Below are 115,343 nucleotides of genomic sequence, written 5' to 3' on the forward strand. Positions count from 1 at the left end.
CGATTAAAAAGAAAGTAGCTTTTGCACTGTATTTATCTAGTAGCGGTAATATTTGTTTTACATTGTTAGTAGGGCCATCATCAAAAGTTAAAGCAATCACTTTTTCATTTGTTTCTACTCGGTTTGTTAAATCTCCAAACAATTGAAAACTTCTTGCGTTCATCAATTTGTATGTTCCGAATAATGCTATAGTAATAATGAATAATGTAACGATTGTAATGATTATTTTCTTCTTCATAACGCAACCTCACTATACTTTTTGATTGGACTAAAAAGTATTATATCAAACTAAGTAATTTCGTGCTTTAAAAAGGATGTGGATGCAAGGGGAAGGAATTTGTCATATAATAAAATGCAAAAGGTATATTAGGAGGTGTTTATATGGCGATTACAATTCAATTGCCAGACACTGCAACGTCTCATGCAAAGCCAAGTATGGAAATGGCGATACTTTGCGTGAGGTAGACAAGTAATATACAATTAATCGCCAAGATGAGCTTGTATCATTTTTTATATTTGGCTTTGCACCTTATTGAAATGAACCATAAAAAATAAGGGGCGAGCAGAAGTGAAATACGTAAAAGCTAAGGCCGTTTTACCAGAGAGTTTAATTGCTGAAATTCAAAAGTATATACAAGGTGAAACAATTTACATTCCAAAACAAGAAACAAAACATTATAAATGGGGTACACGATCTGGCGGAAGAAAACAACTAGATGAAAGAAATAAAGCAATTAAAGACGCTTTTAAAAGTGGAATTGCAATTCATCAATTAGCAGAAGAATATTTTCTTTCTGGAGAAACGATTAAAAAGATAGTGTATTCCAAATAAATTATAAAAAAGAGTCTGATTCATATGTTATTTTGAATCAGACTCTTTTTTATAGGTTCATTACAAAATTGGATTCGATGTTTTTAGTATGAATGGGCATGATAATAGCAAAAATGAATCGTAATTGTATAGTGTTGGGGCGTGGATGGGAAATGAAAACGTTATATTTCATATGACAGAAAGGTGAGCCTATATGAACCATCTTGGACAAATAACAATAGAATTGATTTTTGGTTTTTTTGTGCTATTGATTGCTACTAAAATATTAGGGAAGACACAAATATCTCAGTTAACGCCATTTGATTTTATTTCGGCCATTGTCCTTGGAGAATTAGTAGGAAATACTATATATGATCCGGAAATAAAAGTATGGTCTATTTTATATGCAGTACTTGTATGGGTAGTGTTAATTTATACAATAGAAGTAATAACGCAAAAATTTAGAGGGACGAGAAGTTTTTTTGAAGGCTCTCCGTCAATCATTATCCGTAATGGATATATTGACCGGGAACAACTAAGTTCAAATCATTTGGACATAAACCAATTACAGCAAATGCTACGGCAGCAAAAAGATATTTTTTCAATCCGGGAAGTTGAGTATATGATTTTGGAACCTAACGGAAACATAAGTGTTCTGAAAAAAAGTAAATATGAAACTCCCACTATAAATGATTTAAGTTTAAAGCATAAGCCTGTATACTTACCCATTTCATTAATTAGTGACGGAAAAGTAGTGAAGGATAATTTAAGGGAAGCGGGCTTTGATGAAGGGTGGCTGTATAAGCAAATAAAGCAAAAAGGGATTACTAAATTTGAGGATGTACTATATGCGGAATGGAAAACAGATGAAGGATTCTTTTGTCAGGAAATGAATCGGTAGAAAATAATCGGAGTATGTAATGTTCATTTCTAAGTTATCTTTTACATATCAAAAAGCTGAATCATTGTATACAATAAGACTAGATCAACAATTTGTATGGAGTGATAAAGATGGAAGCTTTTATTAGAAGTGATCAATATAATTTTATAAAGTCACAAGCTTATATTTTAGCAAATGGGCATGCAACGGCAAATGATAGAGGTGTAATTCAAGCGTTAAAATCACTTGCGATTGAAAAGATAATACATGTATTTGAGAATTTAACGGATGAACAGAAAGAGTTAATTGATACGGTATTAACAGTTCAAAATAGAGAAGATGCAGAATCGTTTTTAATGAAAATAAATCCGTATGTCATTCCGTTTCAGGAAGTTACAGCACAAACGTTAAAGAAATTATTTCCTAAGGCGAAAAAGTTAAAACTTCCTGATATGGAAGAACTGGATATGAAAGAATTAACTTATTTAAGCTGGATTGACAAGGGATCAAGCAGGAAATTTATTATAGCGAAAAATGATAAAAATAAGTTTGTTGGTCTGCAAGGAACATTTCAAAGTTTAAATAAAAAAAGCATTTGTTCATTATGTCATGGGCATGAAGAAGTAGGAATGTTTTTAGTTGAAATTAAAGGTGATGTACCAGGAACTTTCGTTAGAAAGGGAAACTATATTTGCAAAGATGGTGTAGCTTGTAATCATAATATGAAATCGCTTGATAAGTTACAGGATTTTATTGAGAGACTAAAGAAATAAAAATAGAAGACCTCTAGTATTTAAACTGGAGGTTTTTATTTTTTGAAGAAGAAGTAATAGGTTCCTTTGGAGATGTAGATTTATAAAAAAGTTAGTTCATTTATAATGAAATTTGATGAAAATATCTATTTGGATACAGTTGCTTATATGCAAGGAGGTAAAACATGAATTACATTTCACCGAAAGAAGAGGTGTTAAAAGTGAAAAGGTGGCCTAAAAATACGATAGCAGCGGGTCGTGGTCATACCGTTGCTCTTAAATCGAATGGCACGGTGGTAGCAGTGGGCCGAAATAAAGAAGGAGAATGCAATGTAAGTGGCTGGCGTGATATTGTATCGGTCGCAGCGGGCAATGTTCATATGGCGACGAACACGGGTAATGCTCATACAATCGCTCTTAAATGTGACAGTACTGCGGTTGCAGTGGGTTGGAATAATCATGACCAATGTGATGTAAATGATTGGCATAATATTGTATCGGTTGCGGCGGGGTGGCGCCGTACCATTGGCCTTAAACCGGATGGCACGGTGATAGCAGTGGGCCGAAATAAAGAAGGAGAATGTAATATAAGTAGCTGGCGTGATATTGTGGCGGTCGCGGTGGGTGACTGGCATACAGTCGGTCTTAAATTGGACGGAACGGTGACGACTGTGGGTAATAATCGATATGGCCAATGCAATGTAAGTAGCTGGCGTGATATTGTGGCGATAGCGGCGGGATATCTTCATACAGTTGGTATTACATCTGACGGTATGGTGACGGCTGTGGGTAATAATAAACGGGGGCAATGTGATGTAAGCGATTGGCGCGATATTGTGGCGATAGCGGTAGGGAGTAATCATACAATTGCTCTGAAATCAGATGGTACTGTGGCGGCAGTAGGTTGGAATGAGTATGGCCAATGTAATGTAAGTGATTGGCGTGATATTGTAGCGATAGCGGCTGGTTGTGCGCATACGGTTGGACTTAAATTAGATGGCACGGTGGTAGCAGTAGGTGATAATACATACGGTCAATGCGATGTAGGTAGTTGGCGCAGCATCCGATTGCCTGGTAAATAGTTAATTTATAATAAATCACTAGTAATATTATTCTAGTTTAGGAGTAATTATGGAATAGGATATGTAGATAAGAATCCCTTTTTAAAAGAGGTTCTTATTCTTTTTCCGTAAAATGAGTGTCTAAATGGAATTTTTTAAAGCTACAGTAGAGGATATGATTTATAAATAAAGCATAGGAGAGGTGAAGAATTGTATAAAAAGCTTTTATTTTCTTTACCAGATATTTTACTTGTGTGTATTGTTTTCTACATAACATATACAAAATCTTTTAGTTTTGGACAGACGTTAGTAATTTCAATTGCAATCGGAATCATCGGTGGTCTTGTTATAAGAATTTGTAAGGATGTATTCACGTATATAAGGTGGACAATTAAACAGAGGAAATCTTGAATACGTTGTATTGCTATTAGGAGGAGAGGAAATGACTAAGAAAAAGAGTAGAGTGAAAAATGAAATAGCACTTTGGACATTAACAGCGGTTGTTCTCATCATTGTATGGTACTTTTTTCAAAGATAAAAACGCATCGCACTTTGAATAGAAAGCACGATGCATTTTTATTATTTTTTTTGCCAATTTTCTTTTATAAAGTCTTTACGGCCAGATTCTTTTTGCTCAGTAGCATATTTCTCTGGGTTCTTTTTATAGAAATGTTGATGGTATTCTTCAGCCTCATAAAAAGGTGCAGCCAGGCGAATTTCAGTTACGATTGGCTCTTTAAACATACCGCTTTCTGCAAGAGTTTGTTTTGATTTTTCAGCAAGCTCTTTTTGTGTTTCATTATGATAAAAAATTGCTGTGCGGTAAGAGGGACCACGGTCAAAAAATTGTCCGCCATCATCAGTCGGATCGATTTGTGGCCAATATAAATCTAGTAATTTTTGATACGGGAAAATAGAAGGATCGAATGTAATTTGAACGACTTCTAAATGGCCAGATGTTCCAGCTTTTACTTGTTCATATGTTGGATTTTCTATATGACCACCTGCATAGCCAGAAAGTACTTTATGAATACCAGGAAGTTCATCAAATGGTTTTACCATGCACCAAAAGCAACCACCTGCGAAGGTTGCGAGTTCGTATGTTTTTTCGGACATTGCTGTAATCCTCCTAAATGTATATGTTTTATATAGTATTATATAAATTGTTTTATTGCGCAATAAAAAAGATTTGAAAATATATGTTTTTTATAAACAAGATCCTCCGCTCACATCAATTAATTGTCCAGTAACCCAGCGGCTGTCTGGAGAAGCAAGAAAAGCAGCGGTATCGGCAATATCTTCTACTTCACCTAAGCGATTGAAGGCGGAAATAGTAGTAGCGTACTGTTTCATCATTGGGTCGCTCAATAGTTCTGCATTCATATCTGTTTTAATAAAGCCTGGAAGTATTGCATTTACTGTTATTCCTCGTGCTCCGAGTTGTTTTGCAAGCGTGAAAGTCATCGTGTTAATTGCACCTTTCGTCATACTATATGCAACGAAATCAGGCAAAGAAATGCGGGTGGCAGCTGATGAAATATTAATAATTCGGCTATTATCACGTAAACGTGGTAGTGCTTGTTGAATGATAAAGAATGGTGCTTTTGCATTTACTGAAACCATTCTATCAAAAAATTGTTCAGTCGTTTCTTCAATAAAAGCACCAGGACCGATTCCAGCGTTGTTTATTAAAATATCAAATTGTGTTCCACCAGTTCTTTTTTGTAGTTCGTTATCTAGAGAAATATATAGGTTATCCACACCGTGTAAAGATTCAAGATTTGCACAGATAGAAAAAGCTGATCCGCCATTTGATTGAATTTCATGAACAGTTTCTTCAGCATCTTCTTTTCGATTTCCATAATGAACAGCAACTAATGCACCGTCGTTTGCTAACCGTTTTGCGATAGCACGTCCAATTCCTCGGCTTGCTCCTGTAACTAATGCTATTTTACCTTTTAACATAATTTTCTCATCTCCTCATAACTTGTATATGTTTTTAAGTTGTTTTTCTTTATGTAGTAACGCGAACATACTTAAGTAATATATGAGTATGTGTAAGAAGTTCATTCCGATTTTGTTTTGAGAAAAAATAAATAGATTTCTAGTGAATAGAATGAATTTTAATTTTTTTCTAAAAACATGTTGACAATGAAAAGAGTCGCGTCCTATAATACGTGTAACAAATAAAAGTTAATTAAGAATTTTCTAACTTTATATGTTGTATATGCAAAGAAGAGGAAAGTAGATGATTATGGTCGTTTCAGAGAGCTACTCCTAGGCTGTGAGAGTAGTAGCAATCGAATCATTGAAGATCACCTCGGAGCATCGCTTGCGAAAGGGAAACTGAGTAGAGGGCGGCGGCATCGTCTCCGGTAAAAGGACGGAGGTCTGATTGGACCTATGAAGCTTATATTTCGTGAGAAGTATAAGGAAGCTGAGTGGTAACGCGAAACTCTCGCCTCAGCAATCAAAGCTACTAATTTGTAGTAGTTGATTGCTGAGGCGAGAGTTTTTATTTTAAAAATAGAATACGATAATGCGTAGAAGAGGAGAGTAAATGATAAAAATTGTTTCAGAGAGCTGCCAGAAGCTGTGAGGGTGGTAACAATTTCATCATTGAAGATCACCTCGGAGTACTACTTTTGAAAACTAGTAAAAAGTAGCGGAGTTGTTTCCGATAGAAAAACAAAAAGTCTAATTGGACTTGCAGAGCTTATATTTCGTGAGAAGTATAAGGAAGCTGAGTGGTACCACGATTCCCTCGTCTCAGCAATGGATTGCTACAAGTATGTAATCGATTGTTGAGACGAGTATATTTTTAAGATTTATATACTGAATATTCTGTTAAAAATACTCATCTCAGCAATCGATATAGAAATAGATTGCAAAAATAGAGAGAAAAAAAGAGGAGCGATGTGAGATGGGAAACCAGTACATTTATATGAATGGGGAATTTGTAGAAAAAGAAAAGGCAGTTGTTTCAGTATATGATCACGGCTTTTTATACGGGGACGGTGTATTTGAAGGGATTCGTAGTTACGGAGGAAATGTATTTTGTTTAAAAGAACATGTGAAACGATTATATGAATCGGCGAAATCTATTTTACTTACAATTCCAATGACGGTTGACGAAATGGAAGAAGCAGTTTTACAAACATTGCAAAAAAATGAATACGCGGATGCCTACATTCGATTAATTGTTTCAAGAGGAAAAGGTGACTTAGGACTCGATCCGAGAAGTTGTGTGAAACCGAGCGTAATTATTATTGCAGAGCAATTAAAGCTATTCCCGCAGGAATTTTATGATAATGGACTAAGCGTTGTATCTGTTGCATCAAGACGTAATACACCAGATGCATTAGACCCACGTATTAAGTCAATGAACTATTTAAATAACGTACTTGTGAAAATTGAAGCCGCACAAGCAGGTGTACTTGAGGCACTTATGCTCAACCAACAAGGATATGTTTGTGAAGGATCTGGAGATAATGTTTTCATTGTGAAAGATGGAAAAGTGTTAACACCTCCTTCGTACTTAGGGGCGCTAGAAGGTATTACGAGAAATAGTGTGATTGAGTTATGTGAGCGACTTAATATTCCGTGTGAGGAAAGGCCGTTTACTCGCCATGACGTATATGTAGCAGATGAAGTGTTTTTAACAGGAACTGCAGCGGAACTAATTCCTGTAGTGAAAGTAGATTCAAGAGAAATTGGAGATGGAAAACGAGGAGATGTAACAAAAAGATTAACCGAAGAATTTAAAAAATTAACGAGAGAAAGAGGAGTACGTGTTCCAGGATTGGCGGAAAGTTTAGCGTAAATAGGGAGAGGAGTTAATTGAAATGGAGGAACAGTATACAGCATATGATGAACTGCAGAGTGAAGAAGCTACAGGTGCTGGACACGCTATTCAATGTTTGAAGAAATTAGGTGTAACGACTGTTTTCGGTTATCCGGGAGGCGCGATTTTACCAATATACGATGCGTTATACGAAAGTGGTTTAAAGCACGTGTTAACTCGTCATGAACAAGCTGCCATTCATGCGGCAGAAGGATATGCGAGAGCTTCGGGAAAGGTTGGGGTAGTCTTTGCTACCTCTGGCCCAGGGGCGACGAATTTAGTGACGGGTTTAGCAGATGCTTATATGGATTCGATTCCTTTAGTTGTCATTACAGGGCAAGTTGCAACGCCTTTAATTGGTAAAGACGGATTTCAAGAAGCAGATGTTGTCGGAATTACAGTACCTGTTACGAAGCATAATTACCAAGTTCGTGATGTAAATCATTTATCACGAACTGTGCAAGAAGCTTTTTACATCGCCGAAAGCGGGCGACCGGGACCGGTATTAATTGATATTCCAAAAGATGTTCAAAATGCAAATGTAACAAGTTTCTTTAATGAAGAAGTGGAGATTCTAGGATATAAACCAGAACCTTTTCCAGACAGTTTGAAACTGAGAGAGGTAGCAAAATCAATTTCAAAAGCAAAACGCCCACTCCTTTATATCGGGGGAGGCGTCATTCATTCAGGCGGATCTGAAGAACTCATCAAGTTTGCGAGGGAGAATCGTATTCCAGTCGTTTCAACTTTAATGGGACTGGGTGCATATCCGCCAGGAGACCCGTTGTTTTTAGGAATGCTCGGTATGCATGGAACGTACGCTGCAAATATGGCAGTAACAGAATGTGACTTATTACTGGCGTTAGGTGTTCGTTTCGATGATCGTGTAACAGGAAAATTAGAACTTTTTTCTCCGCATTCGAAAAAAGTACATATTGATATTGATCCTTCTGAGTTCCATAAAAATGTAACTGTAGAGCATCCGATTGTTGGTGATGTGAAAAAGGCGCTACATATGCTGTTACATATGTCTATTTATACACAAACAGATGAATGGCTTCAGAAAGTGAAGAAGTGGCAAGAAGAATATCCACTTTCATATAAGCAAAAAGAATTTGAGTTAAAACCACAGCATGTTATCAACTTAGTAAGTGAATTAACGAATGGTGAAGCGATTGTCACGACAGAGGTAGGACAGCATCAAATGTGGGCTGCTCACTTTTATAAAGCGAGAAAACCACGGACTTTTCTAACATCAGGGGGATTAGGGACGATGGGATTTGGTTTTCCAGCAGCAATTGGTGCTCAGCTTGCAAAAGAAGAAGAACTTGTCATCTGTATTGCTGGCGATGCTTCTTTCCAAATGAACATTCAAGAGCTGCAAACAATTGCTGAAAATAATATTCCTGTCAAAGTATTCATTATAAACAACAAATTTTTAGGAATGGTAAGGCAATGGCAAGAAATGTTTTATGAAAACCGTTTGTCGGAATCGAGAATTGGGTCACCAGATTTTGTGAAAGTAGCAGAAGCTTATGGTGTAAAAGGGCTAAGAGCAACAAATTCGTTTGAGGCGAAAAAGGTAATGTTAGAAGCATTTTCTCATGAAGGTCCTGTCGTAGTTGACTTTTGTGTAGAAGAAGGTGAGAACGTCTTTCCAATGGTTCCGCCAAACAAAGGGAATAACGAAATGATTATGAAGAGGTGGGAAGAATGAGTCATACTTTTTCATTAGTTATTCATAACGATCCGAGCGTCTTATTACGTATAAGCGGAATTTTTGCTCGGCGTGGTTATTATATTTCTTCTTTAAATTTAAACGAAAGAGATACAAGTGGTGTTTCTGATATGAAACTAACAGCAGTTTGTACTGAAAATGAAGCAACGTTACTTGTCAGTCAGTTGAAAAAATTAATCAATGTACTGCAAGTAAATAAATTATAAGGAGTGTATGGAATATGAAAACTTATTATGAGAAAGATGCAAATTTAGAGCTATTAAAAGGGAAGACAGTTGCGGTAGTTGGATATGGATCTCAAGGTCATGCTCAAGCACAAAACTTACGAGATTCTGGTGTGGAAGTTGTAGTTGGTGTTCGTCCTGGTAAATCATATGAAGTAGCAAAAGCAGATGGGTTTGAAGTAATGTCCGTTTCAGAAGCGGTTCGAACCGCACAAGTTGTACAAATGTTATTGCCGGATGAACAGCAAGCGTATGTATATAAAACAGAAGTAGAAGAGAATCTTCGTGAAGGACAAATGTTACTTTTCTCACATGGATTTAATATTCACTTCGGGCAAATTAATCCGCCAAGTTACGTAGATGTAGCGATGGTCGCGCCGAAAAGTCCAGGTCATCTCGTTCGCCGTGTCTTCCAAGAAGGAAATGGTGTTCCGGCATTAGTCGCAGTGCATCAAGACGCAACGGGAACAGCACTACATGTAGCATTAGCGTATGCAAAAGGTGTGGGTTGTACACGTGCAGGGGTAATTGAAACGACATTCCAAGAAGAAACAGAAACAGACTTATTCGGTGAGCAAGCAGTACTTTGCGGAGGAGTAACAGCACTTGTGAAAGCTGGTTTTGAAACGTTAACGGAAGGTGGATATCGTCCTGAAATTGCATACTTTGAATGTTTGCATGAATTAAAGTTAATTGTGGATTTAATGTACGAAGGCGGATTAACGAGTATGCGTCATTCTATTTCAGATACGGCAGAGTTTGGAGATTATGTAACAGGATCGAGAATTGTTACAGATGAAACGAAGAAGGAAATGAAACGTGTTCTTGCAGAAATTCAGCAAGGTGAATTTGCGAAGAAATGGATTTTAGAAAATCAAGCAGGGCGTCCAACGTATAATGCGATGAAAAAAGCAGAACAAAATCATCAGCTAGAAAAAGTAGGAGCAGAGCTTCGTGAAATGATGAGCTGGATTCATGCACCGAAAGAATTAGTAAAGAAATAGATTAAGAGAATATAAGTGAAAAATACGTAAGAGGGGATTTGACAAGATGAGAAGTGACATGATTAAAAAAGGTTTTGATAAAGCGCCACATCGTAGTTTATTAAAAGCAACTGGTTTGAAAGATGAGGATTTTGATAAACCGTTTATTGCGATTTGTAATTCTTTTATTGAAATTATTCCAGGTCATAAGCACTTGAACGAGTTTGGGAAACTTGTAAAAGAAGCCGTTCGTGCGGCAGGCATGGTGCCATTTGAATTCAATACAATTGGAGTAGATGACGGTATTGCGATGGGACATATCGGTATGCGTTATTCGCTTCCGAGTCGTGAAATCATTGCAGATTCAGTAGAAACAGTTGTAAATGCACATTGGTTTGATGGCATGATTTGTATTCCAAACTGTGACAAAATTACACCTGGTATGATGATGGCGGCTCTTCGTATTAACATTCCAACTGTATTTGTTTCAGGCGGCCCGATGGCTGCGGGAAAAACATCTAAAGGAGAAGTTGTCGATTTAAGTTCCGTTTTTGAAGGGGTAGGAGCTTATCAATCCGGGAAAATTTCAGAAGAAGAATTAAAGGATATCGAAGATCATGGCTGTCCATCTTGTGGCTCTTGTTCGGGTATGTTTACCGCGAATTCTATGAATTGTTTATGTGAAGTGTTAGGTTTAGCTCTTCCAGGAAACGGTAGTATTTTAGCAATTGATCCAAGACGTGAGGAGTTAATTAAACAAGCAGCAGAGAAATTAAAAATTTTAATTGAGAGAGATATTAAGCCACGCGATATTGTGACAGAAGAGGCAATTGATGATGCATTTGCACTTGATATGGCGATGGGAGGATCTACGAATACAGTATTACACACGCTAGCGCTCGCACAAGAGGCAGGATTAGATTACGATATGAACCGTATTGATGCTGTTTCAAGACGTGTACCGCATTTATGTAAAGTAAGCCCTGCTTCTAATTGGCATATGGAAGATATTGATCGAGCAGGCGGGATTAGTGCAATTTTGAAAGAGATGAGCAGAAAGGAAGGGGTACTTCATCTAGATCGAATAACTGCTACTGGGCAAACATTAAGAGAAAACATTGCTCATGCAGAGATTCAAGATAAAGAAGTTATTCATACTCTTGAAAACCCTCATAGTGAAGAAGGGGGATTACGTATATTAAAAGGAAACCTTGCGAAAGACGGAGCGGTTATTAAAAGCGGGGCAACCGAGGTAAAACGATTTGAAGGACCTTGCGTTATTTTTAATTCACAAGATGAGGCGCTTGCGGGCATTATGCTTGGAAAAGTGAAAAAAGGAGATGTCGTTGTTATTCGTTATGAAGGACCAAGAGGCGGCCCTGGTATGCCAGAAATGTTAGCTCCGACGTCAGCAATTGCCGGCATGGGATTAGGTGCTGATGTTGCGCTATTAACGGATGGACGTTTCTCTGGTGCTTCACGTGGTATTTCGGTAGGACATATTTCACCGGAAGCAGCTGCAGGTGGAACGATTGCTCTTCTTGAGAAAGGGGATATAGTTTGTATTGATGTTGAAGAACGTTTGTTAGAAGTAAGGGTGAGTGATGAAGAATTAAATAAGCGTAAAAAAGAATGGAAACGACCAGAACCGAAAGTGAAAACTGGCTGGCTTGGACGTTATGCACAGATGGTAACATCGGCGAATACAGGTGCAGTTCTAAAAATCCCGGATTTTGATTGAGCCAATTTAAAAGAGATAAGGATGATATGAAATGGTGCAAAAGGTAAAGGAGAGAGTGAAAATTGAAGATATCTTAATGGCTCATAATTGCATGAAAGATATCGTTATTAAAACACCGTTACAACGTGATACAGTTTTATCTGAGAAATATGATTGTGACGTTTATGTGAAACGAGAAGACTTACAATTGATTCGCTCTTTCAAAATTCGTGGTGCGTATAATTTGATTCAAAGCTTACCGAAAGAACAATTACAAAACGGCGTTGTTTGTGCAAGTGCTGGTAATCATGCACAAGGAGTTGCTTACACTTGTAATTTATTGAAGATTCCGTCAAAAATTTTCATGCCGACGACAACGCCTAAACAAAAAGTATCACAAGTACAATTTTTCGGTGGTGATTTTGCGGAAATTGTATTAGTCGGTGATACATTTGATAGCTCTTTCCAAGAAGCACAGCGCTATTGTGATGAAAATAAGATGACATTTGTTCATCCGTTTGATGACCCGTATGTCGTTGCTGGTCAAGGAACAGTGGCGGTTGAAATTATGCATGATATGGAGAAACCAGTTGATTATATCTTTACAGCAATCGGCGGTGGTGGGTTAGCATCAGGTGTTGGTACATATGTGAAAGGTGTTAGTCCTGCTACAAAGGTCATTGGTGTAGAACCGATGGGGGCTGCATCTATGAAGGAGGCTTTTCTTCAAAATGAAAATGTGGCATTGGAGAAAATAGATAGTTTTGTTGATGGGGCAGCGGTTAAAAAGGTAGGGAAGTTAACATTTGAAACTTGTAAAGATGTAATTGATGATATTGTTTTAGTACCAGAGGGAAAGGTTTGTACGACGATTTTAGAACTGTATAAGAAAAATGCAATTGTAGCTGAACCCGCTGGTGCGCTTTCAATTGCAGCGCTTGATCTTTACAGAGATGAAATAAAAGGGAAAACAGTTGTATGTACGTTAAGTGGTGGAAATAATGATATTGATAGAATGCAAGAAATGAAAGAACGTTCTCTCATTTATGAAGGATTAAAGCATTACTTCATCATTGAATTCCCGCAGCGTTCAGGAGCTCTAAGAGAGTTTCTGGATAAGGGATTAGGCCCAGAAGATGATATTACACGATTTGAGTACATTAAGAAACATAATAAAGAAAATGGTCCAGCGCTAGTCGGTGTAGAATTAAAGCATAAAGAAGATTACGAGCAATTAATTAGTCGTTTTAAAGAAAATGATATTCAATTTGTGGAGCTTAATAAAAATCCTGTTTTGTTTGATTTACTTATTTAGTAGAAAAAAGTAAACATATGATTGTATTTGAAATGAAAAAAGATAGATACAAGCAGAGGAAATAGTGCTTGTTCTATCTTTTTATAGTTAAACTAAATACGCTCCATATTCAAGAAGGATAAAGCTAGTTAACCAAAAAAATATGGCAATACGAATGATTATGTACATTGTAAATTCAAAGGGAGAAAGTTTTCTCTCTCGTTTTATTTTTTTTAGTAGCCTAATAGAAAAAACTGAACATAAAAGCAGGATTGCTATAGATATTTTATATATGTTTTCTAACAGACTTACATTTTCTAATAAGTTTTTTAGCATGTTCATCACCTACCCTGTAATGTATGTTACAGAGAAATGGCACTCGTGCTGTTTAGTTGCGTTTGTTTATTATTTTCCCTGTATCATCAATTTCTACATCAGTTGAAACTGCTTGTAAATATTGTAGAGCTTTTTTCTTTTCTTCCTCATTTACAGGAGAAACTTGGTTGTTGCGAATGATGTAAGGATTGAATGACATTTGGACATCATTTCCTTTAAAGGTTAAAGTTAATACGCCAGTTTCGGCGCTTTTTCCATTCACATAACTTGGGAATAAAAAGTTCCCTAATGAGTAAGCGATAGGAACTTTATTATAATACTCAAACCCTTGTAACCAATGTGGATGACTGCCAACAATAGCGTCAGCTCCTGCTTCAACCATTTTAGGTACATATTGTTTTTGGTATTCTATTGGACGATTTGATTTTTCAACGCCCCAATGCATATAAACGATTACATAATCAGCATCTTTCTTTTGCTCTTGAATCGTTTTTGTTACAAGATCTAGATCATATCCGTTTGCAACACCAGGTTTATTGTCACCAGCTACCCAATTAAAGTTAGGCATAAAGCGTACAAAGGAAAGAAATTTAAACTTTTTTCCTTTTACAGTTAGTTCACGAGCGGTATAAGCATCTTCAGTATTTTTTCCAGCTCCAGTGTAAGGTAGTTTTAATTTTTCGACGTGAGAAATGGTGTCTAGTAGTCCATCTTGTCCATAATCAAGCGTATGGTTATTGCCAATATTGACAATATCGTATCCAGTATTTTTTATTGCTTGTAGTGTGGATGGGTCGCTTTTAATCCAAAATTGTTGTCCGGGTACTTTTTTTTCTCTCGTTGTAAATGCTGACTCTAAATTAATAAAAGAAATATCAGCTTTTGTTATTTCTTCTTTTACATGTTGGAATGGATAAACAGCCCCATTTTTTTCGATTACGGGACGTAATTGCCAATCGAACATTGTATCACCAGAGAAGGTGAGTGTGATTTCAGGCTCTTCTATTTTCTTTTCGCTTTTTGAAGCTGTTTTACTAGATTTGTTTTGCATATCAGGTTTGTCTTTCGCTTTTGAAATAAAAGAGTAGTTGATTAATAAAACAATTGGTGTAATGAAAAAGGCTATTAACAGAAATCGTTTTAGTAAAGTTTTCATATTTACCGTCCCTTTTGAGTTTATCCCGCAATTGAAAACTTCCTCAATTAAATTATCGATGAATCTAATAAAGGAAAGTTATCGGTCTATGTATCGTAACAAAAAAATTGCGGGTTATGTAGTAAAATTTGTTTATCAATATTCACAATATTAAGTTAACATATAGATAACCTGTAAATCAATGTATAAACCAAAATATAGAAATAAAGAATTCGAAGGGTGAAGAATGAGAAATGGTTATATTAGGAGCAGTTGTAAATGGGATTTGTATTATATTTGGTACTTTACTTGGTAAATTATTTAGTGCGATTCCAGAAAGTATGAAGGGAACAATTATGCATGCAATCGGTTTAGCGGTTACTGTACTTGGACTTCAAATGGCATTAAAAAGTGAAAATTTTCTTGTGGTCATACTAAGTTTAGTTATTGGTACGGTAATTGGAGAATGGCTACAATTAGAAGAAAGGTTAAAACTGTTAGGGGATTGGCTAGAAAATAAAGTTGGATCGAAAGGGAAAGGGAGCATATCAGAAGGCTTTGTAACAGCCACGCTTATTTTTGCAATTGGTGCGATGGGGATACTTGGTGCATTGGACAGTGGGATCCGCGGAAATCATGATATTTTATTTACAAAGGCGATTATCGATGGATTCATTTCTATTATATTAACGACAACTCTAGGAATTGGTGTAGTATTTTCAGCGATTCCAGTGATTTTATATGAGGGAGGTATTGCAGTTTTTGCAACACAAATTAATAGTTTTGTTCCAAAAGAATTAATGAATCAATTTATAGTGGAAATGACGGCTACTGGCGGTATTATGATATTCGCAATCGGATTAAACTTACTTGGATTTATTAAAATTAAAGTGGCAAATTTACTTCCAGGCATATTAATGGTTGGAGTAATTGTTTCTATTATATATGGTTATGGTTTGATAATAAGTCATTAGGGGAAGGGATATAGATGGTGGAATTCCAATTTACAAAACGTGCATATAAAATATTGGAGATCGCAGCAGAAGAGGCTGAGTGTAGTAAAGGTATTATCCATCCAGTTCATCTATTTATAGGAGCTTGTAAGGAAGGTACTGGAGTTAGTGCGGAGTTACATATGTATTTATTTCACACGGTGGGTATGGATTTTTTAGTAAAGATATCGTTACTCCAACAATATTATGCAAATGAAATAGAATACATAAATGTTGGGGAGTTTAAAGTTTCAAATAAGACGATAGAAGTTTTAAAAGTAGCGAAGAAACGGATGGAACGTTTTCAGCAAATAGTAATAAATGAAGGGCATGTTTTATATGCAATTTTTCAGGAGGATACAGTAATTGATAAGGTTATAAGTAAAAAGATGAAAAAAGATGTATTGCAAATTACATCTGAACCAAGGGACTTGACGGTTGCATTAACAAGATTTAATCCTATTTGTAATAGTTTAAGCTGTAATATTAGAAAAGCGATCTCTTCTGATTTTGAAAAGTTGGCACGTTTTGTTAAGGGGGAATTTGGTGAACGTTGGTTAAAATCTTTAGATTATGGATTTCGGACGTATAAAGAAGAGTTACCTATTTTTATTGCTGAACAAGGAGGAGAAATCATTGGTTTCGCTTGTTATGACGTTGTGAGAGGAAAGAAAGGGCTGTTTGGCCCGATGGGTACAGCGAAACATAATCGTGTAAACGGTGTTGGGAAGACGTTATTGAATCATTGTTTATATAACATGAAGAAAAGCGGATATGAGTATGCAATTATAGGACAAGCAGGTCCGATTGAGTTTTACGAACGATGCTGTAATGCACGTTTAATACCCATAGGAGATAATTAACTCTATCCCTTTGCAAAGAATGCAAAGGGATAGAGTTTTATTATGTATAAAGCAAATTACTAAACTTTTTCTAGAAAACGGTGTAGAATGGGGAGTGAAAGAAAGAAGGTGTGAAAATGGCCAACTGGAAACGAAATTTAATGATTTGTTGGCTAGGTTGTTTTACCACTGCAGCCGGTATGAGTTTAGTAATTCCTTTTTTATCTTTTTATATTGAGGAATTAGGGGTGACCGGCACTTCTAGTATTGCACAGTGGTCGGGACTTGCATTTGGTGTGACATTTTTAATGGGTGCGATCGTATCACCAATATGGGGCAAGCTTGGTGATATACATGGACGGAAATTGATGCTTATACGTGCGAGCCTTGGTATGGCCATAATTATGACGCTTATGGGGTTTGTGACGGACGTGTATCAACTAGTCGCACTTCGGTTTTTAATGGGAGCGGTATCAGGTTTCCTTTCTACAGCGATGACATTTATTGCTGCAGAAACTCCGCAAGAACATTCAGGGTGGGCAATTTCTACAATCTCAACTGGAGGCGTGAGTGGTTCATTACTTGGACCGATACTCGGAGGTTATTTGTCAGAGTTAATCGGAATGCGCCATGTTTTTTTAGTTACAGGAGCTTTCTTATTCCTTTCCTTTCTCATCGTCTTCTTCTTCTTACATGAGGAGAAACATTCTGCTAAAGCAAAAAAGGCACAGCCGAAAAAAGTATGGACGATGGTCCCTGCAAAACATTTAATAATAAGTTTATTTGTAGCAACGTTTATTATTCAGCTTGCAAATATGTCGATTCAACCTATTATTACGTTGTACGTAAAGCATTTGGCGGGACCAGGAACAGATCATATTGAAATGCTTGCAGGTGCAGTCATGTCTGCGACAGGATTAGCAGTAATTTTAGCAGCTCCTAAGCTAGGAAGATTATCAGATCATATTGGACCTCAAAAAACGTTAGTTGTAGCGTTGTTTGCTGCCGGAATTATTTTTATTCCGCAAGCATTTGTAACCTCAGCTTGGCAACTATTAATTCTTCGCTTTTTATTAGGTATTGCACAAGCAGGACTATTACCTTCCGTACAAACTCTACTAAAACAACATACGCCAACCCATGTAACGGGACGAATATTTGGATATAATCAATCGTTTCAGTTTTTAGGAAATATGATTGGGCCAGTGCTTGGTGGGCAAATTGCAGCGCACGCAGGCTTCCAATATGTTTTCTTCTCTACATCATCATTATTATTTATTGCATGTATGTGGGTTTATTTTCATAGTAAGAATGCAGAGGTATCAGAGAAACAACATTTGGAAGTTAGTTAATTAGGTGAATGAACAGTAAAAAGGATGAAGCGATAGTTGCTTCATCCTTTTTTATTAAAACTGAAGGCAAAGATAACTTAATGTACCAAGCTCGTAGCTACGGTGAATGACTTTCCCTGTCTGTTCACCACTACCCATTGCGATAAATAAAGGTACAAAATGCTCTGCTCGTGGAACAGCCAATTGTGAATGAGGCGCATTTTTCTCCCAATTAAACAATGCATCTTTATCATTGGTCTGCATATGTTTAATAATCCAATCATCAAATTCAATTGCCCATTTTTCAGGTGTAGTTTGATTCCATTTCAATGCTCGTAAATTATGAACAGTAACTCCGCTGCCGATTACTAAAATATCTTCTTGTCCGATTTCTTTTAGTGCTTCTCCAATTTCAAATTGTTTTTCTGCAGGAAGGAATGGATTTACTGATATTTGTATGACAGGAATATTTGCTTCTGGATACATACGATGCAGGAGTGTCCATGAACCATGATCTAACCCTCTCGTCATATTATGATGGACTGGAATGCCTTTGTTTTTAAATTTTGTTGCTAGCATAGACGCAATGCTAGAAGAGCCTTTCGCACGATATTTGATTTCGTATAACTCAGGAGGAAAACCTCCAAAATCATAAATTGTTTCATATTCTTCATCTGAAGAGGAAATCGTTAATACTTCACTTTCCCAGTGAGCGGTAAAAATAACAATAGCTTTCGGTTTATATGTTTCTCCAAGTGTCTTTAAAAAGCGTGTATAGTCTGTATCTTGAATAGCAAGCATTGGTGAACCGTGTGCTAAAAATAGTGATGGCATCATAGTAGAAACCTCCTGAAAAATTATATAGTTACTTTATGTAAGTAACTATATAATTTTATTTTAGGTCCGTCAAGAGAATAGTTTGAAAGATAAACAATGAATGAATGCATTTGTCATAATAGAAGCAATTGCATATAATACATAATAAGAATAATGAATAGATATTCATTTTTTGAGATACATAATAGATTTGGGGGCTGACGAAATGAACGTACAGGAAAGTTTCGTTACGGCATTGGATGGATCGGAAATTTATTTGCGTAAGTGGTTACCAGAAGGAAATCCGCGAGGGATTATTCAAATTGCACATGGTATGACAGAACATGCAGGTGTTTATACAGACTTTATTGATGCTTTATTAGAAGCAGGATATGGTGTTTATGCTCATGATCATAAAGGACATGGGAAAACAGTAAAAAGAGAAGAAGACTATGGTCATTTCGAACCAAATATAGGTTGGAATCAAGCTGTGTCTGATGTGGTTTTTGTTTCGGAAATGATAAAAGAAGAGCAGACAGGTCCATTATTTTTACTTGGACATAGTATGGGTTCTTTTTTATCAAGACGTGCTGTACAACTTAAAGGTGAACTATATGATGGATTTCTTATTTCAGGAACTGGTGGAAATCCAGGGCTTTTAGGAAGTATCGGTCATAAAGTAGCGACAATTGAGATGAAATTACGCGGGCCCAAAACGAAAAGCCCGATGCTAAACTTTTTATCTTTCGGAAATTTCAATTCGCATTTTAAACCAAATCGTACAAAATTTGATTGGCTATCTTCAGATATGAATCAAGTTGATAAATATATTGCGGATCCGTTATGTGGATTCATTTGTACTACGAGTTTTTATCGAGAATTATTTTCTGGTGTATTAGAAGTAAATAAACTAGAAGAATACAAGAAGACGCCAAACAATCTTCCAATACATATATTCTCTGGTGATCGTGATCCTGTTGGAGATATGGGAAAAGGTGTAACGGAAGTTTATGAAAACTATAAAAAATGTGGTGTGAAAGACGTGACACTACGTTTATATGAAAATGGTAGACATGAAATGTTCCATGAAGTGAATAGAGATGAAGTGTTTAAAGATTTGATTTCTTGGTTAGATAGACATATCGTATGAGAAGAAACCTCACTTTTTTGAAGTGAGGTTTCTTTGAGGAAATGGAGGAAAGATTATGAGCGGATTTGTAAATAAAGAATATATAGAAATAGATTTTCAATATGAATTGATTAAAGAAGAGGAACTAAAAAATTGTACCTTCATAAAATGCCGTTTTAGAGGGATAGACGCATCAGAAGTTTTTACTAAAAACTGTAATTTTATAGAATGTGATTTTACTGGTTCTCTTTTTAATGCTTCTATCCATCAAGGAACTACATTTGCAAATTGTAAGTTTGTGGGTGCGAATTTGTTCGTCTCTAAGTTTGAAGAATGTAAAATGACGGGCTCCGATTTTGAAGAAGCGAATTTAGACGGAATAACAATAATATCGGGTGATTGGTCATATACAAATTTAAGGTTCGCGAACTTAAGTAAACAAATGTTAAAGGGTATACGTTTAATTGAAGCTGACCTATATGAATGTAATTTAGAAAAAGCAGATTTACGTGAAGCGGATTTAACAGGTGCACAATTAGGTAAGGCGAAACTTAGTGGTGCAGATTTAAAAGGAGCGATAGTTGATAGAATTGATTTTAAAAGTTTCGATTTGAAAAATGTGAAATTAGACATAGCGCAGGCAGTTGCAGTAGCAAGATGTTATGGAGCTAAGGTGAACTAAATTGTTTGTAAAACCGTTCAAATTGCTGAACGGTTTTACAAATCATAATAGTAGTATAATAGTGAATGAGGTGTTAATAATATGGAAGATAAAACATTAGGTATACTACTAGATGTTGTTGGGGAATTATTTTCAGATGAAATATCAATCGCCGTTTCGAATACGAAAGAATATATTTACTATCGGCCAAGTAAACGAATTGATTTAAGGATTAGCGCCGGTGATCCTATAAAGGAAGGGACGATTGCTCATAAAGCAATGGTAACGAAGCAAAAAGCCTCTGAGTTTATTAACCGGGATGTTTTTGGTATTCCTTATCATGGAATGGCCGTACCATTTTCAAATAATGGAAAGATTGAAGGTTGCGTGACGGCAATTTATCCCGCTTTAACGGATGGTAAGTCAGTCGTTACTTTAAAAACAACAGACGGATGGGTTCCGGTTCCTTTTTCAAAGGTGATGTATTTAGAGGCTAAAGATAAAAAGACGTATGTGAATTCAGAAGAGTTAACAGGAACACATAAGTACTCTCTACAAGAATTCGAATATTTGCTTCCGAAAGATTCATTTATTAGATGCCACCGTTCCTTTATTGTAAATGTTAATCATATTAAAGCGATTTATCCTGATACCCATTCTACTTTTTTACTTTCTATGGATAACGGAGAGAGGGTACCAGTTAGTCAATCGTATGCTAGCTATTTTCGTAAGCTTCTAGGATTCTAGATTTTTCTGCTTTGGAACCTAGATCCGCTGTTTTATCTGAATTTTCGGCATTGTATACTAAAATCCCTATTTTGATAGTGTTAATGTGTAAAATAATTATAAATATTCATTAAGAGAGGGATTACATATGGAGAATAATTTGGATAGAATCAGGGATCAACGTTTAAAAAATCGGGTAGTTACACCTGAAGAAGCAGCTTCATGGATTCAAAGTGGAATGACTTTAGGATTAAGTGGATTTACACGTGCTGGGGATGTAAAAGCAGTCCCATTTGCGCTAGTGAACCAAGTTAAAAATGATAAATCTTTTAAAGTAAATGTTTATACTGGAGCTTCCTTAGGTTCGGATGTAGATAAATTATTTGCTGAGGCAGGAATTTTAGGGAAAAGGTTGCCTTTCCAAGCCGATGCGACTATGCGAAAAGGAATTAATAACGGAGACTTTTTATTTGTGGATCAGCACTTGTCTCATACAGCAGAGTTACTCCGTGCCGACGTTATGGATATAGATTTCGCTATTTTGGAAGCGGTTGCGATTACCGAAGACGGAATGATTATTCCAACCACTTCAATTGGAAATTCCTTAGCATTTTCCCTAAATGCTAAGTCCATTATTATTGAAATGAATATGGCCCAATCCGCGCAACTAGAGGGGCTGCATGATTTATATGAACCAGGTAAACAAGGGGAAAGACTTCCAATTCCGCTCGTAAAAACAGATGATAGAATTGGAACGATCGGTATCCCAATTGATGCTGAAAAAGTGAAGGGGATTGTGTTTACGAATCAACTGGATTCGCCATCGACAATTGTTCCTCCAGATGAAGAAACTGTTATTATGGCACAACATTTAATAGAGTTCCTTCGAAAAGAAGTCAAAGTGGGCCGATTAACAAATCGTTTAGCGCCGTTACAATCGGGAATTGGTTCAGTGGCCAATGCAGTTCTTCATGGAATGTTAGATTCGGAATTTGAAGATTTAGAAGTGTATTCCGAGGTTTTACAAGACGCGGTCTTCGATCTTATGGATGCTGGGAAAGTCAATTTTGCTTCCTGCTGCTCCATCACGCTTTCTGAAGAGAAAATGCAACAAGTATTTTCTAACTTTCAAAAATATCGTGACAAATTAATGATGCGCCCGCAAGAGATTTCTAATCATCCTGAAATCATTCGCCGCCTTGGATTAATCTCTATTAATACTGCTTTAGAATTAGATATATACGGAAATGTTAACTCTACTCATGTTTTAGGTACAAAAATGATGAACGGTATCGGTGGTTCTGGTGATTTTGCGAGAAATGCACGTCTAGCTATCTTTGTTACTAAATCGATAGCAAAAGGTGGTAACATTTCAAGTATTGTTCCTTTCGTTTCTCATGTAGACCATACGGAACATGATGTAGATGTTATCGTCACTGAACAGGGGTATGCTGACTTAAGAGGACTTGCGCCAAGAGAAAGAGTGGAACTTATTATTGAGAATTGCGTACATCCAATGTATCGTGACCAGCTAAGAGCTTATTTCGAAGAAGCACAAACAAGAGGTGGACAAACTCCTCATGTGTTAGAAAAAGCTTTTTCTTGGCATACGAATTATGCTAAAAATGGAACAATGCTTGAAGCGGTAGTAGAAACTGTATAGGAGTGTATTATAGGAGTAGTAAAACAAATAATTCTTAATATAATATGCCATTATAGGTTAAAAGAAAAAGAGCGCCAATTTTCAGGAATGGCGTTCTTTTTCTTTTTAAAAATTGTTACCTATAATAAAGATTTACAAAAATAATCTCTAATCTATGAAAATAAAAGGTTTTTCGAATCATTTTTATAGTTTACATATCGAAGGTGAGGAGAAAGAATCATGAAGATAAGAAAAGCGTTATTAAGTGAAGCGAATGAATTAAGTAAACTCGCACTACATTCAAAAGCAACCTGGAACTATAGTGAAGAATTCATACTTGCTTGTAAGGAAGATTTAACAATTACAGAAGAGTACATAAAAAATAATTTTGTATATGTTTTAGAAAACGATAATACGAAGATTGGATTTTTCTCATTTTTACGTAATGACAATGCTCTTGATTTTCTATACATGCATCCTAGTTACAAAGGGAAAGGGTACGGGAAAATACTTTGGGAGTTTGTAATAGAGCAAGCAGAAGGACTAGGAATAAAAAGTTTTACAATTGATAGTGATCCAAATGCAAAAGGGTTTTACTTGAAGATGGGAGCAAAGTTAATCGGAGAGACACCATCAACGGTTTGTAAGGATCGTTTACTGCCTCTTTTGAAATATGATGTGTAAAACTATTAATAGTAGGAGAAGCTGAAAATGGATAATGTAAAGGGAAAAAGAATATATGAAGCACTAATAAAATCGTGGTCAATTGAAACAAGTTCAAAGTGGACGAGCGAAAATCCGGCAAAGGGACAATGTGGTGTAACGGCTCTAGTTGTTCAAGACTTATACGGAGGAGAGATTAAAAAAACGAAAGTAGGAGAAGTATGGCACTTTTATAACCTTATAGATGGAAAGGTGTTTGATTTTACAGAGACACAATTTAATGAAAAATTGAATTATATGGATGAGAAATCAAATCGGGAAGAAGCATTTGCAGATACAAATGAAAAACAATATAGCATTTTAAAGGAAAAGACAACGAAAGAATTAAAATTATCTTTTGACTCTTAATCTTTAATAAGTTACTATAATGGTGGTAACTTATTAAAGGGAACTTCATAGAGTTGAAAGGGGAAATACTTTTGAAAACAACTTATGTAAACGCTACAATTGCAACGATGAATGAACAAAATGAAGTGATAGAAAATGGATATATCATTGTAGAAAATGATCAAATTATAGATATAAATAGCGGAGAATTCGCTAATGATTTTGAAGTAGATGAAGTAATTGACATGAAAGGAAAGTGGGTTTTACCAGGACTTGTCAATACACATACACATGTTGTTATGAGCCTTTTGAGAGGTATCGGAGATGATATGTTATTGCAGCCATGGCTTGAGACGAGAATTTGGCCACTTGAAAGTCAGTTTACGCCAGAGCTAGCGGTCGCTAGCACGGAATTAGGATTACTTGAAATGGTGAAAAGTGGTACAACATCATTCTCTGACATGTTTAATCCAATTGGAGTAGATCAAGACGCAATTATGGAAACGGTATCAAGGAGTGGGATGCGAGCTGCTGTTTCAAGAACTTTATTTAGCTTCGGAACGAAAGAAGACGAAAAGAAAGCGATTGAGGAAGCTGAGAAATATGTGAAGCGTTATTATAACGAAAGTGGCATGTTAACTACGATGGTTGCACCACATAGTCCATATACATGTTCTACAGAATTGTTAGAGGAGTGTGCACGTATTGCCGTAGAAAATCAAACGATGGTTCATATTCACCTTTCGGAAACAGAGCGTGAAGTACGTGATATTGAAGCACAGTACGGAAAACGTCCAGTAGAATATGCAGCAAGTTGCGGGTTGTTTAAACGCCCAACAGTTATTGCGCACGGTGTAGTATTAAATGAAAATGAGCGTACTTTCTTAGCAGAACATGATGTTCGCGTAGCTCATAATCCAAATAGTAATTTAAAACTGGGATCTGGTATAGCGAATGTAAAAGCGATGCTAGAAGCAGGAATGAAAGTAGGAATTGCAACAGATAGTGTGGCATCTAACAACAATTTAGATATGTTTGAAGAAATGCGTATAGCAACTTTATTACAAAAAGGTATTCATCAAGACGCAACAGCATTACCAGTTGAAACAGCTCTTTCTCTTGCGACGAAAGGAGCAGCTGAAGTAATTGGGATGAAACAAACGGGATCACTTGAGGTTGGTAAGTGTGCTGATTTTATTACAATCGATCCATCGAATAAACCGCATTTACAACCAGCTGATGAAGTGTTATCACACCTTGTATATGCTGCTAGTGGAAAAGATATAAGCGATGTAATTATTAACGGAAAACGTGTCGTTTGGAATGGCGAATGTAAAACGTTAGATGAAGAGCGTATTATATTTGAAGCAAGTCGTTATAAACGTGGTTTACAAAGATAGGTATTTATATACCTTTTTGAGAAAGCTATCCTTTCTAGAAAATAGAATAGGGTAGCTTTTTTTATTGAACGAATAAACATTCAAAAGAATGTGACATTTTTCTGTTGGTATTTCTGCTGTAATATGTGCTGTATTAGGAGGTAGTATTACATCACTAAATTATGCAGACACTCCTTATTGGAAAGTGATTAGTAATGTTAATAATATAATTCCTTACAACTATGGTATTTCGGAGTCTCGTATAGCAGTGTGGGAAGGACACGACCAGCCAATGTGTACAAGATATGCAAACATGACCGATGACGCAGATATCATTACTGTTTTCGGAGGTACAAATGATTACGGGAATACGGTTACACTTGGAACAATAAACAGTGTAGATACAGGTACTTTTGACGGAGCATTGAACATCCTGTGTGCAGGTTAAAAAGTAAAGTTGGCTTCAAAGGCATCGCAAAAAGGCGGTGCTTTTTCTTTTGATCGGAGTGGCAACCCAATTAGATACAGCACTTGGAAGTAATAGTGCTATTCGTGAAGCGACAATTTTTTTATCGGAAATGAGTTGCTTTCACTTTTAGAAAACGCTGGTCGTATGGGAATTCCACAACCTTCAGCACTAACGAATGTAGTTGAAATTTCAAGTGACAAGAGCAATAAGACAAGTTCTGAATATGATAATAAGAAAGGAGATGTTGAATAATGACTCGTTATAGTTTACACGGAGGGCACAACAGTATTGTACAAGGGGCTAATTCTGGAAATCGAAAAGAGCATATTATGGATCGTCAGGTGAAAGATGCGGTGGCAGCTAAGTTAAGAGCTTTAGGACACACAGTCTATGATGATACAGACGAAGTAGGCAGCACTCAAGCGCAAAATTTAAATAATATCGTTCGAAATAGTAATTCCCACAATGTGGATTTGGTTGTTTCTTTTCATCTTAATGCAAGTGATGGGAATGGGCAGGGTGTGGAAGTTCTGTATTATGATCAAAAAGACCTAGCGGCTAAAATCTCAGCTCAACTAGCAAAAGATATTGGATGGCGTGATCGTGGTGCGAAACAACGTACTGATTTAGCCGTATTGAATGGAACTAAAGCACCAGCTATTCTTATCGAATTAGGATTCATCGATAACGAATCCGACATGGCTAAATGGAATGTTGATAAAATCGCAAATTCTATCGTATATGCTCTAACGGGACAAACTGTTGGAGATGGTGGAGGAAACGGCGGTTCTAATGGTGGATATCAATATGTTAAGTCTGGTGAATTCGGGACAAACCATCTAAATGAAGCGATTCAAGCTATGGTTGAACGAGGAACAAAGGGGAAAGTTGTTGTTAATCCATTAACAGGTCTTGCTTATATCCAAACTGAGGTATTGCCTAATTCAGAACTAGATAAAATCACTTGGTGGATGGATACTCGACCAGGTGGTAAGTGGTGGTATGAATATATTAAAGTGAATTAATAATTTTTTAACAAAAGAATAGTTTGGTGACAAAAAATAAAAGCCGTTAATTACGGCTTTTATTTTTATTTTTGAGGATGAGCTATCTCCATTCTCTTTAATTCTTTTTTGTGTTCTTTCTTTATTTCATCTGGAATGATGATTTCAATGTTACCTCATATTTTTTTATATTCCTGATGTGAAATTTCGTGACGAAGAAGGGATACTTCATGGAGTCGAAGTAGATCGGTCACAGAAAATGAAAGTGAATGAAGAGAAGTTAAAAAAGTATGAAGAGTTCACACAAATATATAAGCAGAAATATAACGGGAAGATGCCAGTCATTCATTTCTTTACTGTCCCAAAATACAGAGGAAAGAAAATGGAAGAGTTAGCAGCTAAGTATGATGTGTTTGTGAAAGTGTATGTAATAGAAGAAATATAAAAAGCGCTAACAAGTTTGCAAACGAACTTGCTATCACCTATACGAAATAGACATAAAATATCGCTGATATGTCGCTAAATAAAATGAGAATAATTAACCACTAATAATGAATAATGGTTTATTATAATGGAAGTAACAAAATATAACGTTTTATAATATTTTATATTTAAGGAGCGCAATTCATGAAGCGAAAAAAGAGCCGTTTAATGGTAATGGCACTTGTTACATCTTTATTTTTAACAGCTTGTAATAATAAAGCGAATAAAAGTGATGTAGAAGCTAAAAAACAAGTGTTAAATGTAACAGTATCAGAAGAAATTCCTTCCCTTGATACTACGAAAACGATGGATGGTACATCAGCACACGTTATGCAAAACATATTTGAGGGATTGTATGTGCTAGATGATCAAGATAATCCAACTCCCGCTATAGCAAAATCTTTTGAAAGAAGTGAAGATGGTAAAAAATATACATTTGATTTGCGTAAAAATGCAAAGTGGTCAAATGGAGACTCAGTAACAGCAAATGATTTTATGTTTGCGTGGAGAAAAGCGGTAAGTGCTGAAACAGTGTCTCAATATGCATACATGCTGTTTTATATAAAAAATGCGAAAGAAATAAACAGAGGGACAATGCCTCTTGATGAACTCGGGGTTAAAGTCATAAATGATTATAAGTTAGAAGTGGAACTAGAACAGCCGATTCCATATTTCTTACAGTTGCTAGCCCTACCTATATACTTACCACAGCATGAATCATTTTTGAAAGAACAAGGGGGGAATTACGGGCTCGAACCTAATAATCTCATATATAATGGTCCATTCGTGCTAGAGACATGGAAGCATGAACAAGAGTTTCAATTAAAGAAGAATGCTACATATTGGGATGAAAAGAAAGTGAAATTAGACGAAATAAACTTTCAAATTGTAAAAGATACAATGACGGTTGTTAATTTATACGAAGCTGGTGATTTAGATCGAGTGCCTATTAATTCTCAATTTGTAGACAAGTATAAAGGCAGTAAGGAATTACATACGTCGAGCGATCCTGGAATTGCTATGCTTCGTTTTAATGAAAAAAATAAAGCGTTAGCAAATAAAAAGGTACGTCAATCTATTTCATTAGCATTAAATAAAGATGATTTCGTCGCTCACTTTATTAATAACGGAGCAAAACCTGCAAGTGGGCTTGTACCGGCTGGTCATATAAATGAAGAGACTGGTAAAGATTTTAGAAAAGAAAACGGAGATCTTTCTCCATATGATTTGCAAAATGCGAAAAAGATTTGGGAAGAAGCGAAAAAAGAACTGGGAGTAGACGAAGTAAAACTTGAATTTTTAACATATGAACAAGATAATGCAAAACGTATGGCAGAATATATAAAAGGTGACTTAGAAAAGAATTTGCAAGGATTAACGATACAAATTAAACAACAGCCATTTAAGCAAAAATTACAGTTAGAACAAACAGGAGATTACGAAATATCTATGGCAAATTGGGGGCCAGACTATAAAGACCCAATTAGTTATTTAGAACTCTTTACGACGGATAATCCGAATAACAAAATGAATTATTCTAACCGTCACTATGATGAATTAATAAAGAAAGCGAAAAGTGATCTAGTACTAAATCAGAAGAAAAGATGGGAAGCATTGCAAGAGGTCGAGCGTATTCTGTTAGAGGATGCTGCGGTGGCACCGCTTTATCAAATGGGCTCAGCATACGTACAAAAGGATTATGTAAAAGGAATTGAGAAGCATCAATTTGGTGGCGTTTATACTTATAGGAATGCCTATATTGATAAGAAGTAAATAAAAAAACCTTACTTTTAAAAGTAAGGTTTTTTTACAGAGTGCAGGGGAATCTTTTAGTGGTGTTCCCACCTTATAAAGGAGATAAATGAAAAATTGTAGTTATGTATTCATAAGAAATTGTAAAAAATTAGATCGAGCAATTTATTTAAGTAAAAAGAAGTTAGTAGTAAATGAAATTAAATAGTTAAAAAAAGCTGAATTCGCTCTTGATTCACACAATTTAAAAACGAAATATACGAATGTTATTCTATTCTTTGTAGGATTTTAATATTAGAAAAAGAAGAATAGAAATATAGCATACATGGAATAAGGGAATGCAGTACAGATCAGCATACAAGCATTTTCTTACTGTAACTATGCTTGTTTTTAATTATATAAAAAAAATATTAGATTATATATTTTGTCCTTGGTATACTTAAAAGGTAATTTGGGGTATTAAGATGAATTGATAGAGGTGTTTGTGTGGAATTATTTGAGTATTATAAAAAAAAGGGGAAGTTTAAGTGTCTGATTGGAATTGGGCTTTTTCTTTATGGATTAATTGGTATGTATAATACCTGGGGTAATATTAATTGGGGACCAGTAATTTTCATTATTATAGTTTCGTTTGTTGTTTTTGGTATTGGATTTTGGCAATTAAGAAAAGGGAATTTATTAAAAGAGAATATAGTTGAAAGCGGTTTAAATTTTTGGGATATCGATACTTACATTTTATTAGAATTGCCCGAAAGTAATAAGCATTTGGGTTTATATACTCCTGATGGGAAATATGTAGCAGGAACAAAGATGACTTCTTCAACATTACCTTTTTTTAAAAATAAACAAGTTTTTGGATTGGAAACAAATAATGGAGAAATACTTGCATATTTTCATAGTGAATCTGAAAATTATGATTGGGCTATTTATGATTCAAATTATAATTGTGTAGGTATGTTTAAAGAAAATATTGTACAGGGATTTGGAATGGTACGTGGTTCTTTAATGAATGAAAAAAAGATAAAACTTTCTGAAGTAGAAGTTGAATTTGATTTTTTCGAAACGTCTTTTCGTACAACGGATAATCGTATATTAATAAACTGTAAAAGAGGATATATGCCTTTAGAATGGAGTGAAAGATTCGGATTAAATGTACCCATTATTAAATTAGGTAATAATATCTCTGATGCTGAAAAGATATTTGGTTTAGGGGTTCTTATCTATATTTTAGAGACAATTAAAGTAAGAAAAAGTAGAATTTTTAATGATTAGAATTAAATGTTTATGTTATAGAATTTATTGAATGTGTTATTAGGGGGATATAAATGGGGAATATACAAGTTAAACCGGAAGAATTAAGAAGAATTGCAAAGAATTTTAAATATGCTAGTAATGTAGAATTAGATCGTCATTTGAATATTCAAGGGGAATTATTTAATCTTCAAATGAGATGGATTGGTGCATCAAGTTTAAGTTTTTATAATGATTTACCTAGAATGAATAAAGCACATGAATCTTTTCTTAATATATTAAAACAAATAGAAGATGAATTAATTCGTATAGCAGAGAAATTTGAAAAGGCTGATTTGGAATATTCACCTGAAAGTTCTAAAAATGACTCACTTTTGATGAATTCAAAATCAGCAGCTGAATTAGGTGTTGGAGTAGTTGTAAAAGGAATTGGTAATGTAGTCAATGGTAAAAAGTATGAAAATTCATTTGTAGAGGACAAGGGTTATGGTGGTTTATTTATTAAGGGTCTGACACTTGAAGCGGAGCCATTTGTAAGTTCTCGTACTTATGATAGATTTGATGTGAAAGATAAAGAAAAGAGGGAACAAACTTATGGACCTATGGTTGGTTTTACAGTAGCTCAAGCTGGAATAGAACAAGAGAATATTAGAGGATTTGGAGTAGGGGGTGAAGCTAAAGTAGCACTTGCTACTGCAGAGTTAGGTGCTCATGTAGAAAATGGGAATTTACATATAGGAGCTGAAGCTACCCTAGTAAAATATGAGAGTGCTATAAAAATTCCTCTTCCATTTTCTGATAAAAAATTACAAATTGGAGGATCGGCGTCACTTGGGACAGTCGGTGGATCTTTAGAAGCTGGAAAAAACGGAATAAAATTCCATGTGCCATTTGGTCCTGGTGTAGGTTTATGGGGATTTGGTGGAGAGTTTGCTATTAAAGAATAAAGGGGAAAATTAGTGTGAATAAGAAAGTAAAAATTTTAAAATATTTTATGATTATATTAGCTTGCATTGCAATTTTTGGGACAGTTTTACCTAATGCATTAGATCCAAATGAATCATTAGCAGGTAACATTTCAGTTGCAATATTCGGTACAATTGGAGCTTGTTTACTATTTTCTATTATTTATTTTATTGTAAAAAAAGCTATTTTAAGAGGTGCGAGATAAGATGGGACAAAATTTAGAGTTAGAATTACTTCCAATAGGTTCTGTTGTAATGTTTAAAGATTGGGAGCATCCATTAATGGTTTATGGAAGAAGACAGATGGATTCTGAAACAAAAAAAACATGGGATTATGTATGTTGTTATTTCCCTCATGGTAATATTTCTTCGGAGTACAATTTCTTTTTGAATCATGAAGATATCTCTAGTGTGTTACATCTCGGTTTTATTAATGAAACAGAATTAGAGTTTCAAAAATTATTTAAAAAAGAAATTGAAGAAAAGCAGTGATTCTTTTAAGCTGTTGGTGTTTTTGAAATAGTTAAAGAATGAATCTTAATTCATATACATAAAAAAGGGGAATTTCTATGAAATCATTACGTATATTTATAATTCTCACTCTTGTTGTATTGTTAAGCGCATGCAATACAGCAACACAAGTCACAAAGGTTCAAAAAAATGGCGAAACGAATTTGAAAATTGGTTCGTTGCAAGGGTATTACGATGTGCAAACGCTTAAAGCTGAAAAAGGAAATGTGGAAATTCCTTATGAAGCAGCCGTTGAAGAAGGTACGATTTTATTGCAAGTTACAAAAGATGATAAGGTTATTTATGAAGAAGAAGTCACTTCTCAAAAAGAAGGTTTGCTTTCTTTTGAAGCGCCAAAATCTGGATCATATGATTTAATTGTACGCGTGAAGGGTGAAAAAGAGAAAGCAAAAGAAATTCAAATACATACTAAGCTATGAAAAAACGGCAAGTGGAGTGCACCCGCTTGCCGTTTCCATTTTCAGTTGATTCTGTCACAATATATGTTCATCAATTTAAGAAGTGTTCCGCCGAAATTCCTGATGAAGCTAAAATAAGAGATGAACAAAAGAATGTGTTACAAACTTGGCATGTTAGTAACGAAATCGATAACTCTCTTTTACATGATAAAAAGACTGGATTTGATGCATTTGTATTTGAAAGAGATGTAGATGGTAAATAGCAAGTAGTAGCATTTAGGGGGACATAAGGTGATGATCTTTTTGGAGAAGGTGTCCCAGACCTTACTACAGATATTGATTATATATGGGGGTAAATAAGTTGAAAAACATTGAAGTTCTAAACAAATACATTGAAGGATTTTCTGATGCTCTCCCTACGTGGTTAAAGCATCTAATCGAGGCAGAGGAGATACATCAAAACTATGAGAATGTACAGGTACTCGGTGCATTAAAGACAGATGCGGTGTTGTACTATGTACACCGTACGCTGCAAGTGTTAGAGGGGTTGTCTTTAGATGAAGAAGCGTATCGCATTATTGAGCAGGTATTAACGTATAGTGAGCTTGCAAAGGTAGGCTCTTTAAAACAGCGGGAGCAATGGAAGAAAAACGGGATTAACCTATTGGTACATAACGAGGGTTCTGCTGATATCTTTACTGATATTCAGTTTAGCGAACGTATAGAGACAAACTTAAATTCTACTGAGTATTTGTTTGTTCGAGATTTAATTAGAACACATGGATTAATCGGACAGTATATCCGCGGGGAGGCTCGCTTAGACTCTCATGTTGATTTGATTCACACGTATAAAGAAGAGTACGGAGACGTTAGGTTAAAGGAGATTCTATACTATCTTAATCAATGTATTATTGAGGGCGTATCAAAATCCTTGTGGAGTGAAGTAAAGGACGATGTGAAGATTACAATTGATGGTCTGTTTGATGGTTATGTGGAGCCATTTACTTCTCGCATACATAGACTCACGCCAAAAAATAAGGAGTCAGCATTTGAAAAAGATATAATTATGGGGAGCGAGAAGAGTGGCGTTCAAACCTTCTTATCTGATAAGGATTTGTGGTATGTAGAACCGTCTATGCATGCTCTTAGCTTCGAGGATATTTGGACAGTTTTTGTTATGTTAAAGAACGAGATAGGCACTGGAAAGGTTCAGCATATCCATTTCGAGACATTGATGCAGCAGTTGCACTATGATTTCAAAGGCGAGAAGAAGGACAACGTGTATCGTAAGCGGGTTATTGAGAAGTATCTACGGGAGTACCGTGAGAACGAGAAGCCGGATACAACGCATGTTTCTTTTGAGGCTAAAGTTGATGAAGATATGAAGACTGCGTACGTGTCGTTTCAGTTTTCTGCTGTAGGTGAGGCGTTAATTACCTTCTGTGTAGAGGCAGAAAAGATAGATATGATGCATGCTCGGGCAAATGTGCTGCTATTTGATTTCTTCGGGTTACGTAAGGATGCGTATGATAGATTCCATAACGAAGAAGTGTATCTGGAGCATATGAATAGTTCGGCTGATGATAAACGAATTATTCTTGATTATATAAAGGGAGATACGGTTGTAGATGTCGGAGCCGGTGGTGGTGTCATGCTAGATATGATCGAAGAAGAGACTGAGAATAAACGAATCTACGGTATCGATATTTCTGAAAACGTGATTGATACGTTGAAAAAGAAGAAGCAGAAAGAGGGTCGGTCTTGGGACGTCATTAAAGGGGATGCAATCAACTTAAGTAGCTCGTTTGATAAAGAATCGGTTGATACGATTGTATATTCTTCTATCCTTCATGAGCTGTTTTCTTATATCGAGTATGGAGGTAAGAAATTCAATCATGAAGTAATTAAAAAGGGGCTGCAAAGTGCCTACGAGGTGTTAAAGCCAGGGGGGCGTATTATCATTCGTGATGGCATCATGACCGAAGATAAAACGTTAATGCGTGTGATTCGTTTTAAAGATGCGGGCGGAATGAAGTTCTTAGAGCAGTATGTCCATGAGTTTAAGGGGCGTATAATCCAGTATGAGGTACTTGCAGACAATACAGTCAAAATGCCTGTTAACGATGCGATGGAGTTCTTATATACGTATACCTGGGGCGAGGGTTCCTTCGTTCATGAGGTGCAGGAGCAGTTTGGAATCTTTACACCAAACGACTATAAGGATTTCGTAAAGGGTATCTTTGGAGATAAAGTAAACATCGTTCAAGCTATGAACTATTTGCAGGATGGCTATACAAATCATCTTAGCGAGAAAATCGAATTTAAAGATGAGTCTGGGAATGCAGCTGCGCTACCGGATAGTACGTTCTTTATGGTTTTAGAAAAGAGGTAATGATGTTGAAAACTTTTAAAAATACATTTTTATTTGTTTTATGTTTAGTAGTTCTTAGTGGTCGTTTTACAAGAGAAGGAACTATTGCCGATTAAAACTGGGAATATTAGAACAACATCGCTAGCCGAAATTTATCGAAACTCCCCTGTTTTTCAAAACCTTCGTAATCCGGATAAGTATAAAGGAAAGTGCGGTGTTTGTGAGTTTCGATATGTTTGTGGGGATCTCGTTCTAGAGTATATGCGATGACGAGGTATTACATGGAAAGTGAACCTTTCTGTGTATACATTCCAAAAGCATTGCGAAAACAGAAAAAGAACGTAAAAACGGTACATGAGTAAGATTTTGCTCATGTACCGTTTTTTTAGATTGTATAATGTATTGTACTTCGCATCAGTCGTACGATGATCTAAGAAATGAAAACCGTTCGTTTTTCCATCCCTCATTAAAAATCCACTACCTGAATCCGTTGTACTGATATGAGTTTTTACACATTAATTCTATTAAACCGATTTTAATAAAGAATAAAAATTCGTATCATATGGAATATCATCTTGATACATATAATTTTTTAGAACTCCTTCTTTTTCAAAACCTAATTTTAATAGCACTTTATTTGAAGCCTCGTTTTCAAGAAAGACAATTGCCCCGATACGTTTTAAATGGAGCGTATTGAAGCCGTAACCTATTATTTCAGAAACTGCCTCAGTAGCATATCCATTTCCCCAGTGTTCAGGCAAAAAGGCATAACTAATATTTGCTCGTTTATGTTCAGAAGACCAATCATGAAAACCAATTGTTCCAACGATTCCTTTCTTGTCTTTTAATTCGATGCCCCATTTTATACCGCGTCTTTCATTGTAACTCAACTTGAAATTGTTAAGGATTTGCTTTACTTGATCGAGATTTTGTAATGGTTTTTGGCCATAATGGCGCAGGACATCGGAATTAGAAAAGCAATCTAATATACTCGGCGCATCTTCTTCAGTAAGTTCTCTTAAAATAAGTCGCTCAGTTTTTAATATAGGGAACATGCCTTCACTCCTGTTCATATGAAACTAGAATGTATTTGTTATTGTATACTTTAGTCTGAAAATAAGGATTATTCAAGGTATAATGATGATTTTAATTTATGTTAAAATTGATTGTGGAATATATTTCAAAAAGAGGTTTAGATATGGAGAAAAACTCAATTTTAATTGTAGATGATGATCGAGATATTATTCGATTCATTAACGTAAATTTAGAGCAAGAAGGTTTTACTGTTTTTAGTGCTGACAACGGAGAAGAGGCGTTAGAGGTATTGAATAATAATGATGTTCAACTTGCTATCCTTGATGTTATGATGCCTCAAATGGATGGGATTGAATTGTGTAGAAGGATAAGAGAGAAATATAGTTTGCCAATTATGTTTTTAAGCGCTAAATCATCAGATGTAGATAAAGTAATTGGATTTAGCACTGGGGCAGATGATTATATTGTGAAGCCGTTTAGTACAATTGAATTTATAGCAAGAGTGAAAGCTCAATTAAGAAGGTATACATATTTTAATCAAAATACCGTTCAAGTAATAGAAAAGAAAATAAACATTAGAGGTTTAGAAATAGATGAAGTGTCGAGAACAGTAATGTTATATGGAGAAACAATCAATCTTACGAAAACTGAATATGATATTTTGTGCTTAATGGCAGTTACGAGGAATCGTGTGTTCACTATTGAAGAAATATATGAGAGCGTTTGGAAAGAAAGGGCTTATGAAAGTAATAATACAGTAATGGTTCATATTGCAAGATTGAGAAATAAAATTGAAGAGAATCCAAAAGAGCCGAAGTTTATTCAAAATGTTTGGGGAGTCGGATATAAAATTGAAGATTAAATCATTACAAGGCATTAGAGCTAAGTTTTTTATCGCGTTCATATGTAGCATTTTGTTAGCAACTGTAAGTATAATAGCGTTTCAAATTGTAATTGGAAATATATATAGTCATGTTACTGCGTTAGAGGAAAAATATTCATTTTTATATTTAATAGCTTTTTTAATTTTTACTACAATATACTTTGCATTCATGACAAAAACAATGATGAAAAGATTATCTGAAATTAACAAGAGTGTGAAGGAAATAAGTAGTGGTAATTTTGAAATACATATACCTATTTCAAAAAATGACGAGATTGGTGAATTAGCAGCGAATGTTAATAGAATGGCCAAAAATTTAAAAGAGTCTATCGAGAATGAAAAAAAATCGCAGGAAATGAAAAATGAAATGATTAGTAATATTTCTCATGACTTACGAACACCTGTAACATCTCTAATAGGTTACGCGGACCTGTTAGGGAATCAGCTTCATTCAAATGGAGAAGAATGTGAACAGTATGTAAGTATATTAAAGCGAAAAAGTTATGAATTAAAAAATCAAGTAAATGGTTTATTAGAATATTGTCAAATAAATTATAGAGAGATTGAATTACATAAAAGTGTAGTAAATATGAAAGCGTTCATTGAACGAATCATGATTGATTTTGTACCACAGCTAGATGATGCCGATATGAGCTTTTGTATTAAAGGTGATAAAGAGTTACATGTGGAAATTGATGTAGCGCTTATGGTGAGGCTATTCGAAAATGTAATTAGTAATAGTATTATGTACGGGAAAGACGGAAAAGAGATTTTAATTCAAGTTTCTAAAAGAGACATGAATGTTGAAGTAGAAATTACAAATTTTGGGCAATGTATTCCGAAAGAGAACCTTACTTACGTTTTTGAGAAGTTTTATCGTGGTGAAAAATCACGTAGCTCTCATACGGGTGGAAAAGGAATGGGACTTGCAATTGCGAGAAGTATAGCGGAACTTCATAAAGGAGATATCACTGTACGTAGTAACGATAAAGAAACGGTTTTCACTATTGTTTTACCGCAGTATAAAGAAATGTAAGAAAGTCGTAAGTATTTCTTTTGTATGTCGTAATTTTCACTTCGTATCATTTAGAACAAAGATATGAGAGTAGGGATACAACATGTGGAAGAAATATGTATTAGTAATTTTAGCTGCTTTTTTAATGACAAGTTGGAGTGTAGCTTATTTAGCTAATGGTGTTATATCAGTCATTTTTTGGTGGATTATACAAGCTTTTAGCTTAGTATCAATCTTTATTTTGATAGGGTCAGCATTACTATTTGTGTGGAAAGGCATTTTCAGAAAGCGAATAGATAGAATACTACTCTTCATAGTTCTTTTCTCTATAATTGGAGCTTGGCCTTTAGGATGGTTTGCTAACATAGGGGGACTTGCTTATCCAGCAGATGTACATTCTATGAGCCCTAAAATAGTCGTTCGTTTTCCCTTAAATGAACGAGCATTAGTGGGCTGGGGCGGTGATCGATTAGAAACGAACTATCATGTTATAAAACCAAATGAACGATGGGCATATGATATTCTTATTCCGCCTGCTGAAGTGAAAAGTAGTAAGTTAGAGGATTATGGAATATATGGAGCGAAAGTAATGGCACCAGCTTCTGGAACAGTTGTATCAATCAATAACGATGAAAAAGATGTAGTTCCGGGATCGGATGATTTTGAGTCAATGGCGGGGAATCATATTTATTTACGACTAGATGAATCAGGGACATTTTTGATTCTTGCCCATTTAAAAAAAGGATCAATTAAAGTGAGGGAAGGCCAACATGTAAATGAAGGAGAGGTACTTGCCCAAGTCGGTAACTCAGGAAGTTCAAGTGAGCCCCATTTACATATTCATCATCAAAGGCAGGATCCATCTAAGGTGAGCATATTTCTTTCGGAAGGATTACCACTTTATTTTCGAACTGAAAAAGGTGCGATAATGCCAGAAAGAGGTACATACATAAGAGGTAATTAGAAGAGAATTACTTCGCTAAAAAAGGTATTCCAGTTTTATTGGAATACCTTTTTTCATTAACCTACAAATGTTTGATACAGTAAGAAAATATTTAAAATGATAACAAGTGCAGCAATGATCCAAGCGATAAAGGTTGTTATGCGGTGGTTAACGAGTGCACCCATAATTTTTTTACTGCTTGTAAACATAATAAGTGGTACTAATGCAAAAGCAATACCGAATGATAAGACGACTTGGCTCATGACTAGAGCGTAAGTTGGATTTACACCTAAAGCGATAATAACTAATGGTGGAATCATTGTAATAAAACGGCGTAAGTATAACGGAATATGCATTCGAATGAAACCTTGCATAATAATGTCACCTGACATTGTACCGACAGAAGAGCTAGATAGTCCTGCTGATAAGAGCCCAATTCCAAATAAAGCAGCTGATACAGGACCGACTAAAGTACTGAACTGGTTAAAAGCAACATCAAGATCTTCAACATGCAAGCCGTTTTTAAAGAATAGTGCAGCAGCAACAATTAACATACTCGCATTAATTGCTCCAGCGATAACCATTGCGATAATGATATCAATAAATTCGAAGCGGAAAATCTTTTTCTTTTGTTCATCATTTGTTCCGACTACGCGGCGCTGCGTTAAGGCCGAATGTAAATATATCGCGTGCGGCATTACTGTCGCACCTAAAATTCCAGCTGCTAAAAGGATGCTATCTACACCTTGGAATTTTGGAGTGAAAAGCCCTGAGAGTAGAGGACTTAATTCGGGTTTTGCGTAAAAGACTTGGATACCAAAAGCGATAACAACGATAAAAATCATCCCTGTAATGATAGCTTCTAATGGACGAAAGCCTCTGCGTTGAAATTCAAGAATAATAAATGACCCAACCGCTGTAATTAAAGCAGCTGGTAACATCGGAATTCCAAATAGTAAGTATAAGCCAAGTGCTGCTCCGATAAATTCAGCTAAATCTGTAGCCATAATAACGAGTTCCCCTTGTATCCATAAACCAATGGAAACTGGTTTGGGGAAGTTTTCGCGAGCTACTTCAGGAAGATTTCTCCCAGTAGCGATTCCTAATTTGGCTGATAAAGTTTGAATTAATACAGCCATTAAATTAGAAGCGAGTATTACCCAAAGTAATAAATACCCATATTGTGACCCAGCCGCGATATTTGTCGCGAAGTTCCCGGGATCAATATAAGCAACTGATGCGATAAAAGCAGGTCCTAAGAATGGTAACAGTCTTTTAAAGCCTTTTGTTTGTCCACTTAACGCTAAATGGGCTGATTGAACTGTTGTACTTTGAGAAGGGACTTGTTCATCTTTTGTTATATCTTTATTCATAGTAGTATTCCCCTTTGAAATCTTAACTTGATGAAATTATTGTATTTATTCTTACACATTATTTCAATACATTTAAATATATTATGTGGCAATTTCATTTGAACATAAAAGTTTCCTTAATGCAAATTATATGACTTCGTGCAAAGAATGGTGTGATGATGTGAAAAATGTTTTGGGAGTTTATGGATGCTGAATAAGGGGGAAGATAATAAATTATAGGGTTGTTTTTGAAATTTATGTGAACATAGAGCCTATATTACAGCATATTAATTGATGGAAATGAAATTGTATGATATATAATATATTGGGATTACAACATAACCATAGTGTTTTGTGATGTAATCTTGTTTTTATTTTTGTTAACTTATAGAAAAAATTGTAAATAGAAGAAAATAGGCTAAGTACAATTTAGTATGTATTTTCTTATTATATATGTTTTGATATGAACGTTAACTTATACATGATTTTAAAATTTAGATAGGTGGTAGAAATACATTGGCAACTACAAAACCATATAGAGTATTACTATATTACATGTACACAACAATTGAAAATCCAGAAGAATTTGCTGAACAGCATTTAGAATTTTGTAAATCACTTGAGTTAAAAGGAAGAATTCTTGTAGCAACAGAAGGAATTAATGGAACTTGTTCTGGTACTGTAGAGCAAACAGAGAAATACATGGAAGCAATGAACAATGATCCACGTTTTGACGGTATCGTATTTAAAATAGATGAAGAAGAGGGGCATGCATTCAAGAAAATGCACGTACGTCCTCGCCCAGAGTTAGTGACACTTCGTCTAGAAGACGACATTAATCCGAAAGAAATAACTGGGAATTATTTAGAACCAAAAGATTTTTATGAAGCAATGAAACAAGAAGATACAGTTATCATTGATGCACGAAATGATTATGAGTTTGATCTAGGTCACTTTAAAGGTGCGATTAAACCGGATATTGAATCATTCCGTGAATTGCCAGATTGGATTAGAGAAAACAAAGAAACACTTGAAGGTAAAAAGATTTTAACATACTGTACAGGCGGAATTCGTTGTGAGAAGTTTTCTGGTTGGTTAGTTCGTGAAGGTTACGAAGATGTAGGTCAGCTTCACGGTGGTATTGTAACGTACGGAAAAGACCCAGAAGTACAAGGTGAGCTTTGGGATGGACAATGTTACGTGTTCGATGAGCGTATCTCTGTACCAGTAAACCAAAAAGAACATGTTATCGTTGGTAAAGACCACTTTTCAGGTGAACCTTGTGAGCGCTATGTAAACTGTGCAAATCCAGAATGTAATAAGAAAATTTTATGTTCTGAAGAAAACGAAGCAAAACATTTACGTGCATGTTCTCATGAATGTCGTGTACACCCACGTAATCGTTATATCGTGCAACACGAATTAACAGAAGAGCAAGTAGCTGCTACATTAGAAAAAATCGAAGCAGGGAAGTAAGCATAATAGAAAACAGATGGTAGCATCGTGCTGCCATCTGTTTTTTAGTTACTTTGTATTATCCTTCTCTTTCACAGCAGAAAGTACAGTTTGTTTTACCCATGCTTTTCTTCTTTTATGTTGTAGACTCCATTGGTATAAACTTTGCGCACCTAAAATAAGTGAAATGACTATGCCGCTAATTGCTATTAGAAGCGCGAAAAATTCAAGTGGCGACGATATTTTTTTTGAATCGGTGTTTCTTAAAAGATCAATCATAGTAAACCCTAGCATTTGGCCTACTACAGAGTAGAGCGTTAAAATTAATAATAAAAGGCTATCTTTTTTAGAGGCGACGTTTTCTTGATATTTAAACAAACTATCAAGATTTTGTTTCGCATTCGCGTATAGAACCTCAATGTTAAATAGCCTTCTTAAGCGAAAAAAAATATCTTCACTCTGTGATTGGGATACTAACTCTAAAGAAAAGTAATTAGCTGTAAACGAATTGATTGAATAAATTAATTTCTCTATTTCATTTGTATCTTGTTCAATATTTAACTCGGCATAAGCGTTTGCCATCTTTAATAAAACAACTTTATGAAATAAGTTTAATAATAAAGCGTAATAAAATTCCCCGTACATTTGACTAGCAAGTTTAGCGATTGCTTGTTCACCTTCATTTGTTATACATGTAAAAATGTGTTCTTCCATAACAAAGTAGCGATTAGGAGCCCATCTTTGATAAGAATGTTTTGTTAAATAATCTTGAATATAAGGAACATTATTTGCGCTAATATACGGCTTGCCATCGTCTGTTAATCCGGAAAGACTGGAAGTTCGGTATACATCGATTATATGAAGGTCTGACTCTTTATTCACGGATAATAAAGTTTGTACATACATTCGTTGATCTTCAAAGAATGGGAATGTTTGAAAGTAAGAGCTCCGCAATCTCTTTTTCTCAAAGAAGTCTGTTAAGCCATGAAATAAATCGCCGAATATAAGCTTCTCTACTTGTGAATATTGTTTTCCATTACATTCAATACAAATAGTCTCAGTTGTGTCATTTTTAGTTTCAAGTACACGGAAGCGGGCAGCGAATTCAATTGCTTCTGATAATGTCATGTTTGGAGAGGTTTCTACTTCTGTCCGTATTGTTAAGAAGCCAAGCTCATAAGGGCAAAGTGTTACGTCAATAGAGTGTATTTTGAATGGAACGGAAATAAGATTTGTTGTTAAATGTCCAGTTAAGTTAAGGTCTTTAGAATAGCGCTGTAATCCTTTTTGATGCTCTGAGTGAGGAAATAGAATTTTATTTGTAAATGAAAGATAGTATGCTTCCATATTTTGATGTGAAACTTGAAACTTTCCGTAGTATGTATTTTCATTTTCAAGGTGATCGAGTCGAAAAGGGCGAAAATCATTTTTCTGTAAGAAAGGGAACATATTTTGTTCATATCCAGTTTTAAAAGAAAACGGGAATATAAATTGAAATACAGCTGTTGTTACATCTTTTTCTTCAATTGCTTGTATTGCCTCCATCTACATTGTTTCCTTTCCATGTATGCTATAAAAACAACATGCCCAAATTCATTTGAAAATAACCACTGTTTTATACTCTATTAAGAATGAAAATTCAGCTTATTTAATAGGGGACATGTATAATGTGATGTATACTAAAAGTTATAAAATTGTATTTTGAAAAGGGGGATGTTGTATGCGGATTTTAGTATTAGGAGCTGGTGGCGTTGGAGGCTTTTTTGGAGGTCGATTAGTAGAAAAGGGAGAAGATGTTACGTTTCTTGTTCGTAGTAAACGGAAAAAACAATTGGAGGAAAGAGGACTTGTAATCCGAAGTATTAACGGGGATTTTTCCTTCCAACCGAAATTAATAACGAAAGAAGATCGAACTTCTCCATTTGATGTCATTTTATTTTCAACAAAAGCGTACCACTTAAATGAGGCAATTCAAGATTTGAAGCCGTTTGTAGGTGAAAATACTGTAATAATCCCATTATTAAATGGTATCGCTCATTTATCGCTGTTACAAAAGGAATTCGGTGAAGAGAAAGTAATTGGCGGTCTATGCTTTATCGAGACGACATTAAACGATCAGGGAGAAATTGTACAAACGAGTGCTGCCAACAGACTTGTATTTGGAGAAATTAAGTCTCAAGATTCAGAGAGAATCAATCATATTGCTAAAGGATTTGCAGGTACGAAATCTAGTTTTGTTTTAAGTGAAAATATTACGCAAGATATGTGGCATAAATATTTATTTATTACTGTAATGTCAGGTGTGACAACATTAATGCGTGCACCAATAGGACCGATTCGCGAAAGCAAAGGTGGACGCGATTTTATCCAAAACTTATTTGAAGAATCTGTGCAAATCATGAGGGCATTAGGAGCTCCGGTAAAGGAGAACATTGCCCAGGAACATATGAAAACAATTGATAAAATTTCGTATGATATGAAATCATCGATGCAGCGTGATATGGAAAAAGGTTCGTCCATTGAAGGGAAGCACTTACAAGGATACTTACTAGATTTAGCAGAACAATTTTCTATAGAAGCACCATTATTAGGAGCAGTATATCAAAATTTAAAAGTGTATGAAGAAATGGTCTTTAACAGATCGGCAATAGAATTGGATGTATGAAAAAATAAAAAAGAAAGCAATATATAAATGTATTGCTTTCTTTTTTATGACAAATTATTTATTTCTTTTAACTCTTTCTGTCAAGTTTATTTCTTGTTCGCGTTTCCCATACAACTGATTAATTTCATTTGCTAATGCATCTAAATAGGAATCGGAAAAAATAGGCTTCTTTTCTTTAGACATATAGGTCTCCTTTATCGATTTTTTAGTATTCATTATGTATATTTATCGGCGGATTATACGCAATCATTTTAATTTTTTCTTTTTAAAAATTTTTGTTTACATTTTGAAAATAAAGGAGTATTATAATCCACAGTTTCAATTTTCTAAATCGCTGAAACCGCATGGTGCGGGGGACCCGTTCTTATGGATTAGTACTTAATCCAATGGGGTGAATCCTTGAAAAAGGTAGGGCTACTCAAAGGCCCGAATCCGACAGCTAACCTCGTAAGCGTTATATTGAGAAGGAAGGTGGAGCTTGTGCGACAAAAAATATAATGTCTACAAGTCTATTTCGTTATGGCTTGTAGACATTTTTTGTTTTCTGAAGAAATAGTTTATACGCTGTAACTAGCAGAAAAGTTCGTACAAAATTATTGGAGAGTGGACAGCAGTGGTTTCATCAATCAAAAGGTTTTTAATTGGAAGGCCGTTAAAATCAACTGAGTTAGGAGAGCAAAAGCTTAATAAAACGAAGGCGTTAGCCATTTTATCTTCTGACGCATTGTCATCAGTTGCATACGGACCAGAGCAAATATTAATTGCACTAGCAGGCCTTGGAGCGGTAGCTTATTGGTATTCTATTCCGATCGCTGTTGGGGTATTAGTATTATTGACAGCTCTTATTTTATCTTATCGACAAATTATTTTTGCTTATCCGCATGGCGGGGGGGCATACGTAGTATCAAAAGAAAATTTAGGGATGAATCCAGGATTAATAGCTGGAGGATCTTTACTAGTCGATTATATTTTAACTGTTGCAGTAAGTGTATCTGCAGGTACAGATGCGCTCACATCAGCTTTCCCTAGCTTACATGCACATAATGTAATCATTGCGATTATATTTGTTATATTAATTACTATTTTAAATTTAAGAGGAGTAACGGAATCAGCTTCTATTTTAGCATATCCAGTTTATTTATTCGTTTTAGCACTATTTATATTAATTGGTGTAGGGATATACAATATTTTAACTGGTCACGTGTCACCGACTTTACACACGCCGATTGGAACACCAGTTGCAGGAATTAGTTTGTTCTTACTGTTACGAGCATTTGCTTCAGGAAGCTCTGCTTTAACGGGTGTTGAGGCGATATCTAACGCAATCCCAAACTTTAAAGATCCTGCACCTAACAATGCAGCGAAAACATTGCTTGCAATGGGTGCATTACTTGCAGTTTTATTTTCAGGAATTGTCTTTTTAGCTTATTATTACGGAATTAATCCAAGTAAGGAAGTAACAGTCGTTTCACAAATTGCTGAACAAACTTTTGGACGTAATTTCATGTACTATTTCATACAAGGTACAACAGCTTTAATATTAATTCTTGCTGCTAATACAGGTTATTCTGCATTTCCGCTATTAGCAGTTAACCTTGCGAAAGATAAGTTTATACCGAGAATGTTTACGATTAGAGGAGACCGCCTAGGTTACTCAAACGGTATTATTATACTTGGAATCGCTTCAATTATTTTAATTGTAGCTTTCCAAGGGCAAACAGAACATTTAATCCCGTTATATGCAGTAGGTGTATTTATTCCATTTACACTTTCTCAAACTGGGATGGTATTAAAATGGCTTCGTGAAAAACCTGAAGGATGGGCTTTGAGATTAACGGTCAATTTAATTGGTGCAGTCATTAGTTTTATCGTAATGAGTATGTTCTTTTTAACTAAATTCGCACAAGTTTGGTCGATCCTTATTTTCTTACCTGTCATTATCTTCTTGTTCCATCGAATTAAGAAGCATTATGATGCAGTGGGGGATCAATTAAGTTTAAAAACTTGTGAACCACTTGTTCCGATTGAAGGGAATGTAATTGTCGTTCCTGTAGCAGGTATGACTCATGTAGTAGAAAATTCACTGAACTATGCTAAAGCTCTTTCTGCAGATCAAGTTATCGCTGTGTATGTTGCTTTTGACAGAGAAGAGGAAAAGAAATTTGAAGAGAAATGGGAGAAGTGGCAACCTGAAGTAAGGCTTGTTACATTACATTCTCATTATAGAAGTATTATTCAGCCGCTAACAAAATTTATTGATACAGTACAATATAAGGCGAGTGAATCAAATTACCGAGTTACGGTCGTTATACCACAGTTTATTCCGAAAAAAGGTTGGCATAACATTCTTCATAATCAGTCTAGTTTACTCATTCGTGCGTATTTACTCTATAAAAGAAATGTTGTTATTACGACAGTTCCATATCATTTGAAAAAGTAATAAGACTTTTTAAGGATAGCTTCACGAAAGTGAAGCTATCCTTTTTGTGTATATGTTATGCATAATTGCATATAGGTCTTAAAATTATATTGCTATAATATTATCGCTTATGAGTAAACAGTGTTTTTTGTTGTGATATATGGATATTTTAATTGAGAAAGTTAATCGGATTTTATTTTGGAATAAAGACATGAGGGCTTGAAAATAAAGGGAATTAAAATACTTCTTTACGGTAGATAAATAGCTGTGTTTAAATGACCTTACAGTACAAAACTTAAATAAAAACAAAACGGAATTTCATATTTACATATGTTATTTAGTTTAAAATGAATAATATTTTCATGTAATATATTCACTGTGTGAATGTGGAAATTGCAATGGAATAGAAAATTTATACAACTTTATTCATACTAAGCACATATGAAAAGGTATGAAATGTTTTATAACAATAAGTAAGTACTGTAGAAAAAAGTTAGAAGAGATGGTTCGTACATGAATCACGGTGAGAACGTTCTCTATTTTTAACCATCTCAAATCATTTGCAAGAAAATAGAATAATAAAATGCGATAGTAATAGTTGCTAATACATAGGAGGAGTTAAAGTGAAAAAGACTTTAATTACAGGGTTATTGGTTACAGCAGTATCTACGAGTTGCTTCATTCCTGTAAGCGCTTACGCTGAAGGAGGGCAATCAGAAGTGAAAGTATTAAACGTGCAAAATGCAATTGCCCCAAATACATTATCAAATTCAATTAGAATGTTAGGGTCACAGTCACCACTTATCCAAGCATACGGATTAGTTATTTTACAACAGCCAGACATTAAGGTAAACGCTATGAGTAGTTTAACGAATCATCAAAAATTTGCAAAAGCGAATGTACGAGAGTGGATTGATGAATATAATCCGAAGCTAATCGACTTAAATCAAGAGATGATGAGATACAGCACTAGATTTAATAGCTATTATAGTAAGCTCTATGAACTAGCAGGAAAAGTAAATGAAGATGAACAAGCAAAAGCAGATTTTACGAGTGCATATGGAAAATTGCAATTGCAAGTACAAAGCATTCAAGAGAGTATGGAGCAAGATTTATTAGAGTTAAATCGATTTAAGACGGTATTAGACAAAGATAGTAACAACTTATCAATTAAAGCTGATGAAGCAATAAAAACACTGCAAGGATCAGGTGGAGATATTGTGAAATTAAGAGAAGACATAAAAAGAATTCAAGGGGAAATTCAAGCTGAACTAACTACTATTTTGAATAGACCACAAGAAATTATTAAAGGTTCTATTAATATCGGTAAACAAGTATTTACAATTACAAATCAAACTGCACAAACGAAAACAATTGATTTTGTTTCTATCGGTACTTTAAGTAATGAAATTGTAAATGCTGCAGATAGTCAAACGAGGGAAGCCGCTCTTCGTATTCAACAAAAGCAAAAAGAGTTATTACCACTTATTCAAAAGTTATCACAAACTGAATCAGAGGCAACTCAAATTACATTCGTTGAAGATCAAGTAAGTAGCTTTACAGAACTAATTGATCGCCAAATTTCAACTTTAGAGACGTTATTAACGGATTGGAAAGTTTTAAACAATAATATGATCCAAATTCAAACAAATATTGAAGAAAGCACGTATACAGACAGTAGTTTACTTCAAAAACATTTCAATCAACTTAAAAAAGTAAGTGATGAAATGAATAAGCAAACAAATCAATTTGAAGATTACGTTACAAACGTTGAAGTACATTAAACAGAAAAATAATTAGCGATATAGGGAGAGAAGAAAAATGACAAAAAAACCTTATAAAGTAATGGCTCTATCAGCACTTATGGCAGTATTTGCAGCAGGGAATATTATGCCAGCCCATACGTATGCTGCTGAAAGTACAGTGAAACAAGCCCCAGTTCATGCAGTAGCAAAAGCTTATAATGACTATGAAGAATACTCATTAGGACCAGAAGGCCTAAAAGATGCAATGGAAAGAACAGGTTCAAACGCTTTAGTAATGGATCTGTACGCTTTAACAATTATTAAACAAGGAAATGTTAACTTTGGTAATGTATCGACTGTTGATGCAGCTTTAAAAGGAAAAGTGATTCAGCACCAAGATACAGCTAGAGGAAATGCGAAACAGTGGTTAGATGTATTAAAGCCACAGCTTATTTCAACGAATCAAAATATTATTAATTACAATACGAAATTCCAAAACTATTATGATACTTTAGTTGCTGCGGTAGATGCGAAGGATAAAGCAACTCTTACGAAAGGTCTAACTAGATTATCAAGTAGTATTAATGAAAATAAAGCGCAAGTAGATCAGTTAGTAGAAGACTTGAAGAAATTCCGAAATAAAATGACGTCGGATACGCAAAACTTCAAGGGAGATGCAAATCAAATTACATCAATCTTAGCTAGTCAAGATGCTGGAATTCCGCTTCTGCAAAATCAAATTGCAACGTATAATGAAGCAATTAGTAAATATAATGCAATTATTATCGGTTCATCTGTTGCGACAGCCTTAGGCCCAATTGCAATTATCGGTGGTGCAGTAGTTATTGCTACTGGTGCAGGAACGCCGCTAGGAATCGCATTAATTGCAGGTGGTACAGCAGCTGTAGGTGGTGGAACAGCTGGAATCGTATTAGCGAAGAAAGAGCTTGATAATGCACAAGCAGAAATTCAAAAGATAACAGGACAAGTTACGACTGCTCAATTAGAAGTAGCAGGGTTAACGAACATTAAAACACAAACTGAGTATTTAACAAATACGATTGACACTGCAATTACAGCGTTGCAAAATATTTCAAATCAATGGTACACAATGGGATCAAAATACAATTCTTTACTTCAAAATGTAGATTCAATTAGTCCAAATGACCTTGTTTTCATAAAAGAAGATTTAAACATCGCGAAAGATAGCTGGAAAAACATTAAAGACTATGCAGAAAAAATTTATGCTGAAGATATTAAAGTAGTAGATACGAAAAAAGCATAATCGAATACGAATCGTTAGAGCGTTAAGTATTGATGAATGAGTTGAAGCTCCTGTTCAGTTGTGAGCAGGAGTTTTTTTATATCCTTATAAAGAGAATAGGTGAAAAGTATGGAGAAAAAATTTTATAAGAAATGTCTTTTAGCAATAATGATTGCTGGAGTGGCAACGAGTAATGTGCTTCCTTTACATCCTTTTGCAGCGGAACAAAACGTAAAAACATTACAAGAGAGTGCGAAAAATTATTCTCTCGGACCAGCAGGGTTCCAAGATGTAATGGCGCAAACGACATCGAGCATATTCGCAATGGATTCATATGCAAAATTAATTCAAAATCAGCAAGAGACTGATTTGAGTAAAATAAGTTCAATTAATAGTGAGTTTAAAGGAAATATGGTTCAGCACCAAAGAGATGCAAAAATTAATGCGGCGTATTGGTTAAATAATATGAAGCCTCAAATTATGAAAACGGATCAAAATATTATTGATTACAACAATACTTTTCAAGCGTACTATAATAGCCTGCTAGTAGCGATTGATCAAAAGGATAGCGGTAAATTAAAAGCGGATTTAGAAAAGTTGTATGCGGACATTTTAAAGAATCAAAATGAAGTAGATATTTTATTAGGGAATTTAAAAGCATTTCGCGATAGAATGGCGAAAGATACAAATAGTTTTAAAGAGGATACAAATCAATTAACAGCGATTTTAGCAAGTACGAATGCAGGTATTCCAGCATTAGAGCAACAAATAAATACATATAACGATTCAATCAAAAAGAGTAATGATATGGTTATCGCTGGTGGCGTACTTTGCGTAGCATTAATAACATGTCTTGCTGGCGGACCGATGATTGCGATTGCGAAAAAAGATATCGCAAATGCAGAAAGAGAAATAGCCAATTTAAAAGATAGAATTTCTGGAGCACAAGCAGAAGTCGCAATTTTGACTGATGTGAAAAATAAAACAACAAACATGACAGAAACAATTGATGCAGCAATCACAGCACTGCAAAATATATCAAATCAATGGTATACGGTAGGGGCAAAATATAATAATTTACTACAAAACGTAAAAGGAATCAGCCCTGAAGAATTTACCTTTATAAAAGAAGATTTAAATACAGCGAAAGATAGCTGGAAAGATGTAAAGGATTATACAGAAAAATTACATGAAGGCGTGGCGAAGTAAACAGTGGACTAGTTCCGCTGTTTATTTTTTTTATCCTGTTTTTTGTGAGAGGTGGACTTGTAATTTGATATATAAGTTTTTCATGTGTATTATCAATGTGGCTCTGGGATAATGTTTAGTCAAATTGATACTAATAACTTTAATAAACTTCCGATCAAGCTTTTTATATTTAATGTTTTAACGAAAAAAGCTATACTGTAAGCAAAATTAAAAATTGGAAAGGAAATACTAGAACATGGAAAATTATTTATTATTTATCCTTACAGCAATGCTAATCATAATAATGCCTGGTCCTGGTTTTGCACTAGTTACAAAAAATACTATCTCGCATGGTAAAAATGGTGGGATAAAGACTGTTTTAGGAACGATATCTGGAATGATGATTCATACAATAATGGCTACGTTAGGACTCTCTGCTATTCTAATGAAATTTGCTATGTTATTTACATTTATAAAATATGCTGGGGCTTTTTATTTAATTTACTTAGCTGTAAAGTCAATTAAAAGTGCCTTACATAAAAAAGAAGCTATGTCAGGTTCAGTAGAAATGAACTCTAAAGATATAGGAGCAATTAAAAGCTTTAGACAAGGATTTACTACGGCAATTTTAAATCCAAAAACTGCTGTGTTTTTCCTTAGTTTTCTACCCCAATTTATTGTGAGTAATCAAAATCATTTCCTCCAATTTCTTTTATTAGGAGTCACATTTACGACTTTGACAGCAATATGGTATTTACTTTATATCTCACTCATACGTCAATTAAGAACTTTTTTAAGAAAAGAAAAAGTAAACCGTACAATAGAGGGTATTACTGGTACAGTATTATTAATATTTGGAGTTAGGTTATTTTTCCAAAAATAAATATTAATAGAAAGACAAAGAATGAATTAAATATAAATCGATTTATTTGATTCAAGATCATCTGTATCGAGTGTATGAAGCTAAAAAATAAAGTTTCATTGTAAAGACTAAGTGGAGTAGAAGTTTAGATGAAAAAAATTCGGTAGTCGAATTTTCTTGCATAAAGCTGTATAATGCTTGTAACGAAAGGGAAATACAGGAAAGGGTTTGTAATAAGTTACTATGGAAAAAGATAAACAACAATTAAGCGTTGAAGTTGCAAGATTATATTATCAATCAGATTATAGTCAGCAAGAAATTGCTAACAAATTAAATATCTCAAGACCGACGATCTCTAGATTATTAAAGTACGCAAAAGAAAAAGGGTTTGTTCAAATTAGTATAGCTGATCCATTTGCTGATTTAGATAACGTTGGGAATTTACTGAAAGAAAAGTACAAATTGTTAGAGGCACATGTTGTGTTTTCTCCAGTACCAGAATATGCAACGATTACTGAGTATATTAGTAAATATGCAGCTGAGTACATGGAAAAGACGGTGAAAAACGGTGATATCGTTGGTGTAAGCTGGGGAATGACGATGTATGAAATCGCTAGGAAAATCGTACCGCAACATGTGAAAGGTGTAGAAGTTGTCCAGTTAAAAGGTGGTATTAGTCATTCGAGTGTAAATACATATGCGAATGAGACCATTGCTTTATTTGCAGAGGCTTTTCAAACGACACCAAGAAATCTACCACTTCCAGTTATATTTGATAATGCGGTGACAAAAGAATTAGTGGAGCAAGATAGACATATTCATCACATTATTGAAATGGGGAAACAAGCAAATATTGCAATTTTCACTGTTGGAACAGTGCGAGATGAAGCGTTATTATTCCGATTAGGATATTTAGATATGGATGAAACGAACATTTTGAAAAAACAAGCTGTCGGTGACATTTGTTCACGTTTCTTTGATGGAGACGGAAATATTAGTAGCGAAGAAATTAATAAGCGTACAATTGGAATTGAGTTAGAGGAACTTAAATTAAAGAAACGTTCTATTTTAGTTGCGGGTGGTAATAGAAAAATAAAAGCAATTGATGGTGCGTTACGCGGCGGGTATGCAAATGTATTAATTATAGACCAGCATACGGCAAAAGAATTGTTACATTATAATAAAGATTAGAAATAAAAGGCTTTCTCAAAATATTAATTTTGAGAAAGCCTTTTATTTTTAGTATGAATAAATCAAGGTGTAGTACCTTGTAAAGTATTTGTAAGGAACGCTCTTTGATTGATCTCCTTTTTCAAAAATTAGTGAGTTAGCCATAATATCTCTATCTACAAAAGTCCATCCATCTTGCTCCATCATATCGATAAAAGGTTCCATTTTTCCGCGCTTTACTAAGTAGGGGTATTGATTATCTATCGGTTCTACTTCCACCATTTCTTTGTCTTGAATAACCATCTTAGACATAGCTAAAGCAAATGGAATGGGGTTTCCTTCTTGGAAAATAACATCCCTTTTATAAAAAATAAATATGGATAGTGAGGTGCATACTAGCAATGTGAATATAAAGAATTTTGACTTAAACAAGTGGTTCACATCCTTTATTTACAAGCTTATACTACTTTCAATGTATTACAAGAAATTCCCTTCTAAAAAAGAATGAACAAAATTTCAAAAGTGTATTTACATTTGTTCAACTAAGAGTTAGAATGAAGTTGTTAAAAGATATGAGGAGTGAAGATAATGAATATTGCAAAGTTAATTGACCATACAATTTTAAAAGCTAATACTACAAAAGAAGATGTTATGAAAGTAATCGAAGAAGCAAAGGAATATAAATTCGCTTCTGTTTGTATTAATCCTACATGGGTAAAGCTAGCTGCTGAAGAATTAGCTGGACATGATGTAGACGTTTGTACTGTAATCGGTTTCCCATTAGGAGCAAGCACTACTGAAACAAAAGCTTTCGAAACAAAAGATGCTATCGCAAAAGGTGCAACTGAAGTTGATATGGTAATCAACGTAGGCGCTTTAAAAGATGGCGATAACGAGTTCGTTGAAAAAGATATTTATGAAGTAGTACAAGCAGCAAAAGGAAAAGCTCTTGTAAAAGTAATCATTGAAACTTGCCTATTAACAGATGAAGAGAAAGTACGCGCTTGTGAATTATCAGTAAAAGCTGGTGCTGACTTCGTAAAAACTTCAACTGGATTCTCAACTGGCGGAGCAACTGCTGAAGATATCGCATTAATGCGTAAAACAGTAGGACCAAACGTTGGTGTAAAAGCATCTGGTGGCGTTCGTACACGTGAAGATGCAGACAAAATGGTAGCTGCTGGAGCTTCTCGCGTTGGAGCAAGTGCTAGTGTTGCAATCGTATTAAATGATGCAAAAGGTGCTACAGATAACTACTAATCAATAAAGAGTGAAGAGCAATAGATACACGTTTAAAGTAAAGTGTATCTATTGCTTTAACAATTGAAAAGAATGTAAGCGGATACGAGTGGGAGGAGACGGCTTATGAAATACTTAATCGGTGTTTTAGGCCTCGTATTGATTTTAGGTATCGCTTGGCTTGCTAGTAATGATAGAAAGAAAGTCAAATATCGCCCAATCATAACGATGGTTATATTACAATTCATTTTGGGATTTTTATTATTAAATACAAGTGTAGGGAATATATTAATTAGCGGAATAGCAGATGGTTTTGGAGAATTATTAAAATATGCCGCTGATGGTGTGAACTTCGTATTTGGTGGATTAGTAAATCAAAAAGAGTTTTCATTCTTTTTAAGTGTATTAATGCCAATCGTATTTATATCAGCTTTAATAGGTATTTTGCAACATATTAAAGTATTACCTATTATTGTGAAATCTATCGGTCTAGTATTAAGCAAAGTAAATGGAATGGGGAAACTAGAATCATATAACGCGGTAGCTTCTGCGATTTTAGGACAATCTGAAGTGTTTATTTCAGTTAAGAAACAACTAGGATTATTGCCAGAGAAAAGAATGTATACATTATGTGCATCTGCAATGTCTACCGTTTCTATGTCTATCGTTGGATCATATATGGTGTTATTAAAACCGCAATATGTTGTAACCGCTTTAGTACTTAACTTATTTGGTGGTTTCATCATTGCTTCTATCATTAACCCGTACGAAGTTACTGAAGAAGAGGATATGTTAGAAGTACAAGAAGAAGAGAAAAAGACATTCTTTGAAGTATTAGGGGAATACATTATAGATGGATTTAAAGTTGCGATTACAGTGGCAGCTATGTTAATTGGTTTCGTTGCTCTTATCGCATTCATTAATGCAGTATTTAAAGGTGTAATCGGTATCTCATTCCAAGAAATTCTTGGCTATGTATTTGCACCATTTGCATTTATTATGGGTGTACCTTGGCATGAAGCAGTTAATGCCGGAAACATTATGGCAACAAAATTAGTATCAAATGAATTTGTCGCTATGACAGATTTAGCAAAAGGAAACTTTAATTTCTCAGATAGAACGACAGCGATTATATCTGTATTCTTAGTTTCATTTGCAAACTTCTCTTCAATTGGAATTATTGCTGGAGCAGTTAAGAGCTTAAATGAAAAACAAGGGAATGTAGTCGCAAGGTTCGGTTTGAAATTACTTTTCGGTGCAACATTAGTAAGTTTCTTATCAGCAACAATCGTAGGCTTATTATTTTAATAGATTCATATCATATAAAAAGGAATGGTGATTGTAATGAGAATGGTAGATATTATTGCGAAAAAACGTGACGGCAAAGAATTAACGACTGAAGAAATCAAATTCTTTATTAATGGATATACAGACGGAAGTATTCCTGATTATCAAGTGAGTGCACTTGCAATGGCAATCTTCTTTAAAGATATGACAGATCGCGAACGTGCAGATTTAACGATGGCGATGGTTGAGTCTGGAGAAACGATCGATTTATCAGCAATTGAAGGAATTAAAGTAGACAAACATTCAACTGGCGGTGTTGGTGATACGACAACATTAGTATTAGGACCATTAGTAGCTGCTTTAGATGTACCAGTAGCAAAAATGTCTGGTCGTGGATTAGGACATACAGGTGGAACAATTGATAAATTAGAAGCGGTAGAAGGATTCCACGTTGAAATTACGAAAGAGCAGTTCATTGATATTGTAAACCGTGACAAAGTAGCTGTTATCGGACAAACAGGAAACTTAACACCTGCAGATAAAAAGATTTATGCATTGCGTGACGTAACAGGAACAGTAAACTCAATTCCTTTAATCGCAAGTTCAATTATGAGTAAAAAAATTGCAGCTGGTGCTGATGCAATCGTACTTGATGTAAAAACAGGTGCTGGCGCATTTATGAAAACAGAAGAAGATGCAAAAGAATTAGCTCATGCAATGGTACGTATCGGAAATAATGTTGGACGTCAAACGATGGCAGTTATTTCAGATATGTCACAACCTCTTGGTTTTGCAATTGGTAACGCTCTAGAAGTGAAGGAAGCAATTGATACATTAAAAGGTGAAGGCCCAGAAGATTTAACAGAATTAGTACTTGTATTAGGTAGCCAAATGGTTGTACTTGCGAAAAAAGCAAATACATTAGAAGAAGCTCGTGAAATGTTAATTGAAGTTATGAAAAATGGAAAAGCAACTGAGAAATTTAAAGAGTTCTTAAGCAACCAAGGCGGAGACAGCTCGATTGTAGACAATCCAGAAAAAATGCCACAAGCGAAGTATGTAATTGATGTACCTGCAAAAACTTCAGGTGTGATTTCAAACATTGTTGCAGATGAAATCGGTATCGCAGCTATGTTATTAGGTGCTGGTCGTGCGACAAAAGAAGATGAAATCGATTTAGCAGTAGGTTTAATGTTACGTAAAAAAGTTGGCGATGCAGTAAAAGAAGGCGAGCCGTTCGTAACGATTTATGCAAATCGCGAAAATGTAGAAGATGTAAAAGCAAAAATTTATGAGAATATTTCTATCGCTGAAACAGCAGTGGCTCCTAAATTAGTTCATACAGTTATTACTGACTAATCAATATTACATTTACTTTGAGGAGGAAATAATATGGATAAGAAAAAATATATTGAAGAAGCAAATAAGATGTTATCGAAAGCGTATATTCCGTATTCTAAATTTCCTGTTGGTGCAGCATTAGTTACAAAAGAAGGTAAAATCTATACTGGTTGTAATATAGAAAACGCTTCTTACGGTTTATGTAACTGTGCAGAAAGAACAGCAATATTTAAAGCAGTATCAGAAGGTGAGCGCGACTTTAGTTACTTAGTCATTACAGGAGAAACTGACGGACCTATTTCACCATGTGGTGCTTGTAGACAAGTGATTGCTGAATTTTGTGATCCGAAAATGCCAGTTTTACTAACGAATGTAAAAGGCGATGAAAAAGAAGTGACGGTTGAACAGTTATTACCGGGTGCTTTCACAATTGAAGATTTAAAATAAGTAAAAGCCATTCCACAAGGAAAAGTTGTGGAATGGCTTTTTTGTTTCCAATAATAGAATGTAACATTCCGTTCATATTCCGTTCATAAACTTTACGTAAAATAATTGGAGTGAATATGGAAAGTGACGATATAAATTGTCGTTCTACAGCAGGAGGAATATAATGAAAAAATTATATAATGCAGCATTCATTTACTTAATTATTGGTTTATTATCAGGTGTATTTGCAAGAGAGTATACGAAAGCGCAAGGAATTAAAGGATCCACTATGTTGCAATTAGTGCATACACACGTATTAGTGCTCGGCTTCGTATTCTTTTTGATCGCTTTAGCTCTATTTAAAGTGTTTAATGTCCATGAAACAAAAGGTTTTCGTGCGTGGTTTGTTGTTTATAATGTAGGATTAATTTTTACTATTGCTACAATGGTATTTAGAGGTCTTCTACAAGTAAACGGAACTGACTTTAATGGTTTAAGCCATATGGCTGGATTAGGTCATGTCATTATAAGTATTGGGCTTGTTTGGTTTATGATTTTGCTAAAAAAGTCTTTTAAATAGATAGGAGTGGAGAATATGAGTTTAGCACTTTTATCAAGTATTGTAGCGGTTTGTATGGCTGTTGGAGTGATGTTTCTTCGCTTTAAGTCAGCGAAAAAACCGGTAACGAAAAAGAAAATTATATTACCGCCAATCTTTATGAGTACTGGTGCATCGATGTACTTCTTACCAGAGTTTCGGTTAACATCGTTAGAAATAGTAGAGGCAATCAGCGTAGGACTTATTTTCTCTATATTTCTTATTAAAACAACTAAGTTCGAAATAAGAGGCGAACATATATATATGAAACCGTCTAAAGCATTTATATTTATTTTAGTTGGATTATTAGCAGTACGAGTAGCATTAAAATCATATTTAAGTCAGTCGATTGATTTAACCCAATTAAGTGGAATGTTTTTCTTACTCGCTTTTGCGATGATCATATCGTGGAGAATCGCGATGTATCGCTCGTATACTAAATTAGAAAAGACAATAAAAAGAGCTGGAATTTCTATATAGGAATTTCAGCTCTTTTTATGTTTTATACGATTGTTTTTTTAGCTTTGATTTCATTTGCTTAATTTTAAACGTATTTGAGCATCTTGTAATGCAACTGGTGTAACGTTAAGACCATTTTGATCAACGATTTTTGTGTTTAATAAAATGGAATCTAAGCTCCCACGAAATGTTTTTGTATAGTTTTGACGCAAGGTTTGTTGTTCTTGTTTTTCATCAACTGTTAATCCAGATGCTTTTTCTTTTTTTGATAATTCGTTAATACGGAATAAAATGTTTTTCATTTGTTTTCACCTCTAGTTAAATTTAATTACATTAGTTACTTACTAATGTATAGTTATTTTAACGCTTAATTTTTATTATGTCAACACCATCTAAAAGGTTAAAAATTGACGAAAAATTATAACAATAATAAAATGAATGGTGTTAGATAATTAGTTCTTTAATCATACATAGAACGCTAGGGGGATTATTATGAAATCAACATTTTTTGCTCAAAATAGAGAACGATTAGTAAACACATTACCAGATGAATCTATTACTATTTTATTTGCTGGGCAAGCACCTCATATGTCAGCGGATGCACATTATAAATTTGTGCCGAATCGAAATTTTTACTATGTAACAGGAATCGATGAACCAAATGTTATTTTCATGTTGAAGAAGTTTGGAGATAGTGTAGAAGAAACTCTGTTCATTGAAAAATCGGATCCAGTAATGGAAAAATGGGTCGGCAAAACAGTGTCTAACGAAGAAGCAGAGAAAATTTCAGGTATAAAGAAAGTTGTATATTTAGATAGCTTTGAAAAGACAATGTCAAATATACTTTTTACAGAAAATGTGAAACAAGTGAATTTAGACTTGGAACTTCGTGAGTGGAACGGTACTGAGACGAGAACGTTAGCATTTGCTAAACACGTAAGAGAACAGTACCCGCACATAACAATTGGAAATGTTTATCCAAACATGTGTGAATTACGTGTCTTTAAAACAGAAGAAGAAATTGAAATTATTAAGGAAGCAATTGCTGTTACTAAAGAGGGGATTTACAACGTACTCAAGCATGCAAAAGCAGATGCGATGGAATATGAATTAGAAGCACATTTTGATTTCACGCTGAAATCATCTGGAATTAAGCATCATGCGTTCAATACAATTTTGGCGAGTGGTAAAAATGCTACAGTTCTTCATTATGAAGACAATGATGCACAAATTCAAAATGGTGATCTAGTACTGCTAGATTTAGGCGCTCAAAAAGACTATTATAACGCTGATATTAGTTATACATTCCCGGCAAATGGAACATTCTCTAGTCGCCAAAAACAAATGTATAATATTGTATTAAAAGCATTGAAAGAAACAACGGAACTCATTAAGCCAGGAGTAAAGTTTGCTGCATTAAATGAGCATACAAAAAAGGTACTAGCAGAAGAGTGTAAAGAAATTGGCTTAATTCAAGAAGACGAAGAATTATCAAAATACTATTATCATGGCGTGAGTCATTTCCTAGGTTTAGATACGCATGACGTAGGAACATACAAAGAGAGAGTGTTAGAAGAAGGTATGGTAATAACAATTGAACCTGGTCTTTATATTGCAGAAGAATCAATTGGCATTCGTATTGAAGATGATATTCTTGTAACGAAAGACGGACATGAAAACTTGTCAAAAGATATCATTAGAGAAGTTGAAGAGATTGAAGCGTTTATGAGAGAAAATAATGTGAATGTAAAAGAAGATGAAGTTGTTACGAAATAATAATTAGAAGAGGCGCTCAATTTTGGGCGTCTTTTTATTTGGTCCATTTTAAACCTCCATATTTTCTTGAAAATTGTCTTCTATAATAATCTTGAAAAAGAAAAAGGAGGGATTTTCCATGAAGAGATTTGTATTAACAGCAGTTACAGTCTCCGTAATATTTTTAATTGCTGCGTGTTCTGCGACCACAAATACAACAAATGATCATAAAAATATGAATGATAAAAAAACAACACAGACTGAAACGGCTACAAAGCCATTGAAAGTTGTAAAAGGGCCAGAAGTTACTTTAGTAGCGAAAGAAGAAAAACAAAAGCTAAGTAGCGGTGTTATTGTTCCAGTCTGGACATTTAATGGCTCATCCCCAGGTCCAGAAATCAGAGTGAAAAAAGGTGAAAAGGTTAAAGTGACATTAAAAAATGAATTACCTGCACCAGTATCTATTCATTGGCATGGGTATCCTGTCCCAAATAACATGGATGGAATTCCAGGCGTGACACAAGATGCGGTTGAATCAGGAAAAAGTTTCACCTATGAATTTGAAGCGAACGTACCAGGAACGTATTGGTATCATTCACATCAAGATTCTGTAAATCAACTAGATAGAGGCTTATATGGTGCTCTTATTGTAGAGGATACAAATGAAAAGTATGATAAAGATTACACGTTAATGTTAGATGAATGGGTAACAGATAAAGAAGAAATTAATAAGCAGTTAAAAGAAATGACAAAAGGGCCAACAGGTAATAAATCTAAGGATAATGAAAATACGAAAAAGAATGATGATAGGAAAGGCATGGACCATTCCGGTATGGACATGAAGAGTGATAAAAAAGAGTCTGGCAATATGGCAGGCATGGATCATGGAAATATGAAGATGGAAGGACATGATATGAGTATGTATGACTTATTCACAATCAATGGTAAAAGCGAAGATTTAGTAGAGCCATTAAAAGTGAATAAGGGTGATAAAGTTCGTCTTCGACTCGTTAATGCGGGTTATCTATCACATGATATACACGTTCACGGTCATGATATAAAAGTAATTGCAACAGATGGTCAACCAATTAACGATCCAAAAGTTATAAAGGATAAAGTAATTTCAATCGCACCGGGTGAACGTTATGATATTGAATTTACTGCTAATAATCCTGGGAAATGGTATGTTGAAGACCATTCAGAAAATAAAGGTGCAAAAGGAATGAAAGCAGTTATTGAATATGAAGGTAGTAAAGAGATGAAAGACAAAGCAAACGAAAAAGAAAAACTACCAAAATTAGATATGACGAAATATGGTGCTAAAAAATTAGGTAGCTTCACGTTAAATCAGAAGTATACTGCCACATATAATATGGACTTAAATACGCAAATGAATGGAAATGAAATGGTATATACAATTAACGGAAAGGTATTTCCGGATATTGATCCAATTCCAGTAAAAAAGGGTGATTTAGTAAAAGTAAAATTGGTAAATCGTTCTAAAATGGACGATCATCCGATGCATTTACACGGTCACTTCTTCCAGGTATTGAGTAAAGATGGAAAACCGATAGAAGGTTCTCCAATTGTGAAAGATACATTGAACTTAAAACCAGGAGAAGAATATGAAGTAGCCTTTGTAGCAGACAATCCGGGTGAATGGATGTTCCACTGTCATGATTTACACCATGCTTCAGCGGGGATGGTAACAGAAGTGAAATATACAGATTATAAATCTGATTATGTTCCAAACCCTAACATTCCTAATAAGCCAGAATAATATAAAGCAGTTATCCATAGGATAACTGCTTTATATATTTTAGTCTTTAGCGTTATGCATATGTTGATCATGCTCGGATGAAGATGGGGGAGTGTGATCTGGGAATGTCACGAACACGGCAACGATAATTACCACACTAATTGAAAGTAATAATAAAAAACGCCGTTGGATAAAAGTAGAAACGGTTTCTGATAAAAGTTGAATTATACATGACATAGTTATTGTTATAGTAAGTAAAAGACTAATGAACAGTATACTGTGGGCTTGTTGAGCGTTTAACATTTCTGTAATCATAGCTCCCATCATACTTGCCATTAATCCAGAGAACATTCCTTCTAAAGCAGTATATAGGTGAAAACGTAGACCGACTAAAAAACCGATAAACCCACTAATCAAAATAGCAAGCAAAGTAGAATATAGTAATTCACCTTTAAAAAGAATACCTAAATAAAAACCGATACTTAAACCGATACTCATACTAAAAGACATAATAAATACCATATACTCCATTAGGGTACCCTTACGTTTAGAAATATATGATGTAATAATAATTGAGATACAACAAAGTGTTAAGGTAGTTAGCGTATAAGCAAACATCAAGATACCTCCCTGTCCTATCGTTCACTTCATCATATGTTCAAATGGAGAATACTTATGCTAATATATATCTGCAAATTATCTGCACAATTTAAAAAAGGTAAGTTCAATATAATTCTCAAATAATGATGGTTATCTTAGTAGACGATGATTCATAAGGAATTGTTGTATTTTAAATTCTATAGAATATATGAAAGTAAATAGTAGAGAATGGAAAAGACGCTCGATTTTGAGCGTCTTTTTTGTCTATGAGCATGTGAAAGAAATTGTTATATAATGAGTTTCTATTGTGAAGCCATAAAGAATAAGCGTATAATATTATAGTTATCCCATCATGGGGAGTAACCCGCGAATGATAAATAAGATGGTTGTTTTATCAGCGCTTCTAAACATATATACAATGAAAGTAACACTGGAATACAGATAGGGAGTTATAAAATGAAATTAATTATTGCCGAGAAACCAGATCAAGGTTTGGCTCTTGTTTCACAGTTTAAATATCGCCGAAAAGATGGATATTTAGAGGTAGAAGCGAATGAGTTATTTCCAAATGGAGCGTACTGTACATGGGCAATTGGTCATTTGACGCAGTTATGTAATCCAGAGCATTATCACGCAGAGTGGAAAAAATGGTCACTTAATACGTTACCGATGATTCCTGAACGATTTCAGTTTGAGGTAACAAAGTCAAAGTATAAGCAATTTAACGTTGTGAAACAGCTGTTACATAATCCTCAGGTAACAGAAATTATTCACGCGGGCGATGCTGGGCGTGAAGGGGAATTGATCGTACGAAACATTATTAATCTTTGCAACGTGCAAAAGCCAATGAAGCGTCTTTGGATTTCATCTTTAACGAAGCAAGCTATTTATCAAGGATTTAAAAACTTACTTGATGAAGCAGATACGATTAATACGTATTATGAAGCATATACAAGATCATGCGCTGACTGGGTCGTTGGTATGAATGCATCGCGTGTCTTTAGCATTTTGCTAAAGAAAAAGGGAATGAATGATGTGTTTTCCGCTGGTCGTGTACAAACACCAACATTAGCACTCATCGTAAAGCGTGAGAAAGAAATTGAGAACTTTAAGTCAGAGCCGTTTTGGGAAGTGTTCGCAACCTTTAATATAGAAGGAAAGAAGTATGAGGGGAAATGGGAGAAAGATAATGAGTCCCGCTTAAATGATCCTGATTTGGCAAATAAAATTGCAGCGTTTTGTCAAAACAAACCGGCTGTAGTAAAAGAAATGAAAACGGAGCGTAAAGAGTTTCAGCCACCGTTTTTATTTAATTTATCAGCACTGCAAGCAACGGCGAATAAAGCCTTTAAATTTTCACCGAAAAAGACACTTGATATAACGCAAGCACTATATCAAAAAGGGATTGTCTCTTATCCTCGTTCGGATTCTAACTATGTTACACAAGGAGAGGCAGCGACGTTCCCTGATATTTTACAGAAGTTAAGTCAGTTTGATGAATATAAAGGTTTATTGCCAGCACCAGTTGAATCGATTATGAATAATAAGCGTTATGTGAATGAAAAGAAAGTTACAGATCACTATGCAATTATACCGACAGAGCAAGTTACAAATCCAAGCAAACTATCAGGTGATGAAAAGAAGATTTACGATATGATCGTAAGAAGACTTATTGCGGCGCATTATGAAGTAGCAATCTTTGATTACACAACGATTACAACTCTTGTGGACGAACGTGCTGCGTTCATTTCGAAAGGAAAACAGCAAATTCAAGAAGGTTGGCGTAAAGTTATTTTCCAAGACGATAAAGATGACGAAACGATTCTTCCAATTGTAGCTGAAGGTGAACAAGGAAAAGTTGTAAAGGTGAAAGTGAAAGAAGGAAAAACACAGCCACCGAAGCGTTATACAGAAGGACAACTTATTACGTTAATGAAAACGGCTGGTAAGTATTTAGAGAATGAAGAGCTTGAGAAAGTATTAAAGAAAACAGAAGGTTTAGGTACTGAGGCAACTCGTGCAGGTATTATTACAATGCTGAAAGACCGTAAATATATAGATGTGCAGAAAAACCAAGTGTATGCAACCGACAAAGGTAAAGTATTAATTACGGCAATTGGTGATAAAATACTGGCTTCACCAGAAATGACAGCAAAATGGGAGCAACGCCTTGCGGAAATTGGAGAAGGTACAGCTTCACCAGCGACATTTATGGAACAAACGAAAAAACTATCAGCTAAAATTATTGAAGACGCGGTAGAAATGTCGGAGAAATGGGATTTCACTGGATTACATGTTGAATCGGTTGAACGAAAAGGATCGAAATTTACAACGGGTAAAAAGGTTGGTAGTTGTAAAAAATGTGATGGCGATGTGATTGATAAGTCAACGTTTTACGGTTGTTCTAACTATAATACAACACAGTGTGACTTTACCATTTCGAAGAAGATATTAAGTAAAACAATTTCGCAAAAAAACATGACGAAGCTATTAAAAGGTGAGAAGACCGATTTAATTAAAGGCTTTAAAAAAGGCGAGAAAACATTTGATGCGAAGTTAGAGTGGAAAGATAATAAGATGAATTTTGTTTTTGAGAATTAAGTTGTCAGTAAATAAAAATTTCTTTACTTAGGTGAAGTGAAAGTTATTCACAATACAAGAAGGTATACGTTTAGAAATGAAGTTACTTTTGAGACTATATGGGAAAAGCATGACAATTTTATGTCATGCTTTTTGTTTTTACAAAAATGGTTCAGTTGCTAGGGGTTTTGAGGTGTTAAGTGAAAAACTCATTATACTAGAGCAAATTTAAAATGATGAATCTTCTTTTTGCATATTGAAAAATACGTATTTAGTATAAAAAGTGAGTGATTACTCACTTTTTATATTGACTTTAAGAGCCTTGTTTTTTTATAATAATTTTAGTGAGTGATTACTCACTTTATTAAAAGGAGGATTAGAATTGTCGAATCGAATTTTTGATACAATACTTGCTCAAAGTCACATTAAATGTAAAACGGAAAAGCAGCAAAGGATTCTTGATACAGCGATTAAATTGTTTGCTGAAAAGGGTTATGCCAATACATCAACTGCAGAAATAGCAAAAATGGCAGACGTGTCAGAAGGAACTATCTTTAAGCAATATGGAAAAAAAGACCAATTGCTACTTTCTGTTATTTTACCTTTTATTAATGAATTTTTCCCTACCATGGCAAAGGAATTGATAAACGAGACTATGTTAGATCAGACAACTTCTTTTGAGGAGTTTTTACGAAATTTATTAAAAAATAGGGTTGCTTTTATTACGGAAAATAAAGAAATATTCCGAGTCATCGTTAAGGAGGTCATTTATAAAGAAGAATTAAAAAAAGAGCTAAAACCTTACTTTATAAAACATGTTCCAGTATTATTTGTAAATATTGTAGAACAATTCAAAAACCAAGGAGAGCTGATTGATCTTCCAGCTGATCGAATCTTAAAAATATTATTCACTTTACTAGGAGGATTTTTTGTTTCACGCTTTTTATTTATGGAAAACCATATTATTAGTGAAGAAGAAATTGAGGATGTCGTTCAATTTGTTATGAATGGTATAAAAAATAAGCAGTCTGTTGAATAAGGAAAAACGTTGGCACAGAAACGAAATGAAACGAGAAGGGAGTTTTTATTCTTATGGCTGTCATACAGATAGATCATTTAACAAAAGATTATGGTCATAATCGTGGTGTATTCGATGTTTCGTTTAAAGTAAAAAAAGGTGAAGTGTATGGATTTTTAGGACCGAATGGGGCGGGAAAGACAACGACGATTCGCCATATTATGGGGTTTTCCCGTCCTCAAATTGGAAAGATTTTTGTAAATGGAATGGACAGTTGGGAAAAAGCAAGCGAAATTCAAAAAGAACTTGGTTATTTACCAGGTGAAATTGCCTTACCAGAATCACTGACAGGAACAGAGTTTATTGAGATGATGGCGCAATTACGTGGAATTGAAGATATGTCCTATACAAATTACTTAATGAAAAAATTTGAGTTAGAGCCATCAGGTAGCTTGAAACGTATGTCGCTTGGTATGAAACGGAAGCTCGCCATTGTGACTGCTTTTATGCATGACCCAGCGGTACTCATTCTCGATGAACCGACAAGCGCTCTCGATCCAATTATGCAAAAAGTTTTTATTGAATTTATTAAAGAAGAAAAGGAAAAAGGAAAGACAATTTTGCTTTCAAGTCATATTTTTAATGAAATTGACGCTACATGCGACAAAATTTCCATTATTAAGGACGGAAGGTTAATATCTACATTTATTGCAGATGAATTGCGTCACAATGAGGAGAAAACATTTAAACTGGAATTTGATTCGAAAGAAGTGTTCGAAAGTTTTAAAAACAAGGTACCTTCTCATCAAAAAATAAAGGTGACTTCTCTAAAACCTCATAAAAATCAAGCAGTACTTCGGGTAAATGATGAAGATACAAATGAATTTATAGCTTTCATAAGTGACTATGATTTAAAGTTTTGTTCTGAAATTAAGTTTACGCTTGAAGATTATTTTATGGAATTTTATGATCGTAATCCCAAAAATGAGGGAGGAGGCGAACAAAGTGCCATTAATTGAGATAAAAAACATGACAAAAGATTATGGAGACGGACGGGGAATTTTTGACGTCAGCCTATCAATTGAAAAAGGTGAAGTTTTTGGCTTTGTCGGTACGAATGGAGCAGGTAAAACTACAACAATCCGTCATATGATGGGATTTTTAAAGCCACAAAGCGGCAACGCAATAATTCAAGGAATGGATTGTTGGAAAGATTCAGCTGAAATCAAAAAAATGATTGGCTATATTCCGGGAGAAATTGCATTTCCTGATGCGCCAACAGGAACCGAATTTTTGAAAAGACAAGCCGAATTATTAGGGCTAAAAGATATGTCTTATGCAGAATCAATTATTAAGAAGTTACAGCTTGACCCTACTGCTAATTTAAAAAGAATGTCCAAAGGTATGAAACAGAAGACGGCTATTGTTGCCGCATTGATGGCTGATCCAGATATCTTGATTTTTGATGAGCCGACAACTGGTCTCGATCCGCTTATGAGAGCAGAGTTTATAAGTATTTTGGATGAACAAAAGAAAAAAGGAAAGACAATTTTTATGTCGAGCCATATGTTTGACGAAGTCGAACATACTTGTGATAAAGTTGCACTCATAAAAGACGGGAAAATTATTGCTGTTAAATCGACAAAAGAGATTAAGTACAATCAAGAAAAGGTTTATAAAATCGAGTTTACCTCACACGAGAATTATAAGCTGTTTTTAGCGGAGCCATTTGATATTGCGGATAAACGCGAGCATCAAAACCAAGTGATTGTAAATGTGCATGATCGCCAAATTAATACACTGCTAAAAACATTAAAAGGCTACGATATTAAGTTCATTACGGAAATTAAGTATACGCTCGAAAAATATTTTAATAGCCAATATTAAAAGGAGGAGAAGTCATTGTTTAGTAAAGCTATTTTTAAACAAACATTAAAAGCAAATTTAAAACTATGGATTATATTCACAATAATAACTAGTGCCATGTTGGCTGTGATGATTGCCGTTTTTGAACCAACTACAATAACTGGTATGACGGATATGATGAAGGGGACACCGCTTGCGGATATGCTGAAAACTACAACGTTCCTTGGTATGCTTGCTTCTACCTTCTATTCAATGCATGGTATTCTACTTCCAGTGATATTTATTATTATGACTGCGAATAGTCTAATTGCTTCACAAGTTGATAGAGGATCAATGGCCTACTTGCTGTCAACACCTACAAAAAGAAGTACCGTTGTCAGAACACAAGCTTTATATTTGATTACATCGCTTGTGATGATGTTTATCATTGTAACAGGTGTCGGACTTGCTGCGATTCAAATTTTTCAAAGTAATGTAGATATAAATATTTCTGATTTTCTTATGCTCAACTTAGGTTTATTTTTATTAATGTTTGCTACTAGTGGCATTTCTTTTTTCTTTTCTTGTCTGTTCAATTTATCAAAAAACTCATTAGCTTTAGGAGCAGGAATACCAATCGCATTCTTTTTATTCCAATTGATGGGTCAAATAAGTAAAAGTCTTGAAAAGGTTAAATATATATCATTGAATACGCTGTTCGACACAGATGCAATTTTAAGTGGAGGTAATATAGCGATCCCATTCATTATTCTTATTGGTGTGGGTATAGTACTTTATGTACTTGGAATGAGAGTCTTCCAACAAAAGGATTTACCGCTTTAAAAAATAGTTAGAATAAAAAAGTTTTTTACTTAAGACACATTTTAGCTTGGATTTTACTATATGGATAGAAAAGAAAAAGCATGACAATTTTATGTCATGCTTTTTTATTTTATAATTACAGAGTTTTGTATACTAGCACTAAAATTTATTTGAAATAATTGTTTGAAAAGGTGTTATTAAATTGGACGCTTATATCATTTTGATCATTTCTTTTATATAAAGGAAAAATAAGAAATTAGAAAATAAAAACAAGCAATGAAGAGAACAGCTGAAAGTAGCTTACACCGATGTTTATAAAAAGTTATAGAGCATTTCTTTGAATGAGGAATGCTTTTTGTTTTTGCTTGGAATAAAAATATACAACAAAAATGTTTTATAAAATAATAAAAATTTATTGTAAAACGATAAAGTTTATATTAAAATCAAAAACAGGATAAATAAGTGTGGTGCTTTTATCGAAAATGTAGCAACGTTATTTTTAAAATTAGAGGAGGTATAAATATGGAGGTTAACAATTTGATTATTGAAAATATGGATAACCCTCATGAGTTGGAGAGACTGTATAGAAAAGACCCGAAAGCTTTTAAAAAGTCATTCTCACAAGCATGGGTCCAAAACCCTGATTCTCAGGTGTTAGGTGCTTGGTATGAAAGGTTGCATTTCAAGGAACCGACAAATAAAGAAAAAGTATCGTTGTTTCAAAAAGGTTTCTTATTCATGGGCATGTTAGCTATTCTAGCTGGGCTAAGCACTAGAATCATTTTCCACTTTGTCGAGCAGGAAGCAATTGCTCCAATTAACTTGGCTTTTGGTGTAATTCCCTTTATTGCTGCTTATTTTGTTTACAATAATACTCCGAAAAAAAGTATTATTTATTTCCTTGTAGCGTTGTTCCTCATTGCCGGGTTGTATCTTAATATGTTGCCATTAAATTATAAAGACAGCAGTATCCTTGCATATTTGCATCTTCCTATATTGTTATGGGTCTTATTGGGACTTGCGTTTACAGGAAATGAATATTCAAAAGGCAGTACAAGGTTAGCTTATATTAAATTTAATTTAGAATATTGTCTTCTCTACGCGAGCATGGCAGTGAGCGGAATGATACTAGCAGTATTCACCATGAAGTTATTTAGCTTCGTTGATTTGGATATAGGAGAATTCTATTTTAGTAATGTTGTTTTATTTGGAGCTGCGGCTCTCGCTGTAGTGGCTACATACTTAGTATCAATGAACCTTAAACTTGCTAAAAATATTACACCATATATAGCTAAAATTTTTAGTCCGCTTGTACTGATTACATTGTTGATCTATCTTATAACGGTTATATGGAGCGGGAAAAATCCATTCTTGGACCGCAATTTCCTAATGGCCTTCAACGGAATACTCCTTGGTGTATTGGCTGTTACCATATTTTCTATCGTTGAGAGTGACTCAGACGAGAAAAAGAGCGTTTCAGATTATATAAATTTTGCCTTAATTGTTCTGGCACTTATTATTGACACTGTCGCTTTGTCAGCTATCGTATTCAGACTTTCTTCTTACGGGATTACACCTAATAGACTTGCTGTTTTAGGTGTAAACATACTGATTTGGGCAAATCTCATTTGGATTATGTTTTCCTATATGCGTTTTCTACAAAACAAATCAGGACCAACAGCTATCCAAGATGCCGTTACGAAGTATCTGCCAATCTACGGACTTTGGGCAGCTTTCGTTATATTTACTTTTCCTATAATTTTTAATTAGAAAGGCATTGTTAATGTAACGACAAATTAATTTTCTATAACGTATAAAATCCTTAGAGCGGATAATTATCGTTGCTTCTATAATTTCTCGAAAATAAAAAAACGTCCCAAAGTAGGACGTTTTTTTTTATGTATATTGCTGTTTTTTCTTAATAAGTAACAACGTTTGTGAAACACAAGCAAGTACTGGCAGTTCAATCAACGGTCCAATAACGAGTGCAAGTGCAATAAGAGGCTCGTCAGGAAAAGCTGTTACAGCAATAGCGAGTGCAACAGGTGAGTTTCTTGCTAATGTTGTTAAGTTTAGACTTACTGTATCTTTATAAGATAAACGCATCATGCGCCCGATAAATTGTCCTAGGACAAAATTAATGATGAAGAACAATAGAACCGGAATGAGTAATAGTAAAACGACATTCATATTTTGTAGTAAATATTTACCTTGTGATGCAAACATCGCTACGATTGCTAAACTTAAAAATACAATTTGCGCAGAGCTGAAAAACGGAATGAGTTTATTCTCGAGTGTTTCAGTTTTTTTCAGTTTATTCATAATGAACTTTGTAGCGTGTGCAAGTACAAATGGTAAGACGATTACGATAACAATGCTTTCTACTAAAACAGAAACCGCTACAGTCTTCATGACACCAGCAAATAAAAATAAATAAATGGGAAGGAGCAGTACTTGCAATATTAAATTTACAGGCAAAATTGCAGTAGAAAGTGCTACATTTCCTTTCGCTATTTCAGTAAAGATTAAGTACCAATCTGTACATGGAGTAACCATTAACATAATAAATCCAACCCAAAGTGCCGGATGATCTGAAAGAAATAGTGCTCCTAATCCCCAAGCGAGTATAGGTGTCCATAAAAAATTAATAGTGAGGCTCGTCCCAGCAAATTTTAAATTACGGAATCCATTTTTTATTTCTTTCAATGGAATGCTGAGGAATAATCCATAAAGCATGAAAAATAAGAAGGGAACAATAAATTTTTCCGAATACATATGTATCATATTAAATTGTCCTAATATAACCCCGAATATAACAGCTGCAAGAATGATAAAGGTTTGAACCTTTTCTAAAGTACTCATTAATAAACCCTCTCTATAGATGAATTTCTCTCTCTAGTTGTATTATACAAGGTATTTCACTTATGTGTTTTTGAATTGATCATTTTGACTGGGGAAATATCTTTATTAAATATTTTTAATTCGAGATATTATTTTTTATTTAAAGTTACTTGACTAAAGTAAGTAGGTGTATTACAATCACTTACATAAGGTAATTAAATAACAAAAAGTTTTGATTTGCTTAGGTTAAGGTATCAATTGGAACTTTTTATTAGAATAAGAATTTTTATGATGATGAATAATGAATATGATAAGAAAGTTTAGGTGAAGAAAATGGGATTATTTAGCTCATTGTTTGGTAAAAAAGAAGAAAATACAAAAGTAGAGGGGAATAAAACAATGTCAAAAGTATTATTTGTAAAAGCAAACGATCGTCCAGCGGAGCAAGCAATTAGTTCAAAGATGTATGAAACATTTGTAAGTGCTTATAAGGAAGCAAATCCGAATACAGAAATTACGGAGTTAGATTTATTTGCATTAGATCTTCCGTATTACGGAAATATCGCTATTTCAGGTGGATATAAACGTAGTCAAGGAATGGAGATAACAGCTGAAGAAGAGAAGGCAGTTGCTACAGTAGATAAATATTTAAATCAATTTTTAGAGGCTGATAAAGTAGTATTTGCATTCCCATTATGGAACTTTACAGTACCAGCACCATTAATTACTTACATTTCATATCTTTCTCAAGCTGGAAAAACGTTTAAATATACAGCAAACGGCCCAGAAGGTTTAGCTGGTGATAAGAAAGTAGTTGTATTAGGTGCTCGTGGTTCAGATTACTCTTCTGAACAAATGGCTCCTATGGAAATGGCTGTTAACTACGTTACAAACGTACTTGGGTTCTGGGGCATTACAAATCCAGAGACAGTTGTAATTGAAGGGCACAATCAATATCCAGATCGCTCACAACAAATTGTTGAAGAAGGTTTAGAAAACGTTAAAAAAGTAGCTGCGAAATTTTAATTAATGATAGTAAATGGAAAAACCAACATGGATGACCATGTTGGTTTTTTAGTCTATTTTCCATGTTAAAAAATGTATATTTATAAAATAAATGAAAAGTTTGAAAATAGTATTGCAAAATATTATATATCAAACTATAATGAGTTCAAGAATAGTTGATACTTAAATTAAATATTCAGAAAATTCAATTAGTTAAAATTGGAAATGAGATAAGGAAATTTGAATGGGGGTTATATTATGGCGAATAAAGTACCGTTTTCGTTCATAGTAGTTATCGGATTAATGTTATTTGCACTATTTTTTGGAGCAGGAAATTTAATATTCCCAGCGATGCTTGGTCAATCGGCAGGAGAGAATGTATGGATTGCTAACGCTGGATTTTTAGTAACAGGTGTTGGATTACCATTACTAGGTGTATTAGCATTTGGTTTTTCAGGTAAAGATGATTTACAGTCATTAGCAAGTCGAGCTCACCCGGTATTCGGGATTGTGTTTACGACAGTTTTATACTTAGCGATCGGTCCGTTATTTGCAATACCAAGAACGGGAAATGTTTCTTATGAAATTGGTCTTAAGCCGTTTATGCCAGAGGGATTAGGTTCTACACCGTTAATTCTTTTTACAATTATATTCTTTAGCATCACTTGTTTTTTTTCGCTAAACCCTGCGAAAATTGTCGATATTGTTGGAAAAATATTAACACCAATTAAATTAACATTCATTGGTATTTTAGTAATCGTTGCTTTTATTCATCCGATTGGAGAGATGCAAGCACCAGTTGAAGGATATACATCACATGCATTTTTCAAAGGATTCCAAGAAGGATACTTAACAATGGACACGCTTGCATCGTTCGTATTTGGGATCATCATTATTAATGCAATTAAAGAAAAAGGTGCGAAAACGAAAACACAAATTATGGTTGTTTGTGCAAAAGCGACAATCATCGCAGCATCTATTCTAGCAATTATTTATACAGCACTTTCTTATATGGGGGCTTCAAGTGTTGCGAAGCTTGGACATTTAGAAAACGGCGGAGAAGTATTAGCGAAAGTTTCTAACTACTATTTTGGATCATATGGCGGGGTATTATTAGGATTAATGATTACAGTTGCTTGTTTAACAACTAGTGTAGGACTTGTATCAGCGTGTTCTTCATTTTTCCATAAGTTATTCCCAAATGTTCCTTACAAGGTAATTGCAATTACGTTATGTGTGTTTAGTGCTATTGTTGCAAATGTTGGATTAACGCAATTAATCGCAGTTTCTGTTCCAGTATTAACAGCAATTTATCCACTAGCAATCGTGTTGATTTTCTTAACATTCTTCCACTCATTATTCAAAGGAAGAGCTGAAGTTTATCAAGTGAGTTTAATCGTAACGTTTATCATCAGCTTATTTGATGGATTAAGTGCAGCTGGAGTTAACATTGAAGTAGTAAGCCGTGTGTTCACTAAATTCCTTCCGATGCAGGAAGTAGGATTAGGCTGGATCTTCCCAGCGATTATCGGCGGATTTATCGGATATGGCATTAGCGTTTTAAAAGTGAAAAATCAAGTTCGCCCAGCAGCTAGTGCGAATAAGAAAATAGGTTGAATTTAAAAAGTTATAGAATTTGATTCTATAACTTTTTTTGTTACTATTGATAAGAATAGAAAAAATAAAGTAGTAGGGGAAATAAAATGAAAAAAACAATTGATCATATCGGCATCGCAGTTCGTGATATAGATAGTACGATTCATTTTTATGAAAAGGTTTTATCAGGAACTTTAATAGATCGATACGTAAGTGAAGCACCCGGTGTTGAAAGCGAAGTGGCTATTCTTGAAGTTGATGGTGATAGAATCGAATTACTTGCTCCGACGAATAATACCACTTCACCAATAGCACGATTTATAAAACAAAAAGGGAAAGGTGTTCATCACGTCGCGTATCGTGTAGATGATTTAGATGTAGCTTTAGAAGAATTAAAAGAACAAGGTATTCGCACACTAGAACACACACTTCGAATGAATAAACATGGTAGAAGATTAATTTACCTTAATCCGGCGGATACAGAAGGCACGATCATTGAGTATTGTGATTATCCTGAAGAGAAATAGAAGAAGGATATGTTTTAAAAAGGTGTTACGTAATAATGTAACACCTTTTTATTTATGCATTTCACATTTTCTTCACAAATGATTCACGATAACTTTTCTTCTTAGGGAACTTACATAAATATATTTTATGATATAATTACAATCGACTTTAAAAATATAAGTTATTTCAATTAGAGTAGTTACTATTGTATTGGAAGTTTAAAGGTGGGGAGAAATAAATCATCATATTGTATGAAAATTTATACTTCATCAGGTTAATATTTCGTCAGGAAATCAAATTAGGAAGTATAAAGTAATGAAAGTGTAGCGATGAAGAAGAAAGAAGTGAAATGAGTGTGAAAGTAATGAGAAGATTAGGGGCATGGTTGCTAATCGCGTGCGTGTTTATCATATTAATCCCAAAAAGCGCGTCTGCTCATGCGTATGTTGTAAAATCAAACCCTGCTGAAAATGAAACGTTGAAGAAAGCACCAACTGTTGTGAAAATTGAATTTGATGAGGATATACAAGTTTCACACTTTAATACATTGTTTGTAAGAGATACCTCAGGTAAAAGAGTAGATTTAAAAGATGCTCATATTGATAAAAAAAATAAAAAATTATTAGAAGCAGGGTTAAAGGAGAATCTTAAAGACGGTCTCTATTCTATTCAGTGGAAAGCTATTTCAGCTGATGGACATCCAATTCAAGGAGTTATTCCGTTCCGTATTGGGCCAGCTGCAGCGGGAGGGGAAGATGTACAAGTAGAGGAGATGGGTTACGTTCCACAAATCGATATGATTGTGGAACGCGGGATTCTATATACAAGTTTCTCACTATTTTTAGGAGTTCTATTCTTTAATCTTATTATATATAAAGGGAATGAAACCCTTGTTCGATCAAAGAGTAAAAAAATAATATGGATCTCATTATTTGGTATATTCATTAGTTTACTATTCAATTTACCATTGCAAGCGAAAATAAATGCTGATGTTTCATGGCTAGAAGCATTCGATCCTATATTATTAAAAGAAACATTACAACTATCTGTTTTTGGTTATGTATGGATAACTCAAATGGCTCTTATTAGTATGCTTATGATTATTACTTATTTTGCAGTGAAGCGTGAGAAACTTTCGTCGTTTAAAGTATGGAGCATTCCAATGCTACTGTTTGTTGGGTTACTTGTTATGAAAGCCATTAATAGTCACGCATATGGTTTAAAGTTTAAAGACATTGCTGTCGTGATGGATTTTCTGCATTTATTCGCAGCTTCATTATGGATTGGCGGTCTATCATCGATTATTCTTCTTTTACGTAAAGAGGATGACAAGTGGACTATGTATTGGGATGCAATTAAGCGTTTTTCACCATGGGCAACAGGTGCTGTCATAGTGATTTTATTAACAGGCCTTTTTAACAGTACATTTTTTATTCCCACGATCCATTCCCTATTTGATACGAAGTATGGATTGGCCTTATTAGCAAAGATGCTTTTATTTGTTTTCATGGGGGTATTGGGAATTATTCATTATGTGAGAGGGAAAATGCGAGCGCAGCAAGGATTAGGCGCTACGGTGAAAGTAGAGTTCATCATTGGAATTATCATTTTCGTCATCGTAGCTTTTATGACAAACGTACAAACACCACCGATGCCTCCTACTGGACCTTTTACAGAGAGTAAGCAATTAGATAATGGATATGAACTTACTTTACATGTAAGTCCTAATAAAGTGGGACAAAATACATTTCATATTACTTTAAAGGATGAGAACGGACAACCTGTTACTGAAATGGAACAAATTATATTGACTACTCAATCGTTAGATATGAATATGGGAAAAGGTTCATTTAAAGTTTCGGCCGTTTCACCGGGAGAATATGAAGCGGAAGGCATGTATATTAACATGACAGGAAACTGGAATATACAAGTTCACGGATTAACAAAATCTCTTGATAGCTTCGATACAGATTATAAATTTATTGTAGGTGGCAGATAAAGGGACGTTACAGATGAAAAGGAGTTAATAGAAAATGAAGCGTATAAAAAAATTAGGAACAACAATGATCGCAACAATAATTGCAATGGGAATTTTTTCGTTACCTGTTAGTGCTCACGTAACTGTGCAACCAGCAACTTCAGATGTTAACTCATGGGAGACATACACAATAAAGGTACCAGTTGAAAAGAATATGGCAACAACAAAAGTTACACTGAAAATACCATCTGGAGTCGAGTTTCAACAGTATGAGCCAGTACCAGGATGGAAAGTGGAAGAACAAAAAGATGCAGCTGGAAAAGTTAAAACTGTAATATGGGAAGCAACAGGAGATGGGATTTTACCTGGTCAGTTCCAGCGATTTACTTTCGTCGCTAAAAATCCAGATAAAGAACAAAAAATAGCGTGGGATGCATATCAGCAATATAAAGACGGAGAAATTGTTGAATGGACAGGTGATGAGAAAGCTGAGAAACCACATTCCCTTACTACGATTGCCAAAGGTGCGTCATTGACAGGAGAACATGGTGAAGTGTCTAGTGTAGAAAAGAATGAAGGCACTAGTAATATGCAAGTAATAGCGATTGTTTTATCTATTTTGGCGATTGTATCGTCGGTGGGTACTTGTATTTTTGTAGTACGTCGTAAAAAATAGACAACCAAGTAGGTGTGGAGTGAGGGGAAAACGGGCGATAACGTCGAAAGCTTACCTATCACTATAGTAACCAAGAAAGCCCAATTCTCAATTTTATTGCTGAGGAATTGGGCTCTTTAATAAATTTCCTTAACTTTGTAAATTCGCATTTCCCGACGCCATCCCGTATAGAAAAAAGACACTCATATAGGAGTGCCTTTTCTGATGTTTTTTAGCAGAAGCAAGCAGCTCCAACTATGATTAATAAAATAAATAATACAACTAATAAAGCAAATCCTCCAGAAAAACCACAACCTCCGCCGCAACTACCACCAAATCCCATAATAGTTCCTCCTTTAATAAGGGGGGGAAACAAGGGTACACTCATGTATGTTAACGGATTCAATTTCCTTTATGTTTTTACGAATTAATTGAACAGGTCCTTTAAGAAAAAAGAAAAGACACCCTAAGGTGCCTTACTCCGACTTGATAAACACAGTATATGTATTGGACGCCCCTCGATAAAACTTTTCAATATGTTTATTGTATATATTTTAAAAGGATTTATTCCACTACTGACTGCAGCAACAATTTTTTGCTAACTCAAATGGCTAATTCAAATCCTGCGTGCTCACTGTAATATACTCTTCACTTTCCTTGAGGAGGGATTCTTCTTGGCTAAAAAGATAAGAGGGACAAATTTTCTTATGCCTTGCACTGTGTACATAAATTTCATCCGTAAGGGTGTCAAGTATCTTCGATATTCATTTACCATACAAAAAGCCCCACAAGCATAGCACTTAATAAAGAAACAGCCATTCCACTAACAAGAAGCTTCCAAACATTCTTACCGATAATCGATGATTTTTCTTCGCCAAATAATGAATTGTAAGTTCCATAAATCATGCCTACTGTACTAAAGTTAGCAAAAGAGGCTAGAAATGTTGTTGCAACTGCAATAGTATGCGGATGTAAAGAGTTTAGGTGTGATTTTAAATCCATCATTGCAACAAATTCATTCGTTGTTATTTTTATCCCCATTAATTCAGCAACATACATAGCATCACTGCCGGATACACCAAGTAAAAAGGCGAAGGGACTAAAGATAATAGAGAAGATTTTTTGAATTGTTAAACCTGTTACAAAAAAACTTAAAATCCCATTTAAACATGCTGTTAATGCTACATATCCAATTACCATGGCTAAAATAACAATAACCATATTCATCCCAACTAACATGCTGTTTGAAATGGTAGAAAAGAAATCTTTTTTTTCATTTTTTGAAGGTGAATAAATAATATCTTCTTCTTTAGTGACTTCTATAGGATTTAAAACATTGGCTAAAATTAATGCGTTAATACAGTTTAAAGGAATGGCGCTGAAAATATATGTTGCTGGAACCATTGATAGATAAGCACCAAGAATGGAACCGCTGACGCTACTCATACTCATAATTCCAAAAGTCAACAAACGATTTTCTTTTAAAACAGATAATTGATCACGAACAACTGCAAGTGCTTCCGTGTTTCCTAAAAACATCATTTGAATGGAAAAGAAGCTTTCTAACTTTGGTAAACGAGAAATCTTTGAAATGATTGCACCTACTTTATCGATAATCCAAGTTAAAATTCCAAAATAAGAAAGAATATCAAAAAAAGTGATAACAAAAATGATAGGAAGTAATGCGCTAAAGAAGAAGTCAATTGTTTGATTTTCCATAGCTGAAGGAAATGCAAATCGAATACCTTCATTCGCACATGATAGTAGCCAACTGAAAAATGACGCAATTTTATTAATTATGATACTACCCAATTTGGTACCTAACATAAACCATGTAATAAAAAGTTCCAATATTATTAGAATACTGATTGGTCTCCATTTTATTTTTCTTTTATTAGGCGAACATAGGAAAACGAATAATATTACAATGAAAATCCCTAAAATATTTAATATGAAATTCATGTCAACAACTCCTTGAGCTTTATTATTTGTATATAAAAAAGCTCTTATTCTTCATACTTTGGCTAATGAGCAGAAGTATGAAGAATAGGAGAGGAACGAAAAATTGATGGTTTATAAACATCCCAATACAACGAGAGAAATCATATCATTATTTGAATTTTTGTATTCTACGGGCTGCCGTATTGGGGAAGTCGTAAAACTGAATCGCGATGATATTAACTTCTCAACGAATGCTGTCATTGTGCATGGGAAAGGTGTTAAAGAAAGGGAAGTATACTTTAATACTCGTTGCATTATTTGGTTAAAAAGGTATCTAGATGAAAGAGATGATGAGGGGCCTGGTTTGTTTATTACGGGAAGAAGGCTCAAAAGACGTATAAGTATTGATAACCTAAGATTTATTATCAAACGTATATCAAATTGTACTGAGATTAAATAGAGTATTCATCCTCATCAATTACTTCACAGCTATGCTACATATATGATTAACAACGGTGCGCCACTTGAAGTAATAAAAAGCTTACTTGGTCATGAGAAGAATGAAACCACAAGAATATTTGCTTAGCTGAGCGGAAAGTTGAGACACAACTTTTATATTAAATATTTATGAAAGCTACTGAAATTAATTTTTAATCAAAATCGAGAGGTGCATATAAAAAGACGTATCTTTTTGAAGTGGACCATTTTGTTGGAAAATTAAATTCCTATTATTTTGTTGTGGTAAATAAGTAGAATAGGTCGTGAATATACTGTGGAGATGTTAAGGCTTTAATTAGGATAGGAGTGAATAAGCAATTATGATACAGACGATGAGCGTCCTTATTTCTGGTGCGAGCATTGCCGGCCCGGCACTTGCTTACTGGCTTCAACGCCACGGATTCGATGTGACTGTAATAGAACGTGCACCAGCATTGCGCACGGGGGGGTACGGGGTTGATATCCGTGGTGCAGCTATTACGGTGCTTAAGGGGATGGACATACTTGATCAAGTTCGTGCAGCTGACACGAACATGACTGGTGTTTATTTCGTGAACAGCGAGGGTAAGTTCGAAGGTCAAATAAGCGAAGCGAGTATGGGGAACCAGCAGGGTCTGGACATAGAAATCATGCGTGACGATCTTAGTAACATTTTGTACGATTTAACCAAGGATACGGTTGAATACATTTGGGGCGATTCGATTACCGCTATACATGATACTGAAGCTGGTGTAGAAGTTCAATTTATTCATGGCAAGCCACAGAGATTTGACATGGTCATCGGTGCGGACGGGCTCCATTCTAATGTGCGCACCTTAACTTTTGGCGACGAAGCACAGTTTAAACGTACGCTTGGCTGTTATATCTCAATTTTTAACCTCGAGAATTACCTCAACCTCGACCACCACCAGCTGCTTTATACGATACCAGGCAAAACAGTAGGTATGTATAGTGCTCGTGACAATACCGAGGCAAGGGGGATGTTCTTGTTCCAATCAGAGGCATTGAAGTACGACCGCTATGATATAGAATCTCAAAAGAAACTTGTAGAAAATGCCTTCTTAGGTCAGACAGGTTGGGAAACCTCGCATCTACTCAAGACCATGAGAGATGCGACAGACTTTTATTTTGATGAGATATGCCAGATTCACATGCCGACCTGGTCAAAGGGGAGGGTTACATTGGTAGGCGATGCAGCGTATGGCCCATCACCTTTATCGGGTCAAGGCTCTAGCCTGGCGCTTGTCGGGGCTTTCGTATTAGCTGGTGAACTCAAAGCTGCAGATGGTGACTTCGCCCGTGCATTTATTGCCTATGAACAAAAAATGAGAAAGTTTGTTGAGAAAAATCAAAAAATAGGATTAATGGCTGCTGGGAGTATGGTTGAAAAATCAAACTTCAAAATCTTTCTTCGCAACTTAATGTTGCGTATACCAACCATTATGGTTGTACAATTTAATATGATTTCGAAAATGATAGCGAAAGCTGCTAACGGGATAGAGCTGAAAGATTATTGATATGAATAGTTATAATAAAAAGAGAGATCTCCCTTTTTGTTGGTACTTAAAGTGATGGTGTACAAAATAGACATAAGAAAGAGCCTACTTTTTGTAGGCTCTTTCTTATGTCTATTTATTTCACTTCAACTTGCTGCCCTACAGCAAGTGTTTTCGGTTTTATATTCACAAAACAAATACTCACCACAATAAATAATAGACCGATAAATAAGCTAATCGTAATTGCCTCATGTAAGAAAATTGAACTTACAATAATAGCGATAAGAGGGATAAGGAATGTATAAGCTCCAACTTTACTAGCCTCACCAGCTCCAACAAGTGTGAAGTAAGCAAGCCACCCCATTGCAATAACAAAGAATGAGATGAATAGTAGTACACTTACAAATGGTATACTCCAAGCGATGTTAGACCAGCTTTCAAATTCTGAACCAAATCCGATTAAGCAAAGTCCACCAATAATAAGCTGAAGTGTTACCATCCAAATGGCATTAACGCGGTGTCCAGTTTTCTTAATAAATACTGTGCCGAGTGCCCAGCCGATGGCACAGCCTAAAGCAAGTAGAACACCGATAATAGAAATATGTCCAGTTAAACTACTAGAGCTAATAACCCCTACACCAATAAATCCAAGAATAAGTCCGAAAATTTTCAAGCCATACATTGCCTCTTCAAGCCAAATCCATGAGAAAATGCCGAGTAAGACAGGTTGGAGAAATACGATTGCGGAGAATAGTCCAGCGGGCATGTATTGAAGTCCGACAGTTTGTAATCCGTAAAATATAATGATGTTAAGTAAAGAAGAAATAACGTATAAATGCCAAGTTTCCTTTAAATTTAACTGTTTGTATTTCGGTAATGCGAAAATAAGTAGGATAAATCCTCCTATTAATGTTCTAATCCCTGCAAAGAGTACGGGTGGTGTGTAATGCAAAGCGAATTTTGATAACGGCCAATTAATTCCCCACATAATAACGAGAAAGGTAAGGATTATTGTCGCTTTAGTTCGAGAAAGCTGTGTCACGGTAAGACCTCCTTGTTGTCATTCATTTCACTATGATATGATATCGACTATGATAAATAAAATGAATCTTTTTTATAAGGAGTATAAGTGATTAGTTATGACCATTACACAACTTCAAGTATTAATAAAAACTGTTGAGTTAGGTAGTTTTACGAAGGCAGCCGGAGAGTTAAATATGACACAGCCAGCCGTTAGTCATGCAATTTCAAGTATTGAGTCAGAGTTAGGAGTTACTATTCTAATACGCGATAAACGAAAAGGGTTAATCGTTACGGATGTTGGAAACAGAATTCTTGTACATATTAGAGAGATTTTGAACGGTGTTGAGAAGATTGAACAAGAGGTGGCAATGGAGAAAGGACACGAAGTTGGGACGATTAGAATTGGGAGTTTTCCAAGTGCTTCTGCACATTTCTTACCCAAAATGATAAATCTTTTTAAGGAGAAGTATCCGAACTTAGAAGTCGTTCTTTGTGAAGGGACGATTAAAGAAGTTGAAGAGTGGTTAGTATCAAGGGTTGTTGATATAGGAATTGTTATTTTGCCTAATAAAGATATGGAGATTGTCCCATTAACGAAGGGGAAAATGGTTGTTATCTTAAGAGAGGATCATCCTCTTTGTAAGAAGGACTTTATTACAATTAGTGATTTAGAGAATGAACCGATTATATTATGTAAGGGCGGATACGAACCACCCATTATTGATATGTTTAAACAAGCTAACGTACCACTTCGGGCGGAGTATATAATTTCGACAGTTACTACAGCTTTAAATATGATTCAAGAAGGATTAGGTATTGCAATATTAGCTGAATTATCTTTAACGAATTTACCACAGAATGTGCAAACGAGAGAATTGGAACCGCAAGTATGGAGAGAAATTGCTTTAGCTGTTCCTTCATTAAAGGATTCTTCAATCGCTGTGCAGCTATTTATTGAAGAATTTCAAGCGCTATTTACAGAATAAAAAGAAGTGTCTCATATATCATAATGGGACACTTTTTAATTTGCTTATAAAAAATCTATCAAAAGGATTGACTTATCTTTTTGTTGTAACTATAATGATTACATCGAGGTGGTGATCACGATGAAAATTAGTAGCCGCTTTTCTATAGCTGTTCATATTTTATCTATTTTAAAAAACAATCCATCTTCACTTTGCACTTCAGACTATATGGCCGAAAGTGTAAATACAAATCCGGTAGTAATCCGTAAAATTATGTCGTACTTGAAACAGGCTGGATTTGTTTACGTAAATCGCGGACCAGGTGGCGCGGGGTTATTAAAGGATTTACATGAAATCACGTTGTTAGATGTGTATCATGCAGTAAATGTAGTGGAAGAAGACAAACTATTTCATATTCACGAACAACCAAATCCAGATTGTCCAATTGGCGCGAATATTCAAGTGGTGTTAGAAGTTATATTAATTCAAGCACAATCCGCGATGGAAGAAGTTTTGAGAAATATTACGATGGGGCAGTTGTTTGAATCTTTACAAGAGAAAATGAATGCTTAAAATAGTATCTATATTTTTTTATTATTAATGTAACCGTTTTGATTACAACTATAAAGGTAAGGTGTAAAAATTATGACTGTAAAAATGAAAGTATACTCAGATTTTATATGTCCATTTTGTTTTTTAGCAAAAGGTCCATTAGATGAAGTAGCAAAAGAAAAAGATGTAGAAATTGAATGGATGCCATTTGAATTACGTCCAAGTCCATATTCAAAAATAGATCCATGGAATGAGCCAGAAAAGTTAGGTTCATGGGATGCTTTCATTCTTCCTACAGCGAAGAAATTAGGAATCGATATGCGCTTGCCACGTGTTTCACCGCATCCATATACACATTTAGCTTTTGAAGGATGTGAATTTGCGAAAGAACGTGGACTTGGAAATGAGTATCATCACCGCGTATTCACCGCATTTTTCCAAGAAGAACAAAACATTGAAGATATTGATGTGTTAACAAAACTAGCGGTAGAAGTAGGGCTTCCAGAAGCTGAATTTAAAGATGCATTAGTAAATCGAAAATATAAAGAAAAACATCAAGAAGCAATTCAGCGTGCATATGATGAAGCGAATATTATGGCGGTACCAACTGTCATGATTGGTGATGAAGTTATTCAAGGGCTTGCTAGTAAAGAAACGCTAGAGAGAGTAATTGATAAAGAAATTGAAAAGAATAAAACAAATTCTTTTGAAGGAATGCAATGTAATACAGATGGATATTGCTAATTCGCTTGTTATGAAATAACAAAATAAATTATAAAACAAATATTTGGAGGAACTAAAATGTCAGCAACTACAACAAACTTAAAAGAAGCAATCGTGAACCGTCGTTCAATTCGTAAAGTAACAAAAAACGCTACAATTACAAAGGAAAGAATTGAAGAAGTATTAAAAACAGCTTTACATGCACCAACTTCTTTCAATATGCAAAGTGGCCGTATGGTTGTATTAATGGATGGAGAACATGAAAAGTTTTGGGATATCGTAAAAGAAACGCTTAGATCACGCGTACCAGCAGAAAACTTTGAAGCGACTGTAGAAAGACTAAAAGGTTTCCATGCAGGTGTAGGTACCGTTTTATTCTTTGAAGATCAAGCAACTGTAGAAAAAATGCAAGAAAATGCACCGTTATATAGAGATCAATTCCCATTCTGGTCTCATCAAGGAAATGCAATGTTACAACATACTGTATGGATGTTATTATCAGCTGAAGGAATTGGCGCATCATTACAACATTACAATCCAATCGTAGATGCTGAAGTGAAAGAAACATGGAACATTCCAGCAGAGTGGAGTTTAGTAGGACAAATGCCATTTGGTGAGCCAAATGAACAACCAGGAGAAAGAACATTCTTACCTACTGAAGATGTAGTGAAATTTTATTAAGAAATTTAATATATACAGAGTTAAATAAATGAAAGGACAGTACATATGGCTAATATGTACTGTCCTTTCGTATGTAATGTTTAAACTCGATTGTGGAAAATGTTACTGCAAGAACAATTTCCTCCATATGAATCGATGTCTTTCCGTACAATCAATAATCTATATGCTTATTTTTTTGAAATGACAGTAAACATCCCTGTCATGTTTGGTGAGTAATCTTTAAAATCAAATTTTTCATAGAATGATTCTTTACCTTGTGATGCAAATAAACCGACAAACGCCTTATCAGGTGCATTTTCATTTAAGTATGCAACTAAACGATGCATGATTTCTTTCCCAATACCATGTTTCTGATAATCTGGATGAACTACTATATCTTGAATATAGAAATAGATAGATCCATCGCCGACAATTCTCCCCATGCCGATAATTTGTTCATTATCTTTGACTGTGATGCAGTGAATAGAATGCTTCAGTGAAGTATCCGCTACTTCAAAATTCATATAATTAGTCCATCCAACAGAATCACACAAATATTTATACTCTTCTAATGTTGGAATGTTATGTTTAAACTCATATGTTTTCAAAATGTAACCTCCAAGTCCTTAAATTCAACAAGTATATAAATTCGACATTTTTTTATCTTTTCCTCTTACGTAACTGCCTTTATCCATTGAGTTTCGTACAGTGTCCTTAATTGTATTTGTGTTAATTTATAAGAGTTTAGGGGAAAAATATAAGAAATAACGTAGTAAGAAGGGAAGTGGAAAAATGAATGATGAGAAAAAATATACAGTAGTAGGTACTGATGTTGAGGAAGTAAAACGTTTAAATAAAGATTCAGGATTAACGTATAATCAAGTGAAGGAATTATTAGCGAAGCAAATGCAAAAAAGAAGTAATTAGATTGAAATCTTTCATTTTTTCATTTAGCATTTTGATTGGAGAGAGTTAAGTAAAAGGTAACTCTCTTTTTTATATAAATGAGCAACTTTTAGAGTGGAGGAAACAACATGAAAAAATGGGTGAAAATAACGTTGTCTATCGCTGGAGGTATGGTCCTAGTGGCATGTGCCGGAGGATATTACGTGTATAAAAATTATTTTCCGAAGGAACCTGAACGTATTGTATATGATAAAGGCAGAGTGTTAAAACCGATACATAATCAGCTTAAAGGGATCGACATAGATAATATAAAGATAAAAGAAAAAGAAGTTGTAAATGCGACTGTGGATGAGCTTCAAAAAATGGTCGATGATGGAAAATTGTCATATGAAGAATTGACGAGTATTTATCTTTTTAGAATACAAGAACACGACCAAAGTGGAATATCATTAAATGCTGTTGCAGAGATTAATCCTGATGCGATGGAAGTAGCACGAAAGCTAGATAAAGAGAGAGCGTTAAATAAGAAATCGAACTTATATGGCATTCCTGTCATTGTAAAAGATAATATACAAACGGAAAAAGTGATGCCGACAAGCGCAGGAACTTATGTATTAAAAGATTGGATTGCAGATGAAGATGCGACGATCGTGAAGAAGTTGAAAGAAGAAGGTGCTTTTGTTTTAGGAAAAGCGAATATGTCTGAATGGGCAAATTATTTATCCTTTACAATGCCAAGTGGGTATAGCGGGAAAAAAGGACAAAATTTAAATCCATACGGTCCGATTACGTTTGATACATCGGGATCAAGTTCTGGATCTGCTACAGTAGTTGCAGCAGATTTTGCACCGCTTGCGATTGGCACAGAAACGACTGGATCAATTGTAGCACCAGCATCTCAGCAATCAGTAGTTGGATTACGTCCATCTTTAGGTATGATTAGTAGAACTGGAATTATTCCGTTAGCTGAAACGCTTGATACTGCAGGGCCTATGGCAAGAACGGTAAAAGACGCGGCAACGTTATTTAATACAATGGTAAGTTATGATGAAAAAGATGCTATGACAGAAAAAATGAAAGATAGAGATAGAATAAATTATACGAATGATTTATCGATAGATGGATTAAAAGGGAAAAAGATAGGGATTCTTTTTTCTGTAGATCAACAAGATGAAAATAGAAAAGCAGTAGCGGAAAAGATTAGAAAAGACATTCAAGATGCAGGTGCGATATTGACTGATGATATTCAGTTAAACAGCGAGGGTGTAGATAATCTGCAAACATTAGAATATGAGTTCAAGCATAATGTTAACGACTATCTTTCGAAGCAAAAAAATGTGCCTGTAAAATCGTTAGAAGAGATTATAGCGTTTAATAAAAAAGATAGTAAAAGACGAATGAAATATGGACAAACATTAATTGAGGGGTCTGAAAAATCTGCTATAACGAAAGATGAGTTTGAAAAAGTAGTTCAAACGAGCCAAGAAAATGCAAGAAAAGAGCTAGATAGGTATTTAGTAGAAAAAGGTTTGGATGCTCTTGTGATGATTAATAACGATGAAGTTCTTCTATCAGCTGTGGCTGGTTATCCAGAATTAGCAGTGCCGGCAGGGTATGATTCTGATGGTCAGCCGGTAGGCGTAGTGTTTGTTGGGAAACAGTTTGGTGAAAAAGAACTTTTTAATATTGGATATGCGTATGAACAGCAATCTAAAAATAGACGATCTCCTAAAATATAGAGTTGAAAAAGTAGTTTTTAGAAAAGTATTAGATAAAAAATCCGACAATAAAAAAGAAAAAAAGGATTCTTCCCAATTAGTAAGAAAGATTGTCTATAGAAGCTCATAAAATGTAATAGTATTACAATGAATAAGTGTGTGTTGCAATATATCCAATTTCCATCCATTGAAGGGGGAGGTTAAATCTTAATGAATGAAGTGAAAAATTTTTTTCGAAGTAGAGGGTTTCAACGGTTTCTCGTTTTAATAATATTAGTGCTTGTATTATATGGATTAAAAAGTATGATCAATTTAATTTTGATTACGTTTATACTGACATTTTTAATGGATCGATTTCAACGTTTTATTTCAAAGAAGTTGAAAGTAAATAGGAAGGTAGTAATTGCTTGTTTATATATAATATTAGTGACCTTTATTGTCACAACATTGTATAAGTATTTACCGGTACTAACGATACAAATTTCACAATTGATTTATCAATTTAAATTGTTTTTTCAACATCCACCTGATAATGAGATGATTAGATATGTACTTTCAGCAATTAATGAAATGGAAGTATCAAAATATATTGAACAAGGTGTGGATGTCATTTATCAATCAATAGCAAACATAGGAAAGGTAAGTTTGCAAATACTATTGTCTCTTATTCTAAGCTTATTTTTCTTATTAGAAAAAGAGCGTATTATTTCGTTCACGTCTAAATTTAAAGATAGTAAATTAAAGATTTTTTATGAGGAGATTGCATATTTCGGCGAAAGATTTGCAAGATCGTTTGGAAAGGTGATTGAAGCACAGTTTTTAATTGCGGTGGTCAATTGTGTGCTCACTGTAATCGCACTGGTCATTTTAGGATTTCCACAGCTCCTTGTATTAGCTGTCATGGTCTTTCTACTCGGTTTGATTCCAGTTGCTGGTGTTATTATTTCCCTGTTTCCACTTTGTATCATTGCCTATAACGTCGGTGGAGTTATGTATGTTGTATACATACTAGTATTCATTACAATAATCCATGCTCTTGAAAGTTATTTTTTAAATCCAAAATTTATGTCTGCAAAAACGAATTTGCCTGTCTTTTATACATTTATGATTCTCATCTTTTCAGAGCATTTCCTCGGAATATGGGGGCTTATTATCGGGATACCGATCTTTATCTTTTTATTAGATGTACTTGACGTAAATAATGATAAATCGATTAAAAGTAATAAGTGATAGAAATAACCGATGTTGTCTTTTGGAGAAAACATCGGTTATTTCTTATTTTTTCTTTGGAGGAGGTAGTTTTATAAATTTATTTGCAATTAAAGCTATAATAACAGCAGTAAAAATAAACACCGCGATTATGCCGAACCCCATACCTGCCCATCCTCCTATAAGGAAGATACTGATTGGTATTGCTAATAAGCTTAAAATGATAAGAATCAATCCGAGATTCTTATCATATTTTTTGGCTGGAAATAATGTTCGGATGATTAAAAAGAGAAAAAGTATTAATGCGGATACAGCTAGTAAGAGGATGACAATTGTCCAAGAATCATTCATAAAATCACTCCTTTCTATCCCGCATTAACGGGCAGTAAAACTCCCACCTCAAAATTCGGGTGGAGCAAAGAAGTTAGGTGGGAGATAAACTGTCCGTAAACGCCCGATTGGTGAGGGCTGATTAAAGTTTCACTTTATTATAGATAATATTACCGTTTAAATTGAGGGGGAACTGTAAAAATATAAAAAAGCAATCCAATATAAATTGGATTGCTTTTTTGATTAAAATATATGATTAAAGAACAGGAGCCATTGTTTCTTTCAATACTTGAACAGAGTGATCGAATTTTAATTCTTCTTCTTCACTTAATTCAACTTCTAAAATTTCACGAACGCCTCCGCGGTTTAAGACAGCAGGTACGCCAATATAAACATCTTGTTGGCCGTATTGACCTTCAAGGTATGCTGATACAGTTAATACGCTGTTTTCATTGTTTAAGATTGCTTTCGTAACACGCAGCAGTGACATGCCGATGCCGTAGTATGTAGCACCTTTTCGTTCAATAATGTGGTAAGCTGCATCACGCACGTTTATGAAAATATCATCTAAATCTTTTTGGTTATATGTGTTGTCTTTTTCAAGAAGCGTTTCTAGTTTTTGAATGCCAATTGATACATGGCTCCAAACAGGAAGTTCTGTATCACCGTGCTCTCCGATAATATAAGCGTGAATGTTATGAGGCCCAATATCGAAGTACTCACCTAACATATAACGGAAACGAGCTGAGTCAAGAGTTGTACCAGAACCAATTACGCGTTCTTTTGGCAATCCAGACTCTTTCCAAGTTACGTAAGTTAAAATATCTACAGGGTTAGTTGCGATTAAGAAGATGCCATCAAATCCGCTATCCATAATGCTACGAACAATTTGCTTGAAAATTTTAGCGTTTTTCTCAACTAAGTCTAAGCGTGTTTCACCTGGTTTTTGTGGTAACCCAGCAGTAATTACAACAAGATCTGCGTCTTTACAATCTTCATAACTACCTTTCCAAACCTTTGTTGGAGCTGGTGCGAAAGGAACCGCATGGCTTAAATCCATTGCTTCTCCTTCAGCTTTGGCTTCATTTACATCCACTAAAACAAATTCTTCAGCTACAGCTTGGTTAATCATGCAGTAAGCATAACTACACCCAACTGCTCCTGTTCCTACTAATACAACACGGTTAATACCTTTTTTCATTTCAAAATTCCTCGCAATTTCATTAATTTTATTATGTAAGATAATACGTCTTACTTCTAAAGTTTCATATCTATTTTATTACATTTTATAAAAGATATTCAAGTAATTGAAAATGTATCCGCTCAATTGCTTGAATGAAACATAGGAATCCTGTTAAAAGAATATAATTCAGTAAAATCCTTCATAAAAGGGGAATTGGCATGGGGAATCCATTATCGATGGAAGAAATGCTTCAAATTATTCATGAAGGGCTTGCCAAAACAAATAACCCCAAACGGATTACAATTGCCGGTGCAGGGATGTCTGGATTAGTTGCAGCATCTTTATTAAAAGAGTCTGGACACGAGGTAACGATTATAGAAGCGAATAATAGAATAGGTGGCAGGGTGTATACGATTCGTGAACCATTTAGCGCAGGGTTATATTTTAACGCAGGCCCTATGCGTATTCCGGATACTCATGATTTAACTTTAGCCTACATTCGTAAATTTAAACTACCGTTAAACCTTTTTATTAATAAAACTTCTTCAGATATAATTTATACGAATAACAAAAGAACGAGATTGGATGTGTTTGAAAAGGACCCAAGTGTACTTGGATATCCAGTTTTAGATAAAGAAAGGGGGAAAACGGCAGAAGGATTAATGTTAGGGGTATTGGAACCGATACTTAATTATATTAAGAAAGATCCTAATAAAAACTGGATTATTGTTGAGAAAAAGTATAAAACATATTCGCTCGGTTCGTTTTTAACCGAGTATTATTCAGATGGGGCAATAGATATGATCGGAGTACTTCTTGATATGGAAGCATACATGGGAATGTCTTTAATTGAAGTATTACGCGAAATGATCTTTTTCACTTCAACGACGAAATATTATGAGATAACAGGCGGGATGGACGTATTACCAAATTCATTTTTACCAGAGCTAAAGGATAATATTTTTATGCCGTATAAAGTAGAAAAAATTATACAGGAAGATAATAAAGTAATGATGCAAGTAACACATGAACAAACGTTAAATTCATGTATAGTAACTGGTGACATCGCTATTGTCACAATTCCATTTTCAGCTTTGCGATTTGTAGAAGTCCAGCCGTATCATTTATTCTCTTATTATAAAAGACGGGCAATTCGTGAATTGAATTATATTGCTTCAACTAAAATTGCGATAGAGTTTAAAAATAGATTTTGGGAAAGAGCAGGACAATATGGTGGTAAGTCAATTACAGATTTACCTATCCGCTTTACATATTATCCGAGCTATGGCATTCAGTCACCAGGGGCATCTATCGTTATAGTAAGCTATACGTGGGCAGATGAGGCATTAACATGGGATAGTCTCCCGAATAGAGGACGTATTCGTTATGCGTTGAAAAATTTAGCGCAAATTTATGGGAATGTGGTTTATAGTGAGTATGTTGCGGGAAAATCTTTTAGCTGGAGTCAAAATCCGTATTCTTGCGGAGCATTTACAGCTTTTGAACCAGGGCAAGAGCTTGAATTGTTTCCATATATTACGCCGCCAGCGGGTAGAGTGCACTTTGCAGGAGAACATACGACATTAACACATGGATGGATGCAGGGAGCAATCGAGTCTGGAATTAGAGTTGCTCATGAAGTGAATGGAAAATGAAACGATAATCTAGCAGTTTTGTTTACAAATAGGTATTCTTTTAATAAAATGATAAATATAAATCGTAATAATTACGCTTTGAAGAAATTTGAAGTAGAGAAATGGATGGTCGGTCAAATGAGTAAAGTAGAAATTCATATATTAGGTGGTTTTTTAGGTAGCGGAAAATCAACATTGCTGCAAAATTTATTATTAGCAGAAAAGAAGAAAAATCGAAAAGTTGCAGTTTTGATGAATGAAATCGGTGAATACTCGGTAGATACAGATATTATTGGAAAAGAGAATGTGTTAAAGGAACTTCTGAAAGGATGTATTTGTTGTACGTTAAAAGAAGAGCTTGAAATACAATTGCATTCACTATATCAACAAGAAAGACCGGATGTAATTTATATAGAAACAACAGGCGTCGCACATCCAATTGAAGTGTTAGATGCATGTGTATCACCAATTTTAGCTCCTTTCCTTGAAGTGAAATCTATAGTAGTCGTATTAGATGCAGTAAGATGGTTAAACCGAAGTATATTAAGTGCAAATGTACAACAGCTATTACATGAGCAAATGAAATATGGAAGTCATATTCTCATTAATAAATCAGATTTATTAACAGAGGAAGATAAAAGTAAAGTATTCGAAGATGTAAAAGCAATAAATAATCATGCGAAGTTGTATGAAACAAAGTATTGTAATATATCTTTAAAGGATATAGAAGAAGCTGAATTTATGAGTGATGGAGAACACGAGACACTTCATGTTAAACAGCATTTACATATACAAACAATGACGTATCAATTTACGAAATCAATTGATCAAGACAAATTATATGAATGGCTTTCGAATTTACCAGATAGTATTTATCGAGTGAAAGGTTTTGTGAAATTCCATGGAGATAAATACCCTCATCTATTCCAATATTCGTTTGGCGTACCAACTTTACTGGAGCAGGATTTTGGTTTCCCGACAAACTTGGTAGTAATAGGGGAAGGATTAGATAAGAAGCAATTGGTTGAGGGGTTAGAGAAAGTAGAACTTAATTCTAATTAAGATTAAAGGACTAACTTCAAAATAAGTTAGTCCTTTTTTGTATGTAGAAAAACGCTTGCGGATTTTGTCTAATGAAAATAATTGAAAAATTCATAAATATATTTATAATCAAATCTAAGAGGTGATTCAGGTGTCAGAAAAAATAATAATGGATGTAAAAAACCTAACAACAAAAGGGTTAGAAACGAGAGAGAAATTATTGTGTGCTGCAGAAGAGGTATTTGGTAATAAAGGATATTACGAAGCTTCTATCGTGAATATTACACAAGAAGCAACGGTAGCGCACGGAACTTTCTATAATTACTTTCCATCTAAAAAAGATATATTTGATGAATTGATTCGCAGATTGAACCGTGAGTTACGCTTAATTATTAAAGAAGAAATGAAGGGGATATCAAGTTATGAAGAGGCACAAAGAAGAGGTTTTCAGGCCTTTTTTCGATGGGTGAAAGATCGTCCTAATCTATATAACATTGTACAACAGGCGGTAGTTGTTGATGATAATTTATATAGATGGTATTATGCAAAGCTCGCAAATGGATTTTTAAAAAGTTTATCGGTTGGCATGGAAGCGGGAGAATTTAAACAACTTGATAAAGAAACAATTGCGTATTGTCTTATGTCAATTGGTCAATTTTTAGGAATGCGATGGGGCTATTGGGAAGAGAAAGATGTTCCGGAAGATGTATTTGAAGCAGCGATGTCATTAATATTTGAAGGATTGAGAAAGAGATAAGGGAGTGGGGAAAATATGCAAGGCATTGCTTATTGGATTGAAAAACGGGCCTATTTACATCCAGATCGCATTGCCATTATTACAGAAGAGGAGGAAATGACATATAAACAGTTACATGAGTATGTAAGTAAAGTAGCAGCATATTTAATTTACGACTTAAATGTGCAAAAAGGAGAGAGGATAGCTATTTTATCACAAAATAGCTTGGAATATATTGTACTTTTATTTGCTATAGCAAAGGTAGAATGTATTGCTGTTCCACTGAATATACGGTTAACAGAAAATGAACTTATATTTCAGTTAAAAGATAGTGGAGCTACAGTTTTATTTGTAGAGGAAACATTTCAAAATATGGCACTGTTAATGCAGAATGTAACATATGTACAAAGAGTTATTTCGATTAAAAGTTTAAAAGAAATAGAAGATAGAAAAATTGACAACTTTGAAGAGATAAATGAAAGCGCATCCTTTATTATATGTTATACCTCGGGGACAACAGGACAACCGAAAGGAGCTGTACTTACACAAGAGAATATGTTTTGGAATGCGCTTAATAATACATTTGCGATTGACCTAACTGTTCATGACCGCTCCATTGTGTTATTGCCTTTATTTCATATTGGTGGGATTGGTTTATTCGCATTTCCAACTTTATTTGCAGGTGGAATAATCATTGTTCCGAGAAAATTTGAGCCAACCATAGCTCTTTCTATGATAGAAAAATATAAAGTGACTGTTGTAATGGGAGTACCTACAATTCACCAAGCATTAATTAATTGCGCAAAGTTTGAAACTACAAATTTACAATCAGTTCGCTGGTTTTATAACGGTGGTGCACCATGTCCAGAAGAGTTGATGAGAGAATTTATAGATAGAGGATTTTTATTTGGTCAAGGCTTTGGTATGACTGAAACATCACCAACCGTATTTATGCTTTCAGAAGAAGATGCAAGACGTAAAGTAGGCTCAATTGGAAAACCTGTTCTGTTTTGTGATTATGTACTTATTGATGAAAACAAAAATAAAGTTGAGATTGGTGAAGTTGGAGAGTTACTAATAAGAGGACCAAATGTAATGAAAGGGTATTGGAATCGGCCAGATGCAACAGAAGAAACGATTCAAGATGGTTGGTTATATACGGGAGATTTAGCTAAAGTTGATGAAGATGGTTTTGTATACATTGTCGGTAGAAAAAAAGAAATGATAATTTCCGGTGGTGAAAATATTTATCCCCTTGAAGTAGAGCAAGTTATTAATAAACTATCAGAAGTATGTGAGGTAGCAGTAATTGGTACACAACATGTAAAGTGGGGAGAGATTCCAATCGCCTTTATTGTGAAAAAGAGTTGCAGTGTATTAACTGAAAAGGAAGTCATTGATCATTGTCGTTTATTTCTAGCCAAATATAAAGTTCCAAAAGAAATTGTGTTTCTAGAGGAATTGCCTAAAAATGCAACTGGTAAAATTCAAAAAGCACAGTTAGCAAATCAACTGAAAAGTAGGTGAAGGGATGATTATGTATAGTTCCGGTCAACAGGCATCATGTAGTAAAACAATAACAGAAACGGATTTTTTATTATTTGCGGGTTTGAGCGGGGATTTTAATCCAATTCATATTGATCATGAGTATGCAAAACAAACTAGATTTAATCAAAGAATCGCACATGGTTTATTAACGTCTAGTTTATTATCACAATTGTTAGGTGTTCATTTACCAGGAAAGGGTTCCGTTTATATGGAACAAACTATTAAATTTACAGCGCCAGTTTTTATAGGAGATACGATTACAGCTACGGCAACAGTACAAGAATTTATGATAGAAAAGAGAGTTTTGAAATTGTTAACTGAGTGTCATAACCAAAAAGGAGATTTAGTGTTAACGGGTGTAGCGACTATGATGGTGCCAAAAAAAGGAGGAATTGTCTAATGAGAATTGGGATTGAAGCAACTGGTGTTTTCTTCCCAAAAGACGTAGAAACGGCCGCAGATTTATCTAAAAAAACAGGTATTCCTGAGAATATTATTATAGAAAAGTTTGGGTTATATGAAAAACATGTCGCAGACGAAACGATGCATGCATCAGATTTAGCTATTGCTGCTGCAAAGCCAATATTATTACAAGTAGATCCTCAATCTATTGATGTAGTCATTTATTTTGGCAGTCCACATAAAGATTACCACGTATGGTCTAGTGCCCCAAAAATTCAGCATGAACTTGGATTGAAAAATGCTTATGCTTTTGAAATTATGAATGTTAGTTCTTGCTTTCCAATCGCTCTCAAAGTTGCAAAGGATATGCTCTACTCTGATAAATCAATTGAAAATATATTATTAGTAGGTGGATGTAAAGAATCTCAAATTGTAGATTATGATAATCCACGCTCACGTTTTATGTTTAATTTTGCTGATGGCGGAAGTGCAGCTTTAGTAAAAAAGGGAGCTAGCAACGGTGAAATATTAGGCAGTGCGATTATAACGGATGGTTCATTTCATGACGATGTTCGTATTCCAGCTGGTGGATCGAAGCAGGTTGCGAGCTATGATACAGTTGAGAATCGACAACATTATATTGATGTAATAGATCCTATTAGTATGAAAGAACGTTTAGATCCAATTTCAACCCCTAATTTTGATAAGGTTATTCGGGAGGCGTTAAGAAAAAGTGGATTTACTCCTAAAGATATTAAAGTATTGTTACCACTGCATACAAAACGCTCTATGCTAATAGAATTGTTACAGGGGCTGGGCTTAGTAGAAGAGCAAGTTGTATATTTAGATCATTATGGACATATGTCAGCGCTTGACCCATGTATAGGTCTTCATTTTGCAAATGAGCAAGGGAAATTACAGCCTGGAGATATTGCAGTAGTGGTTAGTGCAGGTACTGGGTATACTTGGGCAGCTACTGTGATTAGATGGTAGTAAGCATGGATTTTATCAAAAAAATTATATGTTGTTTTTTCATTGTTATTGTGAGTCTAGGGATGTTTGCTTCTGTAGGAAGTGCCTCTGCTGTAAAATATGTGAAATCATGGGGGAGTGAGCTAGATACTTCTAAGTTACTAAGGACACCAGTGGCGATGGCAAGGGATGCAAAAGGATTTTTGTATGTTGTTGATATGGGGAATAATAGGATTTTGAAAATAGATAAGAATGGAGAAGTTGTTGATGCTATAGGAACTTTAGGTGAAGGTCCGGGACAGTTTAATATGCCATTTGGTATTGCTGTTGATAAAGAAGGTAATATTTTAGTTGCGGATACAGCGAATTATCGTATTCAAAAATTTAATGAGGAGTTTCAATTTATTAAAAGTTGGGGCACAAAAGGTAAAGGAAGTGAGCAGTTCTCGTTTCCTAGGGAAATTGCAGTAGATAGCGATAACAATTACTATATTACGGATGAATACAATCATCGTATTCAAAAATATAGCCCGGATGGGCAGTATATTCAAACAATAGGGAGTTATGGAAAGGCGAATGGAGAAATGGCTTTACCACAAGGAATTGCGATAAATAAACAAGACGAGGTCTATATTGCAGACACATATAACAATCGTATTCAAGTGTTTGATAAAAAAGGGGAGTTTCAGCGAGTAATCGGAACAGGAATTGCAGGTTTAGGCCCATATCAATTCTACCATCCAAGAGGAATAAATTTTGACTCAACATCTGGATCGCTATATGTAGCAGATACATATAACAATCGGATAATGAAATTTACAAATAAAGATCAATTTTTATATACAGTAGGTAACTTTTTTCAGTTTGTTTATCCTAATCAAGTTTTTCCGGATGGTAAAGGGAATATCTATATAACAGATACGGGAAATAATCGTGTACTTTTATATAATGAGGTAGGCCTAACAGCGGTAATGAAGAAAACCATAGGTAATGAAAGGAATGGAAATACACAATATGCAGGACCTTATGATGTCGAAAGAGACACGAATGGAAATGTTTTTGTATCTGATTCTTTTAATCATCGAATTTTGAAATATGATATATCTGGGAAGATTGTTGCTAAGTGGGGAAGTTTATTTGGTACTGGTGGGCCACTTGGGTTCGGAAGTCTTCCAGGACAGTTTTTTGTTCCAAGACAGATTGCAACGGATCGTTACAATAATGTGTATGTATCTGATTCTGTAAATCATCGTATCCAAAAATTCACCAATTCAGGGATAGCGCTTGCTTCATATGGTTCATTTGGAGTATTACCAGTTTTTTTTCAATTTCCATCTGGAATAGCTATTGATAGTAAAGGAAACATATTTATAGCTGATTCAGAAAATCATCGTATTCAAAAATTTAATCCATTCTTTGTATATATGAAAGAATGGGGGAGAAAAGGAAGTAGAGAGGGAGAGTTTTTTCAACCTATGCAATTAGCAATTGATTCAAAAGATAATGTTTATGTTGTTGATCGGATTAATAATAGGGTTCAAAAATTTGATAATGAGGGTAATTTTCTTACAAAATGGGGTACAAATCATGGAGCTGGAAACTTAGATCCACTAGAAAATTGGAGAGAGGGTCCAGGAGATCTTTTTTTGCCAATAGGAATTGAAATCGATATAAATAATACGGTATATGTCACAGATACTTCTAATAATCGTGTGAATATTTACAATGAAAATGGGGATTTTTTAGAGTCTTTTGGAAGTTTTAATGGTATGTCAGGGCAGTTTTTCTCACCACAAGGAATAGATGTGGATAGTCAAGGGAATATCATTATTACAGATGGTTTACTCCAAAGAATTCAATTTTTTAAGAAAGCTAATTAATATTGGAGACTCAAAATGCTTGTTAGAAAGGATAGAAGTTTAATAGTTTGGGAATGCGGTATAGGTAGGAATAAAATATTTATATGAAATTGTAAAGGTGTTTAATGGAAATCGGAGAAGATACATGTATACTAACAATCTCGTTTATATTATTCAAAGGAAAAGTCATAATTACGGATGGGTAACTTTGGCGTGTTTGACTCTATCAGAAAGTAAAGTATGGGGAGGATCACAATGTCGATGAAAAAACGTAAATGGCTAAAAATGGTGGCTGCTGGTTGTGTTTTAGGTTCGTTATTAATAACGGTAGCTTGTTCAGGAAAGAAAACAAGTACAGAGGATGAAAAGACGATTAAGGTAGGGGTTCTTGCTTCATTAACAGGTCCATTAGAATCATATGGAAAACAAACAGTGAACGGATTTGAATTAGGGTTAGACTATGCAACTGGTGGAACTGGGAAAGTGGAAGGGAAGAAGATTAAGTTTGTTGTAGAAGATACGGAAACGAAAGCTGATGTAGCGGTTAAAAAAGCTACGAAGTTATTAGAAGAAGAGAAAGTCGATTTTTTAGTCGGATCGTCTAGTTCAAGTGATACATTAGCGGTTTTACCACTTGCAGAGGAATATGAAAAAATAATGGTTGTAGAACCAGCAGTAGCTGATAGTATTACCGGGAAGAACTGGAATAAATATATTTTTAGAACAGGTAGAAATTCATCTCAAGATGCAGTCGCTGGTGCTGCGGCAATTGCTAAAAAAGATGTAAAAATAGCAACGTTAGCACAAGATAATGCTTACGGCCGTGAGGGAATTGCGGCATTTAAAGCTGGAGCGAAGAAATTAGGTGCGAATATTGTAAACGAGCAATATGCTGATACAAATTCGACTGACTTCACTGCAAATATTCAAAATATTATTAGCTCAAAACCAGATTATTTATTTATCGTTTGGGCAGGTGCGAATTCACCTTGGAAACAGTTAAAAGATATGAATGTGGAAGCGCAGGGTATTAAAATTTCTACCGGTGCACCAGATATACCGGCATTAAAAACGATGGATGCGTTAGTAGGAATGCAAGGTTTTTCTGTTTATTATCACACACTTCCGAAAAATAAGGTGAATGATTGGTTAGTTGAAGAACATAAAAAAAGATTTAATGGTGCGGTGCCAGATTTATTTACAGCAGGAGGAATGTCAGCGGCAATTTCAATTGTAGAAGCTTTAAAGAAAACAAAAGGTGATACAGATGTAGATACATTGATTAAGAAAATGGAAGGAATGGAATTTGATACACCGAAAGGAAAGATGAAATTTAGAGAGAAGGATCATCAAGCGATGCAGACACTTTATTCTATCACATTGAAAAAGCAAGATGGTGTTGATTATCCGGTGCCAGTATTAGAGCGAGAATTAACGATGAAAGAGACAGAACCCCAAGTTCAAAATAAATAGACTGAATTTTCTGTTGTTTTTGTATAAAGAGGGAGTACACCCTCTTTATACGTATTTCTTTCATACTTAAAGCTTTAAAGGGAGGGATTTCGTGACACATTTGCTAGAAACGAAAAATCTTTGCGTATCTTTTGGCGAGCATCATGTTATTAAGGATGTGAATTTAACAGTACAAAAAGGAAAGCTCATTTCAATTATTGGACCAAATGGTGCAGGAAAGACAACGCTATTCAATTTACTAAGTGGACAAATTTCTCCAACAAAGGGTGAAGTATATTTTAAAGGACAAGAGATTACAAATTTATCAATTTCGGATCGTACTCGATTAGGAATTGGTCGTTCTTTTCAACTTACAAATATATTCCCAGAGTTAACGGTACTTGAAAATGTTCGTTTAAGTGTTCAATCATTTGTGCAAGATTACTATAGTTTTTTTCCGAGTTCGGCAAAATTTAAGCAACAAGTTGGAGAGGCGAGACGTTTCTTAAAAACAGTATTACTTCACGAGAAAGAACATGTATTAGCGAAAGATCTAGCGCATGGGGAAAAACGAAAGTTAGAGCTTGCGATGTTATTAGCTTTAAAAACGGATGTGTTACTACTTGATGAGCCGACGGCAGGTATATCAGTTGAGGAGGTACCGGCTATTTTACAAGTGATTGAAAATATTAAGAAACATCCAGAGAGTACAATTGTACTTATTGAACACAAAATGGATATGGTACTAGGCTTGTCAGACCATCTTATCGTTTTATTCCATGGAGAGTTATTGGCTGAAGGTTTGCCCGAAGAAATGATGAAAGATGAGCGTGTACAAAGTGCTTATTTAGGGGGATTATATAGTGGCACTATTACAAGTGAATAATATAGAGACGTATTTAGATCAGTTTCATATTTTACAAGGGGTATCTCTTACTGTTGAGAAAGGAACGATTACTGTACTGTTTGGAAGAAATGGGGCAGGGAAGACTACGACATTACGTTCGGTTATGGGATTTCACCATATCGCACATGGTGAAATTTATTATGATAGTACACAAGTAAATGGATTATCTACACATTTAATTTCAAGGAAAGGAATAGGGTATGTACCAGAAAATCAAGGTATTTTTCACGACCTGACAGTAGAAGAAACATTCGCTCTTGCTAGGGGGAAGGGAGAAGAAGCGGAAGAAAAAATAGACTGGATGCTTGAATTATTTCCAGATTTAAAGCAATTTTGGCACAAAAAAAGCGGACTCTTAAGCGGAGGGCAAAAGCAAATGCTAGCAATTTCAAGAGCATTTATTAATAGTGATGGTTTATTACTTATTGATGAGCCGAGTAAAGGCTTGTCGCCCATTATGATAGAAAAATTAATGATAGCCATTTTGAAAATGAAAGAGAAAACAACAGTTTTACTCGTTGAACAAAACTTTATGATGGCTAGTCAAATTGGTGATTACTTTTATATTATGGATAACGGAAGAATTGTTCATAACGGTTTTATGCATGAATTAAAAGAGGATAAGGAAATGTGTCACAAATATTTAGGAATCTCTTAACATGAATCCGGGGTGAGAAGGATGGATGTGTTAATCAATTTATTTGTAAATGGGATTTCAACAGGGATGCTCATTTTTTTATTAGCGTCAGGTCTTTCACTTATTTTCGGTTTAATGAGCGTTCTAAACTTCGCACATGGTGGGTTATTTGCATGGGGAGCTTTTACAGGTGTATGGATATTTAATACAACTGGAAGCTATTTACTCGCTTTAATTGGAGCAATTGCTATGGGGATGTTTCTTGGATTCATTTTAGAAAGATTCCTTATTAGACCGGTATATGGAAATCATGTTCGCCAGCTTCTTGTGACGCTTGGAGGAATGCTTGTACTTAGTGAATGTATTAAAGTATTTTGGGGGCCAAATCCAATTGGTGCTAAATTACCGTTATGGTTACAAGGTAGTTATACATTTGAAGGCGTTATATTAATTAAATATCGTCTATTCGTTATTTTAATTGGGATCATCATTTACATTGCCTTACTATTATTGCTCAAAAAAACAAAGATAGGTCTTATGATTCGCGCAGGTGTAATGGATAAAGAGATGGTTCAAGCGCTCGGTATTAATGTAAAAGCGATATTTTCTTTCGTCTTTTTATTAGGAGCAGGGATGGCGGCTTTGGGAGGCTTCTTATTAGCACCGTATTCAGGTGTTATTTTCGCCGAGATGGGTATGCAGTATGCGATTTTAGCTTTTATAGTAGTGATAATTGGAGGATTAGGAAGCGTACAAGGTTCAGCAATCGCTTCTTTAATTGTTGGATTAGCTGGTGCTTTTACAGCATATTTTATACCGGATTTATCACTTGCAATTAATATGTTAATGTTACTATTTTTCTTAATAGTGAAGCCAACGGGACTTGTTGGTGAAAAGGGGTGAAATGGTGAACAGCACATCGAATCGAATTAAAGTATACTTCGGAGTATTTATGCTCATTTGTTTAAGTGTATTTCCATTCGTAAATGATTCACGGAGCTTGTTAATTTTGTTCACTCAAATCTTCATCTTTGCTATTTTCGCTATGAGTTTTGATGTTCTCCTTGGATATACAGGTATTGTTTCATTCGGTCATTGTATGTTCTTTGGTATAGGGGCGTATGGGGTAGCACTTTTATTTGATCGACAAGGGGTGTCTATCACAAACTTTTTTATAGGAATAGCAGCCGCAATTATTGTATCAGCCATCGTTAGTTATATAATCGGTTTGCTTTCTTTACGGCTGAAAAGTCATTTTTATGCAATGTTAACGCTCGCTATTTCCCAGCTGTTTTTTGTACTTGCTGAAAAATGGCGTTCACTGACTCATGGAGGAGATGGATTTACATTTCGTGTACCAGATATATTCCGTGATCGTTTTACATTTTATTATATAACATTTATATGTCTAATCAGTATTTTCATTTTGTTACGCCTTTTCACAAAATCTTCAATTGGGAAAGTGTTAAAGGCGATTTCACAAAATGAACAACGAGTTGAAGCACTTGGCTATAAAGTTCTTCATTATAAAATTATTGCTAGTGTTGTTGCAGGAGTAGTTGCAGCGATTAGCGGTGGTTTATTTGTCATCACATTACGCTTTGTTAATACAACTGTATTTTCAATTGAAATGACGTTAAATGCATTATTGATGACAATGATTGGGGGAGTTGGAACGTTAATCGGAGCTATTGCTGGAGCGGGGATTATTGAATCACTGAAATATTATTTATCAGAACTAGCTACAGAGTATCCGATTTTTGAAAGGTGGACGATTATTCTAGGTTTATTATACATTATCGTGTTATTGGTTTTTCCAAAAGGATTAGTTGGAACGGTTAAGAAGTTGAAGAATTTTAAAAGAAGTAAGAAGGAGAAGAGTACAGGGGTGGAACAGAACGTTTAAACTCTTTGGAATAAGGTTTTGGTAATAAGGAATAGCTCTATATAAGATAAAAAGGTTTTAGGTGAAGCTATATAATATGAAGTCCCTCCTTTAACTTATCTAAAGGAGGGTTTGCCATTTCTAGAAAAGAACTTGGGTGTATGGAATTCGTGAGATTGTTATTTTGTATAAAAGTCTATTGCGTTAATTAAATAGTTCAATTGATGCTAATTTATTATTTCTAATTGGAAAAATAGCTGGTTAAGATTTTTGGGATTAAATATGTATTTACTCTTTACTTGCTTTTTTATCACTTGAGTGGTAAAGTGATAGTGAGATCAACGCTAGGAAGTGATGAAACATGCGTGAAAATACGATAGGGTCGTTAATATGGTTACGCCTAATACGATTTACAAACCAAAGTAATCAAATGTCAAATGAGTTTTTAAAACGTTTTGATTTAACGACAGCTCAATTTGATGTGCTTTTGCAAATACGGACTTATCAGCCATTAACACAAATGGAGTTAGCAGAAAAGGTTATCGTTACACAAGGCGGTATTTCTCGAATGTTAACACGTCTTGAAAAAGAAGGATATATTATACGAAAACAAGATTGGAAAACGAAAACAATTAGTCTTACAGAGCAAGGGGAAGGGGCTTTAGAAAGAGCATTGCCAGAGCAACTTGCATTTCAATCATCATTTTTTGATGATGTATTAAATGAAGAAGAGCAGAAAATACTATACGAGTTGATGACAAAAGTTCATAAGCATAGTGAAAAAAAAGAATTACCGAATGAGTAATTTTTTTTACTCAATCAATTGACTAATCAAGTGATAAAGAGGAGGAAGTTTTATGTATACAATTCCAGGACATCACCACATTTCTATGGTGACTAAAAATGCGAAAACGAATAATAATTTTTATCGAGATGTTTTAGGATTACGCCGAGTGAAAAAGACAGTCAATCAAGATAATCCATTTATGTATCATTTGTTTTATGGCGATTTAACAGGGAGTGCCGGAACTGAATTATCATTTTTTGAAATGCCGAATGTAGGAAGAACAATCCGTGGCACAAATGCAATAACGCAAATAGGTTTGCTCGTACCTTCAATAGAAAGCCTTACATTTTGGAAGAAACGTTTTGAGTCGTTTCAAGTGGCGCATGGAGAAATTACAACTTACGCCAGCCGAGACGCACTGCACTTTGAAGATCCAGATGGCCTACGGTTAGTGCTACTAAATAATAACGGTGAAGAGGTGCCTGAATATTGGACTGCATGGGATGACTCTTCTGTAGAGCAGAATCATCGTATTTTAGGTATGGGAACAGTTGAAATGACAGTGCGCAGTTTAAATAAATTATCAAAAACATTAACAGGTTTGTTTGGTTACAAAGAAGTATCTCGTTCGGACGATGAGGGGATTTATCAATCTATTGCTGGTCAATCTTTTGGAGAAATTTTGGTGAAACAGCAAGAGGGAGAGAGTGAAAGACCTGGTAAAGGAAGTATTCATCATTTAGCTATTCGTGTAAAAAATGATGAAGAACTGAGTTACTGGAATGAAGCTGTGAAAGATAAAGGGTTCCAATCAACAGGGATTATTGATCGCTTTTATTTTAAAAGTTTATATTTCCGTGAGTCAAATGGAATTTTATTTGAGATTGCGACGGATGGACCAGGATTTACTGTAGATTCAGCAGTTTCTGAATTAGGAAAAGAGCTAGATTTACCACCATTTTTAGAAGAGAGAAGAAAAGAGATTGAGGAGAAATTAATTCAACTTGATTAAAAGGGAGAGGACAACTATGGAAAAATACCGTATTGATACAAGTAAAGGAATTGAATTTGGATTATATTCAATTGGAGATCACATTTTAAATCCGCATAATGGTTCGAAAATAAGTGCAGAAAAAAGAATTCATGAACTAATTGAAACAGCTAAGTTAGCAGATGAAGCTGGACTTGATGTGTTTGCTGTCGGTGAAAGTCATCAAGCGCATTTTACAACGCAAGCTCATACAGTTATTTTAGGAGCTATTGCACAAGCTACGAAAAACATTAAAATCGCGAGTTCTGCAACAGTATTAAGCACATCAGATTCGGTTCGTGTATATGAGGATTTTGCTACAATCGATTTAATTTCTAATGGTCGTGCGGAAATCGTTGCTGGTCGTGGATCTCGTATTGGGGGATATAGTTTACTGGGTTACGATGTAAATTATTATGAAGAACTATTTGAAGAGAAGATGGATCTTTTATTAAAAATAAATAAAGAAGAAAGTGTAACATGGAAAGGGCAGTTTAGAACGCCGCTTGAACATGCGACAATTATACCGAGAGCTAAAAATAACAATATGCCAATTTGGCGTGCTGTTGGAGGGCCACCTGCTAGTGCAATTAAAGCAGGACACGCAGGTGTACCAATGATGCTTACGACACTTGGTGGCCCAGCTATTAATTTTAAAGTTTCGGTGGATGCATATCGTGAAGCTGCTGAACAAAGTGGTTTTGACCCAGCAACATTACCGATTGCTACAACAAGTTTATTTTATACAGCAGAAAATTCACAAGATGCACTTAGTGAATATTATCCTCATATCCATGCTGGTATGCTTGCACTACGTGGTGGTGGGTATCCAAAACAACAATTTACTAATGCAGTAGATTATCGTGACGCGTTAATGATTGGTAGCCCGCAACAAATTATTGAAAAAATGCTTTACCAATATGAATTATTTGGGCAGCAACGTTTTATGGCACAGATTGATTTTGGCGGCGTACCATTTGATAAGATTGAGAAAAACATCGAATTAATTGCAACTGAAATTATGCCGGCTGTTAGAAAGCACATAGCAAAATAATTGAAGAATACCGGGAGTCTAGCTGACTCTCGGTATTTTTTATGTTAATTCAGTTTCAAAAAATGACGAAAAAATGAACTTTTAATCTAAAAAAAGGAAAGGATTTTTTCTATTTGTGAATAACAATATTCTTAATTTGAATTTTGGAAATACATTTTTCTCTTGACAAAAATGTAGCGTATTTTCCGGTTTGATTCGAGGACATTTTTTGAGAGGAAAGTCAAGCGTATGAAGAGAAAAACGTAATAATAATTGATATAAGAGTCCGTTGTATGTTTGAAAAACAAGTTTTTAAAATGTGAGAAATCTAATTCAAAAAAATTACAAAAGACATATTTCAGACAAAATCCTGTCAATAATACGTCAAAAATCACATGAATTTATTATGTAAGTATATTATACAATTCGATTAACGAATAAAACACTACTGAAATAGTGAAAAGGTAAATCGTATGAAGAAAGTTCTTTTGTAATTATCTAAAAAACTGACAATCTATATTTTCAGAAAGTACATAAACGAATTTATCTTTTTGTATTTCCAAATGATTGAATTGTTCGTTATGAAGTGAATTCAATCGATATTACGATATAAAAAATTATGAAGGAAGTGAATTTAGCATGGAAACGCTCGAATTGGCACGAATACAATTTGCATCTACAACGATTTTTCATTACTTTTTCGTTCCGCTATCCATTGGTTTAGCTTTTATCATTGCGTTAATGCAAACGTTGTATGTGGTAAAGGGACAAGAAGTTTATAAGAAGATGACAAAGTTTTGGACACAAATATTCCTTGTTAACTTTGCAGTAGGTGTTGTAACAGGTATTTTACAAGAATTTCAGTTTGGTATGAACTGGTCAACATATTCACGTTTTGTTGGTGATGTTTTCGGACCGTCACTGGCAATTGAAGGTTTATTAGCATTTTTCATTGAGTCTACATTCCTAGGTTTATGGGTATTCGGTGAGGATAAACTTCCGAAGCGAGTTCACCTTTTATGTATTTGGCTCCTCTCAATAGGAACAATGTTATCAGCATTTTGGATTTTAACTGCAAGTGCATTTATGCAGTCCCCTGTAGGATATGAAATGGCTGCAGATGGACGTGCGCAGATGAATGATTTCTTAGCGATTATTCAAAATCCACAGTTATGGGTGCAATTCCCGCATACAATTACAGCGGCACTTGCAACAGGCGCATTCTTTATTGCTGGTGTTAGTGCATGGAAAATTGCAAAACAACAAGAGACTGAGGTGTTTAAGAAGTCTTTCCGAGTTTCTATCGTTGTTGGAACAATTACAACAGCTCTTGTATTATTTTTCGGTCATGCACAAGCTCAAAATTTAATTAAGACGCATCCGATGAAAATGGCGGCAGCTGAAGCGTTATGGAATACGAGTGAGGATCCAGCGCCATTTACAGTGTTTGCGAAAATTGATACAGAGAAGAAAGAAAATTCGTTTGAAATTCAAATTCCTTATATGTTAAGTCTATTGTCATATGATAAATTTAGCGGTCAAGTTGAAGGGATGAATCAAATTCAAAAACAATATGAAGAAAAATATGGACCTGGAGATTATATTCCGCCAGTACATATTATGTTCTGGAGTTTTAGAGCGATGGTAATGAGTGGAACATTTATGCTTCTTCTAGGAGCGTACGGCTGGTTCTTATCAAGAAAAGATCGTTTAGCTGAAAAAACTTGGTATTTAAAATTAATGGTATATGCAATTGCACTACCGTTTATCGGAAATACAGTAGGTTGGATTATGACTGAAATGGGACGTCAGCCTTGGGTTGTCTTTGGTGTTATGAAAACAGAAGATGCAGTATCTCCAAACGTTACATTTGGAGAAGTATTATTCTCCCTTGTTTCATTCACATCACTATATGTAATTATTGGAGGCATTACTGTTTACTTATTCGTTCGTATCATTAAAGGACATGCGAATAAGAAAGTGAAAAAGGATTATCAAAGCCATGATCCATTTGATAAGGAGGAAGAGTATGTTATCTCTTAATGAGTTATGGTTTCTAATTATTTCAACCTTATTCGTTGGATTCTTCGTACTTGAAGGTTTCGATTTTGGTGTAGGAATCGTTTCAAGGTTTTTAGGAAAGAACGATTTAGAAAAGCGTATATATTTAAATACAATTGGACCGTTTTGGCACGCAAATGAAGTATGGCTTGTTTGTGCTGGTGGTGCTATGTTTGCGGCATTTCCGCACTGGTATGCAACTTTATTTAGTGGGTTCTATATTCCGTTTGTGTTTATGCTTCTTGCATTAATTATAAGAGGTGTTTCCTTTAAATTCCGTGCGAAAATAGAAAATCATAAATGGAAGAGTTTCTGGGATTGGGGCATGTTTATTGGAAGTTTGCTACCTCCCATACTTTGGGGAGTTGCAATTGCAAACTTCATGGTAGGTGTACCAATTGATGAAAGTAAAAATATGGTAGGCGGATTCATGAAATTACTTCACCCATTTGCGTTACTTGGAGGAGTTATGTTTCTTCTTCTATGTATTGTTCATGGTTTGCAATTTCTTACCATACGTACAACAGGAACATTACGAGAACGCGCACGTATTGCCGCAACAAAGATTGCACCTTTTGCATTAATAACACTTCTTGTTTTTGCAGGTGTAGGGTTATGGAAAACAGATATTTTCACCGCACATGGTTCAGAGTGGCTAATGGTTCCGATCGGAGCTTTTGTAGCGCTATTTGTTTCTACTTTATTAAATAAAAGAAGAAGAGATGGTTGGGCTTTCTTTATGACGAGTTTAACAATCATTTTGCTAAGTGCAAGTGTGTTCATTGGTATGTTCCCGCGTGTCATGATTAGCTCATTAGGAGCGGTGAATGATTTGACAATTTATAATGCGGCATCAGGACCTTATGCATTAAAACTGATGAGCTATTTTTCTCTTGCTATTTTACCGTTTGTTATCGGTAGTCAAATATGGAGTTTCTATGTATTTAGACAACCTGTTAAGTCGGACAAAGATTTGGAGTACTAATGAAAAGAAAAAGAGGACTTCCGTCGTATCCTGGTAGCCGAGTTTTATATGTAACGTTAACCTTTATTAGCATTTTAGAGGCGTGTAGTATTATTGCACAGACAGTGTTTTTAGCACGAGCAATCACATTTTTATTTCATGGAGAAACAGTGCAAGTTGTGCTAAATGAAACTGTTTATTTTGGGATTACGTTTGCAGTACGCCAAATGTTGGTGCGAACATCGCAAATATTGGTTGAGCGTTTCGCTGAAAAAACAGGATTGGCATTACGTAAACAACTAATAGAAGCGTATTTTACATTAGGGCCGAGATTTGTCCAAACGAATGGAACTGGTCATTTGGTTACTTTATCGATTGAAGGCATAGAGAAATTCAAAACATATATTGAATTGACAATTCCTAAAATGATTAGAAGTAGTATCGTACCAGGACTAATTGTTCTATATGTTTTTACACTGGACATTAAGTCAGGAATCATTTTAGTTGTAACGATTCCTATTGTGATTATATTTATGATCCTTTTAGGATTAGCAGCGCAGAAAATGGCGGATAGCCAATATGAAACATATCGTGTACTTTCTAATCATTTTGTAGATACATTAAAAGGGTTAGAAACATTAAAGTATTTAGGGAAAAGTAAACAGCATGAAGGAAAGATTGAAAAAGTAAGTAAACGATATAGAAAAGCAACGATGCGTACTTTGCGAGTTGCTTTTCTTTCTTCTTTTGCATTAGATTTCTTTACGAGTTTATCAATTGCATTTGTAGCAGTCGGATTAGGGATACGGTTAATAGATGGAACGATAATACTATTGCCAGCACTTACGATTTTAATTTTAGCTCCGGAATATTTTCTGCCGATAAAACAAGTTGGAGCGAATTATCATGCTACATTAGATGGACAACTTGCGATAGAGCAAATAGAAGAGATTTTACAGAAACAAAAAGGAATAGAAATGAAAGATTCAAATGTAGATATAGTATGGAACGCCTCTAGTAGCTTGAAATTACAAGATGTAAAAGTAAATAATGATGAATCTGAAAAGGCTATATTAGAGGGAATTGATTTTACTTGGCAAGGTAACGGTGCTATAGGCGTTATTGGTGAAAGTGGGGCAGGGAAATCAACGTTAATCGATGTATTAGCAGGATTTTTATCTCCTTCGGCTGGGAAGATGTTAGTAAATGGTGTTGAAATTGACGGATCTACTCGTGAAGATTGGCAAAAGAATATTGCTTATATTCCGCAGCAACCATATATTTTTCCGCTTTCATTAAAAGATAATATTTGTTTCTATGAAACAAATACAACTGATGAAGAAGTTGAGAGAGTTATTAATGAAGTAGGTCTTCGTTCGCTCGTTGCATCATTACCAAATGGGATGTATGAAATAATTGGAGAAGGTGGACGTATGCTTAGCGGCGGACAAGAACAACGTGTCGCTATGGCACGTGCACTTTTAAGTAAAAAGCCAATCATTTTATTAGATGAACCTACAGCACATCTTGATATTGAAACTGAATTTGAAATAAAGCAATCGATGTTACGTCTATTTGAAGGTAAGTTAGTGTTTCTTGCAACACATCGTCTACATTGGATGAAGCAAATGGATCATATTCTTATTTTAAATAAAGGGGAAATTATAGAAAGCGGAACATATAAAGAACTTTTAACGAATGAGACATTACATTTTCATAGCGAAGAGAGGGGAGAGCGATGAGTAACTGGATTAAGCCTTATATACAGCAAAATAAAGGTAGAATGACTTTGACTATTTTCCTTGGGCTTCTTGGAGTTAGTTCGGGTGCGATGTTACTTTTTATTTCAGGTTATTTAATTTCTAAATCTGCTCTCAGACCAGAAAATGTAATGGCTGTATATGTTCCTATTGTTGCAACACGTGCGTTTAGTATAGGACAAGCGGTATTTCATTATTTAGAGCGTTTAGTTGGACATGATGTCGTACTACGCATATTAGAAAAGATGAGAACGAAACTATATAGAATAGTAGAACCACAGGCGTTATTTTTCCGTTCACGATTTCAAACGGGCGATATGTTAGGCGTATTATCCGAAGATATAGAGCATTTGCAAAACCTATATTTACGTACAATATTTCCTAGCATATTAGCATTAGTTGTATATAGCATATTTGTGGTTGTTATTGGTGCATTTGACGTAGTGTTTGCACTCATTGCAGGCTGTATGTTAGCTATTATCGTTTTTCTTCTTCCGTTTGTATCACTGCTTTTAATGAAACAACATCATATCGCTTTGAAGCAAGGAAGAAATCGTTTGTATCAACAATTGACAGATGCAGTATTTGGGTTATCTGATTGGCAGGCGAGTGGTAGAAAAAATGAATTTATTAATGCGTATGTAGAGCAAAATGATCAATTGTTAAAAACAGAGAAGAGATTGAAACGCTGGTATCATATTCGAGACAGTCTCATTCATTTAGTAGTAGGGATTGTAGTTATTTCAATGATTATATGGACTGGGAATGAAGCGGCAAGTGAACAAATTGCACCTACAGTTATCGCGGCCTTCGTATTAATGACTTTATCTGTAACGAATGCGCTTATTCCTATTTCAGATGCCATCGATCGAATCCCATCGTATGTAGAATCTGCTCATCGTCTTAATGGTGTAGAAAGTGATAGTGTTTTACATGATGAAATGGATTTACATGGAGCTAAGGATTACGTTGCACCAAAATATGTAGATATTGAACTGAATCATATATCGTATAGTTACCCGGATAGTAACGAGACGGTATTAAAAGATATATCGTTACAAATAAAAGCAGGAAAGAAAATTGCTATTTTAGGTAGAAGTGGGACAGGGAAATCTACTTTACTAAAATTGTTAACAGGGGCGTTAAGTCCGGTAAATGGCCACGTTTTATTAAATGGTGAACAAGCGCATACGAATCTTTTATCCGAATATATTTCTGTATTAAATCAAAAACCGCATTTGTTCGATACGTCAATTGGAAATAATGTGCGAATCGGTAAACCAGAGGCTAATGATGAAGAGATATGGAAAGCTTTAGAGAAAGCACAGCTAGCTTCACATATTGCATCTCTTCCTGATGGATTACGAACAAAAATGCATGAAATGGGAAAGAGGTTTTCTGGTGGAGAAAGGCAAAGGGTAGCATTTGCAAGAACTCTTATGCAAGAAACACCGATTATTGTACTTGATGAACCGACTATCGGTTTAGATCCTAAAACGGAATTAGCCTTAATAGAAACAATGTTTTCTGCAACAGAAGAAAAGACTGTTCTCTGGATTACACATCACCTTGTAGGAATTGAACATGTAGATGAAGTTATTTTCCTTGATAGTGGTCAAATCGCTATGCAAGGTAGCCATGAACAGTTACTGAAAGAAAATGAGAAATATCGTAGCCTTTATGAGCTCGATAAAGTGAAACTTTAAAATGAAAAAAACACAAATTCTTGACAGTTCAAGGTTTGTGTTTTTTTATATTTGTGGTCAAATCATATAGGACGTATAAGCTAGTTGAACATGGAATGGTTATATATTGTTAGAAAGGGGGTTTAAAACCTAGCCTTTCAAGGCAATACTGAGCCATAGTGAAAGGATTGTTGGAAGGCGTGATTATATGTTTGAAGAGGATGGCATTGTGTTAATTATGGAGCCTGCTGATGAACGGAATATAAGGAAATTTATTTTTACTGTACCGAAGTCAGTTTATGAAAAAAAAGGGATTATATTACATTACGGAACACCTTTAGGCCAAGGGTATACGGACATTATAGAAGATATTATTAGTGTACATATAGAAATAGATATTGTAACGATCATAGGACATGTAAGAGTATAAAGGGAAACTTTAATTAGTGAGAGTTATACGTACCTCGAAAACAGATGTACTTAAAATAAGTATGTCTGTTTTTATATTTAAATGAATAAAAGTATGATAAGTTGTTCGAAGTACATGTTGAACAGGATAATAATGATTTTTCTAGAATGTATTAGAGAAAGATTAAATAATAAGATATGATGTGATAGGGTGTATAAGAAGAAAATAAAGTGTTTATAAATGAATAAAAGTATGATAATTATTTAGGAGGTCAAAATGAAGTTTACAAAAACAATGCTACTTTCAATTGTAGTTTCAATTGGTTTGATGGGATGTTCGCTAGTAGAGGAAGGGAAGAACTCTATAGATTATGCTCAAAAAGCGACAGACTATGTAAATGAAATAAGTGCATTTGCAAATGAAGCACCAGCATTAGCTGAAAAGGCTGTTAATGATGGAGAAGCTCGAAAAGAACTAGAAACGAAACTTACTGAAATTAAACAAGATATACCAGCTTTTAATGAATTAACACCACCGGATGTAGCGAAGGATCTTCACCAGCAAATCGTCGGATATAATGAAAAGTTAAATACATTAATTGATACATCTATGCAAAAGATAGAGGAAGGAAAAATGAATGTAGAGCAGTTTAAAGACTCTGAGCTTATGCAGACGATAGAACAAGTTCGTGATTTGAAAGATAAGGTTCAAAACTTAGGGCAATAACAAAAAGATCCGTTTATCATAAACGGATCTTTTTGTTATTGTATACAATAGACGATTACACCAATGACAATAATAATATTGCCAATGACTTTTCGTTTCGTTATTTTCTCCCCTAGGAAGTACCAACCGAAGATTAATATAATGATATAACTCAATGATTCTAATGCAGATGCTTGCTTTAATGCCAAGCCCTTTAAGGCGATCACATTTAATCCGGCATTAATTACAAATAAAAAGTAGCCGATGATAACATAAGGATTCACATATTCTTTTATTCTAGAATCGTATTGTTGTAAAGTAGCCTTTTTTAATAATATTTGTGAGTAATTGGCTAAAATTATCCCGAAAATAAATAATAACATATAACTATTCATCTTTTGTCACCACCACAATCCCGACGATAATAATAGCTGCACCAAGTATGTGATTCCAATGTATCTTATCTCCGAATAGGAATACTGACCATAGCATAGACCACAGTATTATAATTCCGCGGTGTGAATATGCTTTAGAAATTTCAAAATTCTTAATGACTTGTTGCCATAGAATTGCATATCCGAATAAAAGTACAACAAGTCCGAAGTAAGCAATAAAAAATGAAATTGATGCAATAGGGAATTGAGCTGTCCATTTCATGTAAACCATAATGATAGAATATATCAAGAAGGCCACATGTAAAAATACATAGTTTTTAATAGTTGGTTTCATATATTCACTCTCTTTTACATTTATATACACGTATGTAAACTCGATGTATATAATCAATAGCTTCTTATTATATATAAAAGGCATATTGAAATGATTTTTGTTTATTTCTTCACATTCCAAAATATATAGTATCATGTCTTCTAATGTAAAACAATAGAAGGCAATGCGTAGCTATAGAGCTGAAAATAATAGAGCTAGTAGAGTTAGGTTTTCCACTGTTCTATAATTTGTATCGTTTTATTTGTTGCATCCATCTCTACTTGAATACCTATTGGCAAAGTAATCATTGGATGAGTATGACAACAGTCAAAATCGGCTAGAAAAGGAAGTTTTTGATTTTGTAATACTTCTAATAATATTTCGTAAGGTTTTCTATTTGTACCACAATCATCAAATTGCTCATGTTTTCCAAGGATGATACCTGAAACTTTATCAAAAACGCCGTTAATTTTAAGTAATGAAAAACTTCTTTCGATAGTAGCTGCATCTTTTGAGCTATCTTCAATAAAGAGAATGTCACCATCTTGAATAAGTGGCATATAGGGGCTACCCCAAATACCTTGTATAGTATTTAAATTCCCACCAATAATACGTCCAGTAGCTTTCCCACCAATTACTGAAATCCAATTGTTCGGTCGAAGATCTTTTTCTTTCGTTTTTTCTTCCCAATTAATAAATTCATCTGACCAAAATAACGGCTGATTTATGTTGTAAGGAAGGTGTTGATCAGTTAATACAGTATCCGCAAAATATTTGTACGTGCAATCTACGAAAGGCTCAAATTCACCAAAAGAAGGAACGAGTGCTGGACCGTAAAATGTAGGAATTCCTGTTTTTGCATAAATTCCTAGTAATAACGCTGTTGCATCTGAATAGCCAATCATTAATTTAGGATTCTTTTGAAAAGTCTCATAATCAATATAAGGTAGTAATGAATTTGAATTCAGTCCCCCAATTGTCGACATGATACAAGAGACGTTAGGGTTTCTAATCAAGTCATTTAATTCATCAGCACGTTCTTTAATG

The 115,343-nt window shown here is 34.7% G+C and carries 113 protein-coding genes, 5 pseudogenes, 1 riboswitch and 2 other annotated features (2 of these 121 running past the window's edge); of the genes and pseudogenes, 95 read left to right on the forward strand and 23 right to left on the reverse strand.

Features of this window, described 5'->3' with window-relative positions; all coding sequences use genetic code 11:
* A protein-coding gene (locus BAU23_RS06370) for a polysaccharide deacetylase family protein (RefSeq protein WP_071733804.1) crosses the window boundary here: on the reverse strand, positions 1-238 show its 5' portion. 467 nt of this gene lie to the left of the window's left edge; 238 of the gene's 705 nt are visible here — the first part of the coding sequence; its start codon is at positions 236-238; the stop codon falls past the left edge of the window.
* Between the two features lie 330 nt (positions 239-568).
* Between BAU23_RS06370 and BAU23_RS06375 the strand changes: the two genes are divergently transcribed.
* From BAU23_RS06375 to BAU23_RS06395, 5 genes are all read left to right on the forward strand, one after another.
* Positions 569-832 carry a CD3324 family protein gene (locus BAU23_RS06375; protein WP_000878314.1) on the forward strand — a complete coding sequence of 88 codons (264 nt, stop codon included), beginning with the start codon at positions 569-571 and terminating at the stop codon, positions 830-832.
* A 193-nt stretch (positions 833-1,025) separates the two neighbouring features.
* Complete coding sequence (locus BAU23_RS06380) at positions 1,026-1,712, forward strand: DUF421 domain-containing protein (RefSeq protein ID WP_016129120.1); 687 nt, start codon at positions 1,026-1,028, stop codon at positions 1,710-1,712.
* 110 nt (positions 1,713-1,822) lie between these two features.
* Positions 1,823-2,464: a FusB/FusC family EF-G-binding protein gene (locus tag BAU23_RS06385; RefSeq protein ID WP_000387069.1), complete on the forward strand. Its 642-nt coding sequence runs from the start codon at positions 1,823-1,825 to the stop codon at positions 2,462-2,464.
* 164 nt (positions 2,465-2,628) lie between these two features.
* The gene (locus BAU23_RS06390; protein WP_001106810.1) at positions 2,629-3,525 is read left to right on the forward strand and encodes an RCC1 domain-containing protein; all 897 of its coding nucleotides are present in this window, start codon (positions 2,629-2,631) and stop codon (positions 3,523-3,525) included.
* 189 nt (positions 3,526-3,714) lie between these two features.
* On the forward strand, positions 3,715-3,915 hold the full coding sequence (locus BAU23_RS06395) for a hypothetical protein (protein ID WP_000277145.1): 201 nt from the start codon (positions 3,715-3,717) through the stop codon (positions 3,913-3,915).
* Between the two features lie 168 nt (positions 3,916-4,083).
* Here the strand turns inward: BAU23_RS06395 and msrA are convergent, their stop codons facing one another.
* On the reverse strand, positions 4,084-4,620 hold the full coding sequence (gene msrA, locus BAU23_RS06400) for a peptide-methionine (S)-S-oxide reductase MsrA (RefSeq protein WP_001291859.1): 537 nt from the start codon (positions 4,618-4,620) through the stop codon (positions 4,084-4,086).
* A 90-nt stretch (positions 4,621-4,710) separates the two neighbouring features.
* Positions 4,711-5,469 carry an SDR family oxidoreductase gene (locus BAU23_RS06405; RefSeq protein ID WP_071733806.1) on the reverse strand — a complete coding sequence of 253 codons (759 nt, stop codon included), beginning with the start codon at positions 5,467-5,469 and terminating at the stop codon, positions 4,711-4,713.
* Between the two features lie 258 nt (positions 5,470-5,727).
* Positions 5,728-5,973 (forward strand) — a binding site (T-box leader).
* Positions 5,974-6,039: 66 nt separating this feature from the next.
* Positions 6,040-6,279 (forward strand) — a binding site (T-box leader).
* A gap of 148 nt (positions 6,280-6,427) precedes the next feature.
* Here BAU23_RS06405 and ilvE point away from each other — a divergent pair.
* Genes ilvE through ilvA form a run of 6 tightly spaced genes read left to right on the forward strand, consistent with a single transcriptional unit; the run spans position 6,428 to position 13,328 of the window.
* Positions 6,428-7,327, forward strand: a complete 900-nt coding sequence (gene ilvE, locus BAU23_RS06410) for a branched-chain-amino-acid transaminase (protein WP_071733809.1) — start codon at positions 6,428-6,430, stop codon at positions 7,325-7,327.
* 22 nt (positions 7,328-7,349) lie between these two features.
* Positions 7,350-9,065, forward strand: coding sequence for an acetolactate synthase large subunit (ilvB, locus tag BAU23_RS06415; protein WP_071733811.1), 1,716 nt, complete (start codon positions 7,350-7,352; stop codon positions 9,063-9,065).
* Positions 9,062-9,292 (forward strand): ACT domain-containing protein, encoded by a 231-nt coding sequence (locus BAU23_RS06420; RefSeq protein ID WP_002165980.1) that lies wholly within the window; start codon positions 9,062-9,064, stop codon positions 9,290-9,292. The genes ilvB and BAU23_RS06420 overlap by 4 nt, the downstream gene beginning before the upstream one ends.
* A 14-nt stretch (positions 9,293-9,306) precedes the next feature.
* The gene (gene ilvC, locus BAU23_RS06425; protein WP_000861120.1) at positions 9,307-10,314 is read left to right on the forward strand and encodes a ketol-acid reductoisomerase; all 1,008 of its coding nucleotides are present in this window, start codon (positions 9,307-9,309) and stop codon (positions 10,312-10,314) included.
* Between the two features lie 46 nt (positions 10,315-10,360).
* On the forward strand, positions 10,361-12,034 hold the full coding sequence (gene ilvD, locus BAU23_RS06430) for a dihydroxy-acid dehydratase (protein ID WP_001255828.1): 1,674 nt from the start codon (positions 10,361-10,363) through the stop codon (positions 12,032-12,034).
* 31 nt (positions 12,035-12,065) lie between these two features.
* Positions 12,066-13,328 (forward strand): threonine ammonia-lyase IlvA, encoded by a 1,263-nt coding sequence (gene ilvA, locus BAU23_RS06435; protein WP_071733813.1) that lies wholly within the window; start codon positions 12,066-12,068, stop codon positions 13,326-13,328.
* 87 nt (positions 13,329-13,415) lie between these two features.
* Here ilvA and BAU23_RS06440 read toward each other — a convergent pair whose 3' ends face one another.
* Complete coding sequence (locus BAU23_RS06440; protein ID WP_000916800.1) at positions 13,416-13,643, reverse strand: hypothetical protein; 228 nt, start codon at positions 13,641-13,643, stop codon at positions 13,416-13,418.
* Positions 13,644-13,695: 52 nt separating this feature from the next.
* On the reverse strand, positions 13,696-14,799 hold the full coding sequence (locus BAU23_RS06445) for a CapA family protein (RefSeq protein WP_071733815.1): 1,104 nt from the start codon (positions 14,797-14,799) through the stop codon (positions 13,696-13,698).
* Positions 14,800-15,032: 233 nt separating this feature from the next.
* On the opposite strand from BAU23_RS06445, the gene BAU23_RS06450 reads away from it, so the two are divergent.
* The 3 genes from BAU23_RS06450 (at position 15,033) to BAU23_RS06460 (ending at position 17,964) form a co-directional block, all read left to right on the forward strand.
* Complete coding sequence (locus BAU23_RS06450) at positions 15,033-15,752, forward strand: DUF554 domain-containing protein (RefSeq protein WP_000236011.1); 720 nt, start codon at positions 15,033-15,035, stop codon at positions 15,750-15,752.
* 14 nt (positions 15,753-15,766) lie between these two features.
* Positions 15,767-16,633 (forward strand): GNAT family N-acetyltransferase, encoded by an 867-nt coding sequence (locus BAU23_RS06455; RefSeq protein ID WP_016129128.1) that lies wholly within the window; start codon positions 15,767-15,769, stop codon positions 16,631-16,633.
* 116 nt (positions 16,634-16,749) lie between these two features.
* Positions 16,750-17,964 (forward strand): multidrug efflux MFS transporter, encoded by a 1,215-nt coding sequence (locus tag BAU23_RS06460; protein WP_000024693.1) that lies wholly within the window; start codon positions 16,750-16,752, stop codon positions 17,962-17,964.
* A 54-nt stretch (positions 17,965-18,018) separates the two neighbouring features.
* On the opposite strand, the gene BAU23_RS06465 is transcribed toward BAU23_RS06460, so the two are convergent.
* A complete protein-coding gene (locus BAU23_RS06465) occupies positions 18,019-18,780 on the reverse strand; it encodes a DODA-type extradiol aromatic ring-opening family dioxygenase (RefSeq protein ID WP_000982895.1) in 762 nt (253 codons plus the stop codon).
* 205 nt (positions 18,781-18,985) lie between these two features.
* Between BAU23_RS06465 and BAU23_RS06470 the strand changes: the two genes are divergently transcribed.
* From BAU23_RS06470 to BAU23_RS06565, 21 genes and pseudogenes are all read left to right on the forward strand, one after another.
* Positions 18,986-19,909: an alpha/beta hydrolase gene (locus tag BAU23_RS06470; protein ID WP_001102600.1), complete on the forward strand. Its 924-nt coding sequence runs from the start codon at positions 18,986-18,988 to the stop codon at positions 19,907-19,909.
* A gap of 55 nt (positions 19,910-19,964) precedes the next feature.
* Positions 19,965-20,570 carry a pentapeptide repeat-containing protein gene (locus BAU23_RS06475; RefSeq protein WP_000012882.1) on the forward strand — a complete coding sequence of 202 codons (606 nt, stop codon included), beginning with the start codon at positions 19,965-19,967 and terminating at the stop codon, positions 20,568-20,570.
* An 81-nt stretch (positions 20,571-20,651) separates the two neighbouring features.
* On the forward strand, positions 20,652-21,296 hold the full coding sequence (locus BAU23_RS06480) for a LytTR family DNA-binding domain-containing protein (protein WP_071733817.1): 645 nt from the start codon (positions 20,652-20,654) through the stop codon (positions 21,294-21,296).
* A 127-nt stretch (positions 21,297-21,423) separates the two neighbouring features.
* The gene (locus tag BAU23_RS06485) at positions 21,424-22,938 is read left to right on the forward strand and encodes an acetyl-CoA hydrolase/transferase family protein (protein WP_000429830.1); all 1,515 of its coding nucleotides are present in this window, start codon (positions 21,424-21,426) and stop codon (positions 22,936-22,938) included.
* 219 nt (positions 22,939-23,157) lie between these two features.
* Positions 23,158-23,601, forward strand: a complete 444-nt coding sequence (locus tag BAU23_RS06490) for a GNAT family N-acetyltransferase (protein WP_016129131.1) — start codon at positions 23,158-23,160, stop codon at positions 23,599-23,601.
* A 27-nt stretch (positions 23,602-23,628) separates the two neighbouring features.
* On the forward strand, positions 23,629-23,988 hold the full coding sequence (locus BAU23_RS06495; protein ID WP_000370949.1) for a YunG family protein: 360 nt from the start codon (positions 23,629-23,631) through the stop codon (positions 23,986-23,988).
* Positions 23,989-24,041: 53 nt separating this feature from the next.
* Entirely contained in the window at positions 24,042-25,367 is a 1,326-nt protein-coding gene (locus BAU23_RS06500) for a bifunctional S-methyl-5'-thioadenosine deaminase/S-adenosylhomocysteine deaminase (RefSeq protein ID WP_002100099.1), read from the forward strand.
* A gap of 292 nt (positions 25,368-25,659) precedes the next feature.
* Entirely contained in the window at positions 25,660-25,794 is a 135-nt protein-coding gene (locus tag BAU23_RS30785; RefSeq protein ID WP_267864910.1) for a hypothetical protein, read from the forward strand.
* A pseudogene (locus tag BAU23_RS30495) lies at positions 25,791-26,067 on the forward strand (phage holin family protein); the annotation flags it as partial. The gene BAU23_RS30785 and the pseudogene BAU23_RS30495, both read left to right, overlap by 4 nt.
* A pseudogene (locus BAU23_RS06515) lies at positions 26,067-26,576 on the forward strand (N-acetylmuramoyl-L-alanine amidase); the annotation flags it as partial. The pseudogenes BAU23_RS30495 and BAU23_RS06515, both read left to right, overlap by 1 nt.
* Positions 26,577-26,675: 99 nt before the next feature.
* Entirely contained in the window at positions 26,676-26,840 is a 165-nt protein-coding gene (locus tag BAU23_RS31000; protein ID WP_369811979.1) for an N-acetylmuramoyl-L-alanine amidase C-terminal domain-containing protein, read from the forward strand.
* Positions 26,841-27,009: 169 nt separating this feature from the next.
* Positions 27,010-27,264, forward strand: a pseudogene (locus BAU23_RS06520) (replication-relaxation family protein); the annotation flags it as partial.
* Between the two features lie 182 nt (positions 27,265-27,446).
* A complete protein-coding gene (locus BAU23_RS06525) occupies positions 27,447-29,075 on the forward strand; it encodes a peptide ABC transporter substrate-binding protein (protein WP_016129134.1) in 1,629 nt (542 codons plus the stop codon).
* A 465-nt stretch (positions 29,076-29,540) separates the two neighbouring features.
* On the forward strand, positions 29,541-30,326 hold the full coding sequence (locus BAU23_RS06530) for an ABC transporter ATP-binding protein (RefSeq protein WP_071733819.1): 786 nt from the start codon (positions 29,541-29,543) through the stop codon (positions 30,324-30,326).
* A 53-nt stretch (positions 30,327-30,379) separates the two neighbouring features.
* Positions 30,380-31,252: a WXG100 family type VII secretion target gene (locus BAU23_RS06535; protein WP_071733821.1), complete on the forward strand. Its 873-nt coding sequence runs from the start codon at positions 30,380-30,382 to the stop codon at positions 31,250-31,252.
* 14 nt (positions 31,253-31,266) lie between these two features.
* Positions 31,267-31,476 carry a hypothetical protein gene (locus BAU23_RS06540; protein ID WP_071733823.1) on the forward strand — a complete coding sequence of 70 codons (210 nt, stop codon included), beginning with the start codon at positions 31,267-31,269 and terminating at the stop codon, positions 31,474-31,476.
* 1 nt (position 31,477) lies between these two features.
* A complete protein-coding gene (locus tag BAU23_RS06545; protein ID WP_000531358.1) occupies positions 31,478-31,762 on the forward strand; it encodes a DUF4176 domain-containing protein in 285 nt (94 codons plus the stop codon).
* Positions 31,763-31,839: 77 nt separating this feature from the next.
* A complete protein-coding gene (locus BAU23_RS06550; protein WP_071733825.1) occupies positions 31,840-32,220 on the forward strand; it encodes a BA_1872 family lipoprotein in 381 nt (126 codons plus the stop codon).
* A 26-nt stretch (positions 32,221-32,246) separates the two neighbouring features.
* Positions 32,247-32,462 (forward strand): hypothetical protein, encoded by a 216-nt coding sequence (locus tag BAU23_RS29670; protein WP_165615084.1) that lies wholly within the window; start codon positions 32,247-32,249, stop codon positions 32,460-32,462.
* A gap of 83 nt (positions 32,463-32,545) precedes the next feature.
* On the forward strand, positions 32,546-34,591 hold the full coding sequence (locus BAU23_RS06560; protein WP_071733829.1) for a class I SAM-dependent methyltransferase: 2,046 nt from the start codon (positions 32,546-32,548) through the stop codon (positions 34,589-34,591).
* An 81-nt stretch (positions 34,592-34,672) separates the two neighbouring features.
* Positions 34,673-34,932, forward strand: a pseudogene (locus BAU23_RS06565) (SPASM domain-containing protein); the annotation flags it as partial.
* A gap of 162 nt (positions 34,933-35,094) precedes the next feature.
* Here BAU23_RS06565 and BAU23_RS06575 read toward each other — a convergent pair.
* Positions 35,095-35,625: a GNAT family N-acetyltransferase gene (locus BAU23_RS06575; protein WP_000483990.1), complete on the reverse strand. Its 531-nt coding sequence runs from the start codon at positions 35,623-35,625 to the stop codon at positions 35,095-35,097.
* A 143-nt stretch (positions 35,626-35,768) separates the two neighbouring features.
* Here BAU23_RS06575 and BAU23_RS06580 point away from each other — a divergent pair, with 143 nt between their 5' ends.
* From BAU23_RS06580 to BAU23_RS06590, 3 genes are all read left to right on the forward strand, one after another.
* A complete protein-coding gene (locus BAU23_RS06580) occupies positions 35,769-36,467 on the forward strand; it encodes a response regulator transcription factor (RefSeq protein ID WP_016129137.1) in 699 nt (232 codons plus the stop codon).
* On the forward strand, positions 36,457-37,524 hold the full coding sequence (locus BAU23_RS06585; protein ID WP_071733831.1) for a sensor histidine kinase: 1,068 nt from the start codon (positions 36,457-36,459) through the stop codon (positions 37,522-37,524). The genes BAU23_RS06580 and BAU23_RS06585 overlap by 11 nt, the downstream gene beginning before the upstream one ends.
* A gap of 82 nt (positions 37,525-37,606) precedes the next feature.
* Positions 37,607-38,467 (forward strand): M23 family metallopeptidase, encoded by an 861-nt coding sequence (locus tag BAU23_RS06590; protein WP_000265688.1) that lies wholly within the window; start codon positions 37,607-37,609, stop codon positions 38,465-38,467.
* A gap of 56 nt (positions 38,468-38,523) precedes the next feature.
* Here BAU23_RS06590 and BAU23_RS06595 read toward each other — a convergent pair whose 3' ends face one another.
* Positions 38,524-39,819: an Nramp family divalent metal transporter gene (locus BAU23_RS06595; RefSeq protein ID WP_001030685.1), complete on the reverse strand. Its 1,296-nt coding sequence runs from the start codon at positions 39,817-39,819 to the stop codon at positions 38,524-38,526.
* Positions 39,820-40,314: 495 nt separating this feature from the next.
* On the opposite strand from BAU23_RS06595, the gene trhO reads away from it, so the two are divergent.
* Positions 40,315-41,274, forward strand: a complete 960-nt coding sequence (gene trhO, locus BAU23_RS06600) for an oxygen-dependent tRNA uridine(34) hydroxylase TrhO (protein WP_000246242.1) — start codon at positions 40,315-40,317, stop codon at positions 41,272-41,274.
* 48 nt (positions 41,275-41,322) lie between these two features.
* On the opposite strand, the gene BAU23_RS06605 is transcribed toward trhO, so the two are convergent.
* Positions 41,323-42,798 carry a hypothetical protein gene (locus BAU23_RS06605; protein ID WP_016129139.1) on the reverse strand — a complete coding sequence of 492 codons (1,476 nt, stop codon included), beginning with the start codon at positions 42,796-42,798 and terminating at the stop codon, positions 41,323-41,325.
* A gap of 175 nt (positions 42,799-42,973) precedes the next feature.
* On the opposite strand from BAU23_RS06605, the gene panE reads away from it, so the two are divergent.
* Positions 42,974-43,918 (forward strand): 2-dehydropantoate 2-reductase, encoded by a 945-nt coding sequence (gene panE, locus BAU23_RS06610; protein ID WP_001221873.1) that lies wholly within the window; start codon positions 42,974-42,976, stop codon positions 43,916-43,918.
* 54 nt (positions 43,919-43,972) lie between these two features.
* Here the strand turns inward: panE and BAU23_RS30790 are convergent, their stop codons facing one another.
* Positions 43,973-44,101, reverse strand: coding sequence for a hypothetical protein (locus tag BAU23_RS30790; RefSeq protein ID WP_000031870.1), 129 nt, complete (start codon positions 44,099-44,101; stop codon positions 43,973-43,975).
* 139 nt (positions 44,102-44,240) lie between these two features.
* A riboswitch (cyclic di-AMP (ydaO/yuaA leader) is annotated at positions 44,241-44,387 on the forward strand.
* 144 nt (positions 44,388-44,531) lie between these two features.
* Here BAU23_RS30790 and BAU23_RS06620 point away from each other — a divergent pair.
* The 6 genes from BAU23_RS06620 (at position 44,532) to BAU23_RS06645 (ending at position 52,587) form a co-directional block, all read left to right on the forward strand.
* Positions 44,532-46,358, forward strand: coding sequence for an APC family permease (locus BAU23_RS06620; protein ID WP_000254872.1), 1,827 nt, complete (start codon positions 44,532-44,534; stop codon positions 46,356-46,358).
* Between the two features lie 602 nt (positions 46,359-46,960).
* On the forward strand, positions 46,961-48,121 hold the full coding sequence (gene nheA / locus BAU23_RS06625; RefSeq protein ID WP_071733833.1) for a non-hemolytic enterotoxin NHE subunit A: 1,161 nt from the start codon (positions 46,961-46,963) through the stop codon (positions 48,119-48,121).
* 37 nt (positions 48,122-48,158) lie between these two features.
* Positions 48,159-49,367, forward strand: coding sequence for a non-hemolytic enterotoxin NHE subunit B (gene nheB, locus BAU23_RS06630; protein WP_000162972.1), 1,209 nt, complete (start codon positions 48,159-48,161; stop codon positions 49,365-49,367).
* Between the two features lie 108 nt (positions 49,368-49,475).
* Positions 49,476-50,555 carry a non-hemolytic enterotoxin NHE subunit C gene (gene nheC, locus BAU23_RS06635; RefSeq protein ID WP_071733835.1) on the forward strand — a complete coding sequence of 360 codons (1,080 nt, stop codon included), beginning with the start codon at positions 49,476-49,478 and terminating at the stop codon, positions 50,553-50,555.
* A 235-nt stretch (positions 50,556-50,790) separates the two neighbouring features.
* Positions 50,791-51,417 carry a LysE family translocator gene (locus BAU23_RS06640; protein ID WP_071733837.1) on the forward strand — a complete coding sequence of 209 codons (627 nt, stop codon included), beginning with the start codon at positions 50,791-50,793 and terminating at the stop codon, positions 51,415-51,417.
* A 222-nt stretch (positions 51,418-51,639) separates the two neighbouring features.
* Positions 51,640-52,587, forward strand: coding sequence for a sugar-binding transcriptional regulator (locus BAU23_RS06645; protein ID WP_000409776.1), 948 nt, complete (start codon positions 51,640-51,642; stop codon positions 52,585-52,587).
* 48 nt (positions 52,588-52,635) lie between these two features.
* Here BAU23_RS06645 and BAU23_RS06650 read toward each other — a convergent pair whose 3' ends face one another.
* Positions 52,636-52,998 (reverse strand): hypothetical protein, encoded by a 363-nt coding sequence (locus BAU23_RS06650; RefSeq protein WP_000477042.1) that lies wholly within the window; start codon positions 52,996-52,998, stop codon positions 52,636-52,638.
* A gap of 156 nt (positions 52,999-53,154) precedes the next feature.
* Here BAU23_RS06650 and deoC point away from each other — a divergent pair, with 156 nt between their 5' ends.
* From deoC to BAU23_RS06680, 6 genes are all read left to right on the forward strand, one after another.
* Positions 53,155-53,826: a deoxyribose-phosphate aldolase gene (deoC, locus tag BAU23_RS06655; protein WP_001017444.1), complete on the forward strand. Its 672-nt coding sequence runs from the start codon at positions 53,155-53,157 to the stop codon at positions 53,824-53,826.
* Between the two features lie 105 nt (positions 53,827-53,931).
* Positions 53,932-55,113 carry a NupC/NupG family nucleoside CNT transporter gene (locus tag BAU23_RS06660; RefSeq protein WP_000876193.1) on the forward strand — a complete coding sequence of 394 codons (1,182 nt, stop codon included), beginning with the start codon at positions 53,932-53,934 and terminating at the stop codon, positions 55,111-55,113.
* 36 nt (positions 55,114-55,149) lie between these two features.
* Positions 55,150-56,451 carry a pyrimidine-nucleoside phosphorylase gene (locus tag BAU23_RS06665; protein WP_001983022.1) on the forward strand — a complete coding sequence of 434 codons (1,302 nt, stop codon included), beginning with the start codon at positions 55,150-55,152 and terminating at the stop codon, positions 56,449-56,451.
* Between the two features lie 33 nt (positions 56,452-56,484).
* Positions 56,485-56,880, forward strand: coding sequence for a cytidine deaminase (locus BAU23_RS06670; protein ID WP_000358534.1), 396 nt, complete (start codon positions 56,485-56,487; stop codon positions 56,878-56,880).
* A gap of 163 nt (positions 56,881-57,043) precedes the next feature.
* Positions 57,044-57,439, forward strand: a complete 396-nt coding sequence (locus tag BAU23_RS06675; protein WP_071733839.1) for a DUF2871 domain-containing protein — start codon at positions 57,044-57,046, stop codon at positions 57,437-57,439.
* A gap of 15 nt (positions 57,440-57,454) precedes the next feature.
* On the forward strand, positions 57,455-57,937 hold the full coding sequence (locus BAU23_RS06680; RefSeq protein WP_000050391.1) for a CcdC family protein: 483 nt from the start codon (positions 57,455-57,457) through the stop codon (positions 57,935-57,937).
* A gap of 50 nt (positions 57,938-57,987) precedes the next feature.
* On the opposite strand, the gene BAU23_RS06685 is transcribed toward BAU23_RS06680, so the two are convergent.
* Positions 57,988-58,218 (reverse strand): DUF896 domain-containing protein, encoded by a 231-nt coding sequence (locus tag BAU23_RS06685; protein WP_000789779.1) that lies wholly within the window; start codon positions 58,216-58,218, stop codon positions 57,988-57,990.
* A 190-nt stretch (positions 58,219-58,408) separates the two neighbouring features.
* On the opposite strand from BAU23_RS06685, the gene BAU23_RS06690 reads away from it, so the two are divergent.
* Both BAU23_RS06690 and BAU23_RS06695 read left to right on the forward strand, forming a co-directional pair.
* Complete coding sequence (locus tag BAU23_RS06690; RefSeq protein ID WP_071733841.1) at positions 58,409-59,692, forward strand: aminopeptidase P family protein; 1,284 nt, start codon at positions 58,409-58,411, stop codon at positions 59,690-59,692.
* A 118-nt stretch (positions 59,693-59,810) separates the two neighbouring features.
* Positions 59,811-61,451: a multicopper oxidase family protein gene (locus tag BAU23_RS06695; protein ID WP_071733843.1), complete on the forward strand. Its 1,641-nt coding sequence runs from the start codon at positions 59,811-59,813 to the stop codon at positions 61,449-61,451.
* Between the two features lie 39 nt (positions 61,452-61,490).
* Here BAU23_RS06695 and BAU23_RS06700 read toward each other — a convergent pair whose 3' ends face one another.
* A complete protein-coding gene (locus tag BAU23_RS06700; protein ID WP_000458523.1) occupies positions 61,491-62,048 on the reverse strand; it encodes a hypothetical protein in 558 nt (185 codons plus the stop codon).
* 438 nt (positions 62,049-62,486) lie between these two features.
* Here BAU23_RS06700 and topB point away from each other — a divergent pair, with 438 nt between their 5' ends.
* From topB to BAU23_RS06730, 6 genes are all read left to right on the forward strand, one after another.
* On the forward strand, positions 62,487-64,631 hold the full coding sequence (gene topB, locus BAU23_RS06705; protein WP_071733845.1) for a DNA topoisomerase III: 2,145 nt from the start codon (positions 62,487-62,489) through the stop codon (positions 64,629-64,631).
* Positions 64,632-64,992: 361 nt separating this feature from the next.
* Positions 64,993-65,649, forward strand: a complete 657-nt coding sequence (locus BAU23_RS06710) for a TetR/AcrR family transcriptional regulator (protein ID WP_071733847.1) — start codon at positions 64,993-64,995, stop codon at positions 65,647-65,649.
* 53 nt (positions 65,650-65,702) lie between these two features.
* On the forward strand, positions 65,703-66,647 hold the full coding sequence (locus BAU23_RS06715; protein WP_071733849.1) for an ABC transporter ATP-binding protein: 945 nt from the start codon (positions 65,703-65,705) through the stop codon (positions 66,645-66,647).
* Entirely contained in the window at positions 66,634-67,515 is an 882-nt protein-coding gene (locus BAU23_RS06720) for an ABC transporter ATP-binding protein (RefSeq protein ID WP_071733851.1), read from the forward strand. The genes BAU23_RS06715 and BAU23_RS06720 overlap by 14 nt, the downstream gene beginning before the upstream one ends.
* A gap of 15 nt (positions 67,516-67,530) precedes the next feature.
* Entirely contained in the window at positions 67,531-68,316 is a 786-nt protein-coding gene (locus tag BAU23_RS06725; RefSeq protein ID WP_071733853.1) for an ABC transporter permease subunit, read from the forward strand.
* Between the two features lie 501 nt (positions 68,317-68,817).
* Positions 68,818-70,065, forward strand: a complete 1,248-nt coding sequence (locus tag BAU23_RS06730; RefSeq protein WP_071733855.1) for a DUF4153 domain-containing protein — start codon at positions 68,818-68,820, stop codon at positions 70,063-70,065.
* A 126-nt stretch (positions 70,066-70,191) separates the two neighbouring features.
* On the opposite strand, the gene BAU23_RS06735 is transcribed toward BAU23_RS06730, so the two are convergent.
* Positions 70,192-71,157, reverse strand: a complete 966-nt coding sequence (locus tag BAU23_RS06735) for an arsenic resistance protein (protein ID WP_000105404.1) — start codon at positions 71,155-71,157, stop codon at positions 70,192-70,194.
* Between the two features lie 312 nt (positions 71,158-71,469).
* Between BAU23_RS06735 and BAU23_RS06740 the strand changes: the two genes are divergently transcribed.
* The 5 genes from BAU23_RS06740 to BAU23_RS06760 all read left to right on the forward strand — a co-directional run bounded on the left by BAU23_RS06740 (position 71,470) and on the right by BAU23_RS06760 (position 76,898).
* Positions 71,470-72,162 carry an FMN-dependent NADH-azoreductase gene (locus BAU23_RS06740; RefSeq protein WP_000522520.1) on the forward strand — a complete coding sequence of 231 codons (693 nt, stop codon included), beginning with the start codon at positions 71,470-71,472 and terminating at the stop codon, positions 72,160-72,162.
* A 237-nt stretch (positions 72,163-72,399) separates the two neighbouring features.
* Entirely contained in the window at positions 72,400-73,758 is a 1,359-nt protein-coding gene (gene brnQ, locus BAU23_RS06745) for a branched-chain amino acid transport system II carrier protein (protein WP_001284768.1), read from the forward strand.
* A gap of 86 nt (positions 73,759-73,844) precedes the next feature.
* A complete protein-coding gene (locus BAU23_RS06750) occupies positions 73,845-74,264 on the forward strand; it encodes a VOC family protein (RefSeq protein ID WP_000750832.1) in 420 nt (139 codons plus the stop codon).
* Positions 74,265-74,593: 329 nt separating this feature from the next.
* Positions 74,594-76,243 (forward strand): copper resistance CopC/CopD family protein, encoded by a 1,650-nt coding sequence (locus BAU23_RS06755; RefSeq protein WP_000114313.1) that lies wholly within the window; start codon positions 74,594-74,596, stop codon positions 76,241-76,243.
* Positions 76,244-76,277: 34 nt separating this feature from the next.
* Positions 76,278-76,898, forward strand: a complete 621-nt coding sequence (locus BAU23_RS06760) for a YcnI family copper-binding membrane protein (protein WP_000821393.1) — start codon at positions 76,278-76,280, stop codon at positions 76,896-76,898.
* A 211-nt stretch (positions 76,899-77,109) separates the two neighbouring features.
* On the opposite strand, the gene BAU23_RS06765 is transcribed toward BAU23_RS06760, so the two are convergent.
* Together BAU23_RS06765 and BAU23_RS06770 are read right to left on the reverse strand one after the other, a co-directional pair.
* The gene (locus BAU23_RS06765) at positions 77,110-77,220 is read right to left on the reverse strand and encodes a YjcZ family sporulation protein (protein ID WP_000505683.1); all 111 of its coding nucleotides are present in this window, start codon (positions 77,218-77,220) and stop codon (positions 77,110-77,112) included.
* A 425-nt stretch (positions 77,221-77,645) separates the two neighbouring features.
* Positions 77,646-78,839, reverse strand: coding sequence for a NupC/NupG family nucleoside CNT transporter (locus BAU23_RS06770; protein WP_001009374.1), 1,194 nt, complete (start codon positions 78,837-78,839; stop codon positions 77,646-77,648).
* A 145-nt stretch (positions 78,840-78,984) separates the two neighbouring features.
* Between BAU23_RS06770 and BAU23_RS06775 the strand changes: the two are divergent.
* Together BAU23_RS06775 and BAU23_RS06785 are read left to right on the forward strand one after the other, a co-directional pair.
* Positions 78,985-79,404, forward strand: a pseudogene (locus BAU23_RS06775) (tyrosine-type recombinase/integrase); the annotation flags it as partial.
* Between the two features lie 232 nt (positions 79,405-79,636).
* Complete coding sequence (locus tag BAU23_RS06785; protein WP_071733857.1) at positions 79,637-80,833, forward strand: FAD-dependent monooxygenase; 1,197 nt, start codon at positions 79,637-79,639, stop codon at positions 80,831-80,833.
* 115 nt (positions 80,834-80,948) lie between these two features.
* Here BAU23_RS06785 and BAU23_RS06790 read toward each other — a convergent pair whose 3' ends face one another.
* Positions 80,949-81,854: a DMT family transporter gene (locus tag BAU23_RS06790; RefSeq protein WP_071733859.1), complete on the reverse strand. Its 906-nt coding sequence runs from the start codon at positions 81,852-81,854 to the stop codon at positions 80,949-80,951.
* A gap of 97 nt (positions 81,855-81,951) precedes the next feature.
* On the opposite strand from BAU23_RS06790, the gene BAU23_RS06795 reads away from it, so the two are divergent.
* The 4 genes from BAU23_RS06795 to BAU23_RS06810 all read left to right on the forward strand — a co-directional run bounded on the left by BAU23_RS06795 (position 81,952) and on the right by BAU23_RS06810 (position 84,756).
* Positions 81,952-82,821 carry a LysR family transcriptional regulator gene (locus tag BAU23_RS06795; RefSeq protein WP_071733860.1) on the forward strand — a complete coding sequence of 290 codons (870 nt, stop codon included), beginning with the start codon at positions 81,952-81,954 and terminating at the stop codon, positions 82,819-82,821.
* A 120-nt stretch (positions 82,822-82,941) separates the two neighbouring features.
* Positions 82,942-83,373: an Rrf2 family transcriptional regulator gene (locus tag BAU23_RS06800; RefSeq protein ID WP_071733862.1), complete on the forward strand. Its 432-nt coding sequence runs from the start codon at positions 82,942-82,944 to the stop codon at positions 83,371-83,373.
* Positions 83,374-83,445: 72 nt separating this feature from the next.
* Entirely contained in the window at positions 83,446-84,096 is a 651-nt protein-coding gene (locus tag BAU23_RS06805) for a DsbA family oxidoreductase (RefSeq protein ID WP_071733864.1), read from the forward strand.
* Positions 84,097-84,153: 57 nt separating this feature from the next.
* The gene (locus BAU23_RS06810) at positions 84,154-84,756 is read left to right on the forward strand and encodes a nitroreductase family protein (protein WP_001277016.1); all 603 of its coding nucleotides are present in this window, start codon (positions 84,154-84,156) and stop codon (positions 84,754-84,756) included.
* Between the two features lie 167 nt (positions 84,757-84,923).
* Here BAU23_RS06810 and BAU23_RS06815 read toward each other — a convergent pair whose 3' ends face one another.
* Positions 84,924-85,343, reverse strand: a complete 420-nt coding sequence (locus BAU23_RS06815) for a GNAT family N-acetyltransferase (protein ID WP_000860619.1) — start codon at positions 85,341-85,343, stop codon at positions 84,924-84,926.
* 184 nt (positions 85,344-85,527) lie between these two features.
* On the opposite strand from BAU23_RS06815, the gene BAU23_RS30795 reads away from it, so the two are divergent.
* The 3 genes from BAU23_RS30795 to BAU23_RS06830 all read left to right on the forward strand — a co-directional run bounded on the left by BAU23_RS30795 (position 85,528) and on the right by BAU23_RS06830 (position 88,589).
* Positions 85,528-85,662, forward strand: a complete 135-nt coding sequence (locus BAU23_RS30795) for a hypothetical protein (RefSeq protein WP_000997340.1) — start codon at positions 85,528-85,530, stop codon at positions 85,660-85,662.
* A gap of 107 nt (positions 85,663-85,769) precedes the next feature.
* Entirely contained in the window at positions 85,770-87,380 is a 1,611-nt protein-coding gene (locus tag BAU23_RS06825) for an amidase family protein (RefSeq protein WP_071733866.1), read from the forward strand.
* A 189-nt stretch (positions 87,381-87,569) separates the two neighbouring features.
* Entirely contained in the window at positions 87,570-88,589 is a 1,020-nt protein-coding gene (locus BAU23_RS06830) for an AI-2E family transporter (RefSeq protein ID WP_001006580.1), read from the forward strand.
* 45 nt (positions 88,590-88,634) lie between these two features.
* Here BAU23_RS06830 and BAU23_RS06835 read toward each other — a convergent pair whose 3' ends face one another.
* Both BAU23_RS06835 and BAU23_RS06840 read right to left on the reverse strand, forming a co-directional pair.
* Entirely contained in the window at positions 88,635-88,919 is a 285-nt protein-coding gene (locus BAU23_RS06835; protein WP_071733868.1) for a YesK family protein, read from the reverse strand.
* Between the two features lie 235 nt (positions 88,920-89,154).
* Complete coding sequence (locus tag BAU23_RS06840) at positions 89,155-90,099, reverse strand: L-lactate dehydrogenase (protein WP_000715316.1); 945 nt, start codon at positions 90,097-90,099, stop codon at positions 89,155-89,157.
* A gap of 200 nt (positions 90,100-90,299) precedes the next feature.
* Here BAU23_RS06840 and BAU23_RS06845 point away from each other — a divergent pair, with 200 nt between their 5' ends.
* The 21 genes from BAU23_RS06845 (at position 90,300) to BAU23_RS06945 (ending at position 113,609) form a co-directional block, all read left to right on the forward strand.
* The gene (locus BAU23_RS06845; RefSeq protein ID WP_071733869.1) at positions 90,300-91,736 is read left to right on the forward strand and encodes a flavin monoamine oxidase family protein; all 1,437 of its coding nucleotides are present in this window, start codon (positions 90,300-90,302) and stop codon (positions 91,734-91,736) included.
* Positions 91,737-91,853: 117 nt separating this feature from the next.
* A complete protein-coding gene (locus BAU23_RS06850) occupies positions 91,854-92,777 on the forward strand; it encodes a CobW family GTP-binding protein (RefSeq protein WP_033656729.1) in 924 nt (307 codons plus the stop codon).
* A gap of 130 nt (positions 92,778-92,907) precedes the next feature.
* Complete coding sequence (locus tag BAU23_RS06855; protein ID WP_116733279.1) at positions 92,908-93,513, forward strand: TetR/AcrR family transcriptional regulator; 606 nt, start codon at positions 92,908-92,910, stop codon at positions 93,511-93,513.
* Between the two features lie 15 nt (positions 93,514-93,528).
* A complete protein-coding gene (locus BAU23_RS06860; protein WP_001161505.1) occupies positions 93,529-95,019 on the forward strand; it encodes an o-succinylbenzoate--CoA ligase in 1,491 nt (496 codons plus the stop codon).
* Between the two features lie 4 nt (positions 95,020-95,023).
* Positions 95,024-95,440 carry a MaoC family dehydratase gene (locus tag BAU23_RS06865; RefSeq protein ID WP_071733871.1) on the forward strand — a complete coding sequence of 139 codons (417 nt, stop codon included), beginning with the start codon at positions 95,024-95,026 and terminating at the stop codon, positions 95,438-95,440.
* On the forward strand, positions 95,440-96,435 hold the full coding sequence (locus BAU23_RS06870; protein ID WP_001219349.1) for a 3-oxoacyl-ACP synthase: 996 nt from the start codon (positions 95,440-95,442) through the stop codon (positions 96,433-96,435). The genes BAU23_RS06865 and BAU23_RS06870 overlap by 1 nt, the downstream gene beginning before the upstream one ends.
* A 62-nt stretch (positions 96,436-96,497) precedes the next feature.
* The gene (locus tag BAU23_RS06875; RefSeq protein ID WP_071734031.1) at positions 96,498-98,294 is read left to right on the forward strand and encodes a 6-bladed beta-propeller; all 1,797 of its coding nucleotides are present in this window, start codon (positions 96,498-96,500) and stop codon (positions 98,292-98,294) included.
* Between the two features lie 234 nt (positions 98,295-98,528).
* Entirely contained in the window at positions 98,529-99,746 is a 1,218-nt protein-coding gene (locus BAU23_RS06880) for a substrate-binding domain-containing protein (protein WP_071733873.1), read from the forward strand.
* Between the two features lie 91 nt (positions 99,747-99,837).
* Entirely contained in the window at positions 99,838-100,611 is a 774-nt protein-coding gene (locus tag BAU23_RS06885) for an ABC transporter ATP-binding protein (RefSeq protein WP_000149306.1), read from the forward strand.
* Positions 100,589-101,290: a branched-chain amino acid ABC transporter ATP-binding protein gene (locus BAU23_RS06890; RefSeq protein WP_001196706.1), complete on the forward strand. Its 702-nt coding sequence runs from the start codon at positions 100,589-100,591 to the stop codon at positions 101,288-101,290. Before BAU23_RS06885 ends, BAU23_RS06890 begins: the two co-directional genes overlap by 23 nt.
* A 21-nt stretch (positions 101,291-101,311) precedes the next feature.
* Positions 101,312-102,172, forward strand: coding sequence for a branched-chain amino acid ABC transporter permease (locus BAU23_RS06895; protein WP_000382784.1), 861 nt, complete (start codon positions 101,312-101,314; stop codon positions 102,170-102,172).
* 49 nt (positions 102,173-102,221) lie between these two features.
* Positions 102,222-103,175, forward strand: coding sequence for a branched-chain amino acid ABC transporter permease (locus BAU23_RS06900; RefSeq protein WP_002126891.1), 954 nt, complete (start codon positions 102,222-102,224; stop codon positions 103,173-103,175).
* 340 nt (positions 103,176-103,515) lie between these two features.
* Positions 103,516-103,959, forward strand: a complete 444-nt coding sequence (locus BAU23_RS06905; RefSeq protein ID WP_071733875.1) for a MarR family winged helix-turn-helix transcriptional regulator — start codon at positions 103,516-103,518, stop codon at positions 103,957-103,959.
* Between the two features lie 52 nt (positions 103,960-104,011).
* On the forward strand, positions 104,012-104,953 hold the full coding sequence (locus tag BAU23_RS06910) for a ring-cleaving dioxygenase (RefSeq protein ID WP_071733877.1): 942 nt from the start codon (positions 104,012-104,014) through the stop codon (positions 104,951-104,953).
* Positions 104,954-104,969: 16 nt separating this feature from the next.
* Positions 104,970-106,025, forward strand: a complete 1,056-nt coding sequence (locus BAU23_RS06915; protein ID WP_071733879.1) for an LLM class flavin-dependent oxidoreductase — start codon at positions 104,970-104,972, stop codon at positions 106,023-106,025.
* Between the two features lie 618 nt (positions 106,026-106,643).
* A complete protein-coding gene (gene cydA, locus BAU23_RS06920; RefSeq protein ID WP_000448895.1) occupies positions 106,644-108,047 on the forward strand; it encodes a cytochrome ubiquinol oxidase subunit I in 1,404 nt (467 codons plus the stop codon).
* Complete coding sequence (gene cydB, locus BAU23_RS06925) at positions 108,034-109,050, forward strand: cytochrome d ubiquinol oxidase subunit II (RefSeq protein ID WP_000950078.1); 1,017 nt, start codon at positions 108,034-108,036, stop codon at positions 109,048-109,050. The genes cydA and cydB overlap by 14 nt, the downstream gene beginning before the upstream one ends.
* Complete coding sequence (gene cydD, locus BAU23_RS06930) at positions 109,050-110,771, forward strand: thiol reductant ABC exporter subunit CydD (protein ID WP_071733881.1); 1,722 nt, start codon at positions 109,050-109,052, stop codon at positions 110,769-110,771. Before cydB ends, cydD begins: the two co-directional genes overlap by 1 nt.
* Positions 110,768-112,495, forward strand: coding sequence for a thiol reductant ABC exporter subunit CydC (gene cydC / locus BAU23_RS06935; protein WP_071733883.1), 1,728 nt, complete (start codon positions 110,768-110,770; stop codon positions 112,493-112,495). The genes cydD and cydC overlap by 4 nt, the downstream gene beginning before the upstream one ends.
* 187 nt (positions 112,496-112,682) lie before the next feature.
* Entirely contained in the window at positions 112,683-112,904 is a 222-nt protein-coding gene (locus tag BAU23_RS06940) for a hypothetical protein (protein WP_000461287.1), read from the forward strand.
* A 255-nt stretch (positions 112,905-113,159) separates the two neighbouring features.
* Entirely contained in the window at positions 113,160-113,609 is a 450-nt protein-coding gene (locus BAU23_RS06945; protein ID WP_000673254.1) for a DUF6376 family protein, read from the forward strand.
* A gap of 35 nt (positions 113,610-113,644) precedes the next feature.
* Here the strand turns inward: BAU23_RS06945 and BAU23_RS06950 are convergent, their stop codons facing one another.
* From BAU23_RS06950 to BAU23_RS06960, 3 genes are all read right to left on the reverse strand, one after another.
* Positions 113,645-113,983: an EamA family transporter gene (locus tag BAU23_RS06950; RefSeq protein ID WP_001089866.1), complete on the reverse strand. Its 339-nt coding sequence runs from the start codon at positions 113,981-113,983 to the stop codon at positions 113,645-113,647.
* The gene (locus BAU23_RS06955) at positions 113,976-114,317 is read right to left on the reverse strand and encodes an EamA family transporter (RefSeq protein ID WP_071733885.1); all 342 of its coding nucleotides are present in this window, start codon (positions 114,315-114,317) and stop codon (positions 113,976-113,978) included. Before BAU23_RS06955 ends, BAU23_RS06950 begins: the two co-directional genes overlap by 8 nt.
* Before the next feature lie 203 nt (positions 114,318-114,520).
* Positions 114,521-115,343, reverse strand: the 3' portion of a protein-coding gene (locus tag BAU23_RS06960) for a S66 family peptidase (RefSeq protein WP_071733887.1). 179 nt of this gene lie beyond the right edge of the window; only the last 823 of its 1,002 coding nucleotides appear in the window; its start codon lies beyond the right edge, outside the window — the gene reads right to left on this strand; its stop codon occupies positions 114,521-114,523.

Source organism: Bacillus nitratireducens, assembly GCF_001884135.1.
Classification (GTDB): Bacteria; Bacillota; Bacilli; order Bacillales; family Bacillaceae_G; genus Bacillus_A; species Bacillus_A nitratireducens.

Bases quoted from the DNA above. Each gene is read 5' to 3' on its own strand.
- BAU23_RS06805 (WP_071733864.1), top strand. From the start codon at position 83,446: ATGACTGTAAAAATGAAAGTATACTCAGATTTTATATGTCCATTTTGT.
- BAU23_RS06825 (WP_071733866.1), top strand. From the start codon at position 85,770: ATGAAAAAATGGGTGAAAATAACGTTGTCTATCGCTGGAGGTATGGTC.
- BAU23_RS06465 (WP_000982895.1), bottom strand. From the start codon at position 18,780: ATGATGCCATCACTATTTTTAGCACACGGTTCACCAATGCTTGCTATT.
- BAU23_RS06870 (WP_001219349.1), top strand. From the start codon at position 95,440: ATGAGAATTGGGATTGAAGCAACTGGTGTTTTCTTCCCAAAAGACGTA.
- BAU23_RS06895 (WP_000382784.1), top strand. From the start codon at position 101,312: ATGGATGTGTTAATCAATTTATTTGTAAATGGGATTTCAACAGGGATG.
- BAU23_RS06835 (WP_071733868.1), bottom strand. From the start codon at position 88,919: ATGAATGATTCTTGGACAATTGTCATCCTCTTACTAGCTGTATCCGCA.
- ilvD (WP_001255828.1), top strand. From the start codon at position 10,361: ATGAGAAGTGACATGATTAAAAAAGGTTTTGATAAAGCGCCACATCGT.
- BAU23_RS06495 (WP_000370949.1), top strand. From the start codon at position 23,629: ATGGATAATGTAAAGGGAAAAAGAATATATGAAGCACTAATAAAATCG.
- BAU23_RS06715 (WP_071733849.1), top strand. From the start codon at position 65,703: ATGGCTGTCATACAGATAGATCATTTAACAAAAGATTATGGTCATAAT.
- BAU23_RS06740 (WP_000522520.1), top strand. From the start codon at position 71,470: ATGGGATTATTTAGCTCATTGTTTGGTAAAAAAGAAGAAAATACAAAA.
- BAU23_RS06830 (WP_001006580.1), top strand. From the start codon at position 87,570: ATGAATGAAGTGAAAAATTTTTTTCGAAGTAGAGGGTTTCAACGGTTT.
- ilvB (WP_071733811.1), top strand. From the start codon at position 7,350: ATGGAGGAACAGTATACAGCATATGATGAACTGCAGAGTGAAGAAGCT.
- BAU23_RS06755 (WP_000114313.1), top strand. From the start codon at position 74,594: ATGAGTGTGAAAGTAATGAGAAGATTAGGGGCATGGTTGCTAATCGCG.
- BAU23_RS06850 (WP_033656729.1), top strand. From the start codon at position 91,854: ATGAGTAAAGTAGAAATTCATATATTAGGTGGTTTTTTAGGTAGCGGA.
- BAU23_RS30795 (WP_000997340.1), top strand. From the start codon at position 85,528: ATGAATGATGAGAAAAAATATACAGTAGTAGGTACTGATGTTGAGGAA.
- BAU23_RS06535 (WP_071733821.1), top strand. From the start codon at position 30,380: ATGGGGAATATACAAGTTAAACCGGAAGAATTAAGAAGAATTGCAAAG.
- BAU23_RS06670 (WP_000358534.1), top strand. From the start codon at position 56,485: ATGGATAAGAAAAAATATATTGAAGAAGCAAATAAGATGTTATCGAAA.
- BAU23_RS06470 (WP_001102600.1), top strand. From the start codon at position 18,986: ATGAACGTACAGGAAAGTTTCGTTACGGCATTGGATGGATCGGAAATT.
- BAU23_RS06450 (WP_000236011.1), top strand. From the start codon at position 15,033: ATGGTTATATTAGGAGCAGTTGTAAATGGGATTTGTATTATATTTGGT.
- BAU23_RS06845 (WP_071733869.1), top strand. From the start codon at position 90,300: ATGGGGAATCCATTATCGATGGAAGAAATGCTTCAAATTATTCATGAA.
- BAU23_RS06385 (WP_000387069.1), top strand. From the start codon at position 1,823: ATGGAAGCTTTTATTAGAAGTGATCAATATAATTTTATAAAGTCACAA.
- cydD (WP_071733881.1), top strand. From the start codon at position 109,050: ATGAAAAGAAAAAGAGGACTTCCGTCGTATCCTGGTAGCCGAGTTTTA.
- BAU23_RS06945 (WP_000673254.1), top strand. From the start codon at position 113,160: ATGAAGTTTACAAAAACAATGCTACTTTCAATTGTAGTTTCAATTGGT.
- BAU23_RS06455 (WP_016129128.1), top strand. From the start codon at position 15,767: ATGGTGGAATTCCAATTTACAAAACGTGCATATAAAATATTGGAGATC.
- topB (WP_071733845.1), top strand. From the start codon at position 62,487: ATGAAATTAATTATTGCCGAGAAACCAGATCAAGGTTTGGCTCTTGTT.
- cydB (WP_000950078.1), top strand. From the start codon at position 108,034: ATGTTATCTCTTAATGAGTTATGGTTTCTAATTATTTCAACCTTATTC.
- BAU23_RS06560 (WP_071733829.1), top strand. From the start codon at position 32,546: ATGGGGGTAAATAAGTTGAAAAACATTGAAGTTCTAAACAAATACATT.
- BAU23_RS06765 (WP_000505683.1), bottom strand. From the start codon at position 77,220: ATGGGATTTGGTGGTAGTTGCGGCGGAGGTTGTGGTTTTTCTGGAGGA.
- BAU23_RS06525 (WP_016129134.1), top strand. From the start codon at position 27,447: ATGAAGCGAAAAAAGAGCCGTTTAATGGTAATGGCACTTGTTACATCT.
- cydC (WP_071733883.1), top strand. From the start codon at position 110,768: ATGAGTAACTGGATTAAGCCTTATATACAGCAAAATAAAGGTAGAATG.
- BAU23_RS06750 (WP_000750832.1), top strand. From the start codon at position 73,845: ATGAAAAAAACAATTGATCATATCGGCATCGCAGTTCGTGATATAGAT.
- BAU23_RS06440 (WP_000916800.1), bottom strand. From the start codon at position 13,643: ATGCTAAAAAACTTATTAGAAAATGTAAGTCTGTTAGAAAACATATAT.
- BAU23_RS06590 (WP_000265688.1), top strand. From the start codon at position 37,607: ATGTGGAAGAAATATGTATTAGTAATTTTAGCTGCTTTTTTAATGACA.
- BAU23_RS06730 (WP_071733855.1), top strand. From the start codon at position 68,818: ATGGAGGTTAACAATTTGATTATTGAAAATATGGATAACCCTCATGAG.
- BAU23_RS06860 (WP_001161505.1), top strand. From the start codon at position 93,529: ATGCAAGGCATTGCTTATTGGATTGAAAAACGGGCCTATTTACATCCA.
- BAU23_RS30785 (WP_267864910.1), top strand. From the start codon at position 25,660: ATGACCGATGACGCAGATATCATTACTGTTTTCGGAGGTACAAATGAT.
- BAU23_RS06445 (WP_071733815.1), bottom strand. From the start codon at position 14,799: ATGAAAACTTTACTAAAACGATTTCTGTTAATAGCCTTTTTCATTACA.
- BAU23_RS06665 (WP_001983022.1), top strand. From the start codon at position 55,150: ATGAGAATGGTAGATATTATTGCGAAAAAACGTGACGGCAAAGAATTA.
- BAU23_RS06760 (WP_000821393.1), top strand. From the start codon at position 76,278: ATGAAGCGTATAAAAAAATTAGGAACAACAATGATCGCAACAATAATT.
- BAU23_RS06605 (WP_016129139.1), bottom strand. From the start codon at position 42,798: ATGGAGGCAATACAAGCAATTGAAGAAAAAGATGTAACAACAGCTGTA.
- BAU23_RS06800 (WP_071733862.1), top strand. From the start codon at position 82,942: ATGAAAATTAGTAGCCGCTTTTCTATAGCTGTTCATATTTTATCTATT.
- BAU23_RS06405 (WP_071733806.1), bottom strand. From the start codon at position 5,469: ATGTTAAAAGGTAAAATAGCATTAGTTACAGGAGCAAGCCGAGGAATT.
- msrA (WP_001291859.1), bottom strand. From the start codon at position 4,620: ATGTCCGAAAAAACATACGAACTCGCAACCTTCGCAGGTGGTTGCTTT.
- BAU23_RS06580 (WP_016129137.1), top strand. From the start codon at position 35,769: ATGGAGAAAAACTCAATTTTAATTGTAGATGATGATCGAGATATTATT.
- BAU23_RS06680 (WP_000050391.1), top strand. From the start codon at position 57,455: ATGAGTTTAGCACTTTTATCAAGTATTGTAGCGGTTTGTATGGCTGTT.
- BAU23_RS06595 (WP_001030685.1), bottom strand. From the start codon at position 39,819: ATGAATAAAGATATAACAAAAGATGAACAAGTCCCTTCTCAAAGTACA.
- BAU23_RS06545 (WP_000531358.1), top strand. From the start codon at position 31,478: ATGGGACAAAATTTAGAGTTAGAATTACTTCCAATAGGTTCTGTTGTA.
- BAU23_RS06640 (WP_071733837.1), top strand. From the start codon at position 50,791: ATGGAAAATTATTTATTATTTATCCTTACAGCAATGCTAATCATAATA.
- BAU23_RS06575 (WP_000483990.1), bottom strand. From the start codon at position 35,625: ATGTTCCCTATATTAAAAACTGAGCGACTTATTTTAAGAGAACTTACT.
- BAU23_RS06795 (WP_071733860.1), top strand. From the start codon at position 81,952: ATGACCATTACACAACTTCAAGTATTAATAAAAACTGTTGAGTTAGGT.
- BAU23_RS06900 (WP_002126891.1), top strand. From the start codon at position 102,222: ATGCTCATTTGTTTAAGTGTATTTCCATTCGTAAATGATTCACGGAGC.
- deoC (WP_001017444.1), top strand. From the start codon at position 53,155: ATGAATATTGCAAAGTTAATTGACCATACAATTTTAAAAGCTAATACT.
- BAU23_RS06660 (WP_000876193.1), top strand. From the start codon at position 53,932: ATGAAATACTTAATCGGTGTTTTAGGCCTCGTATTGATTTTAGGTATC.
- BAU23_RS06475 (WP_000012882.1), top strand. From the start codon at position 19,965: ATGAGCGGATTTGTAAATAAAGAATATATAGAAATAGATTTTCAATAT.
- BAU23_RS06700 (WP_000458523.1), bottom strand. From the start codon at position 62,048: ATGTTTGCTTATACGCTAACTACCTTAACACTTTGTTGTATCTCAATT.
- BAU23_RS06770 (WP_001009374.1), bottom strand. From the start codon at position 78,839: ATGAATTTCATATTAAATATTTTAGGGATTTTCATTGTAATATTATTC.
- BAU23_RS06690 (WP_071733841.1), top strand. From the start codon at position 58,409: ATGAAATCAACATTTTTTGCTCAAAATAGAGAACGATTAGTAAACACA.
- nheB (WP_000162972.1), top strand. From the start codon at position 48,159: ATGACAAAAAAACCTTATAAAGTAATGGCTCTATCAGCACTTATGGCA.
- BAU23_RS06460 (WP_000024693.1), top strand. From the start codon at position 16,750: ATGGCCAACTGGAAACGAAATTTAATGATTTGTTGGCTAGGTTGTTTT.
- BAU23_RS31000 (WP_369811979.1), top strand. From the start codon at position 26,676: ATGGTTGAACGAGGAACAAAGGGGAAAGTTGTTGTTAATCCATTAACA.
- BAU23_RS06735 (WP_000105404.1), bottom strand. From the start codon at position 71,157: ATGAGTACTTTAGAAAAGGTTCAAACCTTTATCATTCTTGCAGCTGTT.
- cydA (WP_000448895.1), top strand. From the start codon at position 106,644: ATGGAAACGCTCGAATTGGCACGAATACAATTTGCATCTACAACGATT.
- BAU23_RS06380 (WP_016129120.1), top strand. From the start codon at position 1,026: ATGAACCATCTTGGACAAATAACAATAGAATTGATTTTTGGTTTTTTT.
- BAU23_RS06950 (WP_001089866.1), bottom strand. From the start codon at position 113,983: ATGAATAGTTATATGTTATTATTTATTTTCGGGATAATTTTAGCCAAT.
- BAU23_RS30790 (WP_000031870.1), bottom strand. From the start codon at position 44,101: ATGTCTAAAGAAAAGAAGCCTATTTTTTCCGATTCCTATTTAGATGCA.
- ilvE (WP_071733809.1), top strand. From the start codon at position 6,428: ATGGGAAACCAGTACATTTATATGAATGGGGAATTTGTAGAAAAAGAA.
- BAU23_RS06480 (WP_071733817.1), top strand. From the start codon at position 20,652: ATGGAAGATAAAACATTAGGTATACTACTAGATGTTGTTGGGGAATTA.
- BAU23_RS06880 (WP_071733873.1), top strand. From the start codon at position 98,529: ATGTCGATGAAAAAACGTAAATGGCTAAAAATGGTGGCTGCTGGTTGT.
- nheC (WP_071733835.1), top strand. From the start codon at position 49,476: ATGGAGAAAAAATTTTATAAGAAATGTCTTTTAGCAATAATGATTGCT.
- BAU23_RS06485 (WP_000429830.1), top strand. From the start codon at position 21,424: ATGGAGAATAATTTGGATAGAATCAGGGATCAACGTTTAAAAAATCGG.
- BAU23_RS06785 (WP_071733857.1), top strand. From the start codon at position 79,637: ATGATACAGACGATGAGCGTCCTTATTTCTGGTGCGAGCATTGCCGGC.
- BAU23_RS06645 (WP_000409776.1), top strand. From the start codon at position 51,640: ATGGAAAAAGATAAACAACAATTAAGCGTTGAAGTTGCAAGATTATAT.
- BAU23_RS06905 (WP_071733875.1), top strand. From the start codon at position 103,516: ATGCGTGAAAATACGATAGGGTCGTTAATATGGTTACGCCTAATACGA.
- brnQ (WP_001284768.1), top strand. From the start codon at position 72,400: ATGGCGAATAAAGTACCGTTTTCGTTCATAGTAGTTATCGGATTAATG.
- BAU23_RS06550 (WP_071733825.1), top strand. From the start codon at position 31,840: ATGAAATCATTACGTATATTTATAATTCTCACTCTTGTTGTATTGTTA.
- BAU23_RS06875 (WP_071734031.1), top strand. From the start codon at position 96,498: ATGTTTGCTTCTGTAGGAAGTGCCTCTGCTGTAAAATATGTGAAATCA.
- BAU23_RS06910 (WP_071733877.1), top strand. From the start codon at position 104,012: ATGTATACAATTCCAGGACATCACCACATTTCTATGGTGACTAAAAAT.
- BAU23_RS06865 (WP_071733871.1), top strand. From the start codon at position 95,024: ATGATTATGTATAGTTCCGGTCAACAGGCATCATGTAGTAAAACAATA.
- BAU23_RS06695 (WP_071733843.1), top strand. From the start codon at position 59,811: ATGAAGAGATTTGTATTAACAGCAGTTACAGTCTCCGTAATATTTTTA.
- BAU23_RS06955 (WP_071733885.1), bottom strand. From the start codon at position 114,317: ATGAAACCAACTATTAAAAACTATGTATTTTTACATGTGGCCTTCTTG.
- ilvA (WP_071733813.1), top strand. From the start codon at position 12,066: ATGGTGCAAAAGGTAAAGGAGAGAGTGAAAATTGAAGATATCTTAATG.
- BAU23_RS06810 (WP_001277016.1), top strand. From the start codon at position 84,154: ATGTCAGCAACTACAACAAACTTAAAAGAAGCAATCGTGAACCGTCGT.
- BAU23_RS06675 (WP_071733839.1), top strand. From the start codon at position 57,044: ATGAAAAAATTATATAATGCAGCATTCATTTACTTAATTATTGGTTTA.
- BAU23_RS06685 (WP_000789779.1), bottom strand. From the start codon at position 58,218: ATGAAAAACATTTTATTCCGTATTAACGAATTATCAAAAAAAGAAAAA.
- ilvC (WP_000861120.1), top strand. From the start codon at position 9,307: ATGAAAACTTATTATGAGAAAGATGCAAATTTAGAGCTATTAAAAGGG.
- BAU23_RS06915 (WP_071733879.1), top strand. From the start codon at position 104,970: ATGGAAAAATACCGTATTGATACAAGTAAAGGAATTGAATTTGGATTA.
- BAU23_RS06390 (WP_001106810.1), top strand. From the start codon at position 2,629: ATGAATTACATTTCACCGAAAGAAGAGGTGTTAAAAGTGAAAAGGTGG.
- BAU23_RS06840 (WP_000715316.1), bottom strand. From the start codon at position 90,099: ATGAAAAAAGGTATTAACCGTGTTGTATTAGTAGGAACAGGAGCAGTT.
- panE (WP_001221873.1), top strand. From the start codon at position 42,974: ATGCGGATTTTAGTATTAGGAGCTGGTGGCGTTGGAGGCTTTTTTGGA.
- BAU23_RS06490 (WP_016129131.1), top strand. From the start codon at position 23,158: ATGAAGATAAGAAAAGCGTTATTAAGTGAAGCGAATGAATTAAGTAAA.
- BAU23_RS06940 (WP_000461287.1), top strand. From the start codon at position 112,683: ATGTTTGAAGAGGATGGCATTGTGTTAATTATGGAGCCTGCTGATGAA.
- BAU23_RS06420 (WP_002165980.1), top strand. From the start codon at position 9,062: ATGAGTCATACTTTTTCATTAGTTATTCATAACGATCCGAGCGTCTTA.